The 115343-nt window shown below is 59.5% G+C and carries 95 protein-coding genes and 18 pseudogenes (2 of these 113 only partly in view); 41 read left to right on the forward strand and 72 right to left on the reverse strand.

Annotated features, from left to right (window positions below):
- Positions 1 to 113: the beginning of a DNA-binding transcriptional repressor DeoR gene (gene deoR, locus RHM58_RS20750; RefSeq protein WP_322268035.1), read on the reverse strand. It extends 658 nt beyond the left edge of the window; the window shows 113 of its 771 coding nt (coding positions 1–113); it begins with the start codon at positions 111 to 113; the stop codon falls past the left edge of the window.
- A 121-nt stretch (positions 114 to 234) separates the two neighbouring features.
- Here deoR and deoC point away from each other — a divergent pair.
- Positions 235 to 924 (forward strand): annotated as a pseudogene (deoC, locus tag RHM58_RS20755) (deoxyribose-phosphate aldolase).
- Here the strand turns inward: deoC and RHM58_RS20760 are convergent.
- Both RHM58_RS20760 and RHM58_RS20765 read right to left on the reverse strand, forming a co-directional pair.
- A pseudogene (locus RHM58_RS20760) lies at positions 925 to 1922 on the reverse strand (NAD(P)H-quinone oxidoreductase). It lies immediately after the preceding pseudogene.
- Between the two features lie 80 nt (positions 1923 to 2002).
- Positions 2003 to 2221, reverse strand: a pseudogene (locus tag RHM58_RS20765) (hypothetical protein); the annotation flags it as partial.
- Positions 2222 to 2319: 98 nt separating this feature from the next.
- On the opposite strand from RHM58_RS20765, the gene RHM58_RS20770 reads away from it, so the two are divergent.
- Positions 2320 to 3195 (forward strand): LysR family transcriptional regulator, encoded by an 876-nt coding sequence (locus RHM58_RS20770; RefSeq protein WP_322268036.1) that lies wholly within the window; start codon positions 2320 to 2322, stop codon positions 3193 to 3195.
- A gap of 223 nt (positions 3196 to 3418) precedes the next feature.
- Here RHM58_RS20770 and RHM58_RS20775 read toward each other — a convergent pair whose 3' ends face one another.
- The gene (locus RHM58_RS20775) at positions 3419 to 4141 is read right to left on the reverse strand and encodes a pirin family protein (RefSeq protein ID WP_201202395.1); all 723 of its coding nucleotides are present in this window, start codon (positions 4139 to 4141) and stop codon (positions 3419 to 3421) included.
- 327 nt (positions 4142 to 4468) lie between these two features.
- Between RHM58_RS20775 and RHM58_RS20780 the strand changes: the two genes are divergently transcribed.
- Together RHM58_RS20780 and RHM58_RS20785 are read left to right on the forward strand one after the other, a co-directional pair.
- Positions 4469 to 5419, forward strand: coding sequence for a GlxA family transcriptional regulator (locus RHM58_RS20780; protein ID WP_322268037.1), 951 nt, complete (start codon positions 4469 to 4471; stop codon positions 5417 to 5419).
- 185 nt (positions 5420 to 5604) lie between these two features.
- Positions 5605 to 7074, forward strand: coding sequence for an ATP-binding protein (locus tag RHM58_RS20785; RefSeq protein ID WP_322268038.1), 1470 nt, complete (start codon positions 5605 to 5607; stop codon positions 7072 to 7074).
- Here the strand turns inward: RHM58_RS20785 and RHM58_RS20790 are convergent.
- Positions 7039 to 9873: pseudogene (locus tag RHM58_RS20790) on the reverse strand (ATP-binding protein). The gene RHM58_RS20785 and the pseudogene RHM58_RS20790 sit on opposite strands and share 36 nt — an antisense overlap.
- 319 nt (positions 9874 to 10192) lie before the next feature.
- Between RHM58_RS20790 and RHM58_RS20795 the strand changes: the two are divergent.
- Entirely contained in the window at positions 10193 to 10768 is a 576-nt protein-coding gene (locus RHM58_RS20795) for a flavodoxin family protein (protein ID WP_322268039.1), read from the forward strand.
- 31 nt (positions 10769 to 10799) lie between these two features.
- Positions 10800 to 11625: pseudogene (locus RHM58_RS20800) on the forward strand (alpha/beta fold hydrolase).
- Positions 11626 to 11949: 324 nt separating this feature from the next.
- Here RHM58_RS20800 and RHM58_RS20805 read toward each other — a convergent pair.
- Complete coding sequence (locus RHM58_RS20805; RefSeq protein WP_201256118.1) at positions 11950 to 12411, reverse strand: helix-turn-helix domain-containing protein; 462 nt, start codon at positions 12409 to 12411, stop codon at positions 11950 to 11952.
- A 279-nt stretch (positions 12412 to 12690) separates the two neighbouring features.
- On the opposite strand from RHM58_RS20805, the pseudogene RHM58_RS20810 reads away from it, so the two are divergent.
- From RHM58_RS20810 to ycaC, 6 genes and pseudogenes are all read left to right on the forward strand, one after another.
- Positions 12691 to 13675: pseudogene (locus tag RHM58_RS20810) on the forward strand (MBL fold metallo-hydrolase).
- Positions 13676 to 13923: 248 nt separating this feature from the next.
- A complete protein-coding gene (locus RHM58_RS20815) occupies positions 13924 to 14847 on the forward strand; it encodes a LysR family transcriptional regulator (protein ID WP_201256120.1) in 924 nt (307 codons plus the stop codon).
- Positions 14848 to 15261: 414 nt separating this feature from the next.
- Positions 15262 to 15678, forward strand: a complete 417-nt coding sequence (locus RHM58_RS20820; protein WP_201256145.1) for a DoxX family protein — start codon at positions 15262 to 15264, stop codon at positions 15676 to 15678.
- The gene (locus tag RHM58_RS20825) at positions 15671 to 16294 is read left to right on the forward strand and encodes an antibiotic biosynthesis monooxygenase (RefSeq protein ID WP_322268040.1); all 624 of its coding nucleotides are present in this window, start codon (positions 15671 to 15673) and stop codon (positions 16292 to 16294) included. Before RHM58_RS20820 ends, RHM58_RS20825 begins: the two co-directional genes overlap by 8 nt.
- On the forward strand, positions 16291 to 18129 hold the full coding sequence (locus RHM58_RS20830) for an amidohydrolase (protein WP_322268041.1): 1839 nt from the start codon (positions 16291 to 16293) through the stop codon (positions 18127 to 18129). Before RHM58_RS20825 ends, RHM58_RS20830 begins: the two co-directional genes overlap by 4 nt.
- Positions 18130 to 18198: 69 nt before the next feature.
- Entirely contained in the window at positions 18199 to 18825 is a 627-nt protein-coding gene (ycaC, locus tag RHM58_RS20835; protein WP_201256122.1) for an isochorismate family cysteine hydrolase YcaC, read from the forward strand.
- 193 nt (positions 18826 to 19018) lie between these two features.
- Here ycaC and RHM58_RS20840 read toward each other — a convergent pair.
- A pseudogene (locus RHM58_RS20840) lies at positions 19019 to 20447 on the reverse strand (mechanosensitive ion channel domain-containing protein).
- 180 nt (positions 20448 to 20627) lie between these two features.
- On the opposite strand from RHM58_RS20840, the gene RHM58_RS20845 reads away from it, so the two are divergent.
- The 3 genes from RHM58_RS20845 to RHM58_RS20855 all read left to right on the forward strand — a co-directional run bounded on the left by RHM58_RS20845 (position 20628) and on the right by RHM58_RS20855 (position 24127).
- Positions 20628 to 21524: a LysR family transcriptional regulator gene (locus RHM58_RS20845; RefSeq protein WP_322268042.1), complete on the forward strand. Its 897-nt coding sequence runs from the start codon at positions 20628 to 20630 to the stop codon at positions 21522 to 21524.
- 158 nt (positions 21525 to 21682) lie between these two features.
- Positions 21683 to 23110 carry a sigma-54-dependent transcriptional regulator gene (locus RHM58_RS20850; RefSeq protein WP_322268044.1) on the forward strand — a complete coding sequence of 476 codons (1428 nt, stop codon included), beginning with the start codon at positions 21683 to 21685 and terminating at the stop codon, positions 23108 to 23110.
- 210 nt (positions 23111 to 23320) lie between these two features.
- The gene (locus RHM58_RS20855) at positions 23321 to 24127 is read left to right on the forward strand and encodes a class I SAM-dependent methyltransferase (protein ID WP_322268045.1); all 807 of its coding nucleotides are present in this window, start codon (positions 23321 to 23323) and stop codon (positions 24125 to 24127) included.
- Positions 24128 to 24283: 156 nt separating this feature from the next.
- Here RHM58_RS20855 and RHM58_RS20860 read toward each other — a convergent pair whose 3' ends face one another.
- The 17 genes and pseudogenes from RHM58_RS20860 to RHM58_RS20940 form a co-directional block, all read right to left on the reverse strand.
- Complete coding sequence (locus tag RHM58_RS20860) at positions 24284 to 24982, reverse strand: N-acetyltransferase (RefSeq protein ID WP_201256127.1); 699 nt, start codon at positions 24980 to 24982, stop codon at positions 24284 to 24286.
- 114 nt (positions 24983 to 25096) lie between these two features.
- Positions 25097 to 25888: a ChbG/HpnK family deacetylase gene (locus tag RHM58_RS20865; protein WP_322268046.1), complete on the reverse strand. Its 792-nt coding sequence runs from the start codon at positions 25886 to 25888 to the stop codon at positions 25097 to 25099.
- Positions 25860 to 27065, reverse strand: a complete 1206-nt coding sequence (locus RHM58_RS20870) for a GNAT family N-acetyltransferase (RefSeq protein WP_322268047.1) — start codon at positions 27063 to 27065, stop codon at positions 25860 to 25862. The genes RHM58_RS20865 and RHM58_RS20870 overlap by 29 nt, the downstream gene beginning before the upstream one ends.
- A gap of 4 nt (positions 27066 to 27069) precedes the next feature.
- Positions 27070 to 27759, reverse strand: coding sequence for an N-acetyltransferase (locus tag RHM58_RS20875; RefSeq protein WP_201202422.1), 690 nt, complete (start codon positions 27757 to 27759; stop codon positions 27070 to 27072).
- 228 nt (positions 27760 to 27987) lie between these two features.
- Entirely contained in the window at positions 27988 to 29907 is a 1920-nt protein-coding gene (locus tag RHM58_RS20880) for a hypothetical protein (RefSeq protein WP_201202424.1), read from the reverse strand.
- Positions 29904 to 31208, reverse strand: coding sequence for a lipopolysaccharide biosynthesis protein (locus tag RHM58_RS20885; protein ID WP_322268048.1), 1305 nt, complete (start codon positions 31206 to 31208; stop codon positions 29904 to 29906). The genes RHM58_RS20880 and RHM58_RS20885 overlap by 4 nt, the downstream gene beginning before the upstream one ends.
- Positions 31205 to 32206 carry a polysaccharide deacetylase family protein gene (locus RHM58_RS20890; RefSeq protein ID WP_322268049.1) on the reverse strand — a complete coding sequence of 334 codons (1002 nt, stop codon included), beginning with the start codon at positions 32204 to 32206 and terminating at the stop codon, positions 31205 to 31207. Before RHM58_RS20890 ends, RHM58_RS20885 begins: the two co-directional genes overlap by 4 nt.
- A 12-nt stretch (positions 32207 to 32218) precedes the next feature.
- A complete protein-coding gene (locus RHM58_RS20895) occupies positions 32219 to 33355 on the reverse strand; it encodes a glycosyltransferase (protein WP_201202432.1) in 1137 nt (378 codons plus the stop codon).
- Positions 33348 to 34317 (reverse strand): annotated as a pseudogene (locus tag RHM58_RS20900) (glycosyltransferase). Before RHM58_RS20900 ends, RHM58_RS20895 begins: the two are co-directional and overlap by 8 nt.
- On the reverse strand, positions 34314 to 35684 hold the full coding sequence (locus tag RHM58_RS20905; RefSeq protein WP_201256131.1) for an O-antigen ligase family protein: 1371 nt from the start codon (positions 35682 to 35684) through the stop codon (positions 34314 to 34316). Before RHM58_RS20905 ends, RHM58_RS20900 begins: the two are co-directional and overlap by 4 nt.
- Complete coding sequence (locus RHM58_RS20910; protein ID WP_322268050.1) at positions 35681 to 36775, reverse strand: glycosyltransferase family 4 protein; 1095 nt, start codon at positions 36773 to 36775, stop codon at positions 35681 to 35683. The genes RHM58_RS20905 and RHM58_RS20910 overlap by 4 nt, the downstream gene beginning before the upstream one ends.
- On the reverse strand, positions 36772 to 38364 hold the full coding sequence (locus RHM58_RS20915) for a GumC family protein (protein ID WP_201202438.1): 1593 nt from the start codon (positions 38362 to 38364) through the stop codon (positions 36772 to 36774). The genes RHM58_RS20910 and RHM58_RS20915 overlap by 4 nt, the downstream gene beginning before the upstream one ends.
- A 17-nt stretch (positions 38365 to 38381) precedes the next feature.
- Positions 38382 to 39407 carry a polysaccharide biosynthesis/export family protein gene (locus RHM58_RS20920; protein ID WP_201202439.1) on the reverse strand — a complete coding sequence of 342 codons (1026 nt, stop codon included), beginning with the start codon at positions 39405 to 39407 and terminating at the stop codon, positions 38382 to 38384.
- A gap of 22 nt (positions 39408 to 39429) precedes the next feature.
- On the reverse strand, positions 39430 to 40077 hold the full coding sequence (locus RHM58_RS20925; protein ID WP_201202440.1) for a CpsD/CapB family tyrosine-protein kinase: 648 nt from the start codon (positions 40075 to 40077) through the stop codon (positions 39430 to 39432).
- Complete coding sequence (locus RHM58_RS20930; protein ID WP_322268051.1) at positions 40078 to 40824, reverse strand: sugar transferase; 747 nt, start codon at positions 40822 to 40824, stop codon at positions 40078 to 40080.
- 17 nt (positions 40825 to 40841) lie between these two features.
- Entirely contained in the window at positions 40842 to 41888 is a 1047-nt protein-coding gene (locus tag RHM58_RS20935) for an NAD-dependent epimerase (RefSeq protein ID WP_201202442.1), read from the reverse strand.
- Positions 41885 to 43237, reverse strand: coding sequence for a UDP-glucose dehydrogenase family protein (locus RHM58_RS20940; protein WP_322268052.1), 1353 nt, complete (start codon positions 43235 to 43237; stop codon positions 41885 to 41887). Before RHM58_RS20940 ends, RHM58_RS20935 begins: the two co-directional genes overlap by 4 nt.
- 389 nt (positions 43238 to 43626) lie before the next feature.
- Here RHM58_RS20940 and RHM58_RS20945 point away from each other — a divergent pair.
- Positions 43627 to 45323, forward strand: a pseudogene (locus RHM58_RS20945) (sulfatase-like hydrolase/transferase).
- Positions 45324 to 45441: 118 nt separating this feature from the next.
- On the opposite strand, the gene RHM58_RS34075 reads toward RHM58_RS20945, so the two are convergent.
- Together RHM58_RS34075 and RHM58_RS20955 are read right to left on the reverse strand one after the other, a co-directional pair.
- Positions 45442 to 45744: a YncE family protein gene (locus tag RHM58_RS34075; RefSeq protein ID WP_416195266.1), complete on the reverse strand. Its 303-nt coding sequence runs from the start codon at positions 45742 to 45744 to the stop codon at positions 45442 to 45444.
- Positions 45645 to 46382 (reverse strand): hypothetical protein, encoded by a 738-nt coding sequence (locus RHM58_RS20955; RefSeq protein WP_322268054.1) that lies wholly within the window; start codon positions 46380 to 46382, stop codon positions 45645 to 45647. Before RHM58_RS20955 ends, RHM58_RS34075 begins: the two co-directional genes overlap by 100 nt.
- A gap of 183 nt (positions 46383 to 46565) precedes the next feature.
- On the opposite strand from RHM58_RS20955, the gene RHM58_RS20960 reads away from it, so the two are divergent.
- The 7 genes and pseudogenes from RHM58_RS20960 to RHM58_RS20990 all read left to right on the forward strand — a co-directional run bounded on the left by RHM58_RS20960 (position 46566) and on the right by RHM58_RS20990 (position 53136).
- On the forward strand, positions 46566 to 47234 hold the full coding sequence (locus RHM58_RS20960) for an ABC transporter ATP-binding protein (protein WP_201256135.1): 669 nt from the start codon (positions 46566 to 46568) through the stop codon (positions 47232 to 47234).
- Position 47235: 1 nt separating this feature from the next.
- A complete protein-coding gene (locus tag RHM58_RS20965) occupies positions 47236 to 49707 on the forward strand; it encodes an FtsX-like permease family protein (RefSeq protein WP_322270875.1) in 2472 nt (823 codons plus the stop codon).
- Positions 49697 to 50749, forward strand: a complete 1053-nt coding sequence (locus RHM58_RS20970) for a lipocalin-like domain-containing protein (RefSeq protein ID WP_322268055.1) — start codon at positions 49697 to 49699, stop codon at positions 50747 to 50749. Before RHM58_RS20965 ends, RHM58_RS20970 begins: the two co-directional genes overlap by 11 nt.
- Before the next feature lie 122 nt (positions 50750 to 50871).
- Positions 50872 to 51114 carry a hypothetical protein gene (locus RHM58_RS20975; RefSeq protein WP_201256137.1) on the forward strand — a complete coding sequence of 81 codons (243 nt, stop codon included), beginning with the start codon at positions 50872 to 50874 and terminating at the stop codon, positions 51112 to 51114.
- A 24-nt stretch (positions 51115 to 51138) separates the two neighbouring features.
- A complete protein-coding gene (locus RHM58_RS20980; RefSeq protein ID WP_201256138.1) occupies positions 51139 to 51306 on the forward strand; it encodes a hypothetical protein in 168 nt (55 codons plus the stop codon).
- Between the two features lie 86 nt (positions 51307 to 51392).
- On the forward strand, positions 51393 to 51977 hold the full coding sequence (locus RHM58_RS20985) for a hypothetical protein (RefSeq protein WP_322268056.1): 585 nt from the start codon (positions 51393 to 51395) through the stop codon (positions 51975 to 51977).
- Positions 51978 to 52308: 331 nt separating this feature from the next.
- Positions 52309 to 53136: pseudogene (locus tag RHM58_RS20990) on the forward strand (VanW family protein).
- Positions 53137 to 53203: 67 nt separating this feature from the next.
- Here the strand turns inward: RHM58_RS20990 and RHM58_RS20995 are convergent.
- The 3 genes from RHM58_RS20995 to RHM58_RS21005 form a co-directional block, all read right to left on the reverse strand.
- Positions 53204 to 53659 (reverse strand): hypothetical protein, encoded by a 456-nt coding sequence (locus RHM58_RS20995; protein WP_322268057.1) that lies wholly within the window; start codon positions 53657 to 53659, stop codon positions 53204 to 53206.
- Positions 53660 to 53720: 61 nt separating this feature from the next.
- On the reverse strand, positions 53721 to 53984 hold the full coding sequence (locus RHM58_RS21000) for a hypothetical protein (RefSeq protein WP_322268058.1): 264 nt from the start codon (positions 53982 to 53984) through the stop codon (positions 53721 to 53723).
- 99 nt (positions 53985 to 54083) lie between these two features.
- Positions 54084 to 54419, reverse strand: a complete 336-nt coding sequence (locus tag RHM58_RS21005; RefSeq protein ID WP_322268059.1) for a hypothetical protein — start codon at positions 54417 to 54419, stop codon at positions 54084 to 54086.
- Between the two features lie 291 nt (positions 54420 to 54710).
- On the opposite strand from RHM58_RS21005, the gene RHM58_RS21010 reads away from it, so the two are divergent.
- Together RHM58_RS21010 and RHM58_RS21015 are read left to right on the forward strand one after the other, a co-directional pair.
- Positions 54711 to 55139 (forward strand): hypothetical protein, encoded by a 429-nt coding sequence (locus RHM58_RS21010; protein ID WP_322268060.1) that lies wholly within the window; start codon positions 54711 to 54713, stop codon positions 55137 to 55139.
- 117 nt (positions 55140 to 55256) lie between these two features.
- Positions 55257 to 55673: a hypothetical protein gene (locus RHM58_RS21015; protein WP_322268062.1), complete on the forward strand. Its 417-nt coding sequence runs from the start codon at positions 55257 to 55259 to the stop codon at positions 55671 to 55673.
- A gap of 85 nt (positions 55674 to 55758) precedes the next feature.
- Here RHM58_RS21015 and RHM58_RS21020 read toward each other — a convergent pair whose 3' ends face one another.
- The 16 genes and pseudogenes from RHM58_RS21020 to RHM58_RS21095 all read right to left on the reverse strand — a co-directional run bounded on the left by RHM58_RS21020 (position 55759) and on the right by RHM58_RS21095 (position 70275).
- Complete coding sequence (locus RHM58_RS21020) at positions 55759 to 56124, reverse strand: hypothetical protein (RefSeq protein WP_322268063.1); 366 nt, start codon at positions 56122 to 56124, stop codon at positions 55759 to 55761.
- A gap of 103 nt (positions 56125 to 56227) precedes the next feature.
- Positions 56228 to 57454 carry a hypothetical protein gene (locus tag RHM58_RS21025; RefSeq protein ID WP_322268064.1) on the reverse strand — a complete coding sequence of 409 codons (1227 nt, stop codon included), beginning with the start codon at positions 57452 to 57454 and terminating at the stop codon, positions 56228 to 56230.
- A complete protein-coding gene (locus tag RHM58_RS21030) occupies positions 57436 to 57867 on the reverse strand; it encodes a hypothetical protein (protein WP_322268065.1) in 432 nt (143 codons plus the stop codon). The genes RHM58_RS21025 and RHM58_RS21030 overlap by 19 nt, the downstream gene beginning before the upstream one ends.
- Before the next feature lie 487 nt (positions 57868 to 58354).
- The gene (locus RHM58_RS21035; protein WP_322268066.1) at positions 58355 to 58882 is read right to left on the reverse strand and encodes a hypothetical protein; all 528 of its coding nucleotides are present in this window, start codon (positions 58880 to 58882) and stop codon (positions 58355 to 58357) included.
- Between the two features lie 110 nt (positions 58883 to 58992).
- A pseudogene (locus RHM58_RS21040) lies at positions 58993 to 59621 on the reverse strand (hypothetical protein).
- Positions 59622 to 59743: 122 nt separating this feature from the next.
- Positions 59744 to 60208 carry a hypothetical protein gene (locus RHM58_RS21045; protein ID WP_322268067.1) on the reverse strand — a complete coding sequence of 155 codons (465 nt, stop codon included), beginning with the start codon at positions 60206 to 60208 and terminating at the stop codon, positions 59744 to 59746.
- Between the two features lie 992 nt (positions 60209 to 61200).
- On the reverse strand, positions 61201 to 61455 hold the full coding sequence (locus RHM58_RS21050) for a hypothetical protein (protein ID WP_322268068.1): 255 nt from the start codon (positions 61453 to 61455) through the stop codon (positions 61201 to 61203).
- 642 nt (positions 61456 to 62097) lie between these two features.
- Complete coding sequence (locus RHM58_RS21055) at positions 62098 to 62805, reverse strand: hypothetical protein (RefSeq protein WP_322268069.1); 708 nt, start codon at positions 62803 to 62805, stop codon at positions 62098 to 62100.
- 24 nt (positions 62806 to 62829) lie between these two features.
- Complete coding sequence (locus RHM58_RS21060; RefSeq protein ID WP_322268070.1) at positions 62830 to 63291, reverse strand: hypothetical protein; 462 nt, start codon at positions 63289 to 63291, stop codon at positions 62830 to 62832.
- Positions 63276 to 64853: a toxin VasX gene (locus tag RHM58_RS21065; RefSeq protein ID WP_322268071.1), complete on the reverse strand. Its 1578-nt coding sequence runs from the start codon at positions 64851 to 64853 to the stop codon at positions 63276 to 63278. The genes RHM58_RS21060 and RHM58_RS21065 overlap by 16 nt, the downstream gene beginning before the upstream one ends.
- Positions 64846 to 65502 carry a DUF4123 domain-containing protein gene (locus RHM58_RS21070; protein WP_322268072.1) on the reverse strand — a complete coding sequence of 219 codons (657 nt, stop codon included), beginning with the start codon at positions 65500 to 65502 and terminating at the stop codon, positions 64846 to 64848. Before RHM58_RS21070 ends, RHM58_RS21065 begins: the two co-directional genes overlap by 8 nt.
- 47 nt (positions 65503 to 65549) lie before the next feature.
- Complete coding sequence (locus RHM58_RS21075) at positions 65550 to 65732, reverse strand: DUF4123 domain-containing protein (protein ID WP_322268073.1); 183 nt, start codon at positions 65730 to 65732, stop codon at positions 65550 to 65552.
- Positions 65729 to 67783, reverse strand: coding sequence for a type VI secretion system tip protein TssI/VgrG (gene tssI / locus RHM58_RS21080; RefSeq protein ID WP_322268074.1), 2055 nt, complete (start codon positions 67781 to 67783; stop codon positions 65729 to 65731). Before tssI ends, RHM58_RS21075 begins: the two co-directional genes overlap by 4 nt.
- A gap of 132 nt (positions 67784 to 67915) precedes the next feature.
- Positions 67916 to 68431 (reverse strand): Hcp family type VI secretion system effector, encoded by a 516-nt coding sequence (locus RHM58_RS21085; RefSeq protein WP_054051032.1) that lies wholly within the window; start codon positions 68429 to 68431, stop codon positions 67916 to 67918.
- Positions 68432 to 68740: 309 nt separating this feature from the next.
- Complete coding sequence (locus RHM58_RS21090; protein WP_322268075.1) at positions 68741 to 69046, reverse strand: ArsR/SmtB family transcription factor; 306 nt, start codon at positions 69044 to 69046, stop codon at positions 68741 to 68743.
- 98 nt (positions 69047 to 69144) lie between these two features.
- A complete protein-coding gene (locus RHM58_RS21095; protein WP_322268077.1) occupies positions 69145 to 70275 on the reverse strand; it encodes an alkene reductase in 1131 nt (376 codons plus the stop codon).
- Between the two features lie 240 nt (positions 70276 to 70515).
- On the opposite strand from RHM58_RS21095, the gene RHM58_RS21100 reads away from it, so the two are divergent.
- The gene (locus RHM58_RS21100) at positions 70516 to 71193 is read left to right on the forward strand and encodes a type 1 glutamine amidotransferase domain-containing protein (RefSeq protein ID WP_322268078.1); all 678 of its coding nucleotides are present in this window, start codon (positions 70516 to 70518) and stop codon (positions 71191 to 71193) included.
- 224 nt (positions 71194 to 71417) lie between these two features.
- Here RHM58_RS21100 and RHM58_RS21105 read toward each other — a convergent pair.
- The 6 genes and pseudogenes from RHM58_RS21105 to RHM58_RS21130 all read right to left on the reverse strand — a co-directional run bounded on the left by RHM58_RS21105 (position 71418) and on the right by RHM58_RS21130 (position 79288).
- Positions 71418 to 72808, reverse strand: a pseudogene (locus tag RHM58_RS21105) (VOC family protein).
- Between the two features lie 88 nt (positions 72809 to 72896).
- Positions 72897 to 74117, reverse strand: a complete 1221-nt coding sequence (gene glcF, locus RHM58_RS21110; protein ID WP_322268079.1) for a glycolate oxidase subunit GlcF — start codon at positions 74115 to 74117, stop codon at positions 72897 to 72899.
- Position 74118: 1 nt separating this feature from the next.
- The gene (gene glcE, locus RHM58_RS21115; RefSeq protein ID WP_322268080.1) at positions 74119 to 75168 is read right to left on the reverse strand and encodes a glycolate oxidase subunit GlcE; all 1050 of its coding nucleotides are present in this window, start codon (positions 75166 to 75168) and stop codon (positions 74119 to 74121) included.
- Positions 75168 to 76667 (reverse strand): glycolate oxidase subunit GlcD, encoded by a 1500-nt coding sequence (glcD, locus tag RHM58_RS21120; RefSeq protein ID WP_201257086.1) that lies wholly within the window; start codon positions 76665 to 76667, stop codon positions 75168 to 75170. The genes glcE and glcD overlap by 1 nt, the downstream gene beginning before the upstream one ends.
- A 147-nt stretch (positions 76668 to 76814) precedes the next feature.
- A complete protein-coding gene (locus RHM58_RS21125) occupies positions 76815 to 77810 on the reverse strand; it encodes an alpha/beta fold hydrolase (protein ID WP_322268081.1) in 996 nt (331 codons plus the stop codon).
- A gap of 22 nt (positions 77811 to 77832) precedes the next feature.
- A pseudogene (locus tag RHM58_RS21130) lies at positions 77833 to 79288 on the reverse strand (flavin-containing monooxygenase).
- A gap of 317 nt (positions 79289 to 79605) precedes the next feature.
- Here RHM58_RS21130 and RHM58_RS21135 point away from each other — a divergent pair.
- Positions 79606 to 80681 (forward strand): annotated as a pseudogene (locus tag RHM58_RS21135) (diguanylate cyclase).
- A 289-nt stretch (positions 80682 to 80970) separates the two neighbouring features.
- A pseudogene (locus tag RHM58_RS21140) lies at positions 80971 to 82211 on the forward strand (M20/M25/M40 family metallo-hydrolase).
- Between the two features lie 397 nt (positions 82212 to 82608).
- Here RHM58_RS21140 and RHM58_RS21145 read toward each other — a convergent pair.
- The 8 genes from RHM58_RS21145 to RHM58_RS21180 all read right to left on the reverse strand — a co-directional run bounded on the left by RHM58_RS21145 (position 82609) and on the right by RHM58_RS21180 (position 91035).
- The gene (locus RHM58_RS21145) at positions 82609 to 83478 is read right to left on the reverse strand and encodes an isocitrate lyase/PEP mutase family protein (RefSeq protein ID WP_123513478.1); all 870 of its coding nucleotides are present in this window, start codon (positions 83476 to 83478) and stop codon (positions 82609 to 82611) included.
- A gap of 331 nt (positions 83479 to 83809) precedes the next feature.
- On the reverse strand, positions 83810 to 84844 hold the full coding sequence (astA, locus tag RHM58_RS21150; protein ID WP_201202487.1) for an arginine N-succinyltransferase: 1035 nt from the start codon (positions 84842 to 84844) through the stop codon (positions 83810 to 83812).
- 61 nt (positions 84845 to 84905) lie between these two features.
- Positions 84906 to 85922, reverse strand: a complete 1017-nt coding sequence (locus RHM58_RS21155) for an arginine N-succinyltransferase (protein ID WP_201202488.1) — start codon at positions 85920 to 85922, stop codon at positions 84906 to 84908.
- A 120-nt stretch (positions 85923 to 86042) separates the two neighbouring features.
- Positions 86043 to 87392 (reverse strand): APC family permease, encoded by a 1350-nt coding sequence (locus RHM58_RS21160; RefSeq protein WP_322268082.1) that lies wholly within the window; start codon positions 87390 to 87392, stop codon positions 86043 to 86045.
- A gap of 77 nt (positions 87393 to 87469) precedes the next feature.
- Positions 87470 to 88222 carry an N-formylglutamate amidohydrolase gene (locus RHM58_RS21165; protein ID WP_201255241.1) on the reverse strand — a complete coding sequence of 251 codons (753 nt, stop codon included), beginning with the start codon at positions 88220 to 88222 and terminating at the stop codon, positions 87470 to 87472.
- On the reverse strand, positions 88206 to 89537 hold the full coding sequence (locus RHM58_RS21170) for a glutamine synthetase family protein (protein WP_201202494.1): 1332 nt from the start codon (positions 89535 to 89537) through the stop codon (positions 88206 to 88208). Before RHM58_RS21170 ends, RHM58_RS21165 begins: the two co-directional genes overlap by 17 nt.
- Complete coding sequence (locus RHM58_RS21175; protein ID WP_201202496.1) at positions 89534 to 90178, reverse strand: cysteine hydrolase family protein; 645 nt, start codon at positions 90176 to 90178, stop codon at positions 89534 to 89536. The genes RHM58_RS21170 and RHM58_RS21175 overlap by 4 nt, the downstream gene beginning before the upstream one ends.
- Positions 90179 to 90180: 2 nt before the next feature.
- Entirely contained in the window at positions 90181 to 91035 is an 855-nt protein-coding gene (locus RHM58_RS21180; RefSeq protein WP_201202498.1) for a MurR/RpiR family transcriptional regulator, read from the reverse strand.
- A 342-nt stretch (positions 91036 to 91377) separates the two neighbouring features.
- On the opposite strand from RHM58_RS21180, the gene RHM58_RS21185 reads away from it, so the two are divergent.
- Both RHM58_RS21185 and cobF read left to right on the forward strand, forming a co-directional pair.
- Entirely contained in the window at positions 91378 to 91950 is a 573-nt protein-coding gene (locus RHM58_RS21185; protein ID WP_201255242.1) for a histidine phosphatase family protein, read from the forward strand.
- Positions 91950 to 92705, forward strand: coding sequence for a precorrin-6A synthase (deacetylating) (cobF, locus tag RHM58_RS21190; protein WP_322268084.1), 756 nt, complete (start codon positions 91950 to 91952; stop codon positions 92703 to 92705). The genes RHM58_RS21185 and cobF overlap by 1 nt, the downstream gene beginning before the upstream one ends.
- Positions 92706 to 92823: 118 nt before the next feature.
- Here the strand turns inward: cobF and ftrA are convergent, their stop codons facing one another.
- Positions 92824 to 93798, reverse strand: coding sequence for a transcriptional regulator FtrA (ftrA, locus tag RHM58_RS21195; protein WP_322268085.1), 975 nt, complete (start codon positions 93796 to 93798; stop codon positions 92824 to 92826).
- Positions 93799 to 93899: 101 nt separating this feature from the next.
- On the opposite strand from ftrA, the gene RHM58_RS21200 reads away from it, so the two are divergent.
- Complete coding sequence (locus RHM58_RS21200; protein WP_201255243.1) at positions 93900 to 94325, forward strand: rhodanese-like domain-containing protein; 426 nt, start codon at positions 93900 to 93902, stop codon at positions 94323 to 94325.
- Between the two features lie 171 nt (positions 94326 to 94496).
- On the opposite strand, the gene RHM58_RS21205 is transcribed toward RHM58_RS21200, so the two are convergent.
- On the reverse strand, positions 94497 to 95141 hold the full coding sequence (locus RHM58_RS21205) for a type 1 glutamine amidotransferase (RefSeq protein WP_322268086.1): 645 nt from the start codon (positions 95139 to 95141) through the stop codon (positions 94497 to 94499).
- A 343-nt stretch (positions 95142 to 95484) separates the two neighbouring features.
- Between RHM58_RS21205 and RHM58_RS21210 the strand changes: the two genes are divergently transcribed.
- The 3 genes from RHM58_RS21210 to RHM58_RS21220 all read left to right on the forward strand — a co-directional run bounded on the left by RHM58_RS21210 (position 95485) and on the right by RHM58_RS21220 (position 98480).
- Complete coding sequence (locus RHM58_RS21210; RefSeq protein WP_201202514.1) at positions 95485 to 96267, forward strand: ABC transporter substrate-binding protein; 783 nt, start codon at positions 95485 to 95487, stop codon at positions 96265 to 96267.
- A 199-nt stretch (positions 96268 to 96466) separates the two neighbouring features.
- Positions 96467 to 97579 carry a M14 family metallopeptidase gene (locus RHM58_RS21215; protein ID WP_322268087.1) on the forward strand — a complete coding sequence of 371 codons (1113 nt, stop codon included), beginning with the start codon at positions 96467 to 96469 and terminating at the stop codon, positions 97577 to 97579.
- 181 nt (positions 97580 to 97760) lie between these two features.
- The gene (locus RHM58_RS21220; protein ID WP_201255245.1) at positions 97761 to 98480 is read left to right on the forward strand and encodes an alpha/beta hydrolase; all 720 of its coding nucleotides are present in this window, start codon (positions 97761 to 97763) and stop codon (positions 98478 to 98480) included.
- 11 nt (positions 98481 to 98491) lie between these two features.
- Here the strand turns inward: RHM58_RS21220 and RHM58_RS21225 are convergent, their stop codons facing one another.
- The 3 genes from RHM58_RS21225 to RHM58_RS21235 form a co-directional block, all read right to left on the reverse strand.
- The gene (locus RHM58_RS21225) at positions 98492 to 99055 is read right to left on the reverse strand and encodes a hypothetical protein (protein ID WP_322268088.1); all 564 of its coding nucleotides are present in this window, start codon (positions 99053 to 99055) and stop codon (positions 98492 to 98494) included.
- 220 nt (positions 99056 to 99275) lie between these two features.
- On the reverse strand, positions 99276 to 99950 hold the full coding sequence (locus RHM58_RS21230; protein ID WP_322268089.1) for a glutathione S-transferase family protein: 675 nt from the start codon (positions 99948 to 99950) through the stop codon (positions 99276 to 99278).
- Between the two features lie 80 nt (positions 99951 to 100030).
- Positions 100031 to 100816: a hypothetical protein gene (locus tag RHM58_RS21235; RefSeq protein ID WP_322268090.1), complete on the reverse strand. Its 786-nt coding sequence runs from the start codon at positions 100814 to 100816 to the stop codon at positions 100031 to 100033.
- 164 nt (positions 100817 to 100980) lie between these two features.
- Between RHM58_RS21235 and RHM58_RS21240 the strand changes: the two genes are divergently transcribed.
- Together RHM58_RS21240 and RHM58_RS21245 are read left to right on the forward strand one after the other, a co-directional pair.
- Positions 100981 to 101514 carry a chalcone isomerase family protein gene (locus RHM58_RS21240; RefSeq protein WP_201255249.1) on the forward strand — a complete coding sequence of 178 codons (534 nt, stop codon included), beginning with the start codon at positions 100981 to 100983 and terminating at the stop codon, positions 101512 to 101514.
- A gap of 190 nt (positions 101515 to 101704) precedes the next feature.
- Positions 101705 to 103027, forward strand: coding sequence for an Nramp family divalent metal transporter (locus RHM58_RS21245; protein WP_201255250.1), 1323 nt, complete (start codon positions 101705 to 101707; stop codon positions 103025 to 103027).
- A gap of 137 nt (positions 103028 to 103164) precedes the next feature.
- Here RHM58_RS21245 and RHM58_RS21250 read toward each other — a convergent pair whose 3' ends face one another.
- Complete coding sequence (locus tag RHM58_RS21250) at positions 103165 to 104058, reverse strand: LysR family transcriptional regulator (RefSeq protein ID WP_322268091.1); 894 nt, start codon at positions 104056 to 104058, stop codon at positions 103165 to 103167.
- 112 nt (positions 104059 to 104170) lie between these two features.
- Between RHM58_RS21250 and RHM58_RS21255 the strand changes: the two genes are divergently transcribed.
- Positions 104171 to 104773: an NADPH-dependent F420 reductase gene (locus RHM58_RS21255; RefSeq protein WP_201255252.1), complete on the forward strand. Its 603-nt coding sequence runs from the start codon at positions 104171 to 104173 to the stop codon at positions 104771 to 104773.
- A 297-nt stretch (positions 104774 to 105070) separates the two neighbouring features.
- Here the strand turns inward: RHM58_RS21255 and RHM58_RS21260 are convergent.
- The 3 genes and pseudogenes from RHM58_RS21260 to RHM58_RS21270 all read right to left on the reverse strand — a co-directional run bounded on the left by RHM58_RS21260 (position 105071) and on the right by RHM58_RS21270 (position 107663).
- Positions 105071 to 106251, reverse strand: a pseudogene (locus RHM58_RS21260) (acetyl-CoA C-acetyltransferase).
- An 11-nt stretch (positions 106252 to 106262) separates the two neighbouring features.
- Entirely contained in the window at positions 106263 to 106928 is a 666-nt protein-coding gene (locus RHM58_RS21265; RefSeq protein WP_090182831.1) for a CoA transferase subunit B, read from the reverse strand.
- Between the two features lie 36 nt (positions 106929 to 106964).
- Entirely contained in the window at positions 106965 to 107663 is a 699-nt protein-coding gene (locus RHM58_RS21270; RefSeq protein WP_322268093.1) for a CoA transferase subunit A, read from the reverse strand.
- Positions 107664 to 107910: 247 nt separating this feature from the next.
- On the opposite strand from RHM58_RS21270, the gene RHM58_RS21275 reads away from it, so the two are divergent.
- Positions 107911 to 108813 (forward strand): LysR family transcriptional regulator, encoded by a 903-nt coding sequence (locus RHM58_RS21275; protein WP_201202523.1) that lies wholly within the window; start codon positions 107911 to 107913, stop codon positions 108811 to 108813.
- A gap of 35 nt (positions 108814 to 108848) precedes the next feature.
- Here the strand turns inward: RHM58_RS21275 and RHM58_RS21280 are convergent.
- Positions 108849 to 109692, reverse strand: a pseudogene (locus RHM58_RS21280) (NAD-dependent protein deacetylase).
- A 176-nt stretch (positions 109693 to 109868) separates the two neighbouring features.
- A complete protein-coding gene (locus RHM58_RS21285; RefSeq protein ID WP_322268095.1) occupies positions 109869 to 110915 on the reverse strand; it encodes a class I SAM-dependent methyltransferase in 1047 nt (348 codons plus the stop codon).
- Positions 110916 to 111371: 456 nt separating this feature from the next.
- On the opposite strand from RHM58_RS21285, the gene RHM58_RS21290 reads away from it, so the two are divergent.
- Entirely contained in the window at positions 111372 to 111644 is a 273-nt protein-coding gene (locus RHM58_RS21290; protein WP_201255256.1) for a DUF4242 domain-containing protein, read from the forward strand.
- 51 nt (positions 111645 to 111695) lie between these two features.
- Positions 111696 to 112508, forward strand: a complete 813-nt coding sequence (locus RHM58_RS21295) for a class I SAM-dependent methyltransferase (protein WP_322268096.1) — start codon at positions 111696 to 111698, stop codon at positions 112506 to 112508.
- Positions 112509 to 112867: 359 nt separating this feature from the next.
- Here the strand turns inward: RHM58_RS21295 and RHM58_RS21300 are convergent, their stop codons facing one another.
- Together RHM58_RS21300 and RHM58_RS21305 are read right to left on the reverse strand one after the other, a co-directional pair.
- Positions 112868 to 113893: an IS110 family transposase gene (locus RHM58_RS21300; protein WP_201256610.1), complete on the reverse strand. Its 1026-nt coding sequence runs from the start codon at positions 113891 to 113893 to the stop codon at positions 112868 to 112870.
- 151 nt (positions 113894 to 114044) lie between these two features.
- Positions 114045 to 114488 (reverse strand): annotated as a pseudogene (locus tag RHM58_RS21305) (GNAT family acetyltransferase); the annotation flags it as partial.
- Between the two features lie 319 nt (positions 114489 to 114807).
- On the opposite strand from RHM58_RS21305, the gene RHM58_RS21310 reads away from it, so the two are divergent.
- Positions 114808 to 115343, forward strand: the 5' portion of a protein-coding gene (locus tag RHM58_RS21310; protein WP_322268098.1) for a SagB/ThcOx family dehydrogenase. It continues 64 nt past the right edge of the window; the window shows 536 of its 600 coding nt (coding positions 1–536); the start codon lies at positions 114808 to 114810; its stop codon lies beyond the right edge, outside the window.

Here is a 115343-nt window from a genome sequence, read left to right on the forward strand (position 1 = left end):
ATCTCCGATACGTCCAGCAACGCCGCCATTTCGCGCAGGTGAATGGCGCTCTGGTCTTGCAGGGCTTGTTGAATCAGCTTGAGACGCTCGGCTTTTTTACTGTCCACAGGCATTCCGGGGTTGATTGTTGATGTTATTTAAGTAACATTAATTGTTAGTTTTGTAACGTTTTTGCGCAAATGATCCTCGATTGTGGCGCAGGGGCATTTGAATATACAAACAGGAGTTTTTGCGATGGCCCATCTCCCACCCCAGGCACTGGCGCAGTACATCGATCACACCTTGTTGGCGCCGGACGCTTCCCGCAAGCAAATCGCCACCCTGTGCCGCGAGGCGGCGGAACATGGCTTCTATTCGGTGTGCGTAAACTCCGGGCAAGTGCCCCATGCTGCGCAGTGTCTGGCGGGGCACAGCGTCAAGGTTTGCGCGGTGGTCGGCTTCCCGCTGGGCGCCGGGCTGAGCGACACCAAGGCCTTCGAAGCCGAGCGGGCGATTGCGGCCGGCGCTGGCGAGATCGACATGGTGTTGAACATCGGTGGATTGAAGGACGGTTTGTACGCCGAAGTTCAGGCCGACATCGCCCTGGTCAAACAAGCCTGCGGCAGTGTGCCGCTGAAAGTCATCCTGGAAACCTGCCTGCTCACCGACGCCGAAAAAGTGAAGGCCTGCGAAATCTGCCGCGATCTGAACGTTGCGTTCGTCAAGACCTCCACCGGCTTCCACCCCGCCGGCGGGGCCACCGTGCGATGACGGTCGCGCCTGATGCGCCGCACGGTGGGTGCAAACATTGGCGTGAAGGCCTCGGGCGGCGTGCGCGATTACCCGACCGCGCTGGCGATGATCGAGGCTGGCGCGACACGCCTTGGCAGCAGCTCAGGCATCGCAATCATCGGTGGCGCCGAGGCGGCGGGTGAAGGCTACTGATCAGTCCATCTGCAACACAATCTTGCCGATATGATCGCCGGCTTCCATCCGCGCGTGAGCCTGTGCGGCGTCGGTGAACGGGTAGACCTTGTCGATCATCGGCAAGCAACGCCCGGCCGACAGTACCGGCCAGACGTATTCGTACAGCCCTTGGGCGATGGCGGCTTTTTCTTCCTTGGTGCGCGAGCGCAGCAGTGAGCCGGTGATGATTGCGCGTTTGGCCATGATCGCGAGCAAGTCGACGTCGTTGGCGTGGGCGCCGCCGAGGAAGCCGAGCATCACCAGTCGGCCTTCCATGGCCAGTGCTGCGACGTTGTTGTTGAAGTACGAGCCGCCCATGATGTCGAGGATCACGTCGGCGCCTTTGCCGGCGGTTTTTTCGGCAATGACCTGGGCGAAATCCTGATCGCGATAGTTGATCGGCCTGGCGCCGAGTTTGCGAATCGCTTCGCATTTTTCCTCGCTGCCGGCGGTGGCGAAGGCCTCTACGCCGAACTCGCGGCAGAGCATCAACGCGGTGGTGCCGATGCCGCTGGTGCCGCCATGAATCAATGCGTGTTGACCTTTGCTGGCGCCGCCCATTTCAAACAGATTGGCCCACACCGTAAAAAGGATTCCGGAATCGCTGCTGCGTGAATCCAGTCCATGTCATCGGGAATCGGCAAGGTCTGGCTGGCCGGGGCAACGCAATATTGCGCATAACCGCCGCCATTGGTCAGCGCACAGACCTTGTCGCCCAGCACAAACTCACTGACCCCTTTGCCGACCGCCACCACTTCACCGGCCACTTCCAGCCCGGGAATCGGGCTCATGCCAGGTTTCATCGGGTACTTGCCGGCACGCTGGATCACATCGGGGCGATTGACCCCGGCGGCGTAGACGCGGATCAGCACTTCACCGGCGGCAACCACCGGCATCGGCACATCCTTCGGTTGCAGGACTTCGGGGCCGCCGGGCTGGGTGATTTCGATCAGGGTCATGGTTTGGGGCAGGTTCATTTTTTGGGTTCCTGTGCAGAAGATCGTTAATAAGTGGGACCGTGTGGTGTTGCTGAAGATCAAAAGATCGCAGCCTCGTTTTACTCGACAGCTCCTACAGGGTGTACGCGATCCAATGTAGGAGCTGGCGCAGCCTGCGATCTTTTGATCTTGGCTATCAGCCGCATCGCCAATTCCAAAACCAATGCAACCACAATGGCCCCACACGCAATCACAAACAACAACGCGTGATGCCCGCCACTGGCATTGAATATCCCTGAATAGGCAAACCCGGTCAGCGCTTGAAACGCGGCGAACGAAGGCTATCTCTGGCGTGCAGCCTATCGGGGATTGCTGCTGCGGTAATGCAGCGATTTCGCGCTACAGTGATGCGTATATGCATCAGTAGGTGAGCCGCATGAATTGGGATGACGCACGGGTGTTTCTGGCGGTTTGCCGAGAGTCGACGCTGCGCGGCGCGGCACGGGTGTTGGGCGTCGATCAGGCCACGGTCGGGCGGCGGGTCACGGCGCTGGAGAAGTCCTTGAGCGCGACGTTGTTCCTGCGCACCTCTGAAGGTTATGCGCTGACGGCGGTGGGTGAAGCGGCGTTGCAGGCCGTGGAGAAAATGGAGGTGTCGGCGTTGGAGCTGGAACGGCAAATCCTCGGCCTCGATGATCGGCTGAGCGGCACGGTGCGGGTCAGCACAACGGACTCGCTGGCCATCGATTTCCTGATCCCGGCGATTGCCCGGTTGCACGACAAACACCCGGATGTGCGGGTGCAACTGGACGCGTCCACGCAAATGATCAGCCTGGCCAAGCGCGAAGCCGACATCGCAGTACGCAACGCGCGGCCGGACAACCCGGACCTGATCGCCCGGCGCATTGCGCGTTGGCCGGTGGGGCTGTTCGCTTCTCAACGCTACGTGGACACCCACGGTGTGCCGGAGCCGGGGTCGGCGTTCGAAGGGCATGACTTGGTGGTGTATCAGCCGTATCTGGCGAGCAACAAGGAGATGACCCTGGTTTCGGAGCCGTTGAGTCGTGGGCGGATTGTTTCGAGTCTTGGCTCAAGTCTGCTGGTGCGGCGATCCATCGCGGCGGGGATCGGGCTCGGCGAGCTTGCGGTGTACATGGGGGAAAGGGATGGGCTGGTCAGGTTGTGGCCAGAACGCACGCGACCGATTCCCTATGACGTGTGGCTGGTGACCCATGCGGATCTGCGGCATACGGCGCGGGTGAGGGCGGTGATTGATGAGATTGTGGCGGGGTTTTCCGGTACGAATGAGTGAAGTCCCGCCAAGTAACGGTCGAGCACATGACCTGTGGCGAGGGAGCTTGCTCCCGCTGGGTCGCGAAGCGGCCCCAAAACCTGCAACCGAGGTGTATCAGGTACACCGAGTGCGATGGATTTGCGACTGCTTCGCAGCCGAACGGGAGCAAGCTCCCTCGCCACAGGAAATGTGCCGGGCTGATAAATATCTGGGGGCACAAAGGCCCCCAGATCATTCACGGTCATGGCATTTCCGGCAATTCCTGCGGCCGCAAATCAAACACCAACACTTCGGCATCCACGCCATTGCTCAAGGTCAGCACCTGTTCTTCGCGAACCCGCACGCCGTCGCCTTCCTGCAACTGCACGCCGTTGAGTTCAACACTCCCACGAGCGACATGCACATAGGCGTAGCGGTTGGCCGCCAGTTCCAGGGTTGCGCTTTCCTTGCCGTCGAACAGACCGGCATACACTCGCGCATCTTGGCGCACCGACAGCGAACCCTTGGCCCCGTCCGGGGAGATGATCAGTTGCAGGCGCCCACGTTTTTTCTGGGTACTGAAGTGCTCTTGCTGATAGCGCGGTTTGGCGCCGCTGACCTCAGGAACGATCCAGATTTGCAGAAAATGCACGCCACGGGTGGCCGAGTGGTTGTACTCGCTGTGGGCCACGCCGCTGCCGGCGCTCATCAACTGCACGTCGCCGGGGCGGATCACCGAACCGGTGCCCAGGGTGTCCTTGTGTTCCAGGGCGCCTTCGAGCACATAGGAGAAAATCTCCATGTCCCGATGCGGGTGCTGGCCAAAGCCTTTGCCGGCTGCCACGCGGTCATCGTTGATCACCAACAGATCGGAAAAACCCTGCTCTTTCGGGTTGCGATAGTTGGCGAAGGAAAAGGTATGGAACGACTTCAACCAACCGTGATTGGCCGCGCCGCGATCCGAGGCTTTGCGAAGGGTCAGCATGATGAAATCTCCTGTCAGGACGTGAATTCGTCCGAGTGAGGAGAAGGTTAATGGTTACTGATCGATGCAATAAGTAGATGAAAACTGAAATACTGTCCCGTTCAGGTTGACAGTTTTGTGCGCGGGGTCACGTATGCATATTTGATACAAAGGCCATAATGCACAGCGAACAAAACCTGTGGGAGCGGGCTTGCTCGCGAAGGCGGCATCACATTCAACATTGTGGGTGCCTGATACACCGCTTTCGCGAGCAAGCCCGCTCCCACAGTGGATCGGTGTTTAACCGACGGGCAGTTCTCTTTTTATAACCTCAGTGATGTCCACTCCATGAAAACCGTGGCAATGGTGCTGTTCCCCAACTTTCTCCTGCTCGACATGGCCGGGCCCATGGAGGTGTTTTCCATCGCCAACCGTTATCTGGAACCGGCCGACCACTATGTGTTGTCGATGATCGGCACCGAGCACGGTCCGTTGCGTGCTTCCAATGGCGTCAGCGTCCAGGCCGACCTGCATATCGATCAGGCCTGCGACGGTTACGACTTGCTGCTGGTGCCGGGCGGTCCCGGTGCCTACAACGAAAAAAGCGAGCCTCTGCTGGCCTGGCTGCGCGGGGCCGTTGCCCGGGCCGAGCGTTATGGCTCGATCTGCACCGGCGCGTTTGTGCTCGGGTATGCCGGGTTGCTGGACGGTTTTCGCGTCACCACTCACTGGCACTACACCGAACGGTTGATCAAAGGCTTCCCCAAGGCAACGGTGCAAACCGATCAAATCTTCGTTGAGGACCGTAACCTGATCACCTCCGGTGGTGTGACGGCTGGCATCGACCTGGCTTTGGCAGTGGTCGCCCAGGACCACGGCAAAAAAGTCGCCCAGGATGTGGCCAAAGTGCTGCTGGTGGTGATGAAACGCCAGGGCGGGCAGGCGCAGTTCAGTCCGCTGATGGCTGCTGTCGCCCCGCACGAAACCCCCATTACCCGAGTACAGAACTACGTACTCGAACACCTCGACGAAGCCTTCAGCATCGAACGCATGGCGAGCCTGGCGAACATGAGTTCGCGGCACTTCGCCCGGCTGTTTGCTCGGGAAGTGAACATGACGCCCATGGAGTTCCTGCAAAGTGCGCGCATTGATCGTGCGCGAAATCTGCTGGAAACCAGCGACGCACCGCTCAAGACCGTGGCCTACAAAAGCGGCTTCGGCAGCGTGCGGCACATGCGTTTTTTGTTTAGTGAAAAGCTCGGTTTGACCCCCGCGCAGTACCGCGAACAGTTCAGCTAGAGCGGTTGTGTCCGTTGTGCGCACCGTGATGTCCGTAATGCTCCCAGTACGGTAGTTGTGTGGTCATCGATGCCTGCCAAGATACCCGTGAACTCTTTGCGATGGAGATGCGGGAGCCTGGATGGGCGTGCTCGACGGACTTTGCAGTACCTTGAGCCGACCAGGTTTTCAGCACGAGAACGTGCATGAACAGCCTCAGAGATTTAACCAGCGATGCGGCGCTGCGGTTCGGCCCCTACGCGTTCCACCCCAACCAACGGCTGATCCTGGACGGTGATCGGGCGCTGCGCATGGGCGGGCGGGCGCTGGACATTTTGCAGGTGCTGGTCGAACGCGCCGGCCACGTCGTCAGTAAGGACGAATTGATCGCCCGGGTCTGGCCGACGTCGGTGGTCGAAGAGATTAACCTGCGCGTACACATCGCGGCTCTGCGCCGGGCCCTCGGTGATGGCCAGAACGGCGAGCGCTACATCGTCAACATTCCGCAGCGCGGCTACAGCTTCATCGCCCCGGTCGAACGTGTGCTGGAAGGCACGCCGGTGTTCATCGACAGCTTGCATAAGCCCCAGCACAATCTGCCGGCACGACTCACATCGATTACCGGTCGAGATTCGATCGTCGGCAGTGTGGTGCGCCAGTTGCCGGTTCGACGGTTCATGACCCTGGTCGGCCCGGCCGGGATCGGCAAGACCACCGTGGCCTTGCGCGTGGCTGAGTTGCTGTTGCAGCACTACCGCGATGGTGTCTGGATCATCGACTTGGCAGCTATCGACGACCCGTCGCAGGTGGTCGATCAATTGCTTCAAACCCTGGAACTCGACGCTGGCCTTGCGCCACGGCATGCGTTGCTGGTGCTCGACAACTGTGAACACCTGCTCGAACGCTGTCGCACCTTGGTCGATGATCTGTTGGCCGCCGCGCCGCGCCTGTCGATCCTGGCCACCAGCCGTGAACCGCTCCAGGCTCTCGGCGAAACCGTGTTGCGGTTGCCGCCCTTGGCGGTGCCGCCAGCCTCGGCATTGCACAATGTGGCCGAAGCCATGGGTTACTCGGCGGTGCAGCTGTTTGTCAGCCGTGCCCGTGCCCGTCAGCAGGGCTTTACTCTGCGCGAGCAAGACCTCAAAGCCGTGCGCGACATCTGTCGGCGGCTCGACGGTTTGCCCTTGGCCATCGAACTGGCCGCCGCGCAGATTGATGCATTGGCGCTGGTCGGGCTGCACGCGCAACTGGACAACTGTTTCCAATTGCTGACCCAGGGCCGCCGCACCGCCGTGCCACGCCATCAGACCCTCAAAGCCGCGCTGGACTGGAGTTACGAACGGCTGAGCCCGCTGGAGCAAACGGTGTGGCAGCGCTTGGCGGTGTTCAAAATGGCCTTCACCCTCGACGCGGTGATTGGCGTGATCAGCTGCGCCTCACTGCCGCCCATGCACCTGTTGGACGTGGTGGAACGACTGGCGCGCAAATCGCTGCTTTCAATAGAGCAGGGCAGTGGCGTGCCCCGTTATCGCTTCCTTCACACCACGCGCACCTATGCCCTGGAGAAACTCGAACACAGCGGCCACCTGCGTGCGCTCGAACTGAGCCATGCGCACTACATCAGCCGCGCGCGCTGGATCTCAGGCGTGCAATTGCCCGGCGAGCTCATCGAGTAAACGCCGGACTTTCGTCAGGTCCGGCGTAGCAAAACCTTCGGTAAATCGCCCATAAATCGGCGCCAGCAACTCATAAGCTCGCTGCGCGTGACCCCGACGCTGCCAAAGTTGCGCCAATGAAGTGGCACTGCGCAGCTCCCAAGCCAGCGCTCCCTGACTTTTCGCCACCGCCAACGCCTCAAGCAGCACCGCCTCCCCCTGTGGGAGCGGGCTTGCTCGCGAAGGCGCCCGCCCAGACAACCCACCTCTAACAAGTTCTCCTCAGCAACCAACGCCTCCCCCGAACCCGAAGAATCTCCGCCGTACTCCAACCCGCCGCGCCGCTTTCAGCACGCGCCAACAACGCGCCATCAACAAAACCACCATCCAGCGTCACCATGATCTCTTTCACTAGCCCGACACCCGCTAGCGAAGGCCCCTCGGCCCCTTCAATCACCTGCGCATACTGCCGCGCCCAGTTATAAAACAGCACCACCGAATGCTTCTGCGCTTGCTCCAGCAACATACGCAAGAGTTCGCGGGCGGTAGCCGTGTCGCCGTTGTAATGGGCGATCAGGCAACCGGACAGCGCCAGGGTGTAGCAGATGGACGTGCCGTGGTTGATCTGGATCGCGATGTCCAGCGCCTGCCGGGCAGTGCGCCAGGCTTGTTCCGGCTGGCCTTGCAGCCAGAGAATCCGCGCCAGAATCGTTAGCGCCGCGACGCTCTGATCGTACTGCACGCCAAAACCGTGGGTGAAGCGGTTGAGGTGGCCGCTTTGGGCCATGCGCTGGATGACTTGCTCGGCATGCTCCCGCGCCTGTTGCTGATCCCCGGAAAAGTGCAGCGCCAGCACGCGCAAACGGTGGGTGCTCAGCGACAACACTGCATCGCCGTGCAGCCCCAATCGGTCGAACTGCTGGCTCTGCTCCAGGGCCATTTGATAGTTGCCGCTGCAGAGATTGACCGCCATGTGCCCGGACACCGCCCGCAACTGACCGGCAACGTCATCGTAACGTTCAGCCAGGGTTCTGGCGCTGACGAAGGCGTCGACGGTTTCGGCGGTGCCGCCCTGGGCGTGGTAACAGGAGCTGCCGAGGGCGAGCTTCAGGGCGATGGTCAGGCGAGGGCAGGGCTCGGCGGCGGCATCGAGCACGCCAAGGCCCGGCGCACGTACACGCCGTGTTCCTTGAGCAGCGAGAGTTCCTGCCACAGCGGCATCGAGCTGGCGGTCAAGCGGATCGCCAGCATCTGCGGCCCGTTCGCGTGCAAGCCCCATTCGAGGGCGGCGCGGATGTCTTCAAGGCCTCGGGCGTAACGTTCGATCCACAGGTGAGTGGGGGTTTGCTCCCAGTCGTCCTGAGCCTGTTGCATCAAGGCCAGGCAGCGTTCGGCATGCCGTTGACGGGTGTCCGACACCTCTGCGGCCAGGTGAAGTTTTTCCAGGGCATAGCTGCGGGTGGTGTCGAGCAGGCGATAGAACACCTCTTCATCGCCCACTTCCACGTTCAGTAACGACTTGGCCACCAGTTGCGTGATCGAGGCAAGCACCAGGTTGGGTTCGATGTGTTCGCCAACGATCACCGCCGCTGCGGATTCCAGCGTGAAACCGCCCTTGAACAGCCCTAATCGACGAAGGCACGTCTGCTCGCAAACACTGAGCAGTTCAAAGCTCCAGTCCAGCGTCGCGCGCAGGGTCTGATGCCGGCCCAGCGTTGTCTGACTTCCTTGGGTCAGCAGGCGAAAACTGCCTTGCAGTTGCGTCAGCAAGCCATTGATGCCGAGGTCGGCGACTTGCGCGGCCGCCAGTTCGATGGCCAACGGAATGCCGTCCAGACGCTGGCAAATTTCAATCGCCAAGGGCAGCTCTTCATCGCTCAGTTCGAAACTGTCGTGGTTGGCCATCGCCCGCTCGACGAACAATTGCAGGGCGGAAAAACTCAAGGTCTGGGCGCGGTCGAGCACGGCGATGGGTGGCGGGCAATCCAGCGATTCCAGGCGTTGCACGTACTCGCCTTCGGCCCGAAGGCTCTCGCGACTGGTGGCCAGAATATGCACCTGCGGTGCGCCACGCAGAATGCCTTCGCACAGCAGCGCAATCTCATCAATCAGGTGTTCGCAGTTGTCGATCACCAGCAGCATCTGCCGTTCCCGCAGGCAGGTCGCCAGGCTATTCATCGGCTCGCCGTCGTGCAGCGCCAGGTCCAGCAGTGTCGCCAGATGCGCAGTGATCATCGCCGGGTCATTGAGTGGCGCGAGGTCCAACAAGCGAATGCCGTCGCGGTAATGACCGATCAGTTGTTCGGCCACCCGCAGGGCCACGGTGGTCTTGCCGATACCGCCGGGGCCGACCAGGGTGATGAAGCGCTGGCGGGCGAGATGTGTCACCAAGCTGTCCACCAGGTGCTGACGCCCGATCAGTCGGGTGCGGCGCACCGGCAGGTTATGTCGGCGCGGTTCGGGGGCCTCGTTGTCGGGGTGCTGCTCGATAGACGCCAGCGAGAACGGCGCCACAAAACTGTAACCGCGCTGAGCCACCGTGACGATGTAGCGCTGGCCGGCCTGACCGTCGCCGAGGGCTTTGCGCAATGCCGCCATGTGCACCCGCAAATTGATGTCTTCGACGACGCTTTTGGGCCACACCTGCGCGATCAATTGCTGCTTGCTGACCACATTCCCGGCGTGCTCCAGCAGGATCAACAAAATATCCATGGCACGTCGACCCAGGCGCAAAGGCTGGTCGCCTTCCAGCACCAGACGTTGTCCCGGGTAGATCCGGTAAGGGCCGAAATGCACGGCCTGATCGGGGGAAAGGGTCAACGGGTTACTCCTGCTTGCATCCGTCTAGTACGCGGTTTCCGAGCATATTCCTCAGGATTGTCCGGCAGTGCAATGAGGGCTCGGCAGACTGTCAGGTATTCGCTGCGACTGTCACGTTCCCTGCACTGCTCGTCACCTCGTATTTATTGGGCGCGAGTGTGACAAAAAGGGCGTTGGGGCATCAGGCGCGGTTTTGTAAATTAACAACGTTTAACTCGTCGAGCATCAGGTCTACGCCCAAAACTCTAGGGCTTCAAGTCCAACGAAGATCTCTGTCTTCGCGCTGTAAAAGGAATGGACACTTCTGGAGGATGCCGGAATGAGCGATGTGGTGGTGGTCTATCACAGTGGCTACGGGCACACCCGAGTCATGGCCGAAGCCGTGGTCCTGGGCGTGGAACGGCATGTGGGCAGCACCTGTCGGCTGATTTCGGTGGAAGACGTGGACACGCAGTGGGAACACTTGCACCGGGCGGACGCGATCATCTTCGGCGCCCCGACCTACATGGGCAGCGCTTCAGCATCCTTCAAAGGCTTCATGGAGGCCACGGCGGCGTTCTACCTGGCCCAGCCCTGGCGCGACAAACTCGCTGCAGGGTTCACCAATTCCGGCTGCCTGTGCGGCGACAAGCTCAACACTTTGCTGCAGATGGCCGTGTTCGCCGCCCAGCATTCGATGATCTGGGTCGGCCTCGACGTGCTGCCGGCGCGCAGCAGCACCGGGCTGTTCGACGGGCAACTCAATCGCCTGGGCAGTTCGCTGGGCGCCATGGCCCAGTCAAATGTCGAACAGTCTCCCGACGACGCACCGCCACCCGAAGACCGTTGCACCGCCGCGCACTTGGGCGAGCGGGTCGCGCGGCTGGCCGAACGTCTGCATCACTCACCGATTTGATCCCCCAAACACCCCCAAAGGAGTACGCCTCATGAGCACATTCACCACCCGCGACGGTACCGAGATCTACTACACCGACCAGGGCGACAGGACAGCCGGTCCTCCTCAGCCACGGCTGGCCGCTGAATGCCGATAGTTGGGAATCGCAGATGATCTTTCTTGCGTCCAAAGGCTATCGGGTCATCGCCCACGACCGTCGTGGCCATGGCCGCTCCAGCCAACCGTGGACCGGCAACGACATGGACACCTACGCCGACGACCTGGCGCAGTTGATCGAACTGCTGGACCTGAAAAACGCCGTGCTGTTCGGCTTCTCCACCGGCGGTGGTGAAGTGGCGCGCTATATCGGTCGTCACGGCACTGGCCGGGTCGCAAAAGCCGGGCTGATTTCCTCGGTGCCGCCGCTGATGCTCAAGACCGAAGCCAACCCCGGCGGCCTGCCTCTGGAAGTGTTTGATGGTATTCGTCAGGCCTCTTTGGTGGACCGTTCGCAGCTCTACATCGACCTCGCCAGCGGGCCGTTCTTCGGCTTCAATAAACCGGGCGCCAAACCGTCACAGGGCATGATCGACTGGTTCTGGCTGCAAGGCATGACCTCCGGCCACAAGAATGCCTATGACTGCATCAAGGCTTTCTCGGAAACCGACTTCACCGAAGACCTGAAGAAGTTCGACGTGCCGACGCTGGTGGTGCACGGCGATGCGGATCAGGTGGTGCCGATTGAGGCGGCGGGGATTGCCTCGGCCCGGCTGGTCAAGGGCTCGACGCTGAAGGTTTATCCGGGCGCGCCGCATGGCTTGACCGATACCCACAAGGACCAACTCAACGAAGATCTGCTGGCGTTCCTTAAGGGCTGATCAAGGAAAAAACTGTGGGAGCGGGCTTGCTCGCGAAAGCGGTGTGGCATTCAACATTGATGTTGGCTGACACGACGCCTTCGCGAGTAAGCCCGCTCCCACATACACGGTGTTCACAGCATTACGAATGCACGCATAACCCTGTAGGAGCACGGCTTGCCGGCGATGGCGTCCTTGAGATCGCCTCAAAGCCTGATCAAACACAAATCAAAACTGTGGGAGCGAGCTTGCTCGCGATAGCGGTGTGTCAGTCAACCAATGTGTTGAATATGACGGCGCTATCGCGAGCAAGCTCGCTCCCACAAGGAACTGTGTTCACTGGATTTACGGATGTACGCATAACCCTGTAGGAGCTACCGAAGGCTGCGATCTTTTGCGGTTAAACACAGGGGAACGCACCACCTGACACCGCCACGCAAACGGCGTGATGCCTTCGCTGCGGGTGAAGATGTGGCAGAAGTGCGCTTGGTCGCAGAAGCCACATTCCAGGCTGATTTGCGTCAGGGTCAGGTCGGTGTCGCGGATCAGTTGCTTGGCCCGCTCGATCCGCTGGCAGCGAATCCAGTCCTGCGGCGAGAGGCCGGTGCTGCACTTGAACGCCCGGGAAAAATGACTGCGTGACAGCGCGCAGGCCTTGGCCAGTTCGGTCACTTCCAAGGAGTCGCTCAGGCCTTCGAGAATCAGTTGCTTGACCAGGTTTTCGCGCCAGGGCGCGAGGCCGCCGGTGGTGGTTTTTTGCACTGGCGTGACGGACGCCCTGACGGCGTTGAACTGAACGTGAGCCATGACAAATATCCGTGTCGGTGGGAATGCGCGGGCGCACTGCACGGTGGATCAGCACCTTCCTTATTTAGGAAAGCAGGTCTGTGCAGAGGACTTCATTTTTGGCCGCGAGGCGTTGGCAGGCGAGTTAAACGTTGTTAATTCCACGCCCGGTTCGGGATGGAGAAACCGCGCTAACTCAGCACATCGCTGCAAGTGTGCGAAGGTTGGGTCGGTGCAAGATGGGGGACGTATGGCGCGCCTTGGCAGGTCGCTTTCCTTGAAGACATCAAAGGTGAAGGCATGAAGCATTCTCTGGTTTGCACACTGGGCCTGGCGGTTGCGCTGGCATCCGGTATTTCCATGGCGGCGGCACCGGCTCAGGTCGGCACCCAGGCACCGGGTTACTTCCGTTTGGCAGTGGGCGATTACGAAGTCACCGCACTGTTCGACGGCTACAACGACCTGTCGCCGAAACTGCTCAAGGGCCTGAGCCAAAGTCAGATCCGCGCACTGTTGGCCCGTCGCTCGATTGAAACGCCCGGCGTGCAAACAGCGTTCAACGCGTTTCTGATCAACACGGGCAAGCAACTGATCCTGGTGGACACCGGGGCAGGGCAGTGCATCGGCGCCACGGCCGGCATGCTCTCGGACAATATGAAAGCCGCCGGTTATCAGCCAGACCAGGTCGACACGATCCTGCTCACCCACCTGCACCTGGACCACGTCTGCGGCCTGGTCGACGGCCAGCAAAAACCGGTCTTCGCCAACGCCACGGTCTACGCCGCCAAGGCTGAGGCCGATTATTGGCTCGACCCGCAAGCCATCGCCAAAGCACCCGAAGGCGCCAAGCCGTATTTCAAAATCGCCCAGGATTCGACCGCTCCGTACGTCGCGGCGGGCCGCTTCGAAAACCTTCGACGCCGGCCAGTCGCCGGTGCCGGGTGTCGAGGCCACGCTGGAAGCCGGGCACACGCCGGGCAGCACCACCTACCGCTTCACCTCTAACGGCCAGAGCATTTTGTTCATGGGCGATTTGGTGCATAACCTGGCGGTGCAATTCCTGCATCCCGAAGTGTCGATCGGTTTTGACGTCAATAGTCAGCAGGCGATCAAGAGCCGCAACCAGGTCTTCACCGATGCGGCCGCCAGCAAAACCTGGGTCACGGCCGCGCACCTGCCGTTTCCGGGCATCGGTCATATCGCCGCCGAGGGCAAGCATTTCCAATGGGTGCCGGTGGAATACGGCCCATACAAACGAGCGGCGAAAGTGCCGTTGATTGAGTAGAGTTCTGGCACTGTGCTTAGGCAAGGAAGAACACAAAATCTGTGATGAGGGGATTGCCCTTAAGCCAAAGAACGATGAGTAACCTGTGGCGAGGGAGCTTGCTCCCGCTTGAGTGCGCACCACTCACAAAATCGGCATTGCTGCGAAAATTTTGGGGCCGCTGCGCAGCCCAGCGGGAGCAAGCTCCCTCGCCACAGGGTTTTGCAGTGACTGCCTGGACTGGCTCAAAACACAAAGGACCCACCCTGATGAATCGTAACGACCTGCGCCGCGTCGACATGAACCTGCTGGTGATTTTCGAAGCCCTGATGTTCGAAAAGAACCTGACCCGGGTCGCCGAAAAACTCTTCATGGGCCAACCGGCCGTGAGTGCTGCGCTGGGGCGTTTGCGTGATCTGTTCGACGACCCATTGCTGCTACGCAACGGTCGCGGCATGGAGCCGACGGCGCGGGCGCTGGCGATTCTCAAGGAACTGCAACCGGCGATGGACGTCATCTCCGGGGCGGTCAGCCGCGCCAAGGAATTCGAACCGGCCAGCAGTTGCGACGTGTTTCGCATCGGACTGTCGGACGACGCCGAGTTCGGTCTGTTTCCACCGTTATTGAGTCAGTTGCGGGAAGAGGCCCCAGGCATCATCGTTGTCGTGCGCCGGGCCAACTACCTGCTGATGCCGGCGCTGCTGGCATCCGGGGAAATCTCCGTGGGCGTCAGCTACACCACCGATTTACCGGCCAATGCCAAGCGCAAGAAACTGCGGGACATCCCCTGCAAAGTCCTGCGCGGGGATAATCGGCCTGGCCCAATGACCCTGGACGAATACTGCGAACGGCCGCATGCGATGGTGTCGTTTTCCGGGGACTTGAGCGGCAACATTGACCTCGACCTGGCCAAGATCGGCCGCCACCGCCGCGTGGTGCTGGGCGTGCCGCAGTTCAGCGGTTTGCGCGCATTGCTTGCCGGTACGGAAATGATCGCCACCGTGCCCGATTACGCCGCGTGTGCCTTGGTCGAAGGCTGTGCGTTGCGCGCCGAAGACCCGCCGTTCCACATCGAAGCCGCGCAATTGTCGATGGCCTGGAGCGGCGTGCACGACAACGACCCAGCGGAGAAATGGTTGCGGTCGCGGATCAGTCAGTTCATGTCCGAACCGCTCAATATCCAGACCTCATAACCCCAGACCAACACCCGATCCAATGAGGGAGCAACTGTCATGGTGGTTTTTATTTTGGAGACTTTTCAAAAGACAACCGGGTATCCACGGTTTCAATCCGTGTGATTTTCAACAACCGCGCCACAGGTTTTGTACAGGCCCAGGACATTCGGACAGAAGATCCAATGTGGGAGCGGGCTTGCTCGCGAAGACGGAGTGTCAGCCAGCATAGATATTGAATGACCCACCGCATTCGCGAGCAAGCCCGCTCCCACAGGGGATCGGTGTTCAAGCAAGGATCTGTGGTGGGCTTCATGCAGGAGACCACCCGCAAAAAGAGCACGTACATCCAATTTTTCCCCACCTGACCCCGGCACTCTCTCATCAAGTGCCGGCGAAGCCATGCCGGCCATTTATCAATTGCGCAGGTACGCCATGAACGCAGCGGAATGGGATGAATGGGCTCGGGACCTTGGACTGTTGTTTCTGCGGGTCAGCGGCGGGTTGTTTTTGCTGTGGGTGCATGGCTTGCCGAAGCTGCTGGACTACAGCGCGCAACTGCAACAGATCGAAGATCCGTTCCACCTCGGTGCCAACCTGACGCTGATCCTGGCGATCTTCGCCGAGGTGCTGTGCCCGCTGCTGATCGTCGCCGGGGTGCTGGTGCGTTTGGCGTGCTTGCCTATTCTGTGTGTGCTGCTGGTGGCGCTGTTGATTGTGCATCCGCAATGGAGCCTGTTCGAAGGGCAGTTCGGCTGGCTGCTGTTGATTGTGTTCACCAGCATCCTTATCGCCGGGCCGGGACGGCTGGCGCTCAATGATCGTTTCGCCGGAGTCTTTCGTTATGCCTGATGCCAACCACGCCGACGCTGCAAAACAGGGTTTCGAGGAAGTCGTGACCCTGATCGTCAAGCACCGGGTCAAGGCCGGTTTCGAGGCGCCTTACGAAGCCTGGCTGCGCAACATCGTGCGCATCGCCGGGCAGCGTGAAGGGCACTTGGGCGTGGACGTGGTGCGCGGCAAGAACGCCGGCCTCGACACCTACACCTGCGTGCTGCGCTTTTGCTCCACCGAAGCGATGCAACTGTGGCTCGACTCGCCGCAACGCCTGGAACTGGTCAACGAAGCCACACCTATGCTGGCTGACGGCGACCAGACCGAGGTCAACCCGGTCAATGAGTTCTGGTTCTCGCCACTGGCCGACGCCGCCTCGCCACCGCCGCGCTGGAAGCAGGCCGTGATCACTTTGCTGGTGATTTTGCCGCACACCTTGCTGGTGCCGCTGATCTGGGGGCCGCTGCTCAAGCTCAACGCCTTCCTGTCCAACTACGTGGTCGCCACTTTCCTGATCACCGTGACCATCGTGGTTTCGGTGGTGTACCTGTTCATGCCTCGGGCGACGCGCCTGTTCGCGCCGTGGCTGACAGCCGACACGTCACATTCCCATCTGCCTGAGGAACCGCGATGAACGCCGATCTGATTTTATTCAATGGCCAATTCCACACCGTCGACCGCGAGAAGCCGTTGGCCAGCGCGGTGGCAATCAAGGACGGGCGCTTTGTCGCGGTCGGTAACGACGGCGAAGCCATGGCCCTGCGCGGTTCGGGGACGCAGGTCATCGACCTCAAGGGCCGCTGCGTCATTCCCGGCCTAAACGACTCGCACTTGCACCTGATTCGTGGCGGCTTGAACTACAACCTCGAACTGCGCTGGGAAGGCGTACCTTCGTTGGTCGATGCCCTGCGCATGCTCAAGGATCAAGCCGACCGCACACCAACGCCGCAATGGGTGCGGGTGGTCGGTGGCTGGAACGAATTCCAGTTCGCCGAAAAACGCATGCCGACCCTCGAAGAACTCAACCAGGCTGCCCCGGACACCCCGGTATTTGTGCTGCACCTCTACGACCGCGCCTTGCTCAACCGCGCCGCCCTGCGTGTCGCCGGTTACACCCGCGACACGCCGAACCCGCCCGGCGGCGAAATCGTGCGTGATGCCAACGGTAACCCGACCGGCATGCTGGTCGCCCGTCCAAACGCGATGATTCTCTACTCGACGCTGGCCAAAGGGCCGAAGTTGCCGCTGGAATATCAGGTCAACTCGACCCGCCAATTCATGCGTGAACTCAATCGCCTCGGCTTGACCAGCGCCATCGATGCCGGCGGCGGTTTCCAGAATTATCCGGACGATTATCAGGTGATCGAGCAGTTGGCCAAGGATCAGCAACTGACGATCCGTATTGCCTACAACTTGTTCACCCAGAAGCCCAAGGAAGAGCTCAGCGACTTCAAGAACTGGACGTCGAGCGTGACCCTGCACCAGGGCGACGACTACCTGCGGCACAACGGCGCCGGGGAAATGCTGGTGTTCTCGGCAGCGGATTTCGAGGACTTCCTCGAACCGCGCCCGGACCTGCCGCAAACCATGGAAGACGAGCTGGAGCCGGTGGTTCGCCACTTGGTCGAGCAGCGTTGGCCGTTCCGTTTGCACGCGACCTACAACGAATCCATCAGCCGCATGCTCGACGTGTTCGAGAAGGTCAACCGTGACATTCCGTTCAACGGTTTGCCGTGGTTTTTCGACCACGCCGAAACCATTACCCCGCAGAACATCGAGCGGGTGAGGGCGCTGGGGGGCGGTATTGCAATTCAGGACCGGATGGCGTTCCAGGGCGAATATTTCGTCGAGCGTTACGGTGCCAAAGCCGCCGAAGCGACCCCGCCGATCAAGCGCATGTTGGCCGAAGGCCTACCGGTCGGCGCCGGCACCGACGCCACGCGGGTATCGAGCTACAACCCCTGGACTTCGCTGTACTGGATGGTCAGCGGCCGCACCGTTGGCGGCCTGGAGCTACACGCCGAAGGCCTGTCGCGGCTGACCGCGCTGGAGCTGTTCACCCACGGCAGCGCCTGGTTCTCGTCCGAGCAGGGCAAGAAAGGCCAGATCAAGGTCGGCCAATTGGCAGACGTTGCGGCCCTGAGCGCCGACTTCTTCAGCGTCGATGAAGAAGCGATCAAGTGGATCGAGTCGGTGTTGACCGTGGTTGGCGGCAAAGTGGTGTATGCCGCCGGGGACTTCGAAAAACTTGGCCCGGCCAGCGTGCCGGTACTGCCGGACTGGTCGCCGGTGGTGAAAGTCCCGGGTCACTGGCGCCCGACCTCGCCGATGCAGGCTCAGGTTCACCATTGCAGCGGGCCGTGCGGCGTGCATTCCCACAGCCATGAAAAGGCGCGCTTGTCGAATGCGCCGGTGAGCGATTTTGCGGGTTTCTGGGGCGCCTTTGGCTGCTCGTGCTTTGCCTTCTGACGAACATAAAAGAGCGCCGGCCCAACGTGCCGGCGCCATAAGCACCATCCCACTACCGAGGAGTTTCATATGAGCAACGTTCCGTACAAACGTCTGAACAAAGATGACGCGGTGGTCTTGCTGGTCGACCACCAGACTGGCCTGATCTCGCTGGTGCAGGATTTCTCGCCCAACGAATTCAAGAACAACGTGCTGGCCCTCGCGGACCTCGCCAAGTTCTTCAAACTGCCGACCATCCTCACCACCAGCTTCGAAAACGGCCCGAACGGCCCGATGGTGCCGGAGCTCAAGGAACTGTTCCCGGACGCGCCGTACATCCCGCGTCCAGGCCAGATCAACGCTTGGGACAACGCAGACTTCGTCAAAGCCGTTAAAGACACTGGCCGCAAGCAGTTGATCATTGCCGGTGTGGTGACGGATGTGTGCGTGACGTTCCCAACCTTGTCGGCCCTGGCCGAAGGCTTCGAAGTGTTTGTGGTGACTGACGCTTCGGGCACTTTCAACGAAACCGTGCAACAAGCCGCTTGGGCGCGTATGTCGGCGGCCGGTGCACAACTGGTCAACTGGTTCTCGGTAGCGTGCGAGCTGCAAGGCGACTGGCGCAACGACATGGAAGGCCTGGCGAACCTGCTGTCGCCGCGCATTCCGAACTATCGCAACCTGATGAACAGCTATTCGGTGTTGACCTCGAAATAAGTTTCGCCGCGCACAAAAATGCCCGCCATTGTGCGGGCATTTTTCTATCTGACACACAACACCCCTGTGGCGAGGGAGCTTGCTCCCGCTGGGCTGCGCAGCAGACCCAAAAATCTTTACTATCAGTCCCCATTTTTGGGAGTGCTTCGCCCTCCAGCGGGAGCAAGCTCCCTCGCCACAAAAGCGCGGTGCATCAATGCTTTTGCAGCCACCCCAGAAAACCTCCTTTCTTGATCGGCACCGGTTTAGCCATCAACGCCAACTGACTGTTCTGCTGCCGAACCGCCTGCAACTTATTCAACGCCTGTCCAACCGCGCCACGCTGCTCCATGCAATCGCGGGTCAGGGCTTTGTCGATCCGATAAATGATGCTCGACGTCAACGCCGTAAAGCAGGCCTGGGACGGTGTGTCGGTGAGGATGCTCTGTTCGCCCATGACTTCGCTCGGCCCCATGCGTCCGGCTTCGGTTTGCCCGGTGCCGTCGGGCACGGTGGCGCTGACCACGCCGGTGGCGATGACAAAAAGACTGTCCGGCACTTCATTCAACTCCAGCACCACCTGACCTGCCGCGTATTGCTGCGGGACCATCGCTTGAGCCAGTCGATCACGTTCGTCCTCGCTCAGTGAACGGAAGATTTTCACTTCATCCAGCAACGCCCGCGCCCGGGTCGAAGGCTCGATCACGCCATCGAGCTGCCGGGAAATACCCGCCGCTTCCAGGTGCCGATGGGCCAGGTCAAACAGTTGATTGCGCACTTCACCTTTCTTGCCCAACTCGGCGATAAATCCGCTGGCTACATACTCGGACATGGTTTCGCCAGCCTCTTTCAACAGCGCTTTCGGCGCCGGGTTGAGCAGCAACGTGCTGCTGCCCTGAAGCGTACGATCCAGCGCATCCAGCACCCGACGCGGGCGGATGTGGTTTGGCACTTGAATGCTGATCGACACGCCGTGCATGTTGCTCGGTCGACTCAGGTTGACGATCTTTGCCTTGGCCGCCACCGAGTTCGGCACCACGGCGGTTGTGCCGGCGCTGGTGAGCAAATGGGTGGCGCGCCAGTCGATGTCGAGCACCTTGCCCTCAACACCGTCGATCACCACAAAGTCATCCACCTGATACGGCTTGGTGGTATTGAGCACGATCCCGGAAAACACATCGCTCAAGGTGCTCTGCAACGCCAGACCGACCACGATCGCCACCACCCCGGAAGTCGCCAGCAGCCCTTTGACCGGGAGCTCCAGTACATAACCGGCAGCGGCAACGATCGCGACCAGAAACACCAACGCGCCGATGACATCCTGCAACAACCGACCGCTGTGACCGATGCGGCGCATCAGCACCAGGCCGATGACTTCGGTGAGTACTCGCGCGGCGTACAGCCACCAGAGAATCCCCAGCGCTGTAGCCCCGAGTTGCGCCACACGGTCGTCGGCGAATATCGGTGCCTGTAATGGGCTGACACCGGCATTGATGATGACCGCGCTGAAGATCAGGAACAGCGGCAGCGCGAGCGCCGATGCGGGTGACGCGGTGCTGGATCGGCGCGAGGTGCCAGAGCAGGGCGTCGATCACCAGCAGCAGGGCGCTCCAGGACAGGGGGTGACCGTAGATGAGGGACATGGGCGAACTCCGGAAATGTCGGCGTGGCGCAAAAAAGATCGCAGCCTCCGGCAGCTCCAACAGGTATTGGTTTTGGGTTCAGAAGCAGTGGCTGTCGCTGCACCATGGACACAGATTAATGGGGTGCCATAAACGGAAAAAGCGGCTATAAAGTGTTTGACTGTCAACCAGGACGTGACAATGAACCCGTTCGAAGATATGCGTATTTTTTGCCAGGTGATGGACTCCGGCAGCTTCACCGCCGCAGCCGATCAACTGGGCCTGTCCAAGCAATTCGTCAGCCGCCGATTGATGCAACTGGAGGAGCGCTTGGGCGTTCGCCTGCTCAATCGCTCGACCCGACGGCTGGATGTCACGCCACTGGGCCAGAGTTATTACGAATCAGCGTTACGCCTGCTCAGCGAAGTCGAGCAAGTGGAGCAGGGCATCGCCGGCCAGACCACCGAGCCCCGCGGCACCATTCGGCTGAGCGCGCCGTTGTCGTTTGCATTGGCGCATCTGGGCTGTCTGCTGCCAGCGTTTTTGCAGCGCTATCGCGACGTCACCGTGGAGGTGGACTTGAGCGATCGGCCGGTGGATTTGCTCGGTGAGGGTTACGACCTGGCACTGCGCATCGGCGTGCTGGAAGACTCGACCCTGATTGCCCGGCGCATCGCCTCGATTCAGCGGGTTTACTGCGCCAGCCCGGCTTACTTGGCCGAACACGGCACGCCGGCCAAACCCGAAGACCTGCTCAACCATGACTGCCTGCCGTATGGCCACGGTCGTCAGGTGCAATGGCGGTTTGAAGGGAAGGGCAAGCCGCTGACGGTCAACGTCACCGGGCGGATGCGGGTTAACAATGGTGAGCTGCTCAAGGATGCGGCGATTGCCGGGATGGGAATTACCTATCTGCCGACGTTCATTGTCGGCGCGGCGCTGAAGGATGGACGACTGGTCCCGGTGCTGGAGGATTTTCGGCCGCAGCCGCTGGCGTTGTCGGCGGTGTACCCGCAGCATCGCCAAGGGTCGCGGCCGGTGCAGGCGTTTATCGAGTTCTTGCGTGAGCGGTTGGATCAGCGTGAGGAAGGGTTATAGAACGTTGACCTGCACGGTAGCGGCTAAATAGCATCATTGGCCCGTCAATCACGATCATTGCGACCTACACTCCCCTCCAAGGCGCGGTCGTATTGACCCGTCAGAAGCAGCAAGGAATCTGCGTTTGTCTCAACGGCAAAGTGACAACGGGAGGGGATATGGGGCACAGCATACTGCTGGTCGAGGATGACGAAATCCTCGCCGAGAACATTCAGACTTACCTGGAGCGCAACGACTTCGAGGTAACGGTCTGCCACTCGGCCGAGGACGCACTGGAGCAACTGGGTGCCTTTGTCCCGGACGTGGTGCTGACCGACAACGCGCTGCCGGGCATGAGCGGTCACGATCTGATCCAGAAGCTGCGCATCAGCGCGCCGGATCTGAAGGTGATCATGATGACCGGTTACGGCAACGTTGAAGACGCCGTGATGGCGATGGAAGAGGGCGCGTTCCATTACGTCACCAAACCGGTGGCCCTGCCCGTGCTCAAGTTGCTGCTGGACAAGGCCCAGGCCACCGACCGGATGGAGCGCATGCTGTCGTTCTACCAGGAACGCGAGGCGCAGAAGTCCGGAGTGCAGGCGTTGATCGGCGAATCGGCGGCGATGCATTCCCTGAAAAACACCATCGGCCAGATGCTCGACACCGAGCGCCGCAAGGCCAACACCGAGCTGCCGCCAGTATTGGTGGAAGGTGAAAGCGGCGCCGGCAAGGAACTGGTGGCCCGGGCGCTGCACTTCGACGGCCCGCGCGCCAAGGGTCCGTTTATCGAATTCAACTGCGCTTCGATTCCGTCCAACCTGGTGGAGTCAGAACTGTTCGGCCACGAGAAGGGCGCCTTCGCCGACGCCAGGGACCGTCGGGTCGGGCTGGTGGAAGCCGCCGACGGCGGGACGCTGTTTCTTGATGACGTCGGCGAGATGGATCTGTTGCTGCAGGCCAAACTGCTGAAACTGCTGGAAGACCGGACTATTTGCCGGGTCGGTTCGGTGAAGGAACGCAAAGTTGATGTGCGGGTGATCAGCGCGACCCAATGCAACCTTGAGCAAATGGTCCAGCAGGGCAAGTTTCGCCGCGACCTGTTCTTCCGTTTGCGGATCATCTCGATCAAGGTGCCGCGCCTGCACGCCCGAGGGCAAGACGTGCTGCTGCTGGCCCGGCACTTCCTGGCCATCCACGGCAAACGCTATGGCAAACCGCGCTTGTGCTTCAGCGTCCAGGCCGAAGAGTTGCTGCTCAGCTACACCTGGCCAGGCAACGTGCGCGAGTTGCGCAACATGCTGGAGCAAACCGTGTTGCTGACCCAGAGCGACACCATTGCAGCCCACCAATTGAACATCTGCTTGAACCTGATGGATGAGCCGCTGATGTTGCCGGAGCCGCCGTACAGCGAACCTCGGCCCACCCGCAATGGCGCCGAGTCGATGAACCTGCCGCAAGTGGAGCGCGACAGGATGCGCAAGATGCTCGACAAGACCGACTGGAACGTCACCAAGTCTGCGCGTCTGCTGGGCCTGAGCCGCGACATGCTGCGTTACCGGATTGAAAAGCTCGGTCTTGAGCGCCCGGACAAGCGTCAGTGGTAGAAGCACCGGTTGGCTGAGTGTCGTTCGTCAGAGAGCAACGATGGGCGGGCGGCGCTAAACCCTGTCTGGCCCCCAGGCTGACGCTCAAGGCATTCGCTGATGTCGTGCGCGTTGTCCGGATTACAAGATCCCTACAATGACCCAATGTGGTTTTTCCAAGGGCTGATCTAGACTCGTGCCGGTCAATAAAAACGCGATCTGGAGTACGCAATGGACCTGCCGACAAAACAACAGGCTATCGCCAGCAACCGCGATGCCTGGAATGACTCTGCCAGGCACCACAAAGACAATCCCGACTGGCAGACGCTGTTTGATGCAGTTAGTCAGCGGGATTTTTGCTGCATCGATGACACCCTGCGCGGTGTGCTGGAGCAGGTCGGTGTTGACGGCAAGGACGTGGTGCAACTGGGCTGTAACAACGGCCGTGAAAGTCTTTCGCTGTTCGCGTTGGGCGCCCGCAGCGTGGTGGGGATCGATCAGTCTGCCGCTTTTCTTGAGCAGGCCCGGGAATTGGCGAGCCGTTCGCCTCATGACGCTGAGTTCATCGAAGCGGACATCCATCATTTGCCTGTCGAGCTTCAGAGGCGTTTCGATGTGGCGCTGATCACCATTGGTGTCTTGAACTGGATGCCGGACATCGCCGAATTCTTCCGGCACGTCGCGCAAACCCTCAGGCCCGGCGGCGCGTTGGTGATCTACGAAACCCACCCATTCCTGGAAATGCTCGACCCCGAGGCCGCCGACCCATATCGTCTCGACAGCTCCTACTTTCGCAGCGAGCCGTTCGTGCAACATCAGCCGATCGTCTACGAAGGCAAAGTCGAACAGTCGGCAGCGCCGTCCTACTGGTTCGTCCATACCCTCGGCGCGATCTTCACCGGCGCCATCGACGCCGGATTGCAAATCAGCCACTTCAAGGAATACCCGCACTCCAACCGCGAAGAGCTGTATGACCGGTATGAACGGCAGGTGGCGCAGTTGCCGTTGTGTTTTACGTGGGTGGCGGTGAAACGCTGATTCTTCGAACCGTAGAATGCGTTGCCTCGACTGACGCCATCGCGAGCAGGCTCGCTCCCACATTGGATCTCCCTGTGACGAAGATCCCCTGTGGGAGCGAGCCTGCTCGCGAACGCGGCCTGGCAGCCAACCCGATTTTGCAGGCGAACTCGGTTTTCAAGCCTGCGCCGTCGCCTCCGCCGCTACTGGCCGTTCCGGTTTGCGCAACGCGTCGAGGCGTGAGCCTTGGTAGCGGGTTTCGCGGTAGAAGCGCCAGCGGCCGCCGAACAGGCCATAGACATGGGTGACCCGGCCTTGCTCCTGGTAGCCCATGCGGATGTGCAGTTTCATGGCCGGGATATTGCGGGTGTCACAGACGTCCACCACCTTGTTGCAGCCCTGGGCCTGCATCGCTTCCCAAAGGTTGACCTGCACATCCACCGACAGACTGGTGCCGAAGTAGGGGCGGGCCATTTCACCGCCGAACTCGAAGAACTCACCGGGTTTGACCGGGAACCAGCAGCCGAAGTAGTGGCGGTCGTGGTAATCCCGCATGCTGCCCCAGATGAAGGCGACGGCGTTGCCTTCTTCGTCCAGGTGCATGTGCCCGGTGTGGCCCTCGGTGGCGAGTTCGGCCATGGTCCCGACGCGATCACCGAAGTATTTGCCGAAGGCCGTGGCGTTGTCCGCGGTAATGGTTACCTGACGCAAGCCGGAATAGGGTCGCAATTTGTGCGGCGGTACCGGGCTGACCAGATCGCGTTCCATCCACAACAGTTCCCAATGGAAGAACACGTAGCGCTTCCAGAATGCCTTGAAGAGGCTGCCCAGGCCTTTTTGTCTGATTCGTTCGCGAAGCTTGCCGATAACGCTCATAAGCCCTCCATGGCGAAAGCCAAGGTGTGGTGGGTGACGCTTTTGATGGGTATGGATCAAGGCTGCACATTCAAGTCAAAGCGCCGGTCTTGAATAGGTTGCAACCTATGTAATTCATTCGAGTGCAGCAGCCCCCGTCTGGAAATCCCTGCTCACAACGGCATACGACACCCGCTCGACACCCGCAAGGCGCAGCTCTAAAACCTGCGTCAACGACTCGTCGGGATTCAGATACGCGTCACCAAAGTCGGCCCCGAGCTGGGTTGGATGGGCGACGATCTCCAGCAGCCCGTCGGTCGGCACAGGGGCGTTTCGAAGGTCTACCGGGGTGCAAACATAGTCCGCCGTGGCCCCGGCCAGGTTGAATAAACGCCGATTGAGCAATCCCTTGAACACCCGTTTGGGCAGGCTCAGGTTTTGCCCCAGGTTGCGCGCCAACCGTACGGCCACCCCTTGTCGGGCGGCGAACCGCGCGACGATTTCGCCGATGGGCCAGATGTTGTGCACATGTTGGTGAGAGTCGATATGGCTGGGCCGCACGCCATTGTCCAGGCAACGTTGCCATTGGGCCTCGAGCTCATCCATCACCGCTTCGCGGTCCAGTCGATTGAGCCACAGGCTGTGGCGAGGAAGGTTGAGGTCGAACTCGCCCTGGCGGTCGCAAAACGTCGAACGTCCGAGAATGCCCTGGCTCAGCGGCCGGCCATAAGTCAGGTTAAAGTGCAGGCCGATCCGGTCCTTGAGCAACGGGTGTTGGGCCATGACGCAGGCGGCTTCAAACGCCGGCATGTTGGCCATGGCGGTGGCGGAGCTGATGACCCCAGCCTGAAACGCACCGAGGATCACCGCGTTTTCGCACGGGCTAAGGCCGAAATCGTCAGCGTTGACTATGACTTGGCGAGGCATGTTCGCCCTCCGTAGTTTTTTCCGTAGTCGCCGGGGGCTGGGCCGCTGGCGTGGTGACCGTGACGACCGCCGCTGCGCGTTTCGCCCGCCATGTTTGCACGGCCGGTTTGAGCCGTTGCCAGACGCGCAGCGCCAAGCCCAACGCGAGACCACTGAGACGCCAGGAATAGAAACTCCAGCGCCAGTGTTCCAGTTGCCCGGTCATGCGCTCGTGGAGTTGATGGCTGGAGTTTTCCAGACTGACCCGCGAGGCATCGATCCAGCGCCAGTTGTCGTCCAGGCCCCAACGAATCCACTCTTCGAGCAGCACCCGGCCGCTGCCCAGGTCGGCGTATTGCGGCAGGAACGCCAGGTTGTAGTCGTACAGCCGACCCTGTTCCAGCAAGCCGAGGCGATAGCTGATGCAGCGCCCATCCAACTCCAGCACCACCACCCGTACCAAGTCGCAAGCGGCGAGGGCGGTGAAGGCGCGTTCCATCCATTGTCGGTGACGTTCGTCGGCAAAGATGCCGACGCCTTCATCACCTTTCCAGCTCACCGCTTCGACTTCACTGATGGCCTGCAACAGCGGGCCCATGGTCGAGGCGTCCGGGGTGATGCGCCGCACCTGGGCACCACACGCGGCGATGCGTTTGCGCGCGCGGCGCAGTTTGTAACGCGGATCGCCCGAGACTTCCTGGCGATCCGCCTCGCTGATCAGGTGCACCGGCACCTTGCAACTCAGGCGCCGTTCACCGGTAGAACTGTGGGCCATCCAGACCGTCAGGGCACTTTCTTCACCCGTGGGTTCGGACAGCTCGTTAAGTTGCATCAGCGCGTGGGGTACGCGACGACGGATCACAATCAGTGCCTTGCGGATGCTCTCGGCGTCAAGGCAGGCGAGCAGCGCCAGGCGATCGGTCAGCGGATAACCGAGGTGATGCAACACCCGAAACGGCAGTCCGCCGAAGCGTTCGCGCAACGCCACCAACGGCAGGCACAGCGCCAGTTCATCACCCTGCCAGCCGAGCAGCACGTGCAGACGCTGCCCGTCACTGATCGCCTGTTCCGCGGCGCACAACCAGGCCAGGGTGTTGAACGGCGTGTGGTCCGTCACTCGCAGGCGCAGCGCTTCGTAAGCCGCTACCGGAAAGTCCGGCGTGCAAAGCGAAGTGCGCCATTCGAATCGCGTTGCCATAAGATCAAGTCACCGTGGCTGCAACAGGTGGACGCGACGGTTTGCGCAAGGCATCCAGGCGCGAGCCGCTGTAACGGGTTTCACGGTAGACGCGCCAGCGGCCGAACAGCTCGTAGACGTTCATGATGCGTCCTTGCTCTTGATAACCCATGCGGATGTGCAGCTTGAGCGCTGGAATATTGTGGAACTCGCAGACATCCACCACCTTGTTGCAACCCTGGGCCTGCATGGCTTTCCACAGTTCCAGTTGCAGGTCCACCGAGAGCGTAGTGCCCCAATAGGCGCGGGTCAGCTCGCCGCCGAACTCGAAGAATTCGCCAGCCTTCACCGGGAACCAGCAGCCGTAGTAGTGCTTGTCGTGATAGTTGCGCGCCGCGCCCCAGATAAAGGCCACCGCGTCCCCTTGGTCATCCAGGTGCATGTGACCGGTGTAACCCTCACGGGCCAGTTCCGCCATGGTTTCGACGCGGTCGCCGAAGTACCGCGCGAAGGCGCTGGCGTTATCGGGTGTGATGGTGACGACCCGCAGCGGCGGATAAGGCCTGAGGGCGTGTGGCGGGACCGGGCTGACCAGGTCACGCTCCATCCACAGCAGTTCTTCGTGGAAAAATGCGTAGTGTTTCCAAAGGCTCTTGAGGGTGGAGCGCAGGCCTTTTTGTTGGATGCGTTCTCTGAGTTTCTTAAAAGCACTCATTGGATAGTCTCCTGAGTTTCGGCTTGGCGAAGACCTGTGGTGAGGGGGCTTGTCGGAATGCCGCACCACCCCGTTCGGCTGCGCAGCAGTCGTAAACCATTGCATTCGATGTATCTGATACATCGAGGTTGCAGGTTTTGGGGCCGCTTCGCAGCCCAACGGGGCAAGCCCCCTCGCCACAAATTTGGTGTTCGCCGCACCTCTCTCTTAACGGATCGGAATTGGGGGTCATGAAGCGCGCCAGCTCAACGCAAACAGGGTTTGCCCTGGCAGCTCGAAGCTGACGCGACCGTCCTGGCAGCGGTAGGGCGCGTCGCGGCTGCGGTTGTCGGCGCCGAAATAACGCAATGAGCCTTTGTTCAGCGGGCACGCCGCGCCGCTCAGGTCCACACGCTGCAAGCGCGTGCCTTTGTTGACGCCCAGCAGGCTGCGTTGCAGGTCGGCGGCCATGGCGAGCACGTCGACTTCGAACGCGTCGTTTTCCAGGCCCATCACGCTGCCCAGCCAATGCTCCTGAATAAACTGCTGGGCCAGGCCCACGGGTTTGAGTTCGAAATGGTCGTCGCCGAGTACCCGCAACATGCCCTTGGGGTAGTTCGGCTCATCGGCGGCCTGGAACCAGTTGAGCATTTCCAGCAAACCGTCCTGGGACGAATTGATCACCACCGACGCCCACCACAACGCGGCGTAATGGGTTTCCTGATCGTAAGGGCTCAGGCTTGAGCCGCTGGACATGTTGGTCTGGTCCAGCAGCAATGCCTTGCGCGGCCGGCCTTGAGCATCGAGGCCCACCAACTCTGCGGCGCGGCGCACGCTGTCACGGTAGACCCGCGTGGCGAGCAGGTCGCGGATCATCCATTCGTGCCAGGCCAGTGCATCAACCTTGTCCCCTGATTCCGCCAGCAGACGGCGGGCCCAATCGATGCCGCGCTTGTCCGCGGCGTTGTCGGCAAACGGGCCGTTGACCAGCCGTGCACTGGCCGGCATGGCGATGCGGATGCCGGCGCGGGCATTGGCCGGATTGCTGCGAACCTGCCGGGCCATGCTGTTGAAGATGGATTGGTAGTTGGCGTAGCTCGGATAGTTGAGGTTCGGCTCGTCGGCGAAGCCGATGTAATGAGTGCCGTTGCCGCCGAGGGCGCGGGTGCTGGCGAGCCACGCGTCGAGGCCGCTGTTGCTCAGGGTATCGGCCCGCAAATCGGCCTGGCGCTGGCTGCCGGCTAATAGCGTGATGTCCTGGGTGATGCCGAAGCGATCCTGGTAGACCTGGCGGAACGCATCTTCGTAGTGCGGATTTTTCGCGGTGATGTCGACGAAGCTGTAGTAACTGGCGGCTTTCGCCTTGAGCGCATCGAGCAGCGCATAACTGGAGGCCGGTGGCATCACGTAGGGCAGGGCGACGCCGAGGTTCGGGGTCTTGCCGAGAATTTCCTTGTGCAGGGTCAACCGGGTCTGGCCGTCGTCTTCGCGCAGGGGCTTGAGCTGCTGCGGATTTTGCGCGAACAGGTTGGCCGTGCCGTCGAGCCAGAACGCCGCTTTGCCGCTGCCTTGCAAACGCAGGCGCCAGATTTGTTCGGTCTGGGCCACCGGCAATGCGACCTGATCGAATTGCCAATAGGCCCGATAGGGTTTGAGCGCCAGTGACAGTTGTTGGCCGTCGCTTACCCGCTGGGCTTGCAGGGCGCCGACGCCCCCGTGGAACTTACCGGCGAGTACCGCGTGTTCTCCCGGGGCTACTTTGAAATACAACTCATCGCCGTCATGGGTTTCGGCACTGAAATGCACCTTGGCCGGTTCGAACAAAGCCACCGTGTGTTCATCGTGTTCGACCTTGTAGCGGCGAAAACTGTAGCCCGGAATTTCCAGTCGATAACTGGCGGCGCCTGGCGCCAATGGCCAGCTCTGGGTGCCGCGCGCTTCACTGGCGGCGATCAGGCGTTCGCCCTCAAGTTTGCCTTGGCCATCGATCAGGTAAATGTGTTCTTCGTTGGCATCTGCCTGCCACGCCGGGACCCAGCGCACGGTCACGGTGTCGGGGCGATCCGCTTGCAGGTACAGGCTGCCGTCGCGAATGTCCGTCCAGCGCATCGACGCCGCTTGAGCATCGAGCGCGAAGCCCAACCCCAACAGCAGCGCCAGGCGTTTCATATCGACTTCCGTTGCAGCATGTGCAGCATGGGCGCGACGTCGCTGGGCAGGATGATCAGGGTTTGCCAGACCGGCACGCCGCTCAAGCGGCAATACATCGCGAGCAACGCAATGGTCACTGCAAGGTAGGCGATGGACGAAGCCGCTGCGGCGCCGACGATGCCGTAAGCCGGAATCATCACCAGGTTCAGCGCCAGGTTCAGCAGCGCACCCAAGCCCATCAGCAGCGACACCGTGCCGGGACGATTCTTGCCGAGTAAATCCAGGCGCAGGATGCTCGCGTAGCACAACCCCAACAGCCCGGGCAGCAGGGCGAGCAGGGCCGGATACGCCGGTTGGTAGGCGATGCCGAACAGCGTGACGATCAGCCATTCACCAATGACGGCCATGGTCAGGCACGCACCGAGCATCACCGTGGCGGTCAGGCGCAGGGCCAGCGGGGTCACTTTGTCCATGCCTTCGTCTTGTTGCAGCAGGCGTTTCATCAGTGGCGTGGTGACTGCTTCCGGGACGATCAGCAGCAACTCGGCGGCAGCACTGGCCATCGCGTATTGACCCAGCGCGGTGCTGCCGAGCAGGGCGCCGATGAACAGGTAATCGGAACGCAAAATCACTTGCTGGAACAACAGATCGGGATGGCTGCGGGCGCTGTAGCGCAGCAATTCGTTCTGGCCGGCGCGGTCCCATTGCAGCTTCAGTGGTTGATCGCGCTTGAGCCAGACCCAACCGGCCAACACCACCAGGCTGAGACCCGCCAGCCAACTGATCAGCGCCGCTTCGAGGGCGGCGGTTTTCCACATCCAGAACAACGCCAGAAACAGCAGCAACGGCGCCAGGGATTCCACCAGCCGCAAGGCATTGAACGCGACCACGCCGCCCGAGGCGTTGTGCAAGGTCAGCAAGCCACTCTTGAGTACGGTCAGCGGCACCGCCAGCAGCAGCAGCCAAGCGAGCAAACCCAGTTGTGTGGTGATGTCCAGTTCACTGCCAAATTCCCGGGTCAATGCGACCACCAACAGGGTCAACAGCGCCGCGAGTAAACAGCCGAACACCAGCACTTGGCTCAGCAGCAAGCCCATCGGCCGTTGCTTGGCCGCCTGATAGCCCACCGCCGAATTCAAGCCGCCACTGGTGGCGGCGCTGATCAGGTCGGGCAGGGTGCTGAGCAGCGCAAACAAGCCACGTTCACTTGGCCCGAGAATCCGCGCCAGCAACACGTTGCGCAGCAAGCGCAGGCCAATCATCGCCAGTTTGGTGCCCATGCTCAGGGCCAGGTGCTTGAGGTAGTGGCTGCGGCTCATGGCCGGGCGCCTCGGTAGATGCGCCAGGACAGCAATTCCGGCTTGCGCGCCGCGCGCTGGCTGACGCCAAAACGTGGCAAGGCCAAGGGCTCGCCGTCGCCGCGATAAATCCCGGTGCCGGTGCCCAGCGCAAACGCGAAGTCGTGGTCGGCCACGTGTTGGCGAACCCGCGCGTCGTGGTCGCCGTTGGGGTAGCAATAGACTGGCAGCGGCCGATTGCAGCCGTTCAACAGCGCATCGCGGCTGCGACTGAGTTCTTCATCAAGGCGTTGATCGTCGAGGCCGGTGAGGATCGCATGACTCGCCCCGTGAGGACCGAAGCGCACCAGCCCGGTGGCTTCCAGCGAGCGCACTTGCTGCCAGTCCAGGGCCTGGGGCAATGATTCTTCCGGGCATTCGTCGGTCAGTCGACTTAACTCGCCCGGCGACAGGGTTTTAAGGCTTTGCAGGTAACGCAACAACGCCAGGCTGCGGCGTTGAACATCCAGGTCATCCATCAACACCGGTAGCGGTCGGCCGATCTGTTGCAGGCACTCGATCAAGTGGCGCCGGGCTTTTGCGCCATGGCTATCCCAGAGGGTTTCACCGATGCTCTCCCACCAGAAGCGCTGGCGGCTGCCGATGAAATCGGTGGACAGGAAAATGCTCGCCGGCACTTGATATTTTTGCAGCAGCGGGAAGGCATTCACGGCGTTATCGCGCCAGCCGTCATCAAAGGTCAGCGTCACTTTCGGCCGGTCCGAGCGCTGGGTGCCGGGTTGCAGGATGTCCATCAGCGGCACGCAGTCGAAGTGCTTTTTCAGCCAGATCAGCAAGTGCTCGAACGCGTTTGGCCCGACGCACAATTCATTGCGGTGGGGCAGGTCAGCGGCGCGGTCGTTGGCCAGCACCCGGTGCAGCATCAGGATCACCCCGGCGCCGTGCAGTTGACTGCGCCCCACTGATGAATTGAGGTACAGCCAGCCACTGGTGCGTTTTAATAATTGTTTGATCGCCATGGCACGCTCCTTTCATCGATTTTGCTCGGGGTTCCACTGGCTATACCGATGGCCACGCAGGAACTGCCACAGACCGATACTCATCCCGGCAAGCGTCACCAAAAGGAATGCGGCGAGGCGAAAGGGTTTGGGTAACCGGTGTCGCACGTCCAGCAGACCGGCGATGGCCACTGCATAACCGAGCAGTTGCGCCACCAGGAACACTTGATAGAAAAAGTGCTCGTCCCACAGCCAGAAGTTGCTCAGCAACAACGGCACCAGCAGGACTGGCGCCAGCCGCCGGATCAGCTTGTGACTGATCAGCGCAATCGCATACAGACCATGCTTCAGCGGGTTGAGCAGTTCCCGACGCTGAGCGAGGCTTTGCAAGCCGCCGACGGTGACCCGCTGACGCCGACGAAATTGCTTGTCGGCTTCGTCCACGCCGTGGTCGATCACCTGGGCTTCGGGCACATAGATGATGCGTTTGAACGCCACCGGCGCGCAGGTGCTGATGAAGAAGTCATCGTTGACCTCCGCTGGCACGTTCTGGAACAACTCGCGGCGCAAGGCAAGCAGCGCGCCGTCGGCGGACACCATGCAACCGGTGCGGTTCTCCGCCCAGCGCAGCCAGCCTTCGTAGTGTCGATAGAGGCTGTCACCAACGCTCAGGCCATCACCGGTGACCGGGATCACCATGTGCCCGGCGCAGCCACCGACGTCGGGGTCTGCCAGCGGCGCCAGCAAGTGACCAAGCGTCTCGCGGGACCATTGGTTGTCGGCATCGGTGAACACCAGAATGTCGCCGGTGCTCAACGCTACGCCGGCGTTCAGGGTCGCCGCTTTGCCCTGGCGGGGCAGGTCGAGCACGCTGATGCGCGGGTCGATGACCTTGTGCGCGCAGGCCACGGTGTCATCGGACGAGCCGTCGCTGACCAGAATGATTTCGAGCCTGGCAGGCTGATAATCCTGGGCGAGCAGGGTGCGCAGCTTGTGTTCGATGTGCCGTGCTTCGTTGTGCGCTGCGATCACAATGCTGATGTTCAGCGGCGGCGCAGGGTCATGCCGGCGAGGCGCAAACATCGGCGCCAGCAGTGTCAGTAGCAACGGGTAACCGAGGTAGGCGTAGACGGGCAGCAACAGGCATAACCAGAAAATGAATTCAGCCACGGGCGGGCCTCCTGGCATTCCAATGACAAAGGCTGAGGATAAACGCGGCGCCTGCCAGGTGCAGACGCACCCAGTGCAGGCCCCAGAGTTGCAGGGTCAGAAGCAGATCGCGGTGTTTCAGGCTCTGGCGCAGGCTCAGGGCCAGCCCCGGCAGGGAAGTCACCAGCACCATAAACGCCGCATGGTGCGGGAAGCCATTGAGCAGCGCGGAGATCGCCAGGAAGTCGAGCAACCAGACGATGATCGACAGCATCGGAAACCGCAGCAAGCGAAAGCTCAACCCATGGGTACGGAGCAATTGCAGGTGGCTGCCCTGGCGCCACATCTCCTTGCCCATCCACTCGCGCCAACTGCTTTCGTAACCCCAATGCAGGGCGACGCTTTCGTTGACCGCCAACAAGCGCGCGCCGGCTGCACCCAAACGCATGGTGAAGTCTTTGTCTTCACCGGGTGCGCAGGGTTTCGTCGAAGCCCCCGACCCGGTCAAACCAGGTGCGGCGCATCAGCAGGTTAGAGGTGGGCAGCCATTGCACCGGGTGCAGGATGTTGCTGCGCGGGCGCAGCGTGCGGCGCTGCCAGGCATCGGCATACCAAGGGGCTTCGGCCGGTGTGTGCAGGTCCAGGCCAAATACTTCGCCTTGGGCCCCTGACTCGAGTTTGCACAGCAGGGTCAGCCAGTCTTCAGGCATCTCGACATCGGCATCGATGAAGGCCAGCCATTCCCCGGTGGCGATGGCCGTACCGTAATTGCGCAGCGCACCGATCAGCACACCGGGCAGCACCAATACCTGCGCACCAAACTGCCGGGCAATCTGCGGGCCCTCATCACGGGAACCGTTATCGACCACAATCAGCTCGCACTCCAGGTTTGCGACATCGGCGGCCTTTTGTGCGGCGAGCAAGGTCCGGCCGATGTGCCGGGCTTCGTTGAACATTGGAATAACGATGCTGATTTTACTCATACCTTGGCCTCCACCAGGGGTGCTTCTTCAGCCTTCAGGCGCAGCACGCTGGTCAGGGCGAGCATGATCCACACGTACTTTTGGCTCGGCGCGCTGAGAAACATCAAAAACAATGTCAGCGACAGAAAGCTCATGCCCAGGTGGGTCATCAGGTCGGTCTGTTCCCAGTTGCGGCGCAGCATCCAGGCGCGGCGGGCGCGGATCAGGTTGTACAAGCCGAGGGCGAGCATGCCGACGAACAACAGGCCGGCGGGAATGCCCAGTTCGCTGAAGACTTCCATGTAAGTGTTGTGCGCCCGGCGATACAAGTCGCCGACCTTGCGGTTGGCGGAAAATGCCTTGGCGTAACCGGTGGTGGCGTAGTGCAGCGGGAAGGTGCCGGGGCCGGAACCCAGCAGCGGGTTCTCGCGGATCATCTGGCTGCCGACCACGATGTACGACGCTCGCCGGCCGAGGGATTCATCGTCGTGCCCCTTGGCCCCGGCGCTGAGCACGCTTAACGACTGGATGCGGGCGATGTAACCCGCCGGCATCGCATAGATTGCCAGCGGGATCACAATCGCCATGCCGAGCATGGCAAATCCCAAATGCCGTGGTCGGATGCGCGGCAACTGCGCGCGATAGTGCCAGACCCCGATGACCAGGCTGAGCATCAACACCACCAGCCCGGAGCGGGATTCGGTCTTGGTCATGCCGCCCAGCAGCAGCAGGCAGCAACCGCCCCAGAACAACCGGTGCAACAGGTTCGGGCTGCGGATCACCAACAGCAGGCCCAAGGGGATGGCGAAGGCGATGAGCAGGGCAAAGGCGTTCGGGTCTTCGAGCAGGCCGGCGGCGCGGCCCTGGTCCTGATACTTGGTGGAAAACATCGCCAGTACACAGGTCAGGCTGACGCTCAGGGTCACCAGTTTGGCGAACAGGTCCAGGTTCAAGTCGCGACCGATCAGCAGGGTAATCACAAACAGAATCAGGCCGACGCTCAGCTCCCTCAGATGCCCGAACGACATGCCCAGGTCATCGCTGTTCATCAGGCTCAGCATGTAGAGGATCATGAACCAGATCAGGTAGCGCCAGATGTTGCTGCGCAGGCGTTCCGACGGCAGTTGATGAATCGCCAGTTGCAGCATCAGGATCAGCGCCAGCGAGGCGCCGACGAATTTGGTCCCTGACAGCGCACTGTCCTTGAAAAAACCTTCGAACGGCACCAGCGCGACGATCCCGAGCAAACCCCAGGTCGGCTTGCGATAGAGCACCGCGACACCCACCAGGCCAAGCACCGCGCCCGGCGCCAGATACGGATAGGGGCTGGCCAGCAAACCGAGGCAGACCAGGCCGAGCAAACTGACGATCGAGAGCGGAAAGATCACGAGCGTGCCTCCCGTGCAGTGCGGATATAAAGCTGCGACCAGCGTTCGGCCAAGGCCTTGAGGTCGTAGCGATCCAGTTGCGTGCGTTTTGCGTTGTTGCTCAACTCGCGGGCCAGCGCCGGTTCCGTCAGCAAGGTGCCGATCTGCCGGGCGAGGGCGGCGCTGTCGGTCGGCGCGGCGAGCAAGCCGTTGTGCCGGTCTTCCAGCACATCGGGTATTCCGCCGACGCCGAACGCCACCACCGGCACCCCGGCCTGCATCGCTTCAAGCAAAATCATCGGCGTGCCTTCGGTGCGTGAGCTGATCACCAGCGCATCGAGTTGTCGCCACCACGGCCCCATGTCGGTCTGGTAGCCGGGCAGGGTGATGCGTTCTTGCAAACCGGCGGTGTTGATCCGTGCCAGCAGGGTTTCCCGTTCCGGGCCGTCGCCAAGCATCACGGCGTCGAGTTGCGGGTGTTGCTGACACAGCGGAATCAATGCATCGAGAAACAGATCCGGGCCTTTTTCACTGCTCATCCGCCCGACGTAACCGGCCAGCCACCGTGGGTGGTCGACGCTGTGCGGCAGCAGATCGTTGGCCGCCGGCAGGCCGTTGGGGATCACTTGCAGTTTTTCCGCCCGGACACTGGCCTGACGGCACAGTGTGGCGATGCTTTCGGCGACGCAGACCACTCGGTTCACCGAGGCGGTGCGGCACAGTTGCAGGCTGACCCAGGTGTAAAACTTCTGCTTGCGACTGCGTGGCGTAAAACCGTGCTGGGTAATCACCAGCGGCAGACGCAACAGCGTCGCGCCGACCCAGCCAAACAACAGACCTTTGAAATTGTGCGTATTGATCAACGGTTGTTCCGCCCGCCGCTGGCGCAAATGCGCCAGCAACGCCCCCAGCCCCGAGCAGCCGCGACAATCCACCCCGGCCTCGCGAAACCGTGCAATCAGTGCGGGCGGCGCATCGAGAAACAGCACTTGGTGCTGCCCCGGCGTCGCCAGGCAATGGTCGAGCAGCATCCGCTCAGCCCCATAGAAGCCGCCGCTGCTGAGCAAATGAATGATCGGCAGGGCGCTGGAAGGGTTGAGCGGCGCGTTCAATTGCGCACCCAATGCACGAAGCTTGGTACGGTCCAGTTTTTGTGCGGGTTGGTCGGCAGGATGTTTTGATCGTTGATCACCAACAGTACTGGCAGGCCCAGTTCATGGGTGATTTGCGCAGGGTGTTTGAAGCGATGATCGAAGAACTCACGCACGTAGACCAGGGCAATCGCCAGCAACAGACCGGTGAACAAGCCGAACGGGATGATCAGGAACGGCTTGGGAAACGCCGGGTCAGTCGGCTCATATGGCGGGCTGAGTACCCGGGCGTTGGACAGGTCGTTGTCCAGCGAACGGGAGGTGCTGCTTTCGGCAAAGCGTTGGGCATACGTGGAGAACGCCGCGTGCAAGGCGTCGATCTCGGTGTCCATCTGCCGCAGCTTGCTCTGGGTTTCCTGTAACTGGTGGATGCGGTTCTTGAACTCGGCAATGCGCGCGGTTTTCTGATCGATCACCGAGCTGACAATCGCCAGGTCGTTGGTCCGTTCCTGAATCCGGTTGCTGACGATTTTCAGGAACTGCTGGCGGGTGCGCGAGATTTGCTCACGGGTCAGCAGCATCGGTTCACTGCCTGGCTGGAACACCGCCAGATCGTTCATGTAGCGGCTGACCTGAGTGGTCAGTTGCTCACCCAATTGCTTGATCTCCCGGTCTTCAAACGCCACGTTGTCGACGGTGGTGGTGAAGGTGTAGGGGAAGGTGTAGTCGTTGAGCTTGGACGCGTTGGCGGCCGCCAGGCTGGTTTTCAGGTAGTCGAGCCAGCGTTCGCTTTGCAGCCGACGGTCCTGGAACAGATTGAGCGCTTGTTCTTCGGTGTTGATGGCGTTGAGGCGGAAGGTGATCTCTTCCTTGGGATCGGACGAGCCGATGCCTTCAAGCAACGTCAGCCGAGTGCCTTCCAGACCATCGAGACGCACCTGGTACTGCTTCTTCTTGGTTTCATAGAAGCTTTGCGGCAAGTCGATGGATTGCAATTCCTGACGGCTGACCAGGTAGTTTTGCAGCAACGTCGCGACAAACTCGGTGCCCTGATGCGGATCGCCAAAGCTGTAGATGATGGAGATCACGTTGGAGCCCGGCAGGGTTTCGACCTTGAGTTTGTCCATGGCCTCTTGGGTCAGCGCATCCAGGATGGTGTCGCGCACCGGATCGGTCTCCATGCCCAGCGCGGACTTGACCGGGTTGATCACGTATTCGCGCAGCGGGGTGGTGACAAAGCGTTTGAACGGCTGGCTCACCAGTTTGTAGAACACACCAGGGCTGGGTGTGTACTCGCCTTTATCCCGGAGTTCGCTGATGGTCTGACGAATCAGCGCCGGCGAACGCAGGATATTGCTCTCGGTTTCCATATCCGCCAGTGACGGCGGAATGAAACTGGCATTTTCCTGATTCAGGGAGGTCGTCGCGTCGCCCTGAGAGAGTTTCTTGGACTGCACGATCACCTGGGCGGTGATATCGAAGCTTTGTTTGAGCACCAATGGCAAGACCAGGGCGATCACGGCAAAGACCAGGAACACGCGTTTCACCAACTGCTTGTTGGCGAAGAAGATCCTGAAGAACTCATGCAAGTAGTTTTCTTTTGGATTCATGGCCGAGTACCTGGGCGTTAGTTGGTGGTGCTGCCTTTGTTATCGAGGCGGTAGCTGAAGCTCATGCCCACGCCTTGAAACAACACGACGTCTGCCAGTTGCCGGGCCAGTTCACCGGCGCTAGCCAGTTTGGTCTTGGGCACGTAAAGCATGTCGTCCGGTTGCAGGTAGGCGATTTGCGAAGCATCGCCGGCCAGGGCTTTTTCGACGTCATAGTGCACCGCCTGAACGTGGTTGCCGGTGCGGCGCATGATTACCACCGAATCGAGCCGCGCCTTGATGCTGGTACCACGGGCCAGGGTCAGCGCTTCAAGCACCGAGACGGGGCGGCGAATCGGGTAGGAACCCGGCTGGCCGACTTCGCCCAGTACATAGATTTCGTTGCCTGCGGTGGACTTGAGCATTACGTCGACGCTCATCCGTCCCGGCAGGGTCGCGTAGCGTTTGTTGAGGAAGGTTTCCAGTTGGTTGATGGTCATGCCTTGCAGCGGCACCGCGCCAATTTCCGGGAAACTCGCATAGCCATCGGTGCCCACGGTGATCTCGCGGCTCATGCCGGTGGCCGGGTGGTTCATGGCGCTCTTGAGGTTTTGCTCGTTGGTCAGCGGGCTGATGATTTGCACCGTCAGCTGATTGCGGTTGGGCTGGAACAGCTGTTTGCGCTGATAGGCACGCTGGATTTCGTCGCGGGCCTGGTCACTGGTCAACCCGACGATTTTCACCGACGTGTTGGCACCCGGCAGGTTGATGGTGCCGTCAGGCAGCACCAGTTGATTGCCGTTGAGCTGGCTGGCCGCGGTGAAGTTCAGGCCGATCTGGTCACCGGACTGCACGCGGTAGGCTTCAGAGCCGCTGGTGCTGATATGGAAGATCACGTCCAGCACATCCTGAGGCCGCAAGGTCTGTTCGACCCTGGGCATGTCGGTGGCTTGGGCGTTGCCCGGCGTGGCCGTGAGGATCTGCACCGGCATGGTTTGGGTTTCGGTATTGCTGGAGCAACCTGCAAGTGGCAGCAACAGCAGGAGAAGCAATTTGGCGTTCATGGCGTCATCCTTTTCTGGTTGCTTACAGGTTTTTGTAGAGCCATTTAGGCATGTAGTACTTGCGGCGGTTGAACACGCTGCCGACCAGTTTTGCGCCGGCCTGGGTCAGGCGCTGGACGGCGGCCTGGGCCACTTCCCAGCGGGTATCTTCCGAGCGTACGACGATGATCACGCCGTCCACCTGGGTGCTGATGACTAGGGTGTCCGCGGCCGAATACACCGCGTCGCCGTCGACCACCACAAAGCGATAACGGCTGCCGAGTTGGTCGAGCAACGGGCGCAGGCATTCGGCGGTCAGGCGTTCGTTGCCGCGGATGTGCCGGCCGTTGGGCAGCACATGGAAGGGCAGGCTGGAGACCTGCACCACACAATCCTGCAGCAGCGGCGGGTTGTCGGCGTTGAACAGCAGGTCGCGAAAACCGCGTTCTTTTTGCAAGTTGAGCTGAGTCGTAAGGTTGGTTGCCGACTGGCTGGCGTCGACCAGCAGCACTAGGCCGCTGCTCATCTGCGCCAGTTGGCTGGCCAGCGCCAGGGCGCTGGTGGTCGTGCCTGCGCCGGGGTTGGCAGCGGTCAGGAATAGGATCCGCAGATCTTGATCGAGCACGGTCGAGGTCAGGTTGGACTCGCTCGGGTTCGCGATGGTCAGGCTTTTGGTGGATGAACCGTCCATTTAACTCGCTCCGTGGCCGCTGAATACTTTGAAGGGGGTTTTCAACAGGATCTTCAGATCAAGCAACAGGCTCTGCTCGGCGATATAGCTGAGGTCCAACTCAACGCGCTGGTCGAAGTCGATATTGCTGCGCCCGGAGATCTGCCACAGGCCGGTCATGCCGGGGTAGATGCTCAGGCGTGCAAGGTGGTTGTCCTTGTAGCGATACGCGCTGAACGAGGTCGGCCGAGGGCCCACCAGGCGCATGTCACCGGTAAACACATTGATCAGGTTAGGCAGCTCGTCGAGGCTGCTGCGCCGCAAGAACCCACCGATCCGGGTGACGCGCGGATCTTTGTCGATCTTGAAATCGATGGCGTCGGCACCGTGCTTGTTCAGGTGACGCAGGGACTCCTTGAGCTCCTCGGCGTTGGCCACCATGGTGCGAAACTTGTACATGCCGAACGAGCGGCCGCGATAGCCGGTGCGTTTCTGCACGAACATGACCGGGCCAGGGCTGCTGAACTTGATCGCCAGGGCCAGACCGAGCAGCAGCGGCGAAATCAACACCAGGATCATCAGTGCACCGAAGCAGGCGACGACCCGATTGGTGCGCGACAACGTCCAGGGCCGGCCACCGTCACGACCGGTCATCCAGCCGCAACCTTGCATGTGAATAGCGGCGTCCATGCGGATTCGGTGCTCAGGGTCCAGGCGCTTGTCACGGCGCAGTTGCGGAAGGGGCACACCTTTTTCATGTCCAGTCATAGATCCTCCGCTGAAATTCAGCCCTGTAGCTCAGCCGCAAGCGGCATGTGGGCGTGCAGTGGGTAGTAATCGCGGAACCAGGCGATGAAGCGGCCAAGGCCTTCGTCAAGTTCGACGCGTGGATGGAAACCGGTGTCGTCTTCCAGCTCATGGACATCGGCGCAGGTGTTGAGCACATCGCCCGGTTGCAGGGGCAGCAGCTCGACATTGGCTTTGCGGCCCAGGTGCTTTTCCATCAGGGCCAGATAGTCCTTGAGTTCAACCGGGTGTTCGCCACCGATGTTGTAGATCCGCCAGGGCGCCATGCTGCTGGATGCGTCCGGGGATTCGCGGTTCCAGTCGGGGCTCGTGTGCGGTGGGTGCTCGATCAGCCTTGCGATGCTTTCAATGATGTCGTCGATGTAGGTGAAGTCGCGCTGGTGCTGGCCGTAGTTGAACAGCTTCAACGGGCTGCCCTCGACAATCGCCTTGGCAAAACGGATTGGCGACATGTCCGGCCGGCCCCAAGGCCCGTAGACCGTGAAGAACCGCAGGCCGGTGCTGGGAATGCCGAACAGGTGGCTGTAACTGTGGGCCATCAGCTCATTGGCTTTTTTGGTGGCCGCGTACAACGACAGCGGGTGATTGACGCCGTCATGGGTCGAGTAGGGCGTGTGTTGATTGGCGCCATACACCGAACTGGACGAGGCGTAGATCAGGTGCTTCACCGGATGGTGCCGGCAGCTTTCGAGAATATTCAGGAAACCGCCGAGGTTGCTGTCCAGATACGCCTTTGGGTTATCCAGCGAGTAGCGCACTCCGGCTTGGGCGGCCAGGTGAATCACCACTTCCGGTTGCTCACGGGCAAACAATGCATCAATGGCCGAAGCATCGGCCAGGTCAATTCTGGCGAGGTGGAAACTGCCGACTTGCTCCTGTACCCACCGCACGCGATCGTGCTTGAGTTGCGGGTCGTAGTAGTCGTTGAAGTTGTCCAGCCCGCAAACCCGGTGCCCGTCGCGCAACAACCGCAACACACAATGGGCACCAATAAAACCTGCTGCTCCCGTCACCAGAATCTTCATGGGTGCAGCACCTCGGGAACGATGTGCCGAATCCCGATGCCGCTGTAGTGCAATCCGGCGGCTGCCACCTGTTCAGGGTTGTAGAGGTTGCGACCGTCGATGATGACCTTGGAGCGCAATTTGCTCACCAGCAAGTCGAAGTCCACTACACGGAAATTCTTCCATTCGGTGCAGATCACCAGCGCATCGGCGTCTTCCAGGGTGTCGTCGCGGGTGGCGCACAGGTGCAGGTCGCTGCGGTAGCCGTAGATGCGTCGGCATTCGGACATGGCTTCCGGGTCGTAGGCCTGAACACTCGCGCCCTCTGCCCACAGCGCATCCATCAGATACCGGCTAGGCGCTTCGCGCATGTCATCGGTGTTGGGCTTGAAGGCCAGGCCCCAGACGGCGATGGATTTGCCGGCCAGTCCCTGGGGGAATTGCGCTTTCAGTTTGCTGAACAGAATGTGCCGCTGGGTATCGTTGACCTCGGTGACGCTGCGCAGCAGGCGTAGCGGCATGCCGTTGTGTTCGGCGGTGTGCAGCAGGGCGCGCAGGTCCTTGGGGAAGCACGAACCGCCGAAGCCGCAGCCGGGGTAGATGAAGTGGTAACCGATGCGTGGGTCCGAGCCGATGCCTTTGCGCACCGCTTCGATGTCGGCGCCCAGCAGTTCGGTGAGGTTGGCCAGTTCGTTCATGAAACTGATGCGGGTGGCGAGCATCGCGTTGGCCGCGTACTTGGTCAGTTCGGCGCTGCGGTTGTCCATGAACATGAGCTTTTCATGGTTGCGGCAAAAGGGTGCGTAGAGTTCGGTCAACTGGGCGCGGGCTTCGTCGTCATTGGTGCCGACGATGATCCGGTCCGGGCGCATGCAGTCGGCCAGGGCGCTGCCTTCCTTGAGAAACTCCGGGTTGGACACCACCCGTACGCTCAGGGCGCCTTTGCCCCGGCGTTGCAGTTCTTCACGGGCGGTGGCGGCGACCTTGTCCGCCGTGCCCACCGGCACGGTGGACTTGATGATCAGGGTGCGATCGGCCTCCATGAAGCAGGCGATCTGCCGGGCCACATTCAACACATGGCTGAGGTCGGCGGAACCGTCTTCATCGGCCGGTGTACCGACCGCGATGAAGATCAACTCGGCATGTTCCACCGCATCGCTGGCCTGGGTGGTGAACAGTAATCGGCCAGCCTTGATGTTTTCTTCCAGCGTGCTGGACAGTCCTGGTTCGCTGATCGGCGGGACTGCTTGTTGCAGCTGCTTGATCTTGTTCGGATCAATATCGACGCACAAGACGCGATGTCCGACATCGGCCAGTGCCGCTGCTTGTATCAGGCCGACATAGCCCGTACCAAATACGCTCACGTCCATATTGGCGTGCCTCGTAAGACGGTGGAGAAATCTGAAATGAGACTGTCAAAAGGGGTATAGCCCAGCCTAGGCAAACCATGTCAGCAAAATGACATGTTGCTTTGCTATAACACCCCCATTTTTGGGGGCGATTGGCCATCAAGTGCTTGCTGTTACTGGATTTGCCGCGGTTTTGACGCGTTTTTCACATTTGGAAGAAAGCGATAAACGGTCGAGAGCCCTTAATTACAAGGGCTGTAGCGCCTTGAGTGTGTCAGATTTGAGTCAACAATTTTTTGACGCTTTGGTGAAAAGTCCGGCATTTCTTGCGGTTTGATGGCTCGGTGCTAGTGTCAAAAAATGGCCGACAAACTATTGGCCAAAAGCCCTCGGCGAGCACCGGAAAGACAATGATTCGATATCTCAAAGAGCTGCTGTTAGTTCTCTATTTACTCAAGAATTACGACTATTACCTGGAACGCCTGGGCGCCATGGGTATTGGCGTTGCGGTATTGCTGTTCGGGGCGATGTTTATCGTGCTGACGGTGGCGTTGTTCATGACCGCTTACATCCGCCAAACGCTCATTAGACATCTATTCGCTTTAACGCTGTTTGTGTCGGCGGTGTTCTTTGACGTCTATACGCGGGTGACCGCCGATTACCTGACTTACAGCAGCTTTGTGTCACTGGTTTATTCCGGCGGTTTCATTCAGGAAGCGGCGTACCAGTATCGTGCTCCGCTGATCAGTGGCCTGGTCAGTGGGTTGCTGCTGCTGTTTGGCATCGGGCTCAAGCCGCGTCGGCGATTGCCGTTGCCGGGTGCGCTGTTGGTGGCGGCGCCAGTGCTGGGCGTATTGCTGCTTAGCGCGGTGCTGTTCGTGCGGGCCGGCGAGGGCGCCCGCGGTCTGCCGATCATGTACACGCCGCTGGCCTACCTGAACCTGTTTGCCTATGAAGCGCTGCACAACAGCGTCGGCCCGCGTGAGCCGGTGAAACTGGCGCGGGTTGATCAACCGGTGAATCACGACATCGTACTGATCATCGACGAGAGCATTTCCGGCAACTACCTGGACATCAACGCGCCGTTTGGCGTGCACAGCAATCTCAAGGAGGCTCATCCGGGCGTCGACATCTTCAATTATGGCTACGCCGCCTCCATCGCCAATTGCAGCGCCGACACCAACGTGACCCTGCGTTACGGCGGCACCCGCGCCGACTACGTGCGCATCAACACCACGTTGCCGTCGATCTGGCAGTACGCCAAGAAAGCCGGGTTGCGCACGGTCTACATCGACGCCCAGCGCACTGGCGGCAACCTGCAGAACCTGATGAACGACACCGAGAAAAAGGACATCGACGAGTTTGTGCAGTTCGACCAGACCAGCGTGCGCGACCGCGACATGGCGGCGGCCGCCAAGCTGATCGAACTGCTCAACGATGACACGCCGGAGCTGGTGGTGATCAATAAGGTCGGCGCTCATTTCCCGGTGCACGACAAATACCCGGACGCCTTCATGACCTACCGGCCGACTTTGCCCCGTGGGCAGTTTGTCGAAGTGGCGGACACGGGCAAGCGGGATGGTTTCAACGGTCAGCCCGATGACTGGGTGCTCTACCGCAACGCCTACAAGAACACCTTGCTGTGGAATGTCGGGGAGTTTTTTCACGGGTGTTCGCCCAGGCGGATTTGAGCCATGCGCTGCTGATCTACACATCGGACCATGGGCAGGATCTGCATGAACGCGGCAATCCGGGACTCAACACACACTGCGGCGGTGACCCGGTGGAGGAGGAAGGGCTGGTGCCATTGGTGGTGATTCAGGGCAGTAGTTTGAAGACGCTGGACTGGTCGGCGCAACTGGCCGGTAACAAGGATCGCTCCAGTCACTACAACATCTTCCCGACGCTGTTGCAGTTGATGGGGTATGACCTAGCGGGGGTGGAGGCGGTGTATGGCAAGCCGTTGAGTGTGCCGACTGCGGATGACTTCACTTTTAACTATCGGTTCAATGCGCGGTTGGGGGCCAAGCCTGCGTGGAAGCATATTGATTTGAAGACGGTCGTTACGCCGGGTGAGCCGGCAACGAGCGTGGTGGTGGGGCAGTAGGTTTTGTATTGCCTGGCCTCATCGCGAGCAGGCTCGCTCCCACATTGGATCTGTGGCGTTCACAATTCCCCTGTGGGAGCGAGCCTCGCGAAGAAAGGTAACGCGCTGGTCAAGCCGTTCAACCCAACGCAATCACCCAAACCGCATTCCCGGATGAGTCGCAGAGATACAGGCGCTTGCCGTCGGCACTGAACACCGGGCTCTGCGGATACTGACCGGCATGAAAACGGCTGACGACCTGCCAGGAGTCGGTGTCGATAAGCGAAATGCTTCTTTCCCCGGTACTGCAACAGCATGCCATGCCACCGTCCGGGCTCAGGATTAAACCATGGGGCAGTGCCGGGGCCGGCAACAGATCCACCACGTCGTAATTCGACAGATCAATCTTCGCGATGATGCCTTCGGTTGTGCGGTAGGGCACATACCCGTAGCCCCCGTGCGGTCGAGGGCAAATTCTTCGAATGGATCGGGCAACGAGAGGACAGTGGTGATATTGCCGGTTTCTGTATTCATCACCTTCAGTTCATGGTGAAGATAGTCGCAAACGAACAAGCGAGCGTCATGACCCAGAACGGAGGCGCTGATAAAAGGCCCGGTGTCGATACGATCGAGCAGTCTGTCGGTGACGGTATCGATCACACAGATCTGGCCGTGGCTGCGGCTGTTGGCGTTGATGTAAACACGCTCACCCTCGGCATCGACGGCTATCGCATAACCCTCACTGGCAGGGATTTCGCCAACTATCTTGCGTGTCGGAATATCCACGACCACCACCAGCGGTTTGCCCAGCCCGGTCACATAGGCCCGAGTGCCCGTGCGATCAAGGGCGACGGCCAGCGGTTGAATCGGCAGCGCAATGACGGCGCTCACGCGAATGGCCGCGGTGTCGATCAGCGACAGCGTGCTGTCCTGGGTGTTGCAGACGCAGGCTACTGAATCCTGAACGGCCAGTGCCAGGCTGTTCGGCTCATGACCGACCTCAATCACACCGATGACTATCGGCTTGTTCAAGAGCTTGCCAGCGGTTTGCGCTTCGGGACTGTATATCGCGGTTTTCATATTTGAGCACCTGTCCAGCCCAACGCCGGGCGTAGTGCGTTTTCCAACTTCGCAATCAAACGCTCCTTGTGACTTCATTAGATACCCGCGTCTTATTGACCGCTACTGTAAGAACTAACAGGTAGTCTATGGGCGCAAGCGCGTCCGCTATCCTTGCACCACGCTTATCAATCAGGTCTGCCCATGCTGTCTGTTCACGGAGTTTTCAAAAGCTACGCCACCCCGCAAGGTCCGCTGCCAGTGCTGCAAGGTGTCGACCTTGAGTTGAAACCCGGCAGCAGCCTGGCGCTGATGGGCGAGTCCGGCAGTGGCAAAAGCACCTTGCTGCACTTGATCGCCGGGCTGGACAAGGTTGATGGCGGCAGTATCACCAGCGGCGAACATCGACTCGACCAGATGAACGAAGCGCAACTGGCGAACTGGCGGCGCACGGAAATCGGCTTGGTGTTCCAACAGTTCAACCTGATCGGCAGCTTGCGGGTGGAGGACAATCTGGCGTTCCAGGCACGCCTGGCCGGGCGCCACGATCCGCGTTGGCAGGCGCATTTGGTGCAGCGATTGGGCTTGGGCGATTTGCTGCGACGCTATCCGGAGCAGTTGTCCGGTGGGCAACAGCAACGTGTGGCGCTGGGCCGAGCCCTGGCTTCGCAACCGAAGCTGCTGCTGGCCGACGAGCCCACCGGCAGCCTCGATGAAGCCACCAGCGACGAGGTGTTGAAGTTGTTGCTGGAACTGCTCGACGACAGCCCGACGACCTTATTGATGGTCACCCACAGTCCACGGGTTGCCGCGCGATTGGCGCAGAAAGTGGTGTTGCACCATGGTCGTCTGGCTGACGCGGGCGCGCATTGACGTGCGGGTCTTTCGCGAAACCTTACGCGCGCTGCTGAGCCATTGGCGGCAGCACCCGGTGCAGTTTTTCAGTGTGTTGACCGGGTTGTGGCTGGCTACCAGCCTGCTGACTGGGGTGCAGGCGCTGAATAGCCACGCGCGGGAAAGCTACGCTCGGGCCAGCCAATTGATCGGCGGTGAACCCCAAGCCAGCCTGAGTGCGCCCGGTGGCGGGGTGTTCTCCCAGCAACTGTTTGTCGATCTGCGTCTGGCGGGCTGGCCAGTGTCGCCGGTGCTGCAAGGCCGGTTGACGCTCAAGGGCCACGACGATCAGCGCTTGCAACTGATGGGCATCGAACCGGTGTCGTTGCCTGCCGGTTCGGCAGTGGCGGGGCAGGCGTTGGCGATCGGTCGAATCGTCGAGTTTTTCAGTCCGCCAGGCAGTACCTGGATCGCGCCGCCGACCTTGCAGGCCTTGGGTTTGCATGACGGCGACACACCCATTTCCGAGAACGGGCAGACCTTGCCGCCGCTGCGCGCCCAGCCCGACATGGCCCCCGGCGTGCTGCTGGTGGACATTGGTTTTGCCCAGCAGATACTCGGCCTGCCGAATCAGCTGTCACGCTTGCTGTTGCCCAAGGATTTCAGCGCAGTATTGCCGGATCAATTCAAAGGCCAACTGCAGCTCAAAACCAGCGGCGAAGAAAACAACCTCGCTCGCCTCACCGAAAGCTTTCATCTGAACCTGGATGCCTTGGGTTTTCTGTCCTTCGTGGTCGGCTTGTTCATCGTCCACGCGGCGATTGGCCTGGCGCTGGAACAACGCCGGGGTTTGCTTCGAACCCTGCGAGCCTGCGGGGTCAGCGCTCGGATGTTGATTGGCTGCCTCGCCGTCGAACTGGGCGGCCTGGCACTGATTGGCGGGATCGTCGGCGTCGCCAGCGGCTATCTGCTGGCCAGCGTGTTGTTGCCGGACGTCGCTACCAGCCTGCGCGGGTTGTACGGCGCCGAAGTGGCGGGGCAGTTGAACTTGAGTCCTTGGTGGTGGCTGAGTGGTATTGGCCTGAGCCTGCTCGGCGCGTTACTGGCCGGTGCCAACAGCCTGCTACGGGCGGCGCGTTTGCCATTGCTGGCCCTGGCCAATCCGCAGGCCTGGCATCAGACTCACGCGCGGTGGTTGCGACGTCAGGGTTGGGTCGCCGCCATTGCAGCCGTGATCGCGCTGCTGGCGTTGATCTGGGGCGACAGCCTGGCCGCCGGTTTTGTGTTGATGGCGGCGCTGTTGCTCGGCGCTGCGCTGGCGCTGCCGGTGTTGCTCAACACGGTGCTCAATCTGCTGTTGCTGCGCAGTCGTTCGGTGCTCGGCCAATGGTTTATCGCCGATTGCCGTCAACAACTGCCGGCCCTGAGCCTGGCCCTGATGGCGCTGCTGTTGGCGCTGGCGGCGAACATCGGTGCCGGCAGCATGACCGCCGGTTTCCGCCAGACCTTCAGCGACTGGCTCGAACAACGCCTGACTGCCGAGCTCTACCTCAACCCGCAAAACCCGGCCCAGGCCCGCGAGATGCAAACCTGGCTCCAACAGCAACCGCAGGTCACGGCGGTGCTGCCCAGCTGGCAAGTGTCGATCCAGTTGCAAGGCTGGCCAGCGGACCTCTACGGTGTGATCGACCACCCGGCCTATCGCCAACACTGGCCGTTGCTCGAGGCCTTGGGTGACAACCCTTGGGATCGCCTGGCGAAGGACGACGCGTTGATGCTCAGCGAACAACTGGCGCGGCGGCTGAAGGTGCGTTTGGGGGATCACCTGACGATCCCCACGCCCAACGGCTCGTGGTCGCCGCAAGTGGTCGGGATCTACGCCGACTACGGCAACCCCAAGGGCCACGTGCTGGTCAACGCCAATCACTTGCTGCGTGGCTGGCCGCAACTCACGCCCAACCGGTTCAATCTACGCATCGACCCGGCGGCGATCCCGTCGTTCCTCACGGCGCTGCAAACCCGCTTCGCCCTCGACGACAGTCGTATCGTCGATCAGGCCCGGCTCAAGGGCTGGTCCACCCAAGTCTTCGAACGCACCTTCGCCGCCACCGCTGCCCTCAACAGCCTGACCCTTGGCGTGGCCGGTGTGGCGCTGTTTATCAGCCTGCTGACCCAGAGCCAGAGTCGTCTCGGCCAACTCGCACCGCTATGGGCGCTGGGCGTGACGCGCCGGCAACTGATGCTGCTGAACCTCGGGCAGACCTGGTTGCTGGCGTTGCTGACGCTGATTCTGGCGTTGCCCTTGGGTATCGCGCTGGCCTGGTGCCTGGACACAGTGATCAACGTCCAGGCCTTCGGCTGGCGCCTGCCATTGCGGGTGTTCCCGCTGCAACTGTTGCAGTTGATGGGGCTGGCATTGCTCGCCACATTGCTGGCATCGGCGTGGCCGTTGTACAGCTTGTATCGCACCCAACCGGCGGATCTGCTGAGGACGTTTGCTCATGAAGATTAAGGTCGGCGTGTTGATTTTGGCGTTGTTGAGCGGTTGCGATAACTCGGCACCGGTCGAAAAAGGCTTCGCGGGGCTCGGCGGCGAGGCTTCGGCGTTTACACCGGTGGTGCCGGGTCGGGTGTTCAGTTTTCCGGCGGATCATGGGCCGCATGATGGATTTCGCATCGAGTGGTGGTACGTCACCGCCAATCTCAAGGACGATCAAGGGCATGAGTTTGGCGTGCAGTGGACGTTGTTCCGCAGCGCCTTGAAAGCGACGCCAGAGGTGCCGGGTTGGAGCAATCAAACAATCTGGCTCGGGCACGCGGCCGTCACGTCTGCAACGGTTCATCACGCCGCCGAACGCTATGCCCGTGGCGGCGTGGGTCAGGCAGGTGTGAGTGTGGCGCCGTTCAACGCGTGGATCGATGATTGGCGGTTTAGCGGTCCTTTGGCCGATATGCAACTCAGCGCCCGGGACAAGGGTTTCAGCTATCAACTGCGGCTGACGTCGACCCGTCCGCTGGTGCTTCAAGGCGATCAGGGCTTCAGTCAAAAATCCGAACAAGGCCAGGCGTCGTACTACTACAGCCAGCCGTTTTTCCAGGCCAACGGTTCGCTAGAGATTGACGGCAAAACCTACACCGTCAGCGGCCCCGCGTGGCTCGACCGCGAATGGAGCAGCCAACCCCTGACCGCCAACCAGACCGGCTGGGACTGGTTCTCTCTGCACCTGGACAGTGGCGAGAAAGTGATGCTCTACCGCATGCGACAAAAGGACGGCGCGCCGTATCTGACCGGCACCTGGATCGACCCCCAAGGGCAAACGCAGTTGCTGCACGGCGACGACATCAGCCTCACGCCCCAGGAAACCGCCAAGGTCGCTGGCCGGGCGATGCCGGTGCGCTGGTCGATCAAAATCCCCGGCAAACACCTCGACATCACTACCACCGCACTGAACCCGAACGCGTGGATGGATTTGCGGATTCCGTATTGGGAAGGGCCGGTGCGGTTGAGCGGCAGTCATGCGGGGCAGGGGTATCTGGAAATGACTGGGTATTAATGCATCCCGGAGCTGCCGAAGGCTGCGATCTTTTGACCTTAATCTTGTCACTTACCCAACCCACCGGAACTCCAACCGCAACCCACCGCTCTACCGTACGAACGCCCCCGCAGGAGTCCGTCATGAGCGACGACCTCAAACCCCCAGACCTCGCCACCTGGCAACGCCTGTTCGACGACACGGCCTACTGGCAACAATCCCCCGACGCCCATTACACCGAACTGCAGCGGGTGGCCGACGACTTGCTGGGGCAGGGCGCCATCGACCTCGAACAATGGCAAACCCTGAAAGCCAGGGCCGAGCAATCCCACAAGGACTCGCCCGCCATCAACGTCGCGCAGGAAGTCGACGACCCCCAAGCCTGAGGAGCATCCCCTGAGGACCATTCCATGAAACCCATCACCGAAACCGAACACCCCGACGAACCCCGGCCACCCGGCGAAGTTGAGCGCGACAACGACGCCCTGCGTCCCACCGACCCGAAAAAACGAGAGGAAAACAGCCAAGGCACCGACAGCGGCGACTCCACCGCGCAAGAAACTGCAAAGACTCCCTGAACAGCGTCTATGCTCATTGGCACGCACGGAGCGGACCCTTGATCCAGAGCCGTGCGCTGCCGCCAATCACAGGGAATGTAATGCATATGAAGCTCAACGCACTGGCCCAGGCCATCACCCTCGCAACCCTCCTGTCCGCCGCCAGCCTCAGCGCCCTCGCAGCCGATATTCCACTGTCTGCGGCTGTAGAAGCCGATCAAGTCACCACCAAAGTCCTGGCCGTTGACGCCGCCAAACACCAGGTTGTCCTGGAAGGCGCCGAAGGCCGGCAGGTGCATGTACAACTCAGCGACAAAGCCAAAGACCTCGCCAACCTGAAAGTCGGCGACCAGGTGAACGTCGAAGTGACCCACTCGGTGGCTGCCTACCTCGACACCGACGTCGACAAAGGCCTGCCAGGCTCTACCGAACGCACCGGCGACATCCGCGCCACCAAAGACAACCCGAACCCCGGCGGCGAAGCCTTCCGCCAAGTGCAAGTCCAGCTGAAAATCACCCACATCGACGTGAAGAAAAACCAGGTCACCTTCGAAAACCCGGCCGGCCAATCGAAGACCGTCGATGTTTTGAAGCCTGAAGTTCAGGCGAAGTTGAAGGATTTGAAAGTCGGTCAGAGCGTTGTCGTGACCTACACCGATATCCTGAAAGTGACCAGCCAACACGAAAGTTGAGTATTGGCTCTATATGGAGTGATTATTCTTGTACAGTTTCTTGTATAAGAATAATCAGCTTTGCTGGCCGAGTTGGTGGGTTTGATGTATGTAAGTCTGATGTCGATAAATATCTATTAATGTTGTATCCATAAATTTCATGTTTATGTATACGGACATATTCATCGACTTCAATTAAAATGCTTCCCGTTCGCCCAGTGTCAGGGCTCTTTACCGGTGCATGGATTGCCAGGCCATTACACTGGGCGAACACCTTCTTTAAGTGCAAGACGTTAAGATGCGCGGCATTTTCAACTCAAGCATGAAAACCGCCGCCTCCGTTCTGACACGGATGAAACCACTCTCCCTCTACCACCCTGCTCTCTACTGGCTGCGCGTGTGGCAAAAACGACTGTTTCGCCAATTGGCCTGGCGGTTCTCTCGCAAGCAATACGCCGTCTCGCTGAATGCCGCTTCTCGGTTACCACTTCGCTACCTCAAACACACTTCTAAACTGATTCGTAAACTTGGCGACTCCGATATTGCGCTGCAACATAACAAAGTCATTAACCTGAAATTGGCCGTGGCTGCTATCGATGGCGTCGTCATCGTGCCAAGTGAATATTTTTCCTTTTGCTGGTTGGTGGGGCGGCCGACTCGAAAGCGTGGGTATGTTGAAGGCATGGAATTGTCCTTCGGTGAAGAGCGTACGGATGTTGGCGGCGGGATCTGCCAGCTGAGCAATTTGATTCACTGGATGGCGATTCACTAGCCGTTGGTGCTGGTTGAGCGGTCAAACCACAGCTTTGATCCGTTTCCTGATGAGGGGCGAGTACTGCCATTCGGCTCCGGGGCGGCGACTTTTTATAACTATGTGGATTTGGTGCTGCACAACCCGACGGATCTTCATTTTCAGTTGAAGCTGAATGTGGGCAAGCAACAACTGGAAGGGGAGTTGTTGTGTGAACAGGCGAGGGCGTTTCGGTATCACGTTTATCAACGTGGGCATCGGTTTGTACGGGAGGGTGGGAGAGTGTTTCGGGAGTATGAGATTTGGTGGGATGTACGCACGAAAGGGCAGGACAGTCAGGTAGTTAGGAGTGAACGGCTTTATCGGAATCGGGTGGTGGTCAAGTATGTGGTGAATGAGGCGTTAGTTGAAATGCCGGTCGAAATATAAAGAACGTCGATCTTGAAATCGCCCGTTCAGTTCCTGAAGTACAGCTCATCCAGTTGCCGCCTCCGAATCAGCAGGTATTCGTCCCACACCTTGGGAAATCCTCATCTTTAGTGAATGGGAAGGTCAGATAAATGTACTTCCCCGTCACGCTTATATACTGGCGAGCCCGTTTGAAGGCAGGTTGTTCGTAGATCGAGATGCTTTCATCGTAACGGTCGTGGCTGTGATAAATGTCTACCCGGTGTGGAGCAATCATGGCTCTTGCGAAATCCAGCACCCAGCCATTACCCGTACCCGTGGTCAGGTAGCCGTAAACGCCGTCGCTGGATAAACGGATACACGATTGAGACTGAGCACCGTCGTCGTCATTCACGACGATAATTTTGTCTTTAAAATATTCAATGCTTTTTTGGCCCGGACCTCGCAAAACAAGATCCCAGCCTTCGGCCGACATTCGGAATTCGCCCTTGTTTTCGAATTCGGCGATCCAGCCGTTTGGCAGGGTGGTCGTGTGTTTGTTCACATGGAATCCTGATCGTCGAATAGGCAAGGATACCCAGTGTAGATCATCGTTTTTAGATGTTTTATGTGGCTGTACCACGATCTGACCCTGGTTTGAAAATTAGTAACTCATCCGACTCGCGCCTTTTGCCGCGTTCAAAAAATTCCAACGCGGCGGTTGAGTCGGTCAGGTAAAGATCATAGGAAGCTTTATCTATCTGATAGTACTCCTCGTAATCCACCATGAGATTGCTCACGGAGATTGAAACGTAATGCCTGCCTGAGATCTCTTCGATGCCAAGGGTGAAACGTTCGGCTGCATTGACTTGCTTGTTGTTGAATTTCATTTTTTCAAGAGCTCCAGTCAATATTCATGGTTGTCTTCAATGCAAAGGGGGAGTGCATTCGCGCGTCATCGACGGTAAAAACGCCGACCGGATAGAAGCTTATTGTTCGTCAGTCACCCGGTAATGAGCCGGGCGAGCCCAGGCAATCCGTTTGAATCCTCCACTCAGTAGTCCGATGTCTCTCAGGTACAGGAAAACTTCAGCAGGACACCACTCTCGACCGGCGGAAAAGCAGACGTCCAGCTGTCGAAGTTGAGCGAAGATATTTGCTTTGGTGGTGTTGTCCGAACATGACATTTCGTACTCATCGGTCTGAGTAGTGGAGGAAAAACCGAGGTTGATCAAAGCGGTTTCGACGCAGGCATCAAGTACTTTTATGCGGACGTAATCGCCATCTGCCTGGGTCACGTAGGCGTTGACCGAATGATTGTCCATTTTCGTTTTCCTTCTTCTGAGCGAGTTTCTTCCGGACGACGTTCGAGTCTGACGGCTGTCGAGAGGTTTCAATATTGTCGTCACGCAGGGCAGGGGGACTGCCGTAAAACCTGATGCCGAAGGGTGGCAGATTTGTTTTCGAGTGTGAAACATCAAAAATAAATCTGTTCCCCTCTATGGACTGGCGCCTGCGGGTAAACTGCACAGCCTGCCATGCAGCACCTAGTTTTTTGCCAGTGACGAGCCACGTTGAAAAGACACGGCTCGGCAGATTGATACGGATATCTGAAGATGAAAAAACTGACCCGCCGCCAACGTTTTTGGCTCGGTTTGCCTCTACTTTGCGGCGGGCTGTGGGCCGCGTCGCAGTGGTGGGAGAAGGACCTGGCGAAACCCGTCGGCGCCCCTGACATAAGCCCCAACGGTTGCTACCGGGTCCAGGAGTTCCAACCCTTCTGGGTGCTGCCCGCATTCTTGCACCCGATGGTTTTCCCGGACCCGGAGGCCGGAGTCTATTGGTTCCCCCGGTGGGAAATCCCGGCCTTTTTTCGCCTGTACGATCATCGTAATGGCCAGTTGATCGGCGAAAGCGAGATCTACGACCTGGTCAACGCGGGTGGACCCCTGGACTGGGGTTTCCGCTCCCTCCCCAGGGTGTCCGCGGCCATGATCGATATCGGCCCCAATCTGCCGGACTGCATAGGTGATCAACCGGGCTAGGCGCCCAGACGCAGACCACAGATTGCCCCGTTGTCTTAGCTCAACCATGTAACCATCCGCCGCTGCGCACCCGTGTGGGTATCGGCGGCAATGGATTCCCCATTTTTAAGGATCAAGATGAGCTCTTCCCCTGCAAACATCATCGGCATGAAAGTCCACTGCAACGCCTGTGAAAAGGAATTCCCCATCGGCAAGAAACAGCAGGCGCTGTTGCGTGAAGACCAGCCCATCGCGTGCAAAGGCTGCAAGGCCGAACTGGTGATATCGGCCGTAGAAAAACAGCGCTTCCTGGGTTTCGACAACCCGGCCAAACCCATGATGCTGGCCATGATGATCAGCGGCTTGCTATCGGTGTGTGTATTCGGCGGTACCTTTCTCGGTCTCCTGAAGTCCGATGGCCTGGTGCTGGTCGCCGTGGTGGTGCTGATCGGCAGTAACCTGGTGTTGGGGCCGATGATCAGAAGTGCGACCAAATCCCTGATGGTGAATCTTGACCCCAAGGGAGCCCCGGTCGCAGCGCCAGCGGCGCCTTGATATTTGGGCTTGCCAGTCTGCTATGGGGCAGGCTGGCAAGCGGAACGCTGGTCGGCGATCTACCCATCTCGTCGCTTTTTGTGCACTACGATTTGCTGTGTTCTTCTGCCAAAAATAGACTCTGCAAGTCACCCGTCAGTGCTTCGTTGTCTATGCCGTAAGTAAGAAGAAACTCAGCGTTTACGCCATTGATTGTGCTAACTCCATCCATGATTCCCAGAATGTTAGATGTGGTGTCGACCATTGTCTGTCTTATGACTTCAAAGAAAACTTCTCGCTGTTCGGTAGGTAGCGAGTTGAACAGGGTTAAAGCTCGCTTCCAGGATTCATCGGCTGCATCTTTAATGGTCGTGTTGGAGAAAAGCTGTTTGTAAATACCAATATTCTCGTCCACGACAGTCGTTTTAAGTCCAATGACAAAGTCTTTCGGGGTGATTTGGTTGCTGCTCACTTGGAGAAGGCCTCAGGATAAGAGTCTTTGTTCATTGATGGCGGGATAGGGTCGTCTGCCCTCAGATCCCCAATCTCCACTGCTACCGGCGCGTCGTCCAACCCTACCAGGACAACGCTTGCGCAATCTGATTCGCCTCTTTCCTAGTTTGCTCACCGTCCGTAATCGGTGCCCGCAGCAACGATCGTTCCCCCTCGCGATCGACAATCCAGAACGCCATCTTTATGGGTGTTTTCCGCTGGACGCCAGCAACGAAGTCGTCGGATACGGCACCTTTGTCGCCAGGCAGCTTCGTCACGTCGAACTCCCATTTTTGGCCGGTTGCTTGCGACTTTCCTGGTTCGGCCGACTTGGGCGAAAACTTCGTCCTGTGCATATCTGCGGCTTGTAGCCCCAGCTTTTCCGCCATGAAGGAGCGCAGTAATGACTCAAGATTTTCGTCTGATGTCTGAGCCGAACTTACCGTGAGACCAAGTTGCGCCCCTGTTTGCAAATTTTCGTAGTAGAAACGATATTCCGTGTCCGTTCTCAGGCGGTAGTCGCCCACGCGTAAGGGCAGATGAATGCCTTTCCAACTGTTCACCAACGCATTTTCATCCTTCGGTACTACCCAGCCGAGCGTAGCATCGCCTTTCTGCCATTCGATGAGCGTGCGGTTCAGGGCGACGGCCTCTTGAGTTCTGCTCTGGCGGTAGGCGATATCCGCGGCATAATCCAGTGCAGTGCTATAGAGAAGTTGATAGGTAAAGCCACTCTCCCAGACAGGCACAGCTAAACCCAGTGATCGCCGGGCGGCATCCAGGTCGCCGTGTCGGTACTGCGACACGCCGATAAGTGTCTGCACACGTGCAACTTCCTCCGGGAAAAAGGCGTCAGGCAGCGCCTTTTCCGCCAGCTCAGCGGCCTTCGACCAGCCGCCCGGAAGCTCCCAGGTTGAATCCATGTCTTGGGTCTGCTCGGCCATAGTGCGTTGGCGGAACAGCGGTGGTGCGCTTTGCCATTTCAGTGCCGCGAACAACTTGTGCATCTGCTCAACGGCTTGGGCCTCGTCTCGCGATTTGAACATCACATCAATGTCCATACGCCAGTCGCCGCGTAGCGCCGTCCAACGAATATTGGTGCATTGTTCGCCGTCACATTCTTCTTGCCTGCCCAGTTTTACGGCTGCCAGCCCGTCGAAGGGCAGATCGGGCATGGCCGATGCAAACGCCGTTGCTTCACGCTGCTCCTGATAGGGTTTGAGCCATTCCTGGCGTTGCGATACCGTGTACTTGCGTTGCGTTTCGTCATAAGACAGCGAAATCTCGGCGCTCAGGCGGCTGCCCGCCAAATCCTGCGTATAGAGGAGGCGGGTGCTGGAATCGCGTTTTTTGCGGGCTCAAACTTTGTCAGTTTCCACTTCCCCAACAGGAGTGGCATCGAGAAGTCAGCCAGTTCGTAACGCAAGCGCGGCTCGTCCGGCGATAAACTCCAAAGACCGGGCTCGGGGCTGGTGATCGTGAAGAGTTTTTCCTGCAGGCGTGCGACCTCTGCTCGTTCCTCCGCCATTATGCTTGCCTCGATGGCTAGGCCCAGCATGTTCGTGATGCGGGGATCGCGCCTGCTCGTCGACCCAGCAGAAGCTGCCTGTTGCTCCCAGTAAGCAATCTGCTCTTCCGCGGCTTTCCGGGCCTCGTCGTATCTCCCTTGCTGATGCAGTAGGTTGACGAGCAAGACGCCCGCCTCGAGATCCGTGAAATCCATGGCGCCGCCCTTGCGGCCCGGGCTGCGACCGTGGCCTCTGCCAATGATGATGTCTCGCTGCTCAGGCGTTGTGCCTCGTGCATCAACTGCGTAGCACTGAGTGGCCGAGCTTTTGCCTGATCCGCCTGCACCGCCGAGGCGGCGGTACAGGTCAACAGCAGGATCGCGGCAAAGAAGGCGCAGTGTTGGCGTTGTATCGAATTCTTCATTGTTGTCTCTCTGGCACATGTCCAAAGGGCGGACCCCACAGACATGTAAAAACGCGCAGCTCGGCGCGAAGGCGCCTCGCAATCTAAATGAACCCAACTCTCAGGGCGACGAGCCCCGCACTCACAGGGGCCGCTTGATCACCCATTTTTTTATCGCGGGATCAATAGGCTTGTCCGCTTCAACCTCCGCCGGAGTTTGATTGAACGCCATGCCATTGCCACAGAACGCAGTGAACACATCCCCGTTGAAACTGTAGAGCTCGACACTCGTGACGGTCTCACAGGCATCGCTTGCCACTACTTTTCGCGCGAGTTTGACCCGAGAGGACTGGTAGGTGTCGTACCAGTCCTTGAAATAGGCTTTGGATCGGGCCGCCGACGCACCGGGATTCAGAATATTGCTGGCAACCCTGGCATCGAGGGGCTCGCGGCGAGATTCGAATAAGGTTGGATATCCTGGAGGCTGACGGGATAGACACGCGCATACCCTTTTTTATGTCGAGTTTAACCACCTGCAACTGGGCTTCTTCTGGATAGACCTTATAGACAACATCCAAAACTCCCAGGGATGGAAAGGGTATTTCTTTGCCCGCGTAGATGAACTTCTCGTCAACTTTCAGATTGAAGCGCCGGATTATCGAGTCAATTCGATCGAGCCGCTGCTGTTCCTCCACGCCACTTTCCGCGATGGCGACAGGCTTCAGGTTTTTTAGTTGTTCGGGTACTGGGGATACATGGGCCAGGATATCTGCGTGTGCGCTAAAGGCGGCCGCTGCCATGACCAAGGGAATAATGGGTTTCAACATGCGTCCTGCTCCTTGTAAAAAATCTTCCGATTCGTGCTTTGTGTGTTCTGAGGCAAAGAGGGAGGCCTTGGGCAGTCAGTCTAAAGAAAATAAATTTGTCTGCTATACGCTCAACCGCGATGAACTTCATCAAAGTCATCGGCCTTCGGTGTCGCCTGGATGCCTTTAGCTTCTTGAGCGTAGTAGTAAGCTTCGATGCTCAGAGACGGATCAATGCGAGCCTTGATGATGCAGGGTTGTTTTTGCCAAGGGTATTGCTGCAACTGTTGGGTCAGTTGCTTGAGACCTGTTGTCAGCCAGCCCTTTTCCGACTGGTCGCGCCAGCGTCGTGGGTTACGGCCCGTTTTGGCGTCGAAGGCGGCGGTTACCGGGTCGAGGTGACGACTTTGCTCAAGCACTGGTAGGTCCGGCAGCGGTTGTGTGACGTCCATGTAGCGTTGCAGGCAATCCCAGAAGGCAGCGCATTCGGCTGGTCGAGGCCCAGGGCGTGGACTTTGGTGGCCAGACAAATCTTATTGTCGGTGTAGCGGTGATGAAGCCACAGGGCATAGTCATGGGAGCCATAACCGCTGGGCAGCAGTTGCAGTACCGGGTCAAACTCTTCAAAAGGTGCAACGAAGAGTCGACGGAAACGCCGCTTGAAGCGAAGCATGCCGTCTATGCGGTTGAACTCGCTGCCGTCATAGATGCTGATTTTGCTGTGGAGCCAGAGCAGAGCACCTGATCCGATGGTCGCGATGAAGTACAGGAAAGCACCGGCCCATAACGCAATCTGCAAACGGCTGTTGCCCAAGAGAGACCCCTTAAGCCAAAGCACAATGGTGGCACTGGCAATAAATCCACTAACCTGTAGGTAGTGGACTATTTTTTTCCTGTCATATATAGCGTTAGAGAAGTTAGCATTAAAGCAACAGCGAGAAGCGCAATTAGAAGTGCGAGGCCACTTTCAGGTGCTCCATGGCCAAGCTCCGGCTTGATTGATCCGAAGATCCAAACGGTCCACGGTACCCATATAAACGAAATACACACTACCTTAAGTACGAATAGTAGATGTGGGATCTTACTTGAGTTTTGAAAGCACCAACGCCTAGCATCGCAATATACCTCTTCCCTTTGTCCTTGCTCCTGCTGTCGCTGGTAAATCGTCTGCTCTTCACCTTGAACCTGGGTGGTGACCTCCATCGCCGGTTCCAAGTTGGCATAATTACCAAAAGCAAGGTGGGTATCAAATGCCCCTGAGCGATTCGAATCTTCCGGCCACTTTGGAGGAGGCAAGGGCTCATGACTGTTGCTGCGGTAGGCACCGACAGCGTAAGGAGTATCCATTTTTGTGGTCATACTAAGAGCTCAGGGGGGCGATTTACAACAGGATGGGGCGGTATCCGGTTGCATCAGTAGCGACTAAATGTTCGGATTTCCCAAGGTTGAGTGACTGTTCGTCATTGTTTCTTCGAAGCATAAAATTTTCCTAACTCCGCAATCGCAAGAGTTAACGCATCATTGCGGTTGGTTTTCTTCACTACTAGTTGAGAGGTACTCAAACCGTCAGTTTTGGTTTTGCCTTTTTGTCGAGCTTTAGCTGATATAGCCAAAAGGGGCAGATAGCTTGTAGGTACTGGTTTGGGGGTAAGTAAACTACCTCAATGTCAGGGTCTTTTTCGTAGTCTCCAGCAAGCGGCAATCGTGCGTATTTGGTTTTTAGCATTAGGCGCTTCTATTTGATGTTGGGCCTTTTAAAAGTTAGTTAGGCTTAGTTTGCTTTTAATTAGTAGGGGCTGTCGGTTAGATGATAGTGTGTTGAGGGTGTGCCCCGTATTATCAATAGGTTTGGATGAAATCGTTGTATTCACCACTTCCATTCGGCTTCTGTAAATATTGCATCCTGTGGAAGTAAGGTGTGAAGTGTACTTAGGTACTGATCAAATATTTCTTTAGGCAGTCGTGCCTCGAAACCAACCATTTTACTGGTTTGGTGCGCTACGATAATTTTTCTTTTTCTATCGACTGTTACAAATTTGTATTTTTTCCAGTTGGAAGTTGTTTCGATCTGCGGGGTGTTATCCCAGCTTAGAAAGAATTCTTGCCGCTACTACCGCCATGCCGGCGGGCCCAGCAATCATCAAGATTAAAGATTTTTCAAATATCGCTAGTCCAACTATAAAGATTAAAAATGCTACAGAGATAGTTTTGAATGTTGTGCCGGCGATTTTTGGAAAGTGGAGTTTTGACTCTTGTGTGCCAAAATGATTCCGTAATCGTATAGTGATAAATTTTCTTCTGGCGGACTACCAGTGCCCATAAATAGATAGACATTAATGTCAAGTGACGGTGCCGAAGCGAAGGCTGAGGAATACAGACTGATCTGCTTCTTGTAAATTTAGGATGTAGTTTTCATAGAGGCCATTGGCGATTGCTATGTAGGCTAGCGGTGTCATTATTGCCATGCCGATATCCATATGGAAGGTGTTTTTAGGTAACGCCTTTATTGTCCATTCCATAAGTTTTCTTTGATTGATCGTATTTGTTGCTTCTTTTGATATTTTATGGGCGGTAAGATGGCTGTCGGTGTTCATCGTATATTTGGTATCCGTCATTCATGGATAGGAAGCACGGCTGCATTTTCACGGCCTCCAAGTTGCTGTACGACTAAGGTACTGCTGTCCAACGCGCTAATGCGCGTATCTTTTTGATCTTGTGTACCTTCTGCCGAAAGTTCTAGTTGATAACGATAACCTCTGTCGTCCCCTCACCGCTGGCGAGAATTTCAGTAGGATACCAGATTTGCAGTTCGATATTTTGAGCATCTTTGGTGAGAGGAACCTAAGTTTGCCATACAAGTGATTCGCCTTCGGTAGGTAAAGAAGGAATCGAGCTAAGGCGTATGTTAGGTGTTGGGTGTGTGTCCAGTGTTTTTCCAAATAATCCAGCTTTGACGACCTCTCCGTTATTCAAGAAAGGTGGCTGAAGTTGATCATCTAATTTTGCTATTGGTAGCATGTAAAATGGTCTGTGGCTCGCAACTAGATTGGTTCTGGTTGTTGAACCTCTTAACTCTGCTGGGAAGTGTATTCGGATCCATGCGCCATCTTGGATATTGTCTTCAATTCGTCCAAGGCGTGGGCTGTATCGACATATTTTAGTGAATGTCGGTTTTACAAATAGAGATGGGCTCATTTGTATTTCCAGTAGAGATCTATTTTCTTCGATTTGATTGTTTATTTTTTCGCTGGGTATTCTACCCCACGTGGATTTATGTAGCCAGCTTTCCAATGGCATCTCGCTTGAAGTAATTTAATGTAATAGATGCCAGTAGGTGATGCAACCCCTGCTATTAACGCAGCTGCGGAAAACCACGGGTTCATAGCCAGCGCTATCAATTCGGCGCTTCCCACTAAACCGGAAATACCTGCTACTAATTGAAATAATCCGATAATTGCCATAGATGCAACTGCTACCTGCTTTACTACAAGAGCCCCTCGTTCATCACTATTTGTCGTCCCTTTCAGATCGTCTTGAATGTCCCAGTATTCAAAACCTGTCGCTAACAATGAAAATGCACCCAAACCAATAAGGCGCCCACTAAACCCTTTGATTATTTTCCCCCAGCTTTTTCTTGGCGAATCTACGCTTTCCCAGTAAGAAGCGGCATTATCTGTTATTTTTATCGTCTTACTGTCAATGATGATTTTCAACCCTTTCATTGAAGCCCATTTAGCCTCAATGACTACCGCCATTATAGCGTTAACAGTATACCCAGCACTAGGAATGACTTTTGCTTGGTCTTTTCTATTAAAATCGCCATCTTTGGTTATGTTGTTATAAGTTACCGCTGTATTAAATAAATTGATAATTGCCACGCCCCAAGTAATGGCGGCTGCGTCAATACCATATTTTTCACTCCAGGCTTGGCGCGCTGCTGCCATTGGCTTGCTGCGAGACCACCTTTTTTAGGAGTTGGTTATTTCGTCCCTAAGGATTTGTGCATACTTGTTGGCTTGATAATCCAGCGAACTCGGCAGTTCTTGAATAACAAGCTGAACATCATTTTGAAGTTTTAGTATCGTACGGCCTATCGAGCGTCGGTCATAGCCAGCTTGTGGGAGGTACCAAGCCTTGAGATTTCGTTCTAGGTTTGTTTTCGCGAGAAGATAACGACGCTTCCATTCTATAAATTGTTGATTTCCAGATTTGTCAAACTCCAGTCGACCCTTATGGTCTGTTAGAAGATGTCCGACCCATACATTTCTAAGGAGTGCAGGCAAGTTCTGTTGTTTGCTTCGAGCAAGTCTGCTGTCAATAGGTAAAAGTGCCAAGAGGGTTTGTTCGAAAACAGCTTTTCCTGCACTTTTTGCTAGACCTTTCATAGCCTCTAATGTGAGTCGGGCCGGTTCGGTCAAAGCTTTACCCAAGGTTTATCTGCAATGGCGTCGTGAGTAATAAAACCGTTAAGTTCGCCGAGCCGACTAACGAGCGCTGTTGTATCGCTGGTATTTTGGATTAGATCATTGGCTTTTTTTGTGAGAATGAACTGAATTTCTAGTGAGAATCCGAATCGACTAAGTCCAAGTAGTGTGCTTGCTTTAAGATCCTGCTCGGTCAGCCACTTGGACGTAAGGTGGTCTTGTCCAAGTGATTTTAGAATTTCTGCGGTGATGGCCTGGAGATAAAGTAAAGAGGTGGGATTTGTAGTATCGATAAACAAGCGAAGAGGCTCGGCGCCAATATGCTGCGCTAGATCAGTGAGGTCTTTTTGGGTTTCTTTTACATTTTTTAGTAAAATCTCACCCTTGCTTTTATTAGTTGAAACGTAACCTCGTGCGCCTTCAAGATCAACTTGTCTACGCCATTTTGCTCGGGATTCCCACGCATCTCTAAGAGCTGATGAGGGAGTGCCGCCGTATTTGTTTTTGAGTTCCGCTGCCATTTTTTCTGACGGTAAGTTTGGTGCCATGATAATACTGTCAGTGCCATTGGCTACCTGCTCTTCGACTTTCAGTTGCTCAAAATAGGCCTCGACCTCACTCGCATATTGCCTTGTTTTCGACTCATTGTTTGCCACGGACGCCGGAAGTAAATTTTTATCGTTACCCGTTCCGCAGAGGCTTTCCACGATTTCTGCAATGCTAATCTTATGTAGATGTTCATCCTGCCATTCAATATAGGCAGCTTGATCAGCCATCAGTTGTAGATTGAGTTCTTGCAGCATTGCCAAAGAGTCATCAAGTGCGATGAGTAATGCACTGGTTGGATCAGGCACACCTCCAGACCATACAACATCAGCAGCCAATGGCGTGATGTCGTCCTTGCTGCAAAACTTACTCTCTGGCGGATGTGCTGAATCCGCAAAGCGCTTATCTTTTGTTACAGCACCCTTGTCGATATCTGCGACAGCTTCAGCCAGTTGTGCAAGCGGCAGCACGTTTGGGCTTTTCATCGTCAAGCAGTATTCTTTGAGGTCAAGCGTCTGCATCCACGCCTTGCGGTTTCCGCCGTTGGATCGCATGTACTCACAAATGCGCCATGTCCATTGCAAGGTTGAATAAGCAATGCGGATTGTATTTTTCCGAGGGTAAAGCAGATGTGTCTTGGCTGAGCCCGAGCCAGCGCGCACGTCCTTGCCTGTTAGAGCGCCGTCCCATTTGATACGGGTCAGCATCGCCGTGTCGACGTTGTATTCATATTCGTGAAGGGTTTTTTCCGTTTCATCGAACACGTACACATAGCCACTGCGAAGCTGACGCAACGTATAACTCCGCGTTTTCAACGCAGGCAACGCCGTCCACTTGCCAGTTTTCAGCAGCGGTTTGAGTTTTTTCGGATTTTCATCGTAGCGAGAGCGATCCAGTGCGTAGCGCATCGGGATGATTGCGACATCTGGGCCGTTGAGGGAGCATCCGCCGGTGGCATTGGCTGGGGTCGTCGGGAAGCAGGCGTTGCGCTGTTGTTGGGGGGTTCCGCTCTTGTCAGCCATTTGCAGTGTCCTTTGCTTCCAGCGCTAGCTGGCGGTAATCATCCAATGCTTCGATGCGTAATTCGGGGGCCAGGCTTCCATTTTCAGGGGCCTGGCTCAGCCAGTCCTGATAAGGGCTGTCGGGGCGTGTGGCGAAGTCTCGACCCCAATCAACACATGTTTCCACCCATGTTACCAGTCCTCTCTCGCTGACCAGTCCCCAGGCGCTGCCGCTGTCCAGGACGTGCTCCAACCAGCGCTCGGTTTGATCGCTGTTGAGCAGTGAAAAGGTTTGCGGGTCGCGGGTGTTCAGCCAAGCGTACAGTCGCTCTTTGAACTGCCATCGGTAAGCAAGTTCAAGGGCGCTGATTTGATTTTCGCCGAGCAAGGCGAAATTCTTGTCGCGAACGTCTGTTGAGTGAGGGCGTGAAAACTGAGTAATCGGTGCGTCGCCGGTGGACTGCCAAGTGTGTATTGGTGTCTTGACCCAAAGAGTTTCTATGGGGGCCAGGACCTGGCAAAGCTGCTCTGGCCCGTAACTCGTTAACCAGTAATGCGTGACCAGCGGATCTGCAAACCTTAGTAGGCCTGCGTTGCCATTAAGGTCGGGCGGACAGATGAAGTGGCGCAGGTGTTCAGCCACGGTGCTGAGTGAGGCGCGACTGAACAAGGGACAGGAGTCGGATTGGACCAGTTGGTTTTGCTGCCACTCGCTGACTAGGGGGAGGAGCTTGGTAGCTTGACCAATATCGGCCCCAAATCATGCAACTCTTTCCACCGCGTCCCAATGTACAGCGGCTCAATTTCCAGCGGTTCACCACGCTGGTACAGATGGGCAATTGCATCAGGTCGCAATACACCGTCAATCAACAAGAAATTGGCTTGGGAAACATTGCTCACTTGGCGTTTTCCTTAGCGGCTAGCTCCTTGGCCGCGCGCTCACAGATTTCACAGCGTGGCGTTCCGCGCATCAACGCCTGCCGCTGCGCCGGTACCAACAACTGCCCAGCCTTATCCGTATCCGCCTGCTTCAACGGCCCCGGCAACAAAGGTGCTGCGCCTGTGCCATTCCCCGGACTACCCCCGGAGTTCATATTGATCACCGGCCCGCTCAAGGTCACGCCCCCGGCATCGATCTTGATAAAGCTGCCGCCGCCCTTGAGGGTCAGTTCACTACCGGCTTCCAGTACCACTTTCAGGCCGCTGCTCAGGTGAATTTCCTGACCCGCTTCAATGAATTGCCCGGTGCCCACCTTGATGTGTTGGTTAACGCCCACGGTAAGGTGGTCGTTGGCACGGGTTTCGACTTTGCGGTCGGCGTAGACGGTGTGGTGTTCTTCGGCTTTGAATTCGCTGTAGCTGTTTTGCTCGACGGTGTCGTGGCGTTCGTTGCCGACCCGAATCTTCTGGTCGTGCTCGACGTTTTCGTCCCAGTCGCGCTGGGCGTGCAGGAAGATTTGTTCCTGGCCCTTTTTGTCTTCGATGCGCAGTTCGTTGTAGCCGCCGCCACCCTTGGAGCTCAGGGTTTTGAAAGTGCTGCGGGTTTTGTTCGCCGGCAGGTCGTAGGGGACGACGTTTTCCTTGTGGTACAGGCAGCCGCTGATCAGCGGTTGGTCGGGGTCGCCTTCAAGGAAGCTGACCAGCACTTCCATGCCAATGCGCGGGATGGCGATGCCGCCGTAGTGGGCACCGGCCCAGGCGGAGGAGACGCGCAGCCAGCAGCTGGTCTTGTCGTCGGCCTGGCCTTCGCGGTCCCAGTGGAACTGCACTTTGACGCGGCCGTATTGGTCGCAGTGGATCTCTTCACCTTTGGGGCCGGTGACTACGGCGCTTTGGCTGCCGAGGATCCGTGGTTTGGGGTGGTTCAGTGGCGGCCGATTCGGCACGTCCCACGGGGTGGCCTGGAAACGGTTGCGATAGCCTTGATGGAAGTCGTCTTTCAACGCGGTGGTGTTGCTGGTCACCGACTCTTCCAGCACTTGCGGCTGTTTGCCTTCGTGGAGAATTTCGGTGAGCAGCCACAGGTCGTTCCATTTGGCTTTCGGGTGTTCGGTCAGGGCCAGGAAGTGGCCGCTGACCAGGATCGGCTGATCGCTTCGGCCTTCGGCCAACTGGAAGTCGCTGCGGTGACGTTCGAGGGCACGTTTGGCCAAGTGTTTGCCGCGCTCGCGGTCGATGAAACGACCGGGATAGTCGTAGTCTTCGAGGTCAGGCAGGGCGTCGCCACGGTTTTCCGCTTCGAGGGTCAGGCGCGGTTTTTCGAAGTCGTAGTCGCGGCGGGTGGTGCGGCTGGTGCGGGTTTCCAGGCGCAGGTCGAAGCGCTTGATCACCGGGTTAGTCGCGACCATGCCGGAGTCTTGCTGGTAGGCCACTGGCGCGAGTTTCGGGAACACCGTCTGGTCATCGCCGAACACCAGTTTGTGGGCCGTGGCGCTGTGCTGGAAGTGGTAGTGAATACCTTCTTCCTCGCACAGGCGCTGGATGAACTGCAGGTCCGATTCATCGTATTGAACGCAGTAGATGCGCTCGGGATAAATCGCCCCGACTTTGAATTCGTAGGCGTTGCTTTGAATGCCGTGCTCTTCGAGGACCATGCCGACGATTTTCGGTACGGTGAGGTTCTGGAAGATGCGTTGGTTGATGCGGTGCGCCAGGTAGGACAGTTGCGGACGCAGGGTCACCGCGTAGCGGGTCAGGCGTTTGCCGGAATCACCCTGGGCGGCGCGATAGATCTGGCCATGAATGCCGCTGCCGTCAGGCGAGAGCTGCAAAAAGGCCGGTTTGTGCAGCAGCGTTTCGAGGTCCAGGGACGGCTGTTCACTGACCAGATCCACCTCAAACACAAAAGGCTGGCTGATGGCTTCCCGACCTTGCAGGGCAAGAACCTGGAGATCGTTATCCAGACCTTCGATAGTCAGGGCAAAGTGAGTCTGATTGGCCGGCGCGAACATCCCTTGTTCCTTGTGCAGTGCTTACTGCGTTCGTCGACACCCGAAAACCAGGTCAACGGACGCGAAATTCTGGGGGAGCGTAAACAACATCGACCAGCAGAGCTGGCCGATGCGTGAAGCGGTCAGCCGCGATTAAGCGACTGGCTGACGCCAGTCATCGGAACCCGAAGTACCGGATACTTCGTGGGTCCAGGTGATTTTGCGGTAGGTGAATTGCACTTCTTCCAGGTGCGTGAAGTGGGAGTTCGACGGATCCTGGCAGTTGTGCATTTTGTTGTTGATGGCGACGATGATCGCGTCTTCCAGTTTGGTGGTGTAGTAGTGCTCTTGGGTCCCTTGGGCCGAAGTGCGGTACCACTGGATAACGATTTCGCTCATGCGCTCGCCGGAGGTCAGAGCCGCTTGCAGCAGTGGCGAAGCCTTGTCGTAGACCTTGGTGATCACAACTGGCTTGTGAACGCGCTGACCGGTTGGTTGGCCGGATTGCGGGTCACGCGGGATGATCACGTCGTGGCTGAAAGCCTGAACCATGACTTGGTCTTCGTGACCTTCCTGGTAGGTGTTGCCAACCGAGTCGGCGGTGAAGGCGCCGGCAGTGATCAGACCTTGTTTTTCGCCAGTAACGGACATGTACGCTGGTGTAGCCATGGATGTGCTCCTTGCTAAAAATTTAGGGTGCCCGGGAGGCGAAATCGCCCGGTGGGTGCCTGACTGTTATCAAGGTTCGTGCCAGAAATGTTGAGGGCCAAGTAAACCGGGGGATGGCCGAGGTTTTTCAATTGCTTGAGTGATTTTCAAGGGAAAACACCCCACAAAGTGCGCAAGAAGTTGCGCAGTACTGCGCAACTTCTTGCGCACTCGGCTGGAGGCCACGGCGGGCTTGGCGCTTAGCGATATTGGAGGGGGTTTCGAAAAAAAGTGCGCAACTTCTTGCGCATCAAGGCCATGCGCCATCATTCAGAGGCTGGCGCCGATCTGCTCGACGAATTGAGTGATGGTGGTTTCGTTGCGCCGGTAATAGGTCCACGGCCCGATCCGCTGCGAGGTCACCAGGTTGGCTCGTTGCAGCGCGGTGAGGTACAGCGACACTGTGGACTGCGACAGGCCGACCTTTTCCTGAATGATGCTGACGCACACGCCGATTTCTTCCGGGTCGCGTTCCTGGGTCGGGAAGTGCACGCGCGGGTCCTTCAGCCACAGCATGATTTGCAGGCGTGTGGGGTTGGAAAGGGCTTTGATGATGTCGTTCAGATCAAGGGTCATGGTCGAGCCTGGGAGCCTGTTTGCTGCGTCGAAATAAGCCGAAACCCTGAGGCCGGCAGATCGGCACCTTGAGTCGAAGGCCCGATCTGCCGCGCAGTTTACAGGCTCGGCTGGTAGCGCGGGTAATCGCTGTAACCGGCGGCGGTTCCACCGTAGAGGCTGGAGGCATCCAGTTCATTGAGCGGCCATTGATTCAGCAGGCGCGCCGGCAGGTCCGGGTTGGCGATAAACCAGCGACCGAAACCGATCAGGTCGCCCCAATCAGCGTTCAATACTTTGTCGGCGCGTTCGCCCGAATACTTGCCGGCGTACATCAGCAACCCGCTGAATGCCTCGCGTACGGCTTGGCGAAAGGTGATCGGCAGTTCGGGGGCATTGTCCCAGTCGGCTTCGGCCAAGGACACGTAGGCAATACCGATCTGTTCCATCAGTCTGACGGCTTCCAGGTAAGTTTCGTGCGGGTTCTCTTCTACCAATCCGAGGTAGACCCGCGCTTCATCGGTGCTGGCGAACAGCGGCGCAAACCGTACGCCGACCCGATCCTTGCCAACCACCGTGGCCACGGCTTCAGTGATCTCATACAGAAAACGCAGGCGATTGCTCAGCGAGCCGCCGTATTCGTCGGTGCGCTGGTTGCTGTGGGCGGAGATGAACTGATTGACCAGATAACCATTGGCGCAGTGCAACTCGACGCCGTCGAAACCGGCTTCCATGGCATTGCGCGCCGCTTGGGCGTAAAGCTCAACGAGTTCTTTGACCTGTTCGGTGCTCAAGGCCTGGGGCATGGACGGTTCGGCCAGCGCGCCAGTGCCGGGGCCGGTTTCGATAAACACGCTGACCGCCGTTGCAGGGACGGCCGAAGGTGCGATCGGCGCCGCGCCACCCGGTTGCAGGGAAGTGTGAGAAACCCGGCCAACATGCCACAACTGGGCGAAAATCGGCTTGCCTTCAAGGTGCACCGCTGCGGTGACTTGTTTCCAGCCGTCGATCTGTTCCTGGCTATGAATCCCCGGCGTCCAGGCGTAGCCCTGGCCGCGGGGTTCGATCTGGATGCCTTCGGTGATGAGCAAGCCGGCGTTGCTGCGCTGACGGTAGTACTCAGCCATCAGGGCGTTGGGAATGTTGCCGGGTTGAGTGCTGCGCGAGCGGGTCAGCGGCGGCAGTACCAGGCGGTTTTGCAGGGTGAACGGGCCGAGGCGGATGGGCGTGAAGAGGGTGGAACCGGTCATCGGTAAGTCCTGTAAAGCGGAATGAGTGCGTTCGTGCGCCGTCAGCCGTGGCTGAGCAGGGTGCGCTGTGAACGCCTTTATAGGAGTATCACGATATTGCGATATATCAATATCTAAATTCGAAACGGTCCCGTATGATCCGGCCACTCAGTGAAACGAACCACGCAACCGGGTGGTCAATGACTCAGTACCCACGCGCCGTTAAGCGTCCGAATATTCCTGAAATCAAGTGAGAACGACATGAAAGTCCTGATGGTTCTAACGTCCCACGATCAATTGGGAAACACCGGTAAGAAAACCGGCTTCTGGCTGGAAGAATTCGCCGCGCCGTATTACACGTTCAAGGACGCCGGTGCCCAGTTGACCCTGGCCTCGCCCAAGGGCGGCCAACCACCGCTGGACCCGAAAAGCGACGAGCCAGACGCACAAACCGCCGCCACCGAACGCTTTCGCAAAGACTCGGCTGCGCAATCCGCACTGGCGTCGACCGTGCCGCTGAGCAGCGTGAAGGCTGAAGATTTCGACGCCGTGTTTTATCCGGGCGGCCACGGCCCACTGTGGGATTTGGCCGAAGATAAGCACTCGATCGCGCTGATCGAGGCGTTTTACAAGGCCGGCAAACCGGTCGCGACGGTCTGCCACGCGCCGGGTGTGCTGCGTCACGTCAAGGACGCGGACGGTCAGCCGTTGGTTAAAGGCAAGCGTGTGACCGGGTTCAGCAACAGTGAAGAAGAAGCGGTGCAGTTGACCGATGTGGTGCCGTTTTTGGTCGAGGATATGTTGAAGGCCAACGGTGGGATTTACACAAAAGCCGATGATTGGGCCAGCTATGTGACCACCGATGGGTTGTTGCTGAGCGGGCAGAATCCGGCGTCTTCCGAGGCTACGGCTGAAGCGCTGTTGGCGAAGCTGGCTTAAACATTGGTCGGCTGAGCACTTTCACTGTTTGGCTGACCACTTTAATGGTTTGGCTGAACACCTTCATGTGGCGAGGGAGCTTGCTTGTGGCGAGGGGGCTTGCCCCCGTTGGGGTGCGAAGCGCCCCTCGTGGGTTCTTTCAGATAAACCGCGTTCGCAGGATTGACGACTGCTGCGCAGCCGAGCGGGAGCAAGCCCCCTCGCCACAATGATGTGCACGAACGTCAGGCCAAACTCGGCAATCCCAGAGAGTTGCAGCACTCATCAATCGAGCGCTGCTGCGTCTCGGCATACAACCCCAACTCATCAATCGTCGAGCGCCCCAGCGCTTTTTCGAACGCCTGCTGATTCGAATGCACGCCATAGTGGGTTTGCGCCGCATCCCCCAGGTTCGACTGGAAAATCCCCGCCGCACTGACCGGTAAAAAGTCCTCGTACACCAGCGGTTCAACCCGCACGTATCCGCCGCTCAGCAAGTCATCCAGCGACCTCCCGCCAAGCCCATCCGCCGCCAGGCCTTTTTCCGTCACGAAGTAGCGAAAGTACGCGAGTTCCTGTTGGCGCATGCCCTCGATCGTGTCAGGGAATTCGCCAAAATGCTGAGCCATCAACTCGTTGTAGCGTGCGGCATTGGCTTCGTTCGGGAAGTCCTTCAACTCATCCCGAGCAGCGTTGAGCAAACGATCGTAAAGCGCCCGGCCTTTAGGTGTGAGCGCCGCACCACGTTGCTCGATTTCACCGAAGCGAGCGCTGTGGCTGCCGCGTGTCTCGTCTTGGTCGGTGAAGGCAATCGGCTCGTCCAGCGCCTTGAAACTGGTTTGGCGCAGCAGGATCGGGCACTGCCGGCGCGGGGGCCTTCGATCACCGCTTTGGGGGTGATGCCGTGGGCCGGCATTTGCGCCTGGACGATGTCGATGTCCAGCGTGCGCGGCGTCAGGTGATTGATGTGCGGGCCTTTGAATGCCACCACGTCAGCGATCAGTCGATGCTGGGCGCTGAGTTGCTGGTATTGCGCGGCGGTGACGGTGGCGCTGTGGTGCCAGCGGAAGGTTTCCAGCGCCTGTTCGACAAACTCCCAGGCTTGTTGTTCTTCAAGCCCGCCCTGGGCTTCGGCCTGCTCGATCAACTCCAGCGCGGCCGGGGTGAAGATTTTGCGTTTATCCAGCACCGATTGGGCGAAGGTGCGCAATTCCAGGTCTTCGATCAGCTCCAGGCGCAGCAGCGAGGTGAACACCCGAAACGGGCTGACCTGCAACGCCGCTTCATGCACCGCGCGAAATGCCGTGGAATGCACCGGCACCCCGGCCGGGGTCAGGTCGTAGTAGCCCACCGGTTGCATGCCCATCACCGCGAACAGCCGGGCGAGGGTCGCCAGTTCAGCCGCGGTGCCGACGCGGATCGCGCCGTGGCGTTCCAGATCCAGGCGCTGGATTTCACCCGTGCTTTCCAATTGCCGGGCGATTTGCGGATCGCTGTCCAGCACATGGCGGTTGGTTTGCTCCACCAGTTCCATCAGCGCGCCGTACAGCGGTACTTCTTCGCGGTACATGTCGGACATCGCTTTGGAGAAGCGTTGGCGGATCAGGTCGGGGCTGACGAAGCTCGGGTGGCTCATGAAAAAAATTCCTGGCACGGTGACAGAGAGGATGGGGGAAAAGATCGCAGCCTTCTGCCGTGCCGACAAACGAAGATTCCTACGGACTTCATTCTCCCAGCGACTGGTCCACCAGTTCGATCCAATGCCTGACCGGTGTTCGTCCGGCGCTGGCGAGGTGGCTTTGGCAGCCGATGTTGGCGGTGACGATCAGTTCGGGGCGGCCGCTTTCCAGCGCGGTGAGCTTGTTATCGCGCAGTTGCCGGGCCAGTTCCGGTTGGGTCAGGGAATAGGTGCCGGCCGAGCCACAACATAAATGACTGTCGGGCACGGCAGTGAGGTTGAAACCCAGCCGGGTCAGCACCGCTTCTACAGCGCCGCCGAGTTTCTGGGCGTGCTGCAAGGTGCAGGGGCAATGAAAGGCAATCCGCCGGTCCGTCGCGGCGCACACTCGTTCCAACGGTTCGACGGCCAGCACTTGCACCAGATCAAGCGCCAGTTCGCTGACCCGCAGAGCCTTGGCCGCGTAGACCGGATCGTCCTCCAGCAAATGCCCGTAGTCCTTGATGAACGCGCCGCAACCGCTGGCGGTTTGCACGATGGCTTCGGCGCCATTTTCCAGATGCGGCCACCACGCATCGATGTTGTGCCTGGCGCGATCCAGCCCTTTGGCCTGACCGTCGAGGTGATAATCCAGCGCACCGCAGCAGCCGGCCTCAGGCGCCGCAATGACGCTGATCCCAAGGCGATCCAGCACCCGCGCCGCAGCGGCATTGGTGTTGGGCGACAGCCCGGGTTGCACACAGCCTTCGAGCATCAACACGCGCCGCGCATGCCGAGGGGCAGGGCGCACACCGGTGGCGGGCAGGTCGTGGGGCAGCTTCGCTTCGACATCCCGTGACAAAAACGGACGGAACGTCGCGCCGATCTGCAGCAACGACTTGAACAGGTTCGGGTTCGGCGCCAATGCCCGCAACCCCTCGCGCAACAACCGTTGACCGGCCGGACGCGGCACCGCTTGGTCGACCACAGCTCGGCCGATGTCCAGCAGGTTGTGATAATCGACCCCGGACGGGCAGGTGGTTTCGCAGTTGCGGCACGACAGGCAACGGTCCAGGTGCAATTGGGTCTGCGCGGTGGCGGGGGCGCCTTCGAGCACTTGTTTGATCAGGTAAATTCGCCCGCGCGGGCCGTCGAGTTCATCGCCCAGCAGTTGATAGGTCGGGCAGGTGGCGTTGCAGAAGCCGCAATGCACGCAGGTACGCAGGATCTTTTCTGCTTCGGCGGCCCGCGGTAATTTCCGGGATTGCTCGCTGAGGGTGGTTTGCATGCTAGAGCTCCGCGTACATCCGGCCCGGGTTGAACAGCCCTTGCGGGTCCAGTTGCGCCTTGAGTTGCCGGTGGTAGCGCAGCAGCGCCGGGGCCAGCGGCTGGAACGGTGTTTCACTGGCGCCGTGGCTGAAACAGGTGGCATGGCCGCCCAGTTCATGGGCCAACGACTGGATGTCGTATGCCTCGGATTTTAACCAGCGTTGTGCGCCGGCCCAGTCGATCAGTTGCTCGCCCGGCAGCGACAAAGGCCCGAGATTATTGGGTAGCGACAGTCGCCACAACGAGGGTCCTTCATCAAAAAATGCCAAGCGTTGTTCATTCAGATCAGCCCAATAACACGAGTCCAGCGGCTCGCCGCCGAGTCGTTGATGGGCAGCCGTCACCGAACCTTCGCCACCCTCCAGCCGCAAATACAAACGCTGACCATCGTGACTCGCGGCGCTGATTGGCAGCGGCTGCTGGCCCCATTCGGCGAGTTTGCTCAGGGCGCGGTCGCTGTCGATTTCCAGGCTGATGCTCAAGCATTGCCGGGGTTTTGGCAGCACTTTGAGCGAGACTTCCGTCAGCACGCCGAGGCAGCCGTAACTGCCCACCAGCAAGCGCGACAGGTCATACCCGGCGACGTTTTTCATCACTTCGCCGCCAAAGCGCAGGTGTTTGCCGAGGCCGGTGATCACCCGCGTGCCGAGGACAAAATCCCGCACCGAACCCGACCATGGTCGCCGTGGCCCGGATAACCCCGTCGCGATCATCCCGCCCACCGTGGCGCCTTCGCCGAATGACGGCGGCTCGCAGGGCAGCATTTGCCCGGCGGCATCGAGTGCCGCCACCAGTTCGCTCAGCGGCGTGCCGGCGCGAACACTGACCACCAGTTCCGTCGGGTCGTAGCTGACAATACCGCGATGGGCGCGGGTGTCGAGCACTTCCCCGGCCACCTCGCGGCCGAGAAACGCTTTGCTGTTGCTGCCCTGAATCCGCAGCGGCGTGGCGTTCTCCCGGGCCTGATTGACCTGCGCGAGCAGCGCCTCGCTGGCATCGAACTCCAGCATCAGAAGCGCTCCAGTTCAGGGAACGGCAGTTGCCCGGCGTGAATGTGCATCGCGCCGAATTCGGCACAGCGGTGCAGGGTGGGGATGTTCTTGCCGGGGTTGAGCAAGCCTTGAGGGTCGAACGCGGCTTTCACCGCATGAAACAGGGTCAGCTCGTCGCTGTTGAACTGCGCGCACATCTGATTGATTTTCTCCCGGCCGACGCCGTGCTCGCCGGTGATGCTGCCGCCGACCTTCACGCACAACTCGAGGATCTGCCCGCCCAATGCTTCGGCACGGGCCAGTTCGCCGGGCTGGTTGGCATCGAACAGGATTAGCGGATGCATGTTGCCGTCGCCGGCATGGAATACGTTGGCGACCCGCAAGCCATGCTCGGCGGCGAGACGGGCGATGCCCTCAAGCACGCCGGGCAGTTCGCGCCGGGGGATGGTGCCGTCCATGCAGTAGTAATCCGGCGACAGGCGACCGATGGCCGGGAAGGCATTTTTGCGTCCGGCCCAGAAGCGCACTCGTTCGGCTTCGTCTCGGGCCTGGCGCACTTCGCTGGCGCCGGCCTGTTGCAGGACTTCGCGCACCCGCTGGCATTCGTCGTGGACATCGGCTTCGACGCCGTCGAGTTCGCACAGCAGAATCGCCTCGGCGTCCACCGGGTAGCCGGCGTGGATGAAGTCCTCGGCGGCGCGAATCGCCAGGTTATCCATCATCTCCAGGCCTGCGGGAATAATCCCGGCGGCGATGATCTCGGCCACGGCGCGGCCGGCCTTTTCCACCGAATCGAAACTGGCCAGCAAAACCTTGGCGACCTGGGGTTTGGGCAGCAGTTTGACGGTGACTTCGGTGATGATTCCGAGCAAACCTTCAGAACCGGTGAACAGCGCCAGCAGGTCGAAACCCGGTGAATCCAGGGCTTCAGAACCCAATGTCAGGCGTTCGCCTTCGACGGTGAGCACTTCCAGTTTCAGCAAGTTGTGCACGGTCAGGCCGTATTTGAGGCAATGCACGCCGCCAGCGTTTTCCGCGACGTTGCCACCGATGGAACAGGCGATTTGTGAGGATGGGTCCGGCGCGTAATACAAACCGAAGGGCGCGGCAGCCTGGGAAATCGCGAGGTTACGCACGCCCGGTTGGACCCGAGCGGTGCGGGCGGCGGGGTCGATGTGCAGGATGTTGTTGAAACGCGCCATCACTAGCAGCACGCCTTTTTCCAGCGGCAAGGCACCGCCGGACAACCCGGTACCGGCGCCTCGAGCCACTACGGGCACCTGTTCTGCGTGACAGATTTCGAGCAGTTTTTGCACTTGTTCCAGCCGCCGGGGCAGGGCCACCAGCATTGGCGTGGTGCGGTAGGCCGAGAGGCCGTCGCATTCATAGGGCTTGAGTTCTTCCTCGCGCCAGAGCAGGTCGAGGTCGGGGACATGCTGGTGCAGCAGGTTGAGCAGGGCGGCTTTGTCCACGTTTGGCAGAACGCCGTCGACGCGCTCGTCGTACAGAATGTTCATTGCGCTGCTCCGTTTCTGCCTTCACTGCCAACCACAGTCCCCTGTGGCGAGGGAGCTTGCTCCCGCTCGGCTGCGAAGCAGTCGCAACCCGGAAAACGCGCACTGACTGAGTAACCGTGGTGTCTGGTTTGGGGGCTGCTGCGCAGCCTAGCGGGAGCAAGCTCCCTCGCCACAAAAGTGGTCCTCGCTCCAATAACTTCCATCACTACAAGAATGCTCACCGCCGCGGTCCCAAAAATCCCGATACAACCGCGCCGCCCTCGTCGGTTGCTCGACCATCGGCATGTGGCCAATCCCTTCCCAGATGTCCACGCGCAAATTGGCAATGCCCTTGCTCCACACCGCCACGCTGCTGACATCGATCAACCGATCCTTGCGCCCCCACAGCAGCAGTGCCGGGCATTTGATGTCGGCGAGTTTCGGCTCCATCGGCGGGCTGGCGCGAAAGTCCTGGAAAATTTCCGCCAGTTCGTCGCGGCATTGTTCATAGCGCTGGGCGACGGCGTCCAGTACGACGCCGGGTACCCACGGCGGGTTGGCCATGGTCATGGCGTAGAACTGCTGGAATTCTTCCTTGGTGTGAATCAGAAACGGGTTATGGCCCTTGGACAGTTGACGCTCCAGGTCGCTGACTTCCGGGGCGCTGACGCCCGCCGGGTCGATCAGCGCCACCGAGATAATCCGCTCGGGGTAGGTGGCGGCCAGCCATGCCGCGATGTAGCCGCCCATCGAGTTGCCGATCACGTGCACCTTCTCGACTCCGCATACGTCAAGCAACTGGATCATCCGCTTGGCCTGCAGGGCGATGTCGTAGCCGCCACCGGCCTTGAAGCCGGTTTCACCATGGCCGGCGAGGTCGGGGATGATCACCCGGTAGTCGCCGACAAAATGCCGGGCAAAGCGCAGCCAGAGGTTTTTGTCGGCGCTGTAGCCGTGCAGCATCAGTATCCCGCTGGTGGCTTCATACGGCCCGCCTTGCCAGGTCGAGACGGTCATCTCGCTGATCGGCACGACGATCTTGTGCAGCCGATACAGCTTGGCCTCCAGCGCCATGCTCAAGTCATACAGCCAGCGGCCGATGGCCGGGTAACTCAACCAGCTCCAGGCCACGAAAACCGCGATTGCGACAACCAACACAAGCATCAGGCGTGTTCCTTCTACGTGATCAGGACAGAATGTGGTCGGCGGGTTTCAACGCCCGGGTCAAGCGGTGATAGCTGAAACTGAACCCCGGAAACATGGCGATCACATGACCGCTCTTGCTTTGATACCAACTGTGGCAGCCCCCGGACTTCCACACCGTGCGTTCCATTTCCCGGTGGATCATTTCAGTGTAGGTACGTTCTGCTTCGGGGCGCACTTCAATGCTGCGCAGACCCTGTTCTTTTAGTGTGCGGATGCAACCGAGGATGTAGTTCATCTGGGATTCGATGATGAACAGCGCCGAAGTGTGGCCAATGCCGGTGTTGGGGCCGGTGACGATAAACAGGTTGGGGAAGTCCGGCAGGCTGGTGCCCAGATAGGCCCGGGGGTACTGGGCCCAAACGTCCTTCAGCTGCCTGCCGTTCTTGCCGGTGACCGGGTAGGAAATGACCCCGTCGGTGGCGTCGTAACCGGTGGACCAGACGATCAGGTCGACGTCGATGTGCTGACCGTCCAAAGTGTTGATGCCGGTTTCGTCGAGGGAAGCGATGCCTTGTTCGCGGCTGTGCAGCGTCACGTTCGGCCGACCCAGCGCCGGGTACAGGGTGCTGGAAACCACCACTCGCTTGCAGCCGATGGTGAAATCCGGCGTCAACTTGCGCCGCAGTTCCGGGTCAGGCACCTGGCGTTTAAGGAAGCGCAGGGCATGTTGCTGAACCATATGAATCGCCGGTTTTGAATATTTGAAGGCGATCACCCGGGTTTCGAATTGCCAGTAGATCATCCAGCGCAGTAGCTTGTAGGCCGGTTTCAGCCCCAGCAACCAACGCTGAAATTTCCCGAACGTTCGATCGGCGCGGGGCAGTACCCAGTGGGCCGAGCGCTGAAACACGTGCAGGTGTCCGACGTTCGGGGCAATCGCCGGAATCACCTGGGCCGCACTGGCGCCGCTGCCGACGATGGCGACCCGTTTACCGCTGTAGTCGTAGGAATGATCCCAATTATTGGTGTGAAAGGTTTTGCCCTGGAAGCGCTCCTGGCCTTCGAAGTGAGGGACCACCGGCTGGCTCAGCGGCCCCGTCGCGTTAATCAGGAACTGCGCGTAGAACGTGCCTTTGGTGCCGGTGTGCACCGCCCAGCGTTTGCCGGCCTCGTCCCATTCGATGCCCTCGACGTTGGCTTCCAGTTCCACTTTGTCCCGCAGGCCAAAGTGCTCCACCACGTACTGGGTGTAGCGGTGCAGTTCGGCCTGTTCGGCGAACATCTGCGTCCACCGGTACGGCGCGAAGGACAGCGAATACAGCGAGCGACGGGCACGTCGACGGCCGCACGGGGTAGGTGTTCTGGCACCAGGTGCCGCCGAAAAAGTCCCGCCGTTCCAGCAGGCGAAAATCGCTGATCCCTGCCTTGAGCAAATTGATCGCCGCGCACTGGCCGCCAAAGCCGCTGCCGATGATCAACACTTCAAAGGTCTGCATGGGCCTCCTTTTTGCCGTTGTTTATCAAATCCTCCCATCATGTATAGCCAAACTGTAGGTGCGCTGCTTCCGCTTTCGTAGGAGCGAGGCTTGCCCGCGATGCTTTCGCTTTTGTGGGAGCCGAGCTTGCTCGCGATACAGGCGCTGCGGTCTATCAGTTCTACCGCGTTATCGTTCTTCGCGGGCAAGCCTCGCTCCTACAGATAGCAAGCTATTCACCGCTAGTCGGTGATGGCTATTTGAGGTTGCCCTGATAGACTGCGTTCACACCCGTAACCCTCGGTGTAATCAGATTCCGTTAGGTGGCAGAGGCCTCTATGGCAAAAACGGGAGGAAAGGGACTTTCACTGGCCAGGAGGCTCTATACGTCGCGAACCTTGGGGTTGGCCCTTGGGTTGTTGTGCGTGAGTGTGGCGATGTACCCGCTCAACCCTGCGCCCTGGGTTTGGGTGGTTATGTTGCTCAATGGCGTGCTCTGGCCGCACCTCGCGTACCAATGGGCCCGCCGCGCCACCATTCCCTACCATGCCGAACACCGCAACTTGCTGGTGGACGCCTTTCTCGGCGGCTTCTGGGTCGCAGCGATGCAGTTCAATCCATTGCCCAGTGCGACCACCATTTCCATGATGGCGATGAACAACGTGGCCATCGGCGGCTTGCGTTTTCTCTTGGCCGGCAGCGTGGCGCAAGTCCTTGGGATCGGCGTCGGATTTTTGATTTTTACCCCTGCGTTCATTCCGCAAACCAGTCCATTGCAGCTGTATGCCTGCTTGCCCTTGATGTGCCTGTACCCTCTGGCTCTCGGCTGGATCTGCTTTCGCCAGGCCCATGTCCTTGGCCGGCAAAAACGTGAATTACTGGCCCTGAGCCGCACTGACAGCCTCACCGGTTTGCTGAACCACGGCACCTGGAAGGATCAACTGGACGTCGAATTCCAGCGTTGTCAGCGACAGAACCAGGGCGGGGCGATTGCGCTGATCGACATCGATCACTTCAAAACCATCAACGACACCTACGGCCACGTCGCCGGGGACATCGTCCTGCGGCAGTTGAGCAAAATGCTCAAGCAAAACCTGCGGGCAGCGGATGTCGCCGGGCGTTACGGCGGCGACGAGTTCTGCGTGATCCTTCCGGACTTGGCGCTCAACAGTGCCGCCGCCACGATGGACGCCTTGCGCGATCGCTTTGCGACGTTGGGCTATGAGCAAAACCCGGCGCTGAAAGTCAGCCTGAGCATTGGCCTGGCGGCCTTCAACCCGACGCACACCGATGCGACCCTGTGGCCTCAACGACGCCGACGAGGTCGCTCTACGAGGCTAAGACCACCGGACGCAATCGCGTTATCTGTTGCAGTGACGGCAAGCCCCGTCGTGAGATGCTGGATTCGGTTTGACTGATTCACAGCAAATCCCTGTGGGAGCGGGCTTGCTCGCGAAAGCGGTGTGTCAGTCGACATCAATGCTGGATATCAGGGCCCCCTTCGCGAGCAAGCCCGCTCCCACATTTGACCGAGGTTGAACACAAAATCTGTGTAGTACACAGTTCCCTATGGGAGCGAGACTGCTCGCGATGGCCGCACCTCGGTCCAAAGCCGAACGCTCAGTGTCGCATCCGGTATAGAGCCTTGCGCCGCAGTCAGGTAGGGTGTTTTTCACCCCCCGACACGAAACAAGGATTGATTCATGACGTTCAAACTCTCTCGCTCCCCACTGGCCACCAGCCTCGCCCTGACCCTCGCCCTCGGCGCTTTCGCCCCCGCAGCCTTCGCCGAACCCCACAAGCAAGTTCTTGCCGACTCCGAGCAATACAAGGCTGAAGCCCTGCAGCTGCTGGAAAAACTGGTCAACATCGACTCAGGCTCCGGCTATGAACCTGGCTTGACCCAGGTCCGCGATATCGCCGTCGACGAGCTGAAAAAACTCGGCTTCAGCATCGAACTGATACCGAACACCCCGGATAAAAGCAGCCATGTGATCGCCACGCTCAAAGGCACCGGCAAGGCAAAAATCCTGTTGATGGCGCACATGGACACCGTGTTCAAGGAAGGCTCGGCCGCTGAGCGTCCGTTCCACATCAAGGACGGTCGCGCCTACGGGCCGGGCGTGATGGACGACAAGGGCGGCATCGTCGCCGGGATCTACGCGCTGAAAGTCCTGAAAAATCTCGACTTCAAGGACTATGCCCAGATCACTTTCCTGCTGGATGCCAGTGAAGAAACCGGCTCTGAGGTCGCTACCGACCTGATCAAGAAAACCGCCAAGGCCCACGACGTGACCCTCAACCTCGAACCGGGCCGCCCGGCCGATGGCCTGGTGGTGTGGCGCAAAGGCAGCGCCACCGCAGTGGTCGAAGTGAAGGGCAAAGCCGCCCACGCTGGCGTCGCGCCGGAGCTGGGCCGCAACGCCGCGATGGAAGCGGCGCACCAGATTCTGCAACTGGGCAAATTGGGCGACGAAGCGAAAAAACCACCATCAACTTCACCGTGATCAAGGCCGGTGACCGCACCAACGTGATCCCGGATCAAGCCACGGCCAAGGCCGATGTGCGCGCGGCGGTGCCGGAAGAGTTCGACCGGATCGAGAAGGACCTGGCGCGGGTGTCCCAGGACAAGTTGATTCCGGATACCGAAGTCACCACCACCCTGCAACGCGGCTTGCCGCCTATGCCGCAGACGAAAGAGTCGGATCGCTTGATGGCCATGGCTCAGGGGATCTACGGCGAAATTGGCCGCAAGTTGACCGAAGAAGGTAGCGGCGGGGCGGCGGACGCGAGCCTCTCCGCGGGTGTGGGGACGCCGACGCTGGATGGGTTCGGGATCGTCGGCGGCGGTATTCATACGCCGGAGGAATATGCCGAGGTGGAGAGCGTGACGCCACGGATTTACTTGTTGTCGCGGATGATTATGGAGTTGGCGAAGCGGTAAGTGGGCGCAGGTCATTCAGGCAAACACTGACCTGTGGCGAGCGAGCTTGCTCCGGGCGGCGATCCGACGCTGGGCTGCGTAGCGGCCCCAAAATTCTGACCATCAGCGCAGATTTTTGTGAGTGCTGCGCACTCAAGCGGGAGCAAGCTCCCTCGCCACAGGGATTTGTGGTGTTGGTGAATTAGAACGGATGTGGTTCAAGCGCGGGCGGTGCAGCGGGAGGCGGGGTTTAAAACTTCGGCTTAGCGGTGTTGCGGCTGACGCTTTCGCGAGCAAACCCGCTCCCACATGGAGTCAGTGTTGATCACAAAATGTATGTTCAACATTAATTCACTGTGGGAGCGGGCTTGCTCGCGAAGGCGTCCTGTCAGTTCACCCCGGCATACCCGCCAAACGGTCACTCTTTAACGCGCATAAACTCTTCCGCCCAGCGGATGTAATCCTCTGGCTGCGTATAGGTATGCGTTAACTCGGTCGCGCTCAAATCCGACGCCTGGGTAAAGATCTGTCGCTGTTCACGCAAGCTGTCGTAAGTCGCCTTGATCGCCGCAAAGTACGCGCCATGGCCATCGATGGTGACCCGCACGCCCAATTCCGCCAGGCGTTTATCGTCACGCAGCGCTGGGTTGCCGTAGGTGACCAGCATCAGTGGCACGCTCAGGTGTTCGGCGATTTTTTCCAGTTGGTCGAAGTCCTGGACGCCGACCATGCAAATCCCGTCGGCCCCGGCGTTTTGATATTGCTGGGTGCGGCTGATGATTTCCTGGATCGGCAGGATCCCCGCATTGGTGCGGGCGATGATCGCCATTTCCTTGTCGACCCGGGCTTCCAGCGCTGCGCGAATCTTGCCGACGCCTTCAGCGACGCCGATCAAATCGGTGGACTTGCGGCCGAATTGGGCCGGCAGCAAGGTGTCTTCGATGGTCAGCGCGGCGATGCCGGCGCGTTCGAGTTCGACGATGGTGCGCATCACGTTCAGGGCGTTGCCGTAGCCGTGGTCAGCGTCGGCGATGACCGGCAGTTGGGCCACGCGGCCAATACGGGTGGCCTGTTCAGCGAATTCGCTGAGGGTGATCAGTGCGAAATCCGGGGCGCCCAGTACCTGCAACGATGCGACCGAGCCACCGAGGATCCCGACTTCAAAACCCAGGTCTGCGGCGATACGCGCCGACATCGGGTCGAACACCGAAGCGGTGTGGTAGCACGTGTCGGAAGCCAGCAATTGGCGAAAGTTACGGCGCAAATCTTGATGGGAAAGCCTGGACATATGAGTTCCACCACTGCATTGGAATGGAAGGGCTTGAGCAAAAGTGTCAACGCCGAAGGAACAAAAGGCTATCACGCTGGCGGGGTCAGGAGGATGACGAATTTTTAGACAGGTGAAACGATACCGCTCCTTGTGGCACGGGAGCTTGTGCTAATGCCGGTCACTAAAGAGATGAGCGACGCATGACCTGTGGCGAGGGAGCTTGCTCCCGCTCGGCTGCGCAGCAGTCGTAAATTCAGCAAACGCGGTGTGTCTGAAAAATGGGGTGGCAGGTTTTGGGGCCGCTTCGCAGCCCAGCGGGAGCAAGCTCCCTCGCCACAAAGGCGGGGGATCAGGCCGCCACCGCCTGCTGCGCCTGATTCAACAGCGTCACTGCCCGCACCGAATTCCCCGGTTGCAGCTGCAGACGCTTGGCAGTGAGGCGGTCGACGATCAGGCTGTTGCCCACCAGCCGCGCCTTGGCGGTGGTGATGCGGCAGTTTTCCATGCGTTGGTTGTGGATCAGCCACACCGGGGCCTGTTCATCAGGGGTGCCAATGCCCAGCACCAGCGACTGGCTGTCACGCACGGTGCGGATTTTCGAGACCTGCGCTTCAATCACCGGTCCGCCATCAAAGATGTCGATGTAGTCCTTGTGGGCAAAACCTTCGGCATTGAGGATCTTCAGCGCCGTCTGCGTGTTCGGGTGAGCCTTGCCGATCACTGCCTGAGCCTGTTCGGTAAGCAGGCAGGTGTACAGCGGTTGACGGGGCATCAGTTCGGCGATGAACGATTTGTTGCCCAGCCCCGACAGGTGGTCGGCGTGGCTGAAATCCATCTTGAAAAAGTGCCGGCCCAGACTGTCCCAAAACGGCGAGCAGCCTTGCTCGTCGGCACTGCCGCGCAGTTCGGCGATGAGCTTGTCGCCAAACAGCTGCGGGAATTCGGCGACGAACAGCAACCGCCCCAGCGACAGCAATCGACCGTTGTTGCCATAGCGCTGATCGGGGCGCAGGAACAGCGAGCAGAGTTCCGATTGGCCGGTCATTTCGTTGTTCAGGAACAAGGTCGGAATATGCTTCTGGATACCCAGGTCCGGCGACGAACTGACCGTCAGCCCGACCCGGTAGTTGTACCAGGGCTCTCGCATGCCGACGGCCCCCGTCAGGGCACTGACCCCGACCACGCGTTGCTCGTCGTCCTCCAGCACGAACAGATAATCGGCGTCGGCACGTTCGACCTGTTCGGCGAAGGTCCGCTGGGACCAGCGCACGCGGTGGGCCAGGCGATCTTCGTTCGCCGGCAGGGTGGTGAACCCGGGGCCTGCCTGTTGCACCAGCGTCAGCAAGGCGGGCAGGTCGGTGATGTGAACCGGGCGGACAATCATGATGCAGCTCCTTTTGCGCGCGTGCTCGGGCGCTGTCGTTGGGCACGGGTCCCGGTGATGCTCACAGGGCGATCAGCCGGATCGGGCTGCCGTCGGTGACGTTCAGGGCGGCGCACAGGTCGGCGCTCAAGCCCACCGGTTGTCCGGCGGTGTAGTCCAGTTCGGTGATGATGGCCCGGTAATCCTTGAGCGAATCGTTGCTCACCAGGTAACTGCCACGGGCGTCGATGGTCTCAACGGGCTGCGCGGTGCCGGTGTGGCTGTGGGCAATAGAGCGAATGTTCGCGGTACGCGCATACAGCGTCGGGCCGCCGTCGAACAGGTCGATGTAGCTGTTGGTTTCAAAGCCTTCGCGCTCCAGGATGTCGAACGCTTCCTGGCCGTCGGGGTGAATCCGGCCAATGCACTCTTGCGCCGCTTTAGGCAGCATCGGCACGTAGATCGGGTATTGCGGCATCAGTTCGGCGAGGAAGGTCCGGCTCTCCAGGCCACAGAGTCGCTCGGCCTCGACGTAAGGCAGGTCAAAAAAGTGTTTGCCCAGGGCATCCCAGAACGGCGACTGGCCCTGATCGTCGCTGTACCCGACGATTTCGGTGATCACCGCCTCTGAAAAACGCGCGGAGTGAGCCGCGATAAACAGCAGCCGGGCCCGTGACAACAACTCGGAAAACGGCGTGCGCACCAGTGCCGCATCAATGTGAAAGCCGCGCAGCAAGGTGTGGCCGCTGAGGTCGTGGCACAACGACAGCGCCGGCACGCCGTGCTCGATGTTCAGTTCCCGTGAGGTGCTGGTGAAGTGGCGGTTGCGCAAGCTGTAGAACGGCTCACTGAAACCGGCGGTGGCAAGGATTTCCGAGCACCCGGTCAGACGTTGGCTGGCCAGGTCTTCGAGGACGAAAAAGTAGTTCTCCGGGCCGTTGCCTTGTACGTCTTTGTCGAACGAGGCGCAGGAGTCGAGAATTTTCTCGCGCAGGCGTTCGCTATCGTCCGGCAGCGACGTGACGCCCACCAGGCTGTCGCGGGCCAGTTGTTGCAACTGGGGCAGGTCGGTTAACTCGACTGGGCGTAAGACCAGCATGGATGTACTCCTGTATCAAAGGGTTCGGCGGTTTGCCGTCGAACCTGACTATCACTGTCGGTGTCCACGCGTTAAAGCAGCGGTCGCCTGATTTGTTGTCAGACGCCGCCCTTTTTGTTGTCAGACGTTGCTCGGGTCCGGCAACGACGTGCTGGCGCCCAGCTTGTTCAGGAAGAACAAATAGACCAGACCCAGAGCAATCCAGATCAAACCGAGCTTTTGTGCATCGACGCCCATGTTGTACATGATGGCCGCGACGATGATGAAGCCGACCACCGGGCAGAGCAGGTGACGGATCACCTGGCCGGATTTCTGCCGGCGCCAGTAGTAGTTGATCACGGTCAGGTGCAGCAGCATGAAGCCACTCAACGCGCCGAAGTTCACCAGGGAGGTGAGGGTGTCCACCGAGTTGATGAACAGGTAGCAAATCACCAGCGACAGCACGGCCACCAGGTAAATGCTGATGTGCGGCGTGTTGTATTTTGGATGGACCTTGGCCAGCACTTTCGGCAGTTTACCGTCCCGTGCCATGCCGAATATCAGCCGCGATACCGCCGATTGCGAAGTGATGGCCACCGCCACACCCCAGGACAGGGCCGTGGCCACGGCGGTAAGGGTTGCCAGCCAGCTGCCAGCGGCAATTTCAGCAATTTCATAAAACGCGGTGTCAGCGGATTTGAAACCCATGCCGGCAGCCAGATCGGTGGCGATCCAGGTCTGCACCACGAAGATCACGCCCATCACCACCAGGGTAATCAGCGCAGCCTTGCCAACACTGCGGCCCGGGTCCTCTTTGATCTCTTCGGCCAGGGTGGAAATCGCATCGAAGCCAAGGAACGACAGTACTGCAATCGACACCGCTTGCATCAGCAGCGCGAAGTTGAACGTTTCGGGGTTGTACAGCGGCGCCAAGGTCAACTCACCGTGACCGCCGCCGTTGTGCAGGGCATTCCAGGCGTAGAACAGGAAGATCCCCAGCACCACCAGTTGCGCCAGCAGAAAGACGATGTTCATCCGTGCGGTGAAGGTGATGCCCCGCAGGTTTACAAACGTCGCACTGACCAGGAACGCCAGGATGAAACCGACTTTCGGAATATCCGGGTACAGGTGATTCAGCGCCATGGCCGCGTACACGTACAGCAGCGGCGGGATCAGCAGGTAATCAAGCAGCATCAACCAACCGGCAATAAAGCCGACATGTTGATTCAAGCCGCGTTGTGCGTAGGAATACACCGAGCCGGCAATCGGAAAAGCCTTGGCCATGCTGCCGTAGCTGAGGGCGGTAAACAGCATCGCCACCATGCCGATAATGTAGGCCAGCGGCACCATCCCGGGCGCCTCGGCGTTGACGTAGCCATAAACACCGAACGGGGCGATGGGGACCATGAAGATCATCCCGTACACCACCAGATCCGTCAGTGTCAGGCTACGTTTCAACTCCTGCTTGTAGCCGAATTCTTCTATTTCCATGAAGCGTCTCTCCTGGTCATTCCATCGGGCAACTTTTAGTTTTTATTCCGCTACAGCGCACAACGTTTACTTTTTTCCTACAGCAAGGGGGCGAGGTATCCGCTCCAGCGTTCAATTGCCTCGGGCGTGCGCAGCAGATCGTTGCGCACCTCGATCAACACCGATTCCAGCTCGCGAGCATCGCCGTGCACCGGCACGGTCATGTCCCCCAGAGGGTCTATCTTGTACGGCTGATTGCCGGCCACTTTCTTCGAATGCCGGCTCAACCCGTCGATCACCCGTTGGGCGTAATTCCGGGCCCCGCCAAACAGCACGCCGGCTTCCAGCAACCGGGGCTGACCGTAATAAATCGGGGTGAAACTGTGAATCCCCACCACTCGAACTGCTCGCCCTTGCGCCACGCGCTCGTCGATCAGGCTTTGCAAGCGGGTGTGAAACGGCTTGAACAACGTTTCCCGGCGGTACTCCCGGGTGGCTTCACTCAGTTGCTGGTTGCCCGGCACCTGATAAATCTCGCTCTGACCCGGAATGCTGTCCGGGGCATGGCGTGGGCGATTGAGGTCAATCAACAGCCGTGAGTAGTTGGCCGCCAGCAGCGTCACGCCGAGTGTTTCGGACAAGCGCTCAGCCAGCGCCAGGGCACCGATGTCCCAGGCGATGTGCTCACGGGCGGCTTCAAAGCTCAAACCCAGATCATTCAACGCCGGCGGAATAAAACGGCTGGCGTGTTCGCACACCAGAATCAGCGGGTGCTCGGAGGCTTCCCGGATCAAGGTGTACGGGGGCTTGGTGTAGAGCCCAAGTTCAGCAGGTTCAGTACAGACGGGCATAGTGCTCACAAAGGTCGGCGGGCGAGAGCTGTTCCGTCAGCGTCAGTTCCTCGGTTTTCAGGGCGAAATAAGAGTCGAGCAGTGCCTTGGGCAACGCTTCGATCAGCGCCTCACTGTTGCGCAGGCAGTCCAGGGCCTGGGGCAGAGAGGCGGGTAGGGCAACAATGCCCCGGGCCTGGCGTTGTTCTTCATTCAGGGCATCGGGGATTTCATCAGTGATTGCATTCAGTGCCAGGCGTTGTTCGATGCCCAGGCGTCCGGCAATCAGCAGTGCGGCCATGGCCAGGTGCGGCGAGGCGGTGGCGTCCATGGCACGAAATTCGAGGTTGTACTGCGCGGCTACGGATTTACTGCCCAGGGTTACCGTCGGGCAGATCCGCAGCGCCGCTTCGCGGTTGCGCTGGCCGAGGCAGGCATAGGAAGCGCTCCAGTGATGGGGCAGCAAGCGCTTGTAGGACACCGGCGTCGGCGCGGTTATGGCGCAGAGAGCCGGCAAGTAATGCAGGATCCCGGCGGCCCAGTGCTGGCCGAGGGTCGACAGGCCATTGGTGGTGCCGGCGTCGTACAGCAGCGGTTGCCCGGCGAGGTCTTGCAGGCTGATGTGCAAATGCACACCGTTGCACATTGCATGTTCGGTGGTCTTCGGCGCGAAGCTCAGGTCCACGCCCATTTGCCGAGCGACTTCCCGGGTGATTTCGCGCACGTTCACCGCACGGTCGGCGGCGGCGACACCGAGCGCCGGGCGGCAGGTGATTTCGTATTGATGCTTGCCGTATTCCGGCAGGAACATCTCCGGCTCCACGCCACCCGCGCGCAAAGCGCTGAGCAACCAGCCGCCGAATTCGGCACCCTGGCGCTGGGCTTCAAGGGAGAACGCCCGACAATCGGCATCGCCGCTGTCCAGGTTGAATTCGTGTTCGAACGCGGCGTTGACCTGCACCCCCAACTCGGCCCTATAACGTTCCACTTCGTTGCGCAGCAGGGTGCGCGGGCATGTGGCCCACGGCCGGCCATCGGTTTCGCAGAGGTCGCCATGGATGAAGTCCAGAGGCGGGGCATTGGCGTCCGGGCCGTTGCTGACGGTCACCCGGCTGCCCATGTCCGGAATCAATCGCAAGTCACCGTAAGCGCCCCACGGACTGGCCGAGGCGATGACGTCTTGCGGGGTCAGTGCGCTGTTGGCGGGCACCCAGCCGATACCGGCGGCTTGATAGTGCTCCAGCTCATCGGTGGGAAAGGAGCGACCGCGGGTCACGCCGATCAGGTCGGTGGTGACAATCGTGGTCATCGGGACGGGCAGCAGGCGCGCGCTCATGGCTGCATCTCCTGCAGACGGGCGAGCACGGTTTGCGTGTCCGTAATCCAGCAATAACCTTTGATCGCGTTGAGGCAGGCCTGATGCCGTTCCGGGGTGTAAGTGGCGCAGGCGTCTTCCACCAGCGTCACCAGGTAGCCACGGTCGGCGGCGTCACGCACCGCCATGTCGACGCACTGGTCGGTGACGATGCCGGCGATGACCAGATGCCGCGCCCCGAGGTTGCGCAACACGTAGTCGATGTTGGTGGAGTTGAAGACCCCCGAGGAGCTTTTCGGCAGCACGACTTCGTTTTCTTCCGGGGTCAGGTCCTCGATGATTCGCGCCTGCGGGCATCCTTTGGGCAGGTGCATGTCCGAGAGTTTGTGGTCCAGGGAACGGTCGCGGCCATCGGCGGTGAGGCTTTCGATCAGGGTATGTACTACGTTCTGCCGGGCGCTGCGAAAGGCGCTGAGCAACCGCCGCTGATTGGGCACTACCTGCATGTGAGTGCGAGTCAGGAAATATTCGGCGTCGGGGTCGTTGAGGTGCGGGTCGAACTGCGGTTCGAGCCAGGCCCGCTGCATGTCGACCAGCAACAGCGCGGTGTGGTCAGTGACAAAAGGCAGGTCGCGCGGCGAGCGGTGGGGGAGCGTAAACATCCTTATTTTTCCTCCAGTAGATGGGTGTCGAATTCAGAACGCAGGGCATCGATGCCTTCCAGGCGATCGGCCAGATCGGGGCTGCGCAAGGTCAGGCAAGCAATCAGTGCTTCAACCTGCGCCAGCGCCGGGACCAGGGTGTCGAACGCCGAGACCGACTCCACCGGCGAGCTGATGATCAAATCGGCCATTTCCCGCAACGGCGAGGTATAGATGTCGGTGAACAGCACTACCCGCGCATAGCGATTTTTCGCGGCACTGGCCACCCGCAAGGCCTGGGACTGGTAGCGGCGATAATCGAACACCAGCACCACGTCCTGGCGCTGTACGTCGAACAGTCGGTCCGGCAACTGGGCGTTGTCTTCCAGGGCAAAACAGCCGGGGCGCAGCAGGCGCAAATGGTTGAGCAAATAGTGGGCGAGGAAACTGCTGAAACGCCCGCCGAAGCAATGCACTTGATGGCGAGCGTCGAGCAACCATTCCACCAGAATCCGTACATCTTCAGGTTGCGTCAGGGCCTGGGTTTCCACCATGGAGCGATGGGTTTCCGCCAGATAATGGCTCCACGGATCATCTTTTTGCAGGTGGGCGCGGGGTTGCAACAGGGTGCTTGGGGAGCGCAAGCGGTGGTCCATGTCGCTGAGCAACGCGTCCTGGAACTCGGCGTAACCGCTAAAGCCAAGTTTTTTGACCAGTCGCACAATGGTCGGATCGCTGACACCGGCGTGCTCGGCCAATCGCGACATCGGGCCCAGTCCGTTACGCGGGTACTGGTCCAGCAAGGCGCGGATGACTTTGCGTTCCGAAGGCGTAAGGTCCAGGCCGGGATCGGTGATCAGGTCTCTAAGAGGGGGCATCCGGGCTCCTGCTGGATGGGTGTGTCGGTTTCATTTCACAATTCACTAAAACAGTATTTATGTAACTCACACTACATGTCTAGTGAATTTTTGCACGCCAGTGTCAGGCCCCAAAACGGGGCGAAACCCCCGTGCCATGGGTCCTACGTGGATGTCGACAGGGCTTGTAGGACATTGCCCATAGCGGTGTCGGAGATTACCGTTTTTCATGATTGAAATAGGCTGTCTGCCCGAGGCAATTGAGCCAAATGAAACGCCCTCAAAGGCCCGTCTTACAGCACAATTGGCCGATTGTTTGCGGCGTTTTGCCGTTTCACATATTCAACAACAGGGTGATTTTCCGTGCAGGTGACCCGTTTGACCTTGATTTGCCACGCGCGAACCGTCGCACAAAAACTGGCGCGTTTTCCTACAGATGAGCCAGTGGAAATGGTTTGGCAATCGGCGAAGTGTTCCCGTCGCGGATCTTCCAAGGTCGCGCCGCGCCTGCTGTGTGGTCCCGAAGCCCGAACCCGCCAGACCGCTGAACTGTTTGGCAGTGATGCGCAAGTGGTCGAGGCCTTGAGGGACTGCGATTTTGGCCGCTGGCAAGGTGTGCGAATCACCGATCTGCAAAAAACCGAACCCGATACGCTCGTGGCATGGCTGGAAGACCCGCATTCTGCCCCCCACGGCGGCGAATCGGTGGTGCAACTCGGTGAGCGGGTGGCGGCGTGGCTGGCAACGTTGGAGGCGACACCGGGCCACATCGTCGCCATCACCCACCCTTACGTGGTTCGCGCCGCGCTGGCGCATGTGCTGCAGAGCACCGCATTCAACCTGATCGACGTTGAGCCGTTGTCGACCATCGAGTTGCGGTTCACCGGGCGCTGGCGGCTACGCTTGATGAGCACTGAGGCTGAAGGAGCGTTTTGATGAAAACTTTGTTGGTGATCGGCATTGGCGCCGGCAACCCGGACTACATCACGATGCAGGCGGTAAAGGCGCTGAATCGGGCGGACGTGTTTTTCCTCATGGACAAGGGCCAGAGCAAAGACAAGTTGATCGATCTGCGGCGTGACATCTGTGAGCGCTACATCACCGATCGCGACTACCGCTTCGTCGAAGCCCACAGCCCGGAACGCGAGCGTGGCGACGTAGACTACAAGGCCAGTGTCGAGGATCTGAACCTGGCCAAGCAGAACACCTTCGAACGGCTGATCAACGAGGAAATGACTGACGGCCAGTGCGCCGGTTTCCTGGTGTGGGGCGACCCCGCGTTGTACGACAGCACCGTGCGTATCTTGCAGGCGATTCTGGCCTCGAGGCACTGCGAGTTTGAGTTCGAAGTGATCCCCGGAATCACCAGCGTTCAGGCGTTGGCGGCGCAACATAAGGTGTCGTTGAATCGCATCGGGCGCTCGATTGAAATCACCACGGGCCGGCGGCTGGCGGCGGGGCAGGTGAGTGATGCGGATAGCCTGGTGGTGATGCTCGATGCGGAAGATTCCTACCATCGGGTGGCGGATCAGGAGACGGAGATTTACTGGGGGGCTTACTTGGGCACGCCGGATGAAATCCTTATCAGCGGCAAGCTCAAGGATGTGGCGGATGAGATTGAACGGGTGCGCAAGGCGGCGCGGTTGGCGAATGGGTGGATTATGGATACCTATTTGTTGCGCAAGCCTTGAGTTTGGCGGTGTCTGGTTGGACGCCATCGCGAGCAAGCCCGCTCCCACATTGGTTTTGTGAACGACACAGACCTAATGTGGGAGCGGGTTTGCTCGCGAAGAGGCCCGCAAGAACACCTCAAAAAACGGCTTGTACCCCGCGCCCAAACCGCTCCCGATACACCGACGGCGGCACCCCGACCACGCTGCGAAACGCCACCCGGAAACTCTCCACCGAACGATACCCGCAATGCTCGGCAATCTGCTCGGTGTTCTGGCGGGTGCTTTCCAGCAACTCCCGGGCCCGGGCCAGGCGTTGATGCTGCAACCAGGTCTTCGGCGACTGGCCGCTGGCTTCGGTGAAGCGGCGCAGAAAGGTGCGTTCACTCATTGCCGCCTCACTGGCGAGGTCGCGCACCTCCAGCGGTTCATGCAAACGCTCCCGCGCCCACTGCATGACACGTGACAAATCACTGCGCGGCGTTGGACTGACCGGTGTAGGAATAAACTGCGCCTGACCGCCGGTGCGCTGCGGCGACATCACCAGTCGCCGCGCCACCGAGTTGGCCACCTGAGTGCCAAAGTCCCGCGCCACCAAATGCAGACAGGCGTCGATACCGGCAGCGCTGCCGGCCGAGGTGATCAACTGACCCGAATCGACATACAGCACGTCCGGGTCGACTTGAATGTTCGGAAAGCGCTCGGCCAGTTCCGTGGTGTAGCGCCAATGGGTAGTGGCGCGGTGACCGTCCAGCAGGCCAGTGGCCGCCAGCACGAACACCCCGGAGCAGATCGACAACAACCGCGCGCCTCGGGCATGGGCCTGACGGAGTGCGCCGAGCAGCGCCTCAGGCACCGGTGCCTGACGATCGCGCCAACCGGGCACGATGACGGTTCGGGCGCGTTCCAGCAGTGGCATGCCACCGTCCGCCAGCACCTGAATGCCACCCATGGCGCGCATCGGGCCTTCATCCACGGCGACGATCTGATGTTCATACCAAGGGAAATCGAACTCCGGCCGGGCCAGGCCGAAGATCTCCACGGCAATGCCGAACTCGAAAGTGCAGAGGCCGTCGTAGGCAAGAATCGCGACTAATCCAGGGTTGGGCAGCATTTGGCGGAAAGTTCCCGGTAGGTGTCTTGTACGCCACTTTAGCGGCAAGTGACGGATAGATAAAGTCTGCCTACACCCACCGAGACTTTGGAGTACAGCCCATGACCAGCCTTGTTCGCGAGATTTCTGCAGCCCCGTCGGCCATTGCCCTGATGCATTTCAGCAATCGCCTGACCTTTGAAACCGATTGTTCCGACGTCTATGGCAGCCAACAGGCCGGCGAGGTGGATTTTGTGTTGGTGGACACGCGCGGCCCGCTGGCTTTTGAGCGGGGGCATGTGCCGGGGGCGATCAATATTCCGGGGCGTTTGATGAAGGCTGATGGTTTGGCGGTTTATCCGAAAAACACTTTGTTTGTGGTGTATTGCGCCGGACCACATTGCAACGGTGCCAACAAGGCCGCGGTGAAACTGGCGGCGTTGGGCTACCCGGTCAAAGAGATGATTGGCGGGGTGACGGGGTGGCTGGATGAGGGGTTTGAGTTGAGTGTCGAGGGGGTGCCGACGTCAATCGGTTGTGAATGCTGATCATCAAATACCGCTAATCAATTGTGGATAGAGAGCTTCTGTGGCGAGGGGCTTGCCCCCGTTGGGTGGCGAAGCCGCCCCAAAAATCTCGGTAACGGTCCAGGATTTTTGGGGAGCGCTGCGCACTCCAACGGGGGCAAGCCCCCTCACCACAAGGGTTTGATCGTGGGTTTAGCGTTGGGTTGATGAGTCAGCCCACCAGCCATCCAGCGCCCCCCGCAACCACTCAAACACCGCCGCATGCGCAGCACTGTCATCCTGATCCCGTGGCAACGGCGATTCCTCGCCAAAATGCTGATTGAGCATCACCACCGACTCGGCATCCCACTCCGGGTGAAACTGCAACCCCACTCGCGTCGGCCCGACCCGATACATCTGCTGCTCACACGCCTCACTGCTGGCCAGTAACTGCGCGCCGGGCGGCAAATCGATTGCATCTTCGTGCCATTCCAGCACCTTCAGCACCTGGCCATCAGTGAACGTCACCAACGTCCAGCCCGTTTCCGTGTCGGCCATGCGCCGCACCTTCCCGCCCAGGTTCAAGGCCAATAACTGTGCCCCCAGGCAAATCGCAAACACCGCCGCGCCTTGATCCAGACTGGCCGCCAGCCACTGTCGTTCATTCTCCAGCCACTCTGGCCCAGCGTTGGATTCGTATGGCCCGCCCAACAGAACCACCGGCCCCGCACTCACCGACGGCAACTGCCCAAGATCGGCGCGAAAAACCTTCAGCGTGATCCCGCGCAGCTTCGCCCATTCGGCAATCGCACCGGGACCTTCGGCAGGGTGGTGCTGGATCAGGTTCAATTCGGGCATCACAGTTCTCTTAAGCGGGGGCAGGTGGCGCTCAATGTGCCGCAAAACAGCCTTCATCGCCAGTGACACTCAGCGCCGGTTTTCTTTGCGACTATTCAGTCGGATCAGAGCCAAAATTCTGTAGGTTTTATCCAAAATCGGGTCTTGTCCTACAGTCCTTGCACCGCAGTGGCGCACGCTTCTAAACAGTCCAATCGACGAACCACTTTTCTATAAATATTTGTCGCTTAGGAACAATTTGCCCTGCGGCAGCCGCAATAGACTGCCGGCCACTTCGGTTCTCACACACCGAAACTGCCAATCGAAAGCTGCCAATAAAAGCCTCCGCACACAGGAGTTATAAATGAAGAAGCTAGTGATGTTCGGTGCCCTGGCACTGTCGATGTTGTCCCTGACCGCCGTGGCCGAAGACGCCAAGCCGATCCGCATCGGTATCGAAGCCGGTTACCCGCCATTCTCGATGAAAACCCCTGACGGCAAACTCACCGGTTTCGACGTGGACATCGGCGACGCGCTGTGCGAGCAGATGAAAGTGAAGTGCGTGTGGGTCGAGCAAGAGTTCGACGGCCTGATCCCGGCCCTGAAAGTGAAGAAAATCGACGCGATCCTGTCGTCCATGACCATCACTGACGACCGCAAGAAAAACGTCGACTTCACCATCAAGTACTATCACACCCCGGCGCGCTTCGTGATGAAGGCAGGCACCGACGTGAAGGACCCGCTGACCGAACTCAAGGGCAAGAAAGTCGGTGTGCTGCGTGCCAGTACCCACGACCGCTTCGCCACTGAAGTGCTGCAACCGGCCGGGATTGTCCTGGTGCGTTACGGCTCCCAGCAGGAAGCCAACCTGGACATGGTCTCCGGCCGCCTCGACGCGATGCTGGCTGATTCGGTCAACCTGGACGACGGTTTCCTGAAAACCGACGCCGGTAAAGGTTTCGCGTTCGTCGGCCCGACCTACGAAGACGCCAAGTACTTCGGTGGCGGCGCCGGTATCGCTGTGCGCAAGGGTGACAAGGAGCTGGCTGACAAATTCAGCACCGCTATCACCGAGATCCGTGCCAACGGCAAGTACAAGCAAGTGCAGGACAAGTACTTCAACTTTGATGTGTACGGCGGCGAGTAACCCAGCCGTTTAAAAAAGTGGCCACCGTTGACGCGGTGGCCACTTTTTTATGCCAATCTTCCTCAGAAGAGGAACCTGTGGGAGCGGGCTTGCTCGCGAAAGCGGTGTGTCAGGCAACATCAATACTGACTGACACGACGCCTTCGCGAGCAAGCCCGCTCCCACAGTGGATCTCATCGTTCTGACTATCGGAGTTCCCATGCAACGCATCGACCATCCACTGCCCTGGAGTCATCTGGGCACCGAGCGCAGCCTCAGCGTGTTTCGTTATGGCGCGGGCGCCCGCAAGGTTTACATCCAGGCCAGCCTGCACGCCGACGAACTGCCGGGCATGCGCACGGCCTGGGAGCTGAAGAAGCGCCTGGCCGAACTCGAAGCCCAGGGCCAGTTGCAGGGCGTAATCGAATTGGTGCCGGTGGCCAACCCGATCGGCCTCGATCAGCATTTGCAAGGCGCCCATATGGGCCGTTTCGAACTGGGCAGCGGCAAGAATTTCAACCGTGCGTTCGTCGAATTGAGTGCTCCGGTGGCCGCGTTGATCGGTGCTCAGTTGGGCGACGATGCCGAAGCCAACATCGCGCTGATTCGCCAGACCATGGGCCAGGTGCTCGACGACTTGCCGGCACCGGCGTCGCAACTGGAAGCCATGCACCGCTTGCTGCTGCGCCATGCTTGCGATGCCGATATCACTCTGGATTTGCATTGCGACTTCGATGCAGCGATTCACATCTACGCCTTGCCGCAACACTGGCCGCAGTGGCAATCCCTGGCGGCGCGCTTGAAGGCGGGCGTGGCATTGTTGTGCGAAGACTCGGGCGGCAGCTCGTTCGATGAATCCTGTTCGACGCCATGGCTGCGTTTGGCACGGGCCTTCCCTGAGGCGGCGATCCCACCCGCCAACCTGGCGACGACGCTGGAACTGGGCAGCATGGGCGACACCCGGGTCGATCAGGCCCAGGCCAATTGCGAGGCGATTCTGGGGTTCCTCGCCGAGCACGACTTCATCAAAGGCACCTGGCCTGCAGCCCCGAGCGAGTGCTGCGAAGGTATGCCGTTCGCCGGCACCGAGTACCTGTTCGCCCCGCACCACGGCGTGGTCAGCTTCCTGCGCGAGGCCGGTGAATGGGTGGAGCAGGGCGATGCGCTGTTTGAAGTGGTCGACCCGTTGAACGACCGGGTAACGACCGTGAAGGCCGGGACCAGTGGCGTGCTGTTTGCGATTGATCGGGGGCGCTACACCGAGCCGGGGACGTGGCAGGCGAAAGTTGCCGGGCGTGAGCCGTTTCGGGTTGGGAAGTTGACTAACGACTGATCCAGCATCTTCGCTGTTTGTCCCGGCCTCTTCGCGGGCAAGCCCGCTCCCACAGTTGATCGCGTTCCAATGTGGGGGCAGGCTTGCTCGCGAAGACGGCATCCGTAACACCGAAAATCCCCAGGCTCGCCGCTCGATGTTAGGGTATCCCCCGAATCCTGCGCCCTGTGAAGGAAGATTTATGCTTAAGTTTCTCGCTCTGTTCATGCTCCTGGCGTCCGCCACGGTCCACGCTGAAACCCCGTTGCACACTGATCTGCCGCTCAAATACCTGGAGCAAGCCAACCCTGATTCGCACAACCAGCCGTTGGTGATTTTTCTCCACGGTTACGGCAGTAACGAGCGGGACCTGTTCGGGATCAAGGATGACTTGCCGGCGCAGTACAACTACCTGTCGGTGCAGGCACCGGTGGCGTTGGATGAGGACAGTTATCAGTGGTTTCGCAAAAAGGGCGAAGGCGCCTACAACGGTGAGACCGATGATCTGAAGACCAGCGGCCAGGTGTTGCTGGATTTCATCGCTCAAGCGGCGAAGAAGTATCACACCGACGCCAACAAGGTGTTTCTGGTGGGGTTCAGCCAGGGCGCGATCATGTCCTACGAGGTGGGTTTGCGTCATCCGGAGGCCGTGGGCGGGATTGCCGCGTTGAGCGGGCGGATTCTGCCGGTGCTCAAATCCGAGCTCAAAAAACCGGATGAAAAACGCCAACAACTGGCGATTTTCATCGGTCATGGCACCGTGGACAAACGCTTGCCTTACGTCGACGGCACTGACGCCGACAGCCTGTTGCAGCACCTGTCACTCAAGCCAGAATTCCATGGCTACGAAGGCTTGGGCCACAACATCAGCGCTGCCGAGATTCAGGACTTGAACGCCTGGTTGCTGCGGCTCAACCCCTGATTCGAACGGGTTTACTTGCCGGTGATCTGGTTGACCAGTGTGTCGTGAGCCGCCTTGTCGTTCGGGCGCGAGATGATCTGAATCACCGCCATTCGGCTGCCGGACCCGGCCATCAGCGTGGAGGTGAGGGTCTTGCCGCCGCCCTGAGTGGCGGTGCTGTCAACCTGGCGTAAACCCAGGCCGGTACTTTTCTGGGTCAGGCTTTTTTCGCTCAACTTGTTGAAGTCCGGCAGGGCCTTGCGTTGTGCCGCATCGAATTCGGACGCCGTGTTGTCGAGGAAATCGCCGTCGTTGTCCTTGACGGTGACACCAGGGGGCAGATTGTTTTCAGCCGCGATCACCACGGTTTTGGTGGCCTCGTTGGCGTACATGGTGCCCGTTGCGCCGGTCGCGCCGGACGGCAGCGGGTTGGCCACGAAGCCCTTGGGCAGGGTGAACGTGAACTTGCCGCCGAGCATCGAAACCTTGGCGGGCGCCGCGTCGCCGGTGGCCTTGGCGGCATAAGCAGTCACGGCCCCCAGGCTGGCAACCGCCGTCAGCAACAGGACAACGGCTTTTTTACTGAACAATGACATCGGAACTCTCCAGGGATGGTCGCGCTAGGTGGCGATCATCCCATGGAGGTTGTGGGTCACTCCAGCCCGAATTCCGCAGCTGTCTGTTCAAACGCAAAAACCTGTGGGAGCGGGCTTGCTCGCGAAGGCGTCGTGTCAGTCAATGCCCATGTTGACTGAACCACCGATTTCGCGAGCAAGCCCGCTCCCACAGGGGATGTAACTGATCAGCTCAATCGGGTTATTGCACCTGATTTTGCGGAAACAGATTGCGGCGGGTTTCTTCATCGAACTCAGCCTTGAGCACCAGTTGTTCCTTCAACCCGTGAGCACGCTGGGCCGCCGGGCGGGCGCTGATTTCGTCGAACAGGCGCTTGACGTTCGGGTACGCCGCCAGACCGTTTTCGCCGAGGACGTACGGCGCGTAGTTGGCCCAGCCCCAGAGCGCCATGTCGGCGATGCTGTAGCTGTCGCCGGCCAGGTATTGATGATCGGTCAGGCGCTGGTCGAGCACGCGGTAGTGGCGTTCGACTTCTTTCAGATAACGGTTTTTCGCGTAGGCCAGGTCTTCCGGCGCGTGGTGCAGGAAGTGCACGGCTTGACCGGAGAACGGCGACAGGCCGGTGCCGATGAACATCAGCCAGGACAGCAGCTCAGCCTGACCCGCCACCGAGGTCGGCAGGAAGCGCTGATGTTTTTGCGCCAGGTGCAGCAGGATCGCCTGGGAGTCGAACACCGTGGCGTCGCCGTCCACCAGGGCCGGGACCTTCGCGTTCGGGTTGATCGCCAGGAACCCCGGCAGGTGTTGTTCGCCTTTGAAGGTATCAACGCCGATCAACTCATAGGGCGTTTGCAGCTCTTCCAGCAGCAGGGCGACTTTCATCGGGTTGGGCGAAGGGTGGAAAAAGAATTTCATGGGTCAGGCCTCAGTCAGTGGGTTTGAACTGAGGCTGATGGTGGGCGAAACCCGTTCGATTGACGTACGAGGTTGTTGGTCTACTCGTTCGAAGTCATCGAACGAGTGGTGGGTGCCGGTTTCGCCAACAAACGCCGGGTCACCCCGAGCATGCCCACGGACACCGCCACCCCAAGGGCAAATGCGCTCAAACCGAGGCGGGGTAATGTCAGCGCCAGCACCAGGCAGAACGCCGCGAACGAGTACATGCCAGTGGCGGTGGCGCGCAACAGTGCGGCAGTGAAGGCCGGACCGCGGGTTTGTTGGGAGAACACCGCCATCACGCTGCCGAGTACCGGGAACACCGCGAGCAATCCGCTCCAGCGCTCGCCCACGGTACTGGCCAGTAACGTGACGGCCAACGTCAGCAAAGCCCCGGCGACCATGCGCAGCAGCAGTTTGTCGGACTTGGGCTTTACCCCTGAAACAATCGGTTGGACCGACGGAAACAGGTACGGCGCCGCCAGCAGGGCAGTGGCGGCGGCGATGACCGAGAACGTCAGGGACGGCGGGATCAGCGACAGCACGATGGCCGCCGTGGCCCACACCAGCATGGACGTCGCCAGCGCCCACGGCCAACCGGTTCGTTGAGCGACTTGGGCGTACGTCACGCAGAAGGCAATCATCGCGAACATCGCTGAGAGCGCGGCGGTCGCGGCCTGGGCGGCAAACACCTGGCCTTGTTCAATGGCGAGGAAAAACAGAATCGGCCCGACCACCACCGGCAGCCCCGACAACCAACCGGCCACGCTCGGCCCCCAACGTTTGCCCGCCAAGGAAATCAGCAGCAGAAACCCGGGAATCACCAGCAGTTTGAGCATCAGCACGCACGCACCTCCGACCTGTGTGAGGCGGCCACGTTAGCATCGCGGGCGATGGATTGCTCTAGGGGTTTATGGGTTTTGTATACAAAAATAGGTTTTCAGAAATTGTCCAGAACAGCCTTTAGCGTATAAGTTTTAAAGAGGTCTTCAACGTACATCGAGCCATCATGAACAGATCACCATCGCGCCTTCGTCACAGTCTCTGGCTGCTCGTGTTGCTCGGCACGCACGCGCTGGCCAGTTGGCAAGACGCACTGCCCGGCGCGCAGATCGTGGGTGCCGGTGAGTTTCGGGTGTTCGGTTTTGACGTCTACAACGCCCGGCTCTGGAGTGCGGCGCGGCCCTTGGCACCGGACCAGCCATTTGCTCTGGAGCTGATCTACCAGCGCAACATTTCCCGGGACGATCTGGTGAAGGCCAGCGTCGATGAAATCAAACGGTTGTCCGGCTCCTCGGTCAGCGCTGAACAACTGGCCGGCTGGCAGATCCAGATGCAGCAGTCGTTCGTCGATGTCCAGGCGGGCACCCGCATCACCGGCGTGTATTTGCCGGGGCAGGGCGCACGCTTCTTTGTCGGCCAGCAGTTGCAACACGAAGTGAAAGACCCGCAATTCGCCCGAGCCTTCTTTGACATCTGGCTCGACCCGCGCACCCGCAATCCCGAGTTGCGCCAGCAATTATTGGGCACCGCCAAGCCTTGAGGAAATCGTGATCCCCAAGGAGCTGCCGAAGGCTCGGGCCGCGTTCGGACGATCTTTTGATCTTGATCTTTGGCGAGATTGAAATGGCCGAAGATCGCAGCCTTCGGCAGCTCCTACGCCGGGTGGTGTATAGCCTGGGAGTGGTCGGAACGTCTAAGCTGCGCCTTTCCACCTGTCGACGGATGTTTGCGTGAACTTCAGTTTTTTGCCCAAAGTCGCCACGGCGCCGTTTTGCCCGCCGGAAGTGGCCGGCAGTGTTGCCGTTGACCCCAGCGCTACGTTCTTCAAGCGCCTGCTGCGCTTTGCCGGCCCGGGCTTGCTGGTGTCGATCGGCTACATGGACCCGGGCAACTGGGCGACGGCCATCGAGGCCGGTTCGCGCTTTGGCTACAGCTTGTTGTTCGTGGTGTTGCTGGCGAGCCTGGCGGGGATGGTCGTGCAGTGTTTGTGTTCGCGACTGGGCATTGCCACCGGGCGTGACCTGGCGCAATTATCCCGCGAGCGCTACAGCACTCGCACCGCCCGCACGCAATGGGTGCTGGCGGAAATCTCGATCATCGCCACGGATCTGGCCGAAGTGCTTGGCTGCGCCCTGGCATTCCATTTGTTGCTCGGCTGCTCGCTGACCTTCGGCATCGCGCTGACCGCGTTCGACACGCTGCTGGTGCTGGCCTTGCAGAACCGTGGCTTCCGCCGGCTCGAAGCGATCATGCTGGTACTGGTCGCCACCATTGGCGTGTGTTTCTTCGTCGAGCTGATGCTGATCAAACCCTACTGGCCGGACGTCGCCCGTGGCTTCACGCCGTCATTGTCGGCCATCGGCGATGCGGCGCCGCTGTACATCGCTATCGGCATTCTCGGGGCCACGGTGATGCCGCATAACTTGTACTTGCACACCTCGATCGTCCAAACCCGGATGATCGGCCACGACCTGGCCAGCAAGCAGGACGCGGTCAAACTGGCGCGCATCGACACCATCGGCTCCCTGGCCCTGGCGTTGCTGGTCAACGCGGCGATTCTGATTCTGGCGGCGGCTGCGTTTCACGCCACCGGGCATGGCGATGTGGTGGACATCCAGGACGCCTATCACCTGCTCGATCCGCTGGTGGGCGGGGCCTTGGCCAGCGTGCTGTTTGGCGTCGCGCTGCTGGCCTCGGGGCAGAGCTCGACCTTCACCGGGACCATCGCCGGGCAGGTGATCATGGAGGGTTACCTGAACCTGCGGATTCCTTGCTGGCAGCGGCGTTTGATTACTCGCGGGCTGGCGCTGATCCCGGCGTTCATCGGCGTGTGGCTGATGGGCGACAACGCGATTGGCAAGCTGTTGGTGTTGAGTCAGGTGGTGCTGAGCCTGCAACTGCCGTTTGCGTTGTACCCGTTGATCAGCATGACCAACGACCAGAAACTGATGGGGCCGTTTGTGAATCGGCTGCCGACGCGGGTGTTGGCGTGGGGGTTGTTTGGGGTGATCAGTGCAGCGAATGCCTGGTTGATTTTGCAGTTGGTGGTTTGACGCTGAAAGTGTGTTGACTGGGCTGACCTCTTCGCGAGCAAGCCCGCTCCCACATTGGATTGGGGTGTACACAGATTTTGTGTTCGCTGGAGATCCACTGTGGGAGCGGGCTTGCTCGCGAAGAACGATAACGCGGTTTACCCACCAAACGCTTCAACCACAAAATCGATAAACCCCCGGGTCTTGGCCGGCATCAGCGTGCGGCTCGGGTAGTACAGCGAGATCGGCCCCGCATCCGCGTGCCAGCCCGGCAGCAAGCGCACCAACTCACCGCGCTGGATCTGCGTGACCACATCGGGCAGCACCAGCAGCGTCACTCCCAGCCCAAGCAGAGCAGCTTCGCGCATCGCCGCCGGGTCGTTGAGGACGATGTTTTCGTTCAGCACAGCGCTCTCTTCACGACCGGCCCCATCGCGCATCACCCACTGACGAATCCGCCCGGTGCGCATGCCGCGCATCACGATGCCGGCGTGTTCGAGCAAGTCCGCCGGGTTGGCGGGCAGGGTGCGCCCGGCCAGGTAAGCCGGTGAGGCGACGGCGACGATATCCGCCGTCGCCAGCCGGCGAGAGATGACCCCGGGCGTCAGTTCAAAACCACCGCCAATGGCCGCGTCATAACCTTCGGCAATCAGGTTCACCTGGCGATTTTCGAAGTGCCATTCCGGCCGGATCAACGGATAACGCGCCAGAAAAACCGGCAGCAGCGGCAACACATGGCCGATCCCAAAGGTCGGCGCCAGGCTGACCTTGAGTACCCCCGCCGGCTCGCCGCGATCACTGCTCACCGCGCTGATCGCTGCCTGCAATGCCTCCAGATTGCCGCCGATGCTTGCCAGAAAGCTGTCCCCGGCCTCGGTCAGGGACAGCTTGCGCGTCGAGCGCTGGAACAGCCGCACGCCCATGTTGCGTTCGAGCGTCGCCACGTTGCGGCTGACGGCGGCGGGGGTCAGTGCGAGCAATCGCGCAGCGGCAGAAAAGCTGCCGGTTTCGGCGCTGCGCACAAAGGATTCGAGGTTGGCGAGGGTTTCCATGGCAGGCACCTGTTAGCAATGCTTGAAAATGATTCAAGCCATTACCGGCTAATCAAGTGCTAATGGCAAGCGCAGTATCGACTCCAACGACAACCCCTTGGAGTGAACAATCATGAGCACTATTGGAATCATCGGCGCTGGCGCTATCGGTACAGTCTTCGCCAAAGCGCTGTCCCGTCAAGGCATCGAATTTGTCATCGCGAACAGCCGTGGCCCGCATACCCTGACGTCGCTGGTGGAAGAACTAGGACCAACCGCCCGTGCCGGCACTCGCGAAGAAGCGGCTGCGCAAGACATCGTGTTGGTCGCGGTGAACTGGCCGAAACTGCCAACGGCGCTGGCAGGCCTGCCGGACTTTGCCGGACGGATCGTGATCGATGCCAACAACTCGATTGAGGTGCCGTCGTATAAAGCGGGGGATTTGCAGGGTCGCGCGTCCAGCGAAGTGTTTGCCGAATGGGTGCCGGGGGCGCGGGTGGTGAAGGCGTTCAATCACTTGGTGGCTCGGTTGCTGGATCGCGATCCGGCAGCGGAGGGCGGCAAGCGCGTGCTGTTTTTCTCGGGCGATGATGCCGAGGCGAAAGCTCAGGTGGCGGAGTTGATTGAGCGGCTGGGGTTCTGCGGGATCGACCTCGGGACGCTGAGTGTCGGGGCACGGCTGGCGCAGTTCCCGGGTGGGCCGTTGCCGATTTTGAATCTGGTGAAGTTTGGCTGAATGCCAGACAAAAAGAACCCGGTGCATCTGAAGCTACACCGCTCTCACAGACGCTGATCACTTGTGGCGAAGGAGCTTTTGTGGCGAGGGGGCTTGCCTCCGTTGGGTTGCGCAGCAGCCCCAAAATCTCCGTAATAGTCGAAGATTTTTGGGAGCGCTACGCACTCCAACGGGGGCAAGCCCCTCGCCACAGCAAGCTCCCTCGCCACAAAAAGCTAATCAGCGGCTCAGAAGCACCGGGGTGTTGCCAGACGGCGAACGGATATTCGTGGGTCCCCGCGCCGTCTGTTGAACGCTTTAAGTCCGTTCGATCGCCAGTGCCACGCCTTGACCACCACCGATGCACAGGGTGGCGAGGCCTTTTTTGCGTCACGCTTGATCATTTCATGCAGCAAAGTCACCAGCACTCGGCAACCCGACGCGCCGATAGGGTGGCCCAGCGCGATGGCGCCGCCGTTGACGTTGACCTTGTTCAAGTCCCATTCCAGGTCCTTGGCCACTGCCAGGGATTGCGCGGCGAAGGCTTCGTTGGCTTCGATCAGGTCCAGTTGGTCAATCGACCAGCCGGCCTTGCTCAGGCAACGACGGGTAGCCGATACCGGACCGATGCCCATGATCGCCGGGTCGACGCCCGCGTTGGCGTAAGCAGCGATTTTCGCCAGTACCGGCAGGCCGAGGGCCTTGGCTTTTTCGGCGCTCATCAGGATCACCGCAGCGGCGCCGTCGTTCAGCGACGAGGCGTTGCCGGCGGTCACCGAACCGTCCTTCTTGAAGGCCGGTTTCAGTTTGCCCAAGGACTCGGCTGTGGTGCCGGCCCGTGGCTGTTCGTCGGTGGCGAAGGACAGTGGATCGCCCTTGCGCTGCGGGATCAGGATCGGCGTGATCTCATCGACAAAACGCCCGGCTTCGATGGCTGCCGTGGCTTTTTGCTGGGAGGCCGCGGCGAAAGCGTCCTGTTGCTCGCGGGTCAGGTTGTACTTGTCCGCCAGGTTCTCAGCAGTGATGCCCATGTGGTAATCGTTGAACGCATCCCACAGACCGTCGCTGATCATGGTGTCGACGATTTGCGCGTGACCCATGCGCAGACCGGTGCGAGCGCCGGGCATCACGTAGTTGGACAGGCTCATGTTTTCCTGGCCGCCGGCAATGATCACGTCGGCATCGCCGCAGCGAATCGCCTGGGTCGCCAGGTGCAGGGCTTTCAAACCCGAGCCGCAGACCTTGTTCAACGTCATGGCCGGCACGGTGAACGGCAGGCCAGCCTTGATCGCCGACTGACGCGCAGGGTTTTGCCCGGCACCGGCGGTCAGCACCTGGCCCATGATCACTTCATCAACTTGAGTCGGGTCCAGCCCGGTTTGCGCCAGCAACTGACGGATCACCGCAGCGCCCAGATCAACGGCGGACACACCCGCCAGGGCACCCTGGAAACTGCCAATGGCGGTACGGGTGGCGGCAACAATAACGACGTCTTGCATGGAAAAATTCCTCACTGGGCAGCGAATTGCATTTCCGGAACGTGATCCGGCACGATCAGTTTACCGGCGGTCTTGGCGACAATTTCTTCGACGCTAACGCCCGGCGCACGTTCTTTGAGAATGAACGCGCCGTCCTTGATTTCGAGGTAGGCGAGGTCGGTCAGCACACGCTTGATGCAGCCGGCGCCGGTCAGCGGCAGGCTGCATTTGGACAACAGCTTGGACTCACCGTCCTTGGACGCGTGGGTCATGATGACAATGATGTTGTCTGCGCCGGCCACCAGGTCCATCGCGCCGCCCATGCCCTTGACCAGTTTGCCGGGGATCATCCACGAGGCGATATTGCCTTCCACGTCTACTTCAAAGGCGCCCAGTACGGTCAGGTCGACATGGCCTCCGCGGATCATCGCGAAGGACTCGGCCGAGGAGAAAATCGAAGCGCCAATACGTGCTGTCACGGTTTGTTTGCCGGCGTTGATCATGTCGGCATCGATGGTTTCTTCGGTCGGAAAAGGACCCATGCCGAGCAAGCCGTTTTCCGACTGCAGCATGACTTCCATGCCTTCAGGGATGTAGTTGGCGACCAGGGTCGGGATGCCGATGCCCAGGTTCACGTAAAAGCCGTCTTGCATTTCGCGGGCGACGCGTTGAGCCATTTGTTCGCGGGAAAGTGCCATTGTTGTTATTCCTTCATTCGGGCCGGGGGCTGGGGATCACTTACGCACGGTGCGCTGTTCGATGCGCTTCTCGAACGTGCCGCAAATGATCCGGTCGACGTAGATGCCAGGGGTGTGGATCTGCGACGGCTCCAGCTCGCCGGGTTCGACGATTTCTTCGACTTCGACCACGGTGATCTTGCCGGCAGTGGCGGCCAGCGGATTGAAGTTCTGGGCGGTGTGGCGATAGATCACGTTGCCGAAGTGGTCGGCTTTCCAGCCTTTGACGATGGCGAAATCACCGGTGATGGATTCTTCCATCAGATACTTGCGACCGTGGAATTCGCGCACTTCCTTGCCTTCGGCAACCGGGGTGCCGACGCCAGTGGCAGTAAAGAAGGCAGGGATGCCGGCGCCGCCCGCGCGCATTTTTTCAGCGAGGGTGCCTTGAGGGGTCAGGTCGACTTCGATGGCGCCGCTGAGCAGTTGCTCTTCGAACATCTTGTTCTCGCCCACATACGAGGCGACAACCTTGCGAATCTGCCGGTCTTCCAGCAGTACGCCGAGGCCGAAACCGTCGACGCCGCAGTTGTTGGAGACGACCCGGAGGTCGCGGGTGCCTTTGCGCTTGATCTCGGCGATGAGGTTTTCCGGGATGCCGCACAGGCCGAAGCCGCCGGAGATCACGGTCATGCCGTCTTCAAGACCTGCAAGGGCTTCCTCGTAGGAACTCACGCGCTTGTCGAAACCTGCCATATGCACCTCTTTTATTCTTTATGGGCGGCTGGCTAGCCGTAGTGGGGATGAGTGTCTCGCCAGAGTATTCATTTGTTAAGTTGATTTTTAAGGTTGATTGATAGATAAAACTCACCAATACCTCTGTAGGAGCTGCCGAAGGCTGCGATCTTTTGACGTTGATCTTTTGTGATCTTCAAGCCGCCGAAAATCAAGATCAAAAGATCGCAGCCTACGGCAGCTCCTACGCAACTGGAGCAAAGCGACGATGACAGTCAAGCAGATCCGAGCCTTTCTGGCCGTGGCCCAGAGCCTGAGTTTTGCCGTGGCCTGTGAGCGGTTGCACTTGTCGCAATCGGCGTTGAGCCTGACCATCAAGGCCCTGGAAGAAGGCCTGGGCGGACGCCTGTTTAGCCGCAACACACGCAACGTGGCGCTGACGCCTGAGGGTGAATCGCTGCTGCCGCTGGCCCGTCGGCTGATCGCCGATTGGGACAATGCCGAAGATGAACTGCGTCAACGTTTCACTCTGCAGCGCGGTCGCGTGACGGTGGCGGCGATGCCTTCGTTTGCCGGCAACCTGCTGCCGCCGATCCTCAAGACCTTCCGCGCGCGTTACCCGAAAGTCAACGTCACGGTGAATGACGTGATCAACGAGCAGGTGCTGGAAATGGTCCGCGATCGGCAAGTGGAGCTAGGCGTTTCGTTTGAGCCGGCTCATAGCTCGTCGCTGGAGTTCACGCCGTTGTACATCGACCGGTTTGTGGCGGTGGTGCCGCATGATTCGGCGTTGACGCAATTGGAGGAGATCGACTGGCAGACCTTGTTGATGGAGCCGTTTATCACTTTGCAGCGACCGTCCACAGTGCGGGTGATGCTCGAAGAACACTTGCAGGCTCGCGGTATGAAGTTGCCGGTGGAGTTTGAAAGTCATCAACTGGCGACGGTGGGACGGATGGTCGCCAGCGGGTTGGGCGTGAGCGCGGTGCCGGCGCTGTGCCGGCAGCAAATGCAGGAGTCGGGCGCGCACTGCATTACTTTGCGTGACCCGGTGGTGGAGCGGGCGATTGGCGTGTTGACCAAGCCGGGGCATGAACTGTCGGCGGCGGCGCAGGCGTTGTTTGATATTTTCAAGGAAGCAAACCTGGGCCAACGCCTGTCTGCCGGATAAACACATAACCCTGTGGGAGCGGGTTTCGTCAGTTTTTAAGTGGTCAGTCGTTGGGTCAGCAAGGGCAGGAGTTTTTCGCAGGACGCCTCGATTTTCATCTCCAAAATGTCATCCGCCCGGGTCTTGCCCAGGTTAATCGCAATCAACGGCTTGCCCTGATCCACCACCGCCCGACACAACCGAAACGCCGAATACGCCATCAACGACGACCCCACCACCAGCAACCCCGCCGCTTGCTCCACCGCCGCCATGGCCTTGGCCGCCGTTACCTGAGCGACGTTCTCGCCGAAAAACACCACGTCCGGCTTCATCCGCGCCTCGCCGCAATGCGGACAGTGTGGCACCTGAAACCGCGCTTCAAACGCCGGGTCGAGCAGGGTGTCGCCATCCGGCGCTTGCACCGCATCGACCCCGGCCAGGTACGGGTTTTGCGCTTCCATCAGCTGTTGAATCGCATCCCGCTCGCTGCGCTGGCCGCAGTCCAGGCACAGCACCCGGTGCAGGCTGCCGTGGAGTTCGATGACGTCATGACTGCCAGCCTGGTCGTGCAGCCCGTCGACGTTCTGGGTGATCACGCCCGCCGATCTGCCGCGAACTCTGCAAACTGGCCAGCGCCTCGTGGGCCGCGTTCGGGTTGGCCAGGCGCACTCGCGGCCAACCGAGCATTGCCCGTGCCCAATAGCGGCGCCGGGACTCGGGGGCGGCGAGGAACTCCTGATACATCATCGGTTGCCGGCCACGGCGCACGCCCTGGTTGTCACGGTAGTCCGGAATGCCCGACGAGGTGCTGATGCCGGCACCGGTCAGGACCGCGAACGGCTGGTCGGCCATTAACTGCTGAAGGCGGTCGAGTTGTTCGCGGATGGGGCGGTCGAGCATGTTCAACACTCCGCAGGGCCTTTGAGTGTTTGCAAGATAGCATTTGCCGATCACCCCGACGGATCAAACGCTGGTCCCCCCGTAGGAGCTGCCGAAGGCCGCGATCTTTTGACTTTGTTTTTTAAGATCAAGATCAAAAGAACGCAGCCTTCGGCAGCTCCTACGGGGTGCGGTAGTTATTTACGCGCCTCCAGAATCAGGTTGAACGGCGTTTCCGTGGCCCGGCGGAAATGCTTGAACCCGGCCTCGGTGAACACCTTGCGCAACCGCGCCTCGCCGGCCTGGGCGCCGAGCCCGAGGCCGACTTCCTGGGACAGTGAGTTCGGGGTGCAGATGAACGTTGAGGCCGCGTAGAACAGTCGACCAATCGGGTTGATGTTGTCGTCGAGGGTATCGTTGGCGTAGGGCTCCACGAGCAGCACCGTGCCGTCCGGTTTCAGCGAGTCAAAGGCGTGCCGTGCTGCACCCACCGGGTCGCCCATGTCATGCAGGCAATCGAAATAGCAGACCAGGTCATAGTCGGTGCCAGGGTAACTTTTGGCAGTGCCCTGGAAGAACCGCGCGCGTCCGGCCACACCACCTTCTCCGGCGCGCTGGGTGGCCACGGTGACGGAGGGCGCGTGGTAATCAAACCCGACGAACCGCGAATTAGGGAACGCCTGGGCCATGATCACGGTGGACGCGCCGTGGCCGCAGCCGACGTCCGCCACTTTGGCGCCATCCTCCAGTTTGGCGACCACGCCTTCTAGCGCCGGCAACCACTCGGCCACCAGGTGCGCCTTGTAGCCGGGACGGAAGAACCGTTCCGTGCCGCTGAACATGCACGGATGGTGCTCGCCCCACGGCAGGGCACCGTTGCCGCGCATGGCTTTGACCAGTTTGTCCTTGTCATGGAAAAACGACGCGACCACCCCGATACCGCCGGCGATGTACACCGGGGAGTCTTCGATCGCCAACGCCAGGGCTTGCTCTTCGGGCAGGCGGAACTGGCCGTCACGGTGTTCCATGTAGCCGGAGGCGGCGTGGGCACTGAGCCACTCGCGTAATAGGCGCGGGTTGCATCCGGTCTTGTCGGCGAGGGTTTCGGGGCTGATTGGCTGGCTGTCGGCCATGGCCCGATAGAGGCCGAGTTCTTCGCCGAGAATGACATTGGCCAGCATCGCCGCGCCGCCCATGTCGTTGACCAGTTTGCCCATGAAATCGTTAAGTCTGGCCTCGTCCATCACGTGTGCTCCTGTGAAAGGATCAGGGTCCAGAGGCAGTGTTTTTCGAGGCGTACGCCTCTGGGCGGTGGTCGTGGGAATGAACCCCTGCGGGGTAATCATTAAGTCTAGTTCGCAGCGTGTGCAGCGCTGTGGGAGGCGACGAAGTCCCCTTGTGGGAGCGGGCTTGCTCGCGAAAGCGGACTGTCAGTTAACCAATATGTTGGATGAGATGCCGTCTTCGCGAGCAAGCCCGCTCCCACAGGGAATGTGCAGACTTTCGGCAATCCCGAGGCGCGTGTTACGCCGGTTTAACAGATCGACCGCCATTCATCGGCGAACGCCTGATTCAGGCCAATCACCGGACGACCGGCCACAACGCGGCGATGCCACGGGGCGATAGTTGAGGAGCAGGGTTACTGCCCCAAGCTGTCACCCATAAGAAGCTGTCACCGATAACAAGAAAGAGAGGTTGTCATGCCCAAGTTCATTATTGAGCGCGAGATTCCAGGCGCGGGATCACTGTCAGAACAGGAACTGAAAGGGATCTCGCAAACGTCCTGCAAAGTACTGCGCGAGTTAGGCCCCGAGGTGCAATGGCTGCAGAGCTACGTCACCGGGGACAAGGTCTACTGCGTGTACATCGCGCCGAACGCAGAACTCATTCGGGAACATGCCAGGCAAGGCGGTTTTCCGGCCAACAGCGTGTCGCAGGTCATGAACATCATCGATCCCACTACGGCGGAGTAGTCGTCCGTCAAAGCCTGATCCGTGTTCCAACCCGCGAGGGAGCCACGCTTCATGAGTATACCTATTGATCTTGTTGCCCTGAAAAACCGTCAGATGGTCGCCTGGGCCAGTGGCGACTATGCCGTGATCGGCACCACGTTGCAGATCGTCGGCGAGCAACTGGCCGAAGCCTGTGACTTGCGCTGTGATGAGCGGGTGCTGGACGTCGCCGCCGGTAACGGCAATGCCACACTCGCCGCCGCCCGCCGAGGCTGCAACGTCACCTCCACCGATTATGTGGCAGCGCTGCTGGAGCGCGGTGAAGACCGCGCCAGGGCCGAACGGCTGGAGGTGATTTTTCAAGTCGCCGACGCCGAAGCACTGCCCTTCGACGATGGCAGTTTCGACGCCGTCCTGTCGACTTTCGGCGTGATGTTCGCGCCGGACCAGCCCAAGGCCGCCACCGAACTGGCGCGGGTCTGCCGCCCCGGTGGGCGCATTGGCCTGGCCAACTGGACGCCGGAGGGTTTTGTCGGCCAGATGTTCAAGGTGCTTGCCCATCATGTTCCGCCACCGCCCGTAGCGTTACCACCGTCGAACTGGGGCAACGAAGCCTGGTTGCACACGCACTTCAATGACCAAGACTTCCTGACCCAAGTGACGCGCCGGACTTTCAACTTCCGCTACCGCTCGGCTGCGCACTTCATCGACACCTTCCGCAACTGGTATGGGCCGGTGCACAAGGCGTTTGCGGTGTTGCCGGTTGATGGCGCCATAGGGCTGGAAAGGGACCTTGCCGAGTTGCTGAACCGGATGAACCGAGCGGGGGAGGCTTCGCTGGTGGTGCCGAGTGAGTATCTGGAGGTGGTGATCACACGGCGTTGATGATTGGCAATGCAGATCAAATGTGGGAGCGGGCTTGCTCGCGAAGGCGGTGTGTCAGTCACCGCTGATGTTGAATGTTACGGCCTGTTCGCGAGCAAGCCCGCTCCCACATCTATGGTTCCCCCTTTTCTGCAATACTGTTTTTGATGATGTGTTTGGCTTGCTTTCATCTATCCGGCGTCTGAGTGGAGGTTGGTCCATTCGCGCCTTGATGAGAATCGATGCCCGGCGATCCTAATTACTTGGACGGCCTTTCAGCCGTGTGGGAGCTCAGGGTTTTCGTCAGGCCGGTTGGCCGTTCACGTCATCTGTTATCCAGCATCGCAAACCAGCTGGGTGGTGCTCGGGTGACAGCGGGGTCAGGCGTTCATCGCGCCTGGCCCCGCATCGAATTCGGTGTGGTGTGCTGCAATCGCCCAGGCGATTCTCGCCAGTTTGTTGGCCAGTGCGCAGACCACATGATTGGAGTGATGGTTGTCCCATAGCCGTCGGACCCAGTCCGCCAGCGCTCCTTTCTGTCGATCCAACTGCATCAGATAGACGCGGGCACACTGGATCAGCAGACGTCTCTGGTTTCGGTCACCCCGCTTGCTGATGCCTAAAAGTACGGTTTTTCCGCCCGTGGAGTGTTGTTTGGGCACTAGCCCGATCGAGGCCGAATAGCCTCGGCCGCACTTGAACTGTTTGCCATCGCCCAACTCGGCAGCCAGGACGCTGGAGGTGATCGGGCCGACACACGGCATCGTCATCAAGCGAACAGCCAGATCATCTTCAGCGGCTTGGCACTCCACTTCCTTATCCAAAGCCTTGACCTGCTCGTGCAAGTAATTGAAGTGCTCACGCAGCCTGGTCAGTAGTTTTTTGATGGAATCGGGAAGTGGATGTGCTTCAAGCAGCGCTGGAAGATCTTTGATGGACTTGAAGCCTGGGGCCAAGCTGATTCCGACTTCCAGGAGGGCTGCGTGAATCCGATTGACGGTAGCAGTACGTTCTTTGATGAACGAATCACGTGTCGAGTTGAGCATGGCCAGCGCCTGCTGAGCCTGATTCTTAGGCGGCACAAAGCGCATTGTTGGACGAGTTGCAGCCTCGCAGATCGCTTCGGCATCAGCGAAGTCGTTCTTGTTGCTTTTCACATACGGACGCACGAGATGCGGAGCAATGAGTTTGGGTATATGCCCCAGTCTTGAGACTTCCTGCGCCATGAAGTGGGCTCCGCCGCAAGCTTCCATCGCAACGGTGCAGGGTTCGAGATTGGCCAGATGCTGGATGAGCGCCGCCCGATTAAACTTTTTGCGGTAAAGCTCATGACCACGATCATCTTGTGCATGCAGATGAAAGGTGTGTTTTCCCAGATCGATGGCGACAATAGCTACTTTGTTCATGGCAACGGTCTCCGATGAGCCCCCTGTGAAAGCTTAGTGGGTGATCACAGGGGGCGGCGGGGGAGCCATTTCATTACTTAATCGGTGTCTTGCACAAAATCTGCGGCTGACTCGGTCAAGTGGGAGCGAGCCTGCTCGCGATGATGGAACATCAGATCTGCGCAATGTTCACCTCAACCTTCTTCCCCATGCTGATGCGCGGCTCCACCGCATAACCCAGGGATTCATAAAAACCCTTCACGCTTTCATTGGTGCTGACAATCTGCAGATTGATCTTCATGCAACCGCGCGCCGTCAAAGCCTGCTCTGCATGGCGAACCAGCCTGGCGCCCAAGCCTTGTCGGCGCTGCGCCGGATGCACCGCAACCGAATAGAGCCAGCCACGATGGCCGTCGTATCCTGCCAGAACAGTGCCAACGACCACCTCTGCAGCCAGCGCCACAAAAAACAGCCCGTCGGCGATGGCCAGTTTCTTGTCGATCACCAGGCTTGGGGTGTTGTGCGCGGTTTCGTAGCCGAACGCGGTTTCCCAGAGATTGATAACGGCGGTGCGGTGATGTTCGTCGGCGTACTCGACAATCGGGATCATGGTGAGGCCTTTAAATGGGATGGGCTGACGCTATCGTCATGCGACGTGCTCTGTCCACTGTGCAAGCCTATTGTGGACATACGCTGCGGTCAAAAAGGCTGAACATCTGTGGCGAGGGGGCTTGCCCCCGTTCGCCTGCGAAGCAGGTGTCAATCCAGCGAATGCGGTCTGCCAGGAGAGTGCCGGGGGCCGCTTCGCGACCCAAACGGGGCAAGCCCCCTCGCCACAGAGTTTGTGAGGGCCTGAAAATTAAAGCTGGCCCGACAACCACCACATCATGGGAACTGCTTTAATCGAGGTTCCGCAAAATCGGGACGCACGTGCAATGGATGCTTCGAACGCAACAGCCCTGCAAAACCTGCTCACCCGCCGGCGCAGCGTCAGACGTTACACCGACGAGCCCATCTCGCTGAGCGCCGTGCTCAAAATTCTGTCTGCCGGGCAGGGCCGCACATCCTCAGAGGGCAAGCGTGCAGCGCCCTCGGCACATGCTTTGTATCCGCTGACCCTGGGCGTTATCGTTCGTCGGGTCGAGGGTTTATCACCAGGTTTCTACATCTTCGAGCCTGATTCGGCGCAGCTCACGTTGTCCGGTCCAAGCCTTGCGGCCGGGGTTCTGAATTGCGCCGCGCTCGGTGATGAAACCTGGCTGGAGGACGCTGCCGTTGTGGTGGTGATCATCGGAAACCGAGACCTGGCCATCCAGCACTTTGCCGAACAGCAAGCGGATGGCTTGCGTGGCGCGCGTTATGTCGATTTTGAAGCGGGAGCGGTCGCGCAAAACATGTACCTGGCGGTGACGGCGCAAGGGCTGGGGTCTGTGGTGGTAATGGGTTTTGACGATGGCGCAATGAAACGTGC

The organism is Pseudomonas sp. 10S4 (assembly GCF_034344865.1).
Taxonomy (GTDB): domain Bacteria; phylum Pseudomonadota; class Gammaproteobacteria; order Pseudomonadales; family Pseudomonadaceae; genus Aquipseudomonas.

Coding starts and splice junctions, on each gene's coding strand:
- RHM58_RS20770 (WP_322268036.1), top strand. CDS start 2,320: ATGAATTGGGATGACGCACGGGTGTTTCTGGCGGTTTGCCGAGAGTCG.
- RHM58_RS20775 (WP_201202395.1), bottom strand. CDS start 4,141: ATGCTGACCCTTCGCAAAGCCTCGGATCGCGGCGCGGCCAATCACGGT.
- RHM58_RS20780 (WP_322268037.1), top strand. CDS start 4,469: ATGAAAACCGTGGCAATGGTGCTGTTCCCCAACTTTCTCCTGCTCGAC.
- RHM58_RS20785 (WP_322268038.1), top strand. CDS start 5,605: ATGAACAGCCTCAGAGATTTAACCAGCGATGCGGCGCTGCGGTTCGGC.
- RHM58_RS20795 (WP_322268039.1), top strand. CDS start 10,193: ATGAGCGATGTGGTGGTGGTCTATCACAGTGGCTACGGGCACACCCGA.
- RHM58_RS20805 (WP_201256118.1), bottom strand. CDS start 12,411: ATGGCTCACGTTCAGTTCAACGCCGTCAGGGCGTCCGTCACGCCAGTG.
- RHM58_RS20815 (WP_201256120.1), top strand. CDS start 13,924: ATGAATCGTAACGACCTGCGCCGCGTCGACATGAACCTGCTGGTGATT.
- RHM58_RS20820 (WP_201256145.1), top strand. CDS start 15,262: ATGAACGCAGCGGAATGGGATGAATGGGCTCGGGACCTTGGACTGTTG.
- RHM58_RS20825 (WP_322268040.1), top strand. CDS start 15,671: ATGCCTGATGCCAACCACGCCGACGCTGCAAAACAGGGTTTCGAGGAA.
- RHM58_RS20830 (WP_322268041.1), top strand. CDS start 16,291: ATGAACGCCGATCTGATTTTATTCAATGGCCAATTCCACACCGTCGAC.
- ycaC (WP_201256122.1), top strand. CDS start 18,199: ATGAGCAACGTTCCGTACAAACGTCTGAACAAAGATGACGCGGTGGTC.
- RHM58_RS20845 (WP_322268042.1), top strand. CDS start 20,628: ATGAACCCGTTCGAAGATATGCGTATTTTTTGCCAGGTGATGGACTCC.
- RHM58_RS20850 (WP_322268044.1), top strand. CDS start 21,683: ATGGGGCACAGCATACTGCTGGTCGAGGATGACGAAATCCTCGCCGAG.
- RHM58_RS20855 (WP_322268045.1), top strand. CDS start 23,321: ATGGACCTGCCGACAAAACAACAGGCTATCGCCAGCAACCGCGATGCC.
- RHM58_RS20860 (WP_201256127.1), bottom strand. CDS start 24,982: ATGAGCGTTATCGGCAAGCTTCGCGAACGAATCAGACAAAAAGGCCTG.
- RHM58_RS20865 (WP_322268046.1), bottom strand. CDS start 25,888: ATGCCTCGCCAAGTCATAGTCAACGCTGACGATTTCGGCCTTAGCCCG.
- RHM58_RS20870 (WP_322268047.1), bottom strand. CDS start 27,065: ATGGCAACGCGATTCGAATGGCGCACTTCGCTTTGCACGCCGGACTTT.
- RHM58_RS20875 (WP_201202422.1), bottom strand. CDS start 27,759: ATGAGTGCTTTTAAGAAACTCAGAGAACGCATCCAACAAAAAGGCCTG.
- RHM58_RS20880 (WP_201202424.1), bottom strand. CDS start 29,907: ATGAAACGCCTGGCGCTGCTGTTGGGGTTGGGCTTCGCGCTCGATGCT.
- RHM58_RS20885 (WP_322268048.1), bottom strand. CDS start 31,208: ATGAGCCGCAGCCACTACCTCAAGCACCTGGCCCTGAGCATGGGCACC.
- RHM58_RS20890 (WP_322268049.1), bottom strand. CDS start 32,206: ATGGCGATCAAACAATTATTAAAACGCACCAGTGGCTGGCTGTACCTC.
- RHM58_RS20915 (WP_201202438.1), bottom strand. CDS start 38,364: ATGAATCCAAAAGAAAACTACTTGCATGAGTTCTTCAGGATCTTCTTC.
- RHM58_RS20920 (WP_201202439.1), bottom strand. CDS start 39,407: ATGAACGCCAAATTGCTTCTCCTGCTGTTGCTGCCACTTGCAGGTTGC.
- RHM58_RS20925 (WP_201202440.1), bottom strand. CDS start 40,077: ATGGACGGTTCATCCACCAAAAGCCTGACCATCGCGAACCCGAGCGAG.
- RHM58_RS20930 (WP_322268051.1), bottom strand. CDS start 40,824: ATGACTGGACATGAAAAAGGTGTGCCCCTTCCGCAACTGCGCCGTGAC.
- RHM58_RS20935 (WP_201202442.1), bottom strand. CDS start 41,888: ATGAAGATTCTGGTGACGGGAGCAGCAGGTTTTATTGGTGCCCATTGT.
- RHM58_RS20940 (WP_322268052.1), bottom strand. CDS start 43,237: ATGGACGTGAGCGTATTTGGTACGGGCTATGTCGGCCTGATACAAGCA.
- RHM58_RS20955 (WP_322268054.1), bottom strand. CDS start 46,382: ATGAAAACCGCGATATACAGTCCCGAAGCGCAAACCGCTGGCAAGCTC.
- RHM58_RS20960 (WP_201256135.1), top strand. CDS start 46,566: ATGCTGTCTGTTCACGGAGTTTTCAAAAGCTACGCCACCCCGCAAGGT.
- RHM58_RS20970 (WP_322268055.1), top strand. CDS start 49,697: ATGAAGATTAAGGTCGGCGTGTTGATTTTGGCGTTGTTGAGCGGTTGC.
- RHM58_RS20975 (WP_201256137.1), top strand. CDS start 50,872: ATGAGCGACGACCTCAAACCCCCAGACCTCGCCACCTGGCAACGCCTG.
- RHM58_RS20980 (WP_201256138.1), top strand. CDS start 51,139: ATGAAACCCATCACCGAAACCGAACACCCCGACGAACCCCGGCCACCC.
- RHM58_RS20985 (WP_322268056.1), top strand. CDS start 51,393: ATGAAGCTCAACGCACTGGCCCAGGCCATCACCCTCGCAACCCTCCTG.
- RHM58_RS21000 (WP_322268058.1), bottom strand. CDS start 53,984: ATGAAATTCAACAACAAGCAAGTCAATGCAGCCGAACGTTTCACCCTT.
- RHM58_RS21005 (WP_322268059.1), bottom strand. CDS start 54,419: ATGGACAATCATTCGGTCAACGCCTACGTGACCCAGGCAGATGGCGAT.
- RHM58_RS21010 (WP_322268060.1), top strand. CDS start 54,711: ATGAAAAAACTGACCCGCCGCCAACGTTTTTGGCTCGGTTTGCCTCTA.
- RHM58_RS21015 (WP_322268062.1), top strand. CDS start 55,257: ATGAGCTCTTCCCCTGCAAACATCATCGGCATGAAAGTCCACTGCAAC.
- RHM58_RS21030 (WP_322268065.1), bottom strand. CDS start 57,867: ATGGATTTCACGGATCTCGAGGCGGGCGTCTTGCTCGTCAACCTACTG.
- RHM58_RS21035 (WP_322268066.1), bottom strand. CDS start 58,882: ATGTTGAAACCCATTATTCCCTTGGTCATGGCAGCGGCCGCCTTTAGC.
- RHM58_RS21045 (WP_322268067.1), bottom strand. CDS start 60,208: ATGGATACTCCTTACGCTGTCGGTGCCTACCGCAGCAACAGTCATGAG.
- RHM58_RS21050 (WP_322268068.1), bottom strand. CDS start 61,455: ATGAACACCGACAGCCATCTTACCGCCCATAAAATATCAAAAGAAGCA.
- RHM58_RS21055 (WP_322268069.1), bottom strand. CDS start 62,805: ATGGCAGCAGCGCGCCAAGCCTGGAGTGAAAAATATGGTATTGACGCA.
- RHM58_RS21065 (WP_322268071.1), bottom strand. CDS start 64,853: ATGGCTGACAAGAGCGGAACCCCCCAACAACAGCGCAACGCCTGCTTC.
- tssI (WP_322268074.1), bottom strand. CDS start 67,783: ATGTTCGCGCCGGCCAATCAGACTCACTTTGCCCTGACTATCGAAGGT.
- RHM58_RS21085 (WP_054051032.1), bottom strand. CDS start 68,431: ATGGCTACACCAGCGTACATGTCCGTTACTGGCGAAAAACAAGGTCTG.
- RHM58_RS21090 (WP_322268075.1), bottom strand. CDS start 69,046: ATGACCCTTGATCTGAACGACATCATCAAAGCCCTTTCCAACCCCACA.
- RHM58_RS21095 (WP_322268077.1), bottom strand. CDS start 70,275: ATGACCGGTTCCACCCTCTTCACGCCCATCCGCCTCGGCCCGTTCACC.
- RHM58_RS21100 (WP_322268078.1), top strand. CDS start 70,516: ATGAAAGTCCTGATGGTTCTAACGTCCCACGATCAATTGGGAAACACC.
- glcF (WP_322268079.1), bottom strand. CDS start 74,117: ATGCAAACCACCCTCAGCGAGCAATCCCGGAAATTACCGCGGGCCGCC.
- glcE (WP_322268080.1), bottom strand. CDS start 75,168: ATGCTGGAGTTCGATGCCAGCGAGGCGCTGCTCGCGCAGGTCAATCAG.
- glcD (WP_201257086.1), bottom strand. CDS start 76,667: ATGAACATTCTGTACGACGAGCGCGTCGACGGCGTTCTGCCAAACGTG.
- RHM58_RS21125 (WP_322268081.1), bottom strand. CDS start 77,810: ATGCTTGTGTTGGTTGTCGCAATCGCGGTTTTCGTGGCCTGGAGCTGG.
- RHM58_RS21145 (WP_123513478.1), bottom strand. CDS start 83,478: ATGTCCAGGCTTTCCCATCAAGATTTGCGCCGTAACTTTCGCCAATTG.
- astA (WP_201202487.1), bottom strand. CDS start 84,844: ATGATTGTCCGCCCGGTTCACATCACCGACCTGCCCGCCTTGCTGACG.
- RHM58_RS21155 (WP_201202488.1), bottom strand. CDS start 85,922: ATGCTGGTCTTACGCCCAGTCGAGTTAACCGACCTGCCCCAGTTGCAA.
- RHM58_RS21160 (WP_322268082.1), bottom strand. CDS start 87,392: ATGGAAATAGAAGAATTCGGCTACAAGCAGGAGTTGAAACGTAGCCTG.
- RHM58_RS21165 (WP_201255241.1), bottom strand. CDS start 88,222: ATGCCCGTCTGTACTGAACCTGCTGAACTTGGGCTCTACACCAAGCCC.
- RHM58_RS21170 (WP_201202494.1), bottom strand. CDS start 89,537: ATGAGCGCGCGCCTGCTGCCCGTCCCGATGACCACGATTGTCACCACC.
- RHM58_RS21175 (WP_201202496.1), bottom strand. CDS start 90,178: ATGTTTACGCTCCCCCACCGCTCGCCGCGCGACCTGCCTTTTGTCACT.
- RHM58_RS21180 (WP_201202498.1), bottom strand. CDS start 91,035: ATGCCCCCTCTTAGAGACCTGATCACCGATCCCGGCCTGGACCTTACG.
- cobF (WP_322268084.1), top strand. CDS start 91,950: ATGAAAACTTTGTTGGTGATCGGCATTGGCGCCGGCAACCCGGACTAC.
- ftrA (WP_322268085.1), bottom strand. CDS start 93,798: ATGCTGCCCAACCCTGGATTAGTCGCGATTCTTGCCTACGACGGCCTC.
- RHM58_RS21200 (WP_201255243.1), top strand. CDS start 93,900: ATGACCAGCCTTGTTCGCGAGATTTCTGCAGCCCCGTCGGCCATTGCC.
- RHM58_RS21205 (WP_322268086.1), bottom strand. CDS start 95,141: ATGCCCGAATTGAACCTGATCCAGCACCACCCTGCCGAAGGTCCCGGT.
- RHM58_RS21210 (WP_201202514.1), top strand. CDS start 95,485: ATGAAGAAGCTAGTGATGTTCGGTGCCCTGGCACTGTCGATGTTGTCC.
- RHM58_RS21215 (WP_322268087.1), top strand. CDS start 96,467: ATGCAACGCATCGACCATCCACTGCCCTGGAGTCATCTGGGCACCGAG.
- RHM58_RS21220 (WP_201255245.1), top strand. CDS start 97,761: ATGCTTAAGTTTCTCGCTCTGTTCATGCTCCTGGCGTCCGCCACGGTC.
- RHM58_RS21225 (WP_322268088.1), bottom strand. CDS start 99,055: ATGTCATTGTTCAGTAAAAAAGCCGTTGTCCTGTTGCTGACGGCGGTT.
- RHM58_RS21230 (WP_322268089.1), bottom strand. CDS start 99,950: ATGAAATTCTTTTTCCACCCTTCGCCCAACCCGATGAAAGTCGCCCTG.
- RHM58_RS21240 (WP_201255249.1), top strand. CDS start 100,981: ATGAACAGATCACCATCGCGCCTTCGTCACAGTCTCTGGCTGCTCGTG.
- RHM58_RS21250 (WP_322268091.1), bottom strand. CDS start 104,058: ATGGAAACCCTCGCCAACCTCGAATCCTTTGTGCGCAGCGCCGAAACC.
- RHM58_RS21255 (WP_201255252.1), top strand. CDS start 104,171: ATGAGCACTATTGGAATCATCGGCGCTGGCGCTATCGGTACAGTCTTC.
- RHM58_RS21265 (WP_090182831.1), bottom strand. CDS start 106,928: ATGGCACTTTCCCGCGAACAAATGGCTCAACGCGTCGCCCGCGAAATG.
- RHM58_RS21270 (WP_322268093.1), bottom strand. CDS start 107,663: ATGGCAGGTTTCGACAAGCGCGTGAGTTCCTACGAGGAAGCCCTTGCA.
- RHM58_RS21275 (WP_201202523.1), top strand. CDS start 107,911: ATGACAGTCAAGCAGATCCGAGCCTTTCTGGCCGTGGCCCAGAGCCTG.
- RHM58_RS21285 (WP_322268095.1), bottom strand. CDS start 110,915: ATGGACGAGGCCAGACTTAACGATTTCATGGGCAAACTGGTCAACGAC.
- RHM58_RS21290 (WP_201255256.1), top strand. CDS start 111,372: ATGCCCAAGTTCATTATTGAGCGCGAGATTCCAGGCGCGGGATCACTG.
- RHM58_RS21295 (WP_322268096.1), top strand. CDS start 111,696: ATGAGTATACCTATTGATCTTGTTGCCCTGAAAAACCGTCAGATGGTC.
- RHM58_RS21300 (WP_201256610.1), bottom strand. CDS start 113,893: ATGAACAAAGTAGCTATTGTCGCCATCGATCTGGGAAAACACACCTTT.